104 protein-coding genes and 1 riboswitch (2 of these 105 only partly in view) are annotated in these 113,659 nt (G+C 62.2%); of the genes, 38 read left to right on the top strand and 66 right to left on the bottom strand.

Annotated elements, in window-relative coordinates:
- The 8 genes from ACQ4WY_RS23935 to ACQ4WY_RS23900 all read right to left on the bottom strand — a co-directional run.
- Window positions 1-461: the 5' portion of a hypothetical protein gene (locus ACQ4WY_RS23935; RefSeq protein ID WP_436506218.1), read on the bottom strand. 286 nt of this gene lie to the left of the window's left edge; only the first 461 of its 747 coding nucleotides appear in the window; its start codon is at window positions 459-461; its stop codon lies beyond the left edge, outside the window.
- Between the two features lie 17 nt (window positions 462-478).
- Window positions 479-1,726, bottom strand: a complete 1,248-nt coding sequence (locus ACQ4WY_RS23930; RefSeq protein WP_436506217.1) for a hypothetical protein — start codon at window positions 1,724-1,726, stop codon at window positions 479-481.
- A 33-nt stretch (window positions 1,727-1,759) separates the two neighbouring features.
- On the bottom strand, window positions 1,760-5,458 hold the full coding sequence (locus tag ACQ4WY_RS23925; RefSeq protein WP_436506215.1) for a tubulin-like doman-containing protein: 3,699 nt from the start codon (window positions 5,456-5,458) through the stop codon (window positions 1,760-1,762).
- A gap of 37 nt (window positions 5,459-5,495) precedes the next feature.
- Window positions 5,496-5,942 (bottom strand): hypothetical protein, encoded by a 447-nt coding sequence (locus ACQ4WY_RS23920; protein WP_436506214.1) that lies wholly within the window; start codon window positions 5,940-5,942, stop codon window positions 5,496-5,498.
- Window positions 5,943-5,986: 44 nt separating this feature from the next.
- Window positions 5,987-7,456 carry a hypothetical protein gene (locus ACQ4WY_RS23915; protein ID WP_436506213.1) on the bottom strand — a complete coding sequence of 490 codons (1,470 nt, stop codon included), beginning with the start codon at window positions 7,454-7,456 and terminating at the stop codon, window positions 5,987-5,989.
- Window positions 7,453-8,937 (bottom strand): hypothetical protein, encoded by a 1,485-nt coding sequence (locus ACQ4WY_RS23910; protein ID WP_436506212.1) that lies wholly within the window; start codon window positions 8,935-8,937, stop codon window positions 7,453-7,455. Before ACQ4WY_RS23910 ends, ACQ4WY_RS23915 begins: the two co-directional genes overlap by 4 nt.
- 127 nt (window positions 8,938-9,064) lie before the next feature.
- The gene (gene rfaE2, locus ACQ4WY_RS23905; protein WP_035824719.1) at window positions 9,065-9,547 is read right to left on the bottom strand and encodes a D-glycero-beta-D-manno-heptose 1-phosphate adenylyltransferase; all 483 of its coding nucleotides are present in this window, start codon (window positions 9,545-9,547) and stop codon (window positions 9,065-9,067) included.
- A 31-nt stretch (window positions 9,548-9,578) separates the two neighbouring features.
- Window positions 9,579-9,818 carry a DUF3717 domain-containing protein gene (locus ACQ4WY_RS23900; protein ID WP_436506211.1) on the bottom strand — a complete coding sequence of 80 codons (240 nt, stop codon included), beginning with the start codon at window positions 9,816-9,818 and terminating at the stop codon, window positions 9,579-9,581.
- Between the two features lie 134 nt (window positions 9,819-9,952).
- On the opposite strand from ACQ4WY_RS23900, the gene ACQ4WY_RS23895 reads away from it, so the two are divergent.
- From ACQ4WY_RS23895 to ACQ4WY_RS23860, 8 genes are all read left to right on the top strand, one after another.
- The gene (locus ACQ4WY_RS23895; RefSeq protein ID WP_436506210.1) at window positions 9,953-10,909 is read left to right on the top strand and encodes a hydrogen peroxide-inducible genes activator; all 957 of its coding nucleotides are present in this window, start codon (window positions 9,953-9,955) and stop codon (window positions 10,907-10,909) included.
- Between the two features lie 58 nt (window positions 10,910-10,967).
- Window positions 10,968-11,822 carry a 4-hydroxybenzoate octaprenyltransferase gene (gene ubiA, locus ACQ4WY_RS23890; RefSeq protein ID WP_436506209.1) on the top strand — a complete coding sequence of 285 codons (855 nt, stop codon included), beginning with the start codon at window positions 10,968-10,970 and terminating at the stop codon, window positions 11,820-11,822.
- Between the two features lie 108 nt (window positions 11,823-11,930).
- On the top strand, window positions 11,931-12,287 hold the full coding sequence (locus ACQ4WY_RS23885) for an ElaB/YgaM/YqjD family protein (protein ID WP_436506208.1): 357 nt from the start codon (window positions 11,931-11,933) through the stop codon (window positions 12,285-12,287).
- 67 nt (window positions 12,288-12,354) lie between these two features.
- The gene (locus ACQ4WY_RS23880) at window positions 12,355-12,741 is read left to right on the top strand and encodes a phage holin family protein (protein WP_436506207.1); all 387 of its coding nucleotides are present in this window, start codon (window positions 12,355-12,357) and stop codon (window positions 12,739-12,741) included.
- Window positions 12,738-13,085 carry a hypothetical protein gene (locus tag ACQ4WY_RS23875; protein ID WP_436506206.1) on the top strand — a complete coding sequence of 116 codons (348 nt, stop codon included), beginning with the start codon at window positions 12,738-12,740 and terminating at the stop codon, window positions 13,083-13,085. The genes ACQ4WY_RS23880 and ACQ4WY_RS23875 overlap by 4 nt, the downstream gene beginning before the upstream one ends.
- Window positions 13,086-13,174: 89 nt before the next feature.
- Window positions 13,175-13,732 (top strand): DUF3455 domain-containing protein, encoded by a 558-nt coding sequence (locus ACQ4WY_RS23870; RefSeq protein WP_436506205.1) that lies wholly within the window; start codon window positions 13,175-13,177, stop codon window positions 13,730-13,732.
- A 198-nt stretch (window positions 13,733-13,930) separates the two neighbouring features.
- Window positions 13,931-14,506, top strand: coding sequence for a sigma-70 family RNA polymerase sigma factor (locus tag ACQ4WY_RS23865; protein ID WP_436506204.1), 576 nt, complete (start codon window positions 13,931-13,933; stop codon window positions 14,504-14,506).
- A complete protein-coding gene (locus ACQ4WY_RS23860) occupies window positions 14,503-15,219 on the top strand; it encodes an anti-sigma factor (protein ID WP_436506203.1) in 717 nt (238 codons plus the stop codon). Before ACQ4WY_RS23865 ends, ACQ4WY_RS23860 begins: the two co-directional genes overlap by 4 nt.
- Before the next feature lie 7 nt (window positions 15,220-15,226).
- Here the strand turns inward: ACQ4WY_RS23860 and proC are convergent, their stop codons facing one another.
- Together proC and ACQ4WY_RS23850 are read right to left on the bottom strand one after the other, a co-directional pair.
- Window positions 15,227-16,057 (bottom strand): pyrroline-5-carboxylate reductase, encoded by an 831-nt coding sequence (gene proC, locus ACQ4WY_RS23855; protein WP_436506202.1) that lies wholly within the window; start codon window positions 16,055-16,057, stop codon window positions 15,227-15,229.
- Window positions 16,058-16,075: 18 nt separating this feature from the next.
- Complete coding sequence (locus ACQ4WY_RS23850) at window positions 16,076-16,777, bottom strand: YggS family pyridoxal phosphate-dependent enzyme (protein ID WP_436506200.1); 702 nt, start codon at window positions 16,775-16,777, stop codon at window positions 16,076-16,078.
- A 69-nt stretch (window positions 16,778-16,846) separates the two neighbouring features.
- Here ACQ4WY_RS23850 and ACQ4WY_RS23845 point away from each other — a divergent pair, with 69 nt between their 5' ends.
- From ACQ4WY_RS23845 to ACQ4WY_RS23830, 4 genes are all read left to right on the top strand, one after another.
- Window positions 16,847-17,890, top strand: a complete 1,044-nt coding sequence (locus ACQ4WY_RS23845; RefSeq protein ID WP_436506199.1) for a type IV pilus twitching motility protein PilT — start codon at window positions 16,847-16,849, stop codon at window positions 17,888-17,890.
- Window positions 17,891-17,893: 3 nt separating this feature from the next.
- Entirely contained in the window at window positions 17,894-19,033 is a 1,140-nt protein-coding gene (locus ACQ4WY_RS23840; RefSeq protein WP_436506198.1) for a PilT/PilU family type 4a pilus ATPase, read from the top strand.
- Window position 19,034: 1 nt separating this feature from the next.
- On the top strand, window positions 19,035-19,520 hold the full coding sequence (locus ACQ4WY_RS23835; protein WP_436506197.1) for a glutathione peroxidase: 486 nt from the start codon (window positions 19,035-19,037) through the stop codon (window positions 19,518-19,520).
- Between the two features lie 184 nt (window positions 19,521-19,704).
- The gene (locus ACQ4WY_RS23830; protein ID WP_436506196.1) at window positions 19,705-21,816 is read left to right on the top strand and encodes a putative bifunctional diguanylate cyclase/phosphodiesterase; all 2,112 of its coding nucleotides are present in this window, start codon (window positions 19,705-19,707) and stop codon (window positions 21,814-21,816) included.
- Window positions 21,817-21,873: 57 nt separating this feature from the next.
- Here ACQ4WY_RS23830 and glcF read toward each other — a convergent pair whose 3' ends face one another.
- The 3 genes from glcF to ACQ4WY_RS23815 are packed head-to-tail and all read right to left on the bottom strand — an operon-like array spanning window position 21,874 to window position 25,680.
- Complete coding sequence (gene glcF, locus ACQ4WY_RS23825; RefSeq protein WP_436506195.1) at window positions 21,874-23,097, bottom strand: glycolate oxidase subunit GlcF; 1,224 nt, start codon at window positions 23,095-23,097, stop codon at window positions 21,874-21,876.
- Window positions 23,098-23,103: 6 nt separating this feature from the next.
- The gene (gene glcE / locus ACQ4WY_RS23820) at window positions 23,104-24,174 is read right to left on the bottom strand and encodes a glycolate oxidase subunit GlcE (protein WP_436506194.1); all 1,071 of its coding nucleotides are present in this window, start codon (window positions 24,172-24,174) and stop codon (window positions 23,104-23,106) included.
- A gap of 15 nt (window positions 24,175-24,189) precedes the next feature.
- Window positions 24,190-25,680 (bottom strand): FAD-linked oxidase C-terminal domain-containing protein, encoded by a 1,491-nt coding sequence (locus ACQ4WY_RS23815; RefSeq protein WP_436506294.1) that lies wholly within the window; start codon window positions 25,678-25,680, stop codon window positions 24,190-24,192.
- A gap of 150 nt (window positions 25,681-25,830) precedes the next feature.
- On the opposite strand from ACQ4WY_RS23815, the gene ACQ4WY_RS23810 reads away from it, so the two are divergent.
- Entirely contained in the window at window positions 25,831-26,385 is a 555-nt protein-coding gene (locus ACQ4WY_RS23810; protein WP_353658876.1) for a cob(I)yrinic acid a,c-diamide adenosyltransferase, read from the top strand.
- A 64-nt stretch (window positions 26,386-26,449) separates the two neighbouring features.
- Here the strand turns inward: ACQ4WY_RS23810 and ACQ4WY_RS23805 are convergent, their stop codons facing one another.
- The 8 genes from ACQ4WY_RS23805 to ACQ4WY_RS23770 all read right to left on the bottom strand — a co-directional run bounded on the left by ACQ4WY_RS23805 (window position 26,450) and on the right by ACQ4WY_RS23770 (window position 33,460).
- The gene (locus ACQ4WY_RS23805; RefSeq protein WP_436506193.1) at window positions 26,450-26,638 is read right to left on the bottom strand and encodes a hypothetical protein; all 189 of its coding nucleotides are present in this window, start codon (window positions 26,636-26,638) and stop codon (window positions 26,450-26,452) included.
- 85 nt (window positions 26,639-26,723) lie between these two features.
- Window positions 26,724-26,918 (bottom strand): hypothetical protein, encoded by a 195-nt coding sequence (locus tag ACQ4WY_RS23800; RefSeq protein WP_436506192.1) that lies wholly within the window; start codon window positions 26,916-26,918, stop codon window positions 26,724-26,726.
- 91 nt (window positions 26,919-27,009) lie between these two features.
- Complete coding sequence (locus ACQ4WY_RS23795; RefSeq protein ID WP_436506191.1) at window positions 27,010-27,201, bottom strand: hypothetical protein; 192 nt, start codon at window positions 27,199-27,201, stop codon at window positions 27,010-27,012.
- A 31-nt stretch (window positions 27,202-27,232) separates the two neighbouring features.
- Complete coding sequence (locus ACQ4WY_RS23790; protein WP_436506190.1) at window positions 27,233-27,613, bottom strand: glutaredoxin family protein; 381 nt, start codon at window positions 27,611-27,613, stop codon at window positions 27,233-27,235.
- 569 nt (window positions 27,614-28,182) lie between these two features.
- A complete protein-coding gene (locus tag ACQ4WY_RS23785; RefSeq protein ID WP_436506189.1) occupies window positions 28,183-30,240 on the bottom strand; it encodes an FUSC family protein in 2,058 nt (685 codons plus the stop codon).
- Window positions 30,241-30,431: 191 nt separating this feature from the next.
- Window positions 30,432-32,300 carry a 1-deoxy-D-xylulose-5-phosphate synthase gene (dxs, locus tag ACQ4WY_RS23780; RefSeq protein ID WP_436506188.1) on the bottom strand — a complete coding sequence of 623 codons (1,869 nt, stop codon included), beginning with the start codon at window positions 32,298-32,300 and terminating at the stop codon, window positions 30,432-30,434.
- Window positions 32,301-33,212 (bottom strand): polyprenyl synthetase family protein, encoded by a 912-nt coding sequence (locus tag ACQ4WY_RS23775; RefSeq protein WP_436506187.1) that lies wholly within the window; start codon window positions 33,210-33,212, stop codon window positions 32,301-32,303. It abuts the gene before it with no gap.
- The gene (locus tag ACQ4WY_RS23770) at window positions 33,209-33,460 is read right to left on the bottom strand and encodes an exodeoxyribonuclease VII small subunit (RefSeq protein ID WP_436478357.1); all 252 of its coding nucleotides are present in this window, start codon (window positions 33,458-33,460) and stop codon (window positions 33,209-33,211) included. The genes ACQ4WY_RS23775 and ACQ4WY_RS23770 overlap by 4 nt, the downstream gene beginning before the upstream one ends.
- A 406-nt stretch (window positions 33,461-33,866) precedes the next feature.
- On the opposite strand from ACQ4WY_RS23770, the gene ACQ4WY_RS23765 reads away from it, so the two are divergent.
- Genes ACQ4WY_RS23765 through ACQ4WY_RS23755 form a run of 3 tightly spaced genes read left to right on the top strand, consistent with a single transcriptional unit; the run spans window position 33,867 to window position 36,815 of the window.
- Entirely contained in the window at window positions 33,867-34,967 is a 1,101-nt protein-coding gene (locus tag ACQ4WY_RS23765) for an aromatic ring-hydroxylating oxygenase subunit alpha (protein ID WP_436506186.1), read from the top strand.
- A 60-nt stretch (window positions 34,968-35,027) separates the two neighbouring features.
- A complete protein-coding gene (locus tag ACQ4WY_RS23760; protein ID WP_353658885.1) occupies window positions 35,028-35,951 on the top strand; it encodes a DMT family transporter in 924 nt (307 codons plus the stop codon).
- Between the two features lie 12 nt (window positions 35,952-35,963).
- Window positions 35,964-36,815 (top strand): sulfurtransferase, encoded by an 852-nt coding sequence (locus tag ACQ4WY_RS23755; protein WP_436506184.1) that lies wholly within the window; start codon window positions 35,964-35,966, stop codon window positions 36,813-36,815.
- A 44-nt stretch (window positions 36,816-36,859) separates the two neighbouring features.
- On the opposite strand, the gene ACQ4WY_RS23750 is transcribed toward ACQ4WY_RS23755, so the two are convergent.
- From ACQ4WY_RS23750 to polA, 4 genes are all read right to left on the bottom strand, one after another.
- Window positions 36,860-38,602: an ABC-F family ATP-binding cassette domain-containing protein gene (locus ACQ4WY_RS23750; protein ID WP_436506183.1), complete on the bottom strand. Its 1,743-nt coding sequence runs from the start codon at window positions 38,600-38,602 to the stop codon at window positions 36,860-36,862.
- A gap of 271 nt (window positions 38,603-38,873) precedes the next feature.
- Window positions 38,874-39,632 carry a ZIP family metal transporter gene (locus ACQ4WY_RS23745; RefSeq protein WP_436506182.1) on the bottom strand — a complete coding sequence of 253 codons (759 nt, stop codon included), beginning with the start codon at window positions 39,630-39,632 and terminating at the stop codon, window positions 38,874-38,876.
- Between the two features lie 266 nt (window positions 39,633-39,898).
- On the bottom strand, window positions 39,899-40,783 hold the full coding sequence (locus tag ACQ4WY_RS23740; RefSeq protein WP_436506181.1) for a dienelactone hydrolase family protein: 885 nt from the start codon (window positions 40,781-40,783) through the stop codon (window positions 39,899-39,901).
- Window positions 40,784-40,811: 28 nt separating this feature from the next.
- Window positions 40,812-43,571, bottom strand: a complete 2,760-nt coding sequence (polA, locus tag ACQ4WY_RS23735; RefSeq protein WP_436506180.1) for a DNA polymerase I — start codon at window positions 43,569-43,571, stop codon at window positions 40,812-40,814.
- A 301-nt stretch (window positions 43,572-43,872) separates the two neighbouring features.
- Between polA and ACQ4WY_RS23730 the strand changes: the two genes are divergently transcribed.
- The 3 genes from ACQ4WY_RS23730 to ACQ4WY_RS23720 all read left to right on the top strand — a co-directional run bounded on the left by ACQ4WY_RS23730 (window position 43,873) and on the right by ACQ4WY_RS23720 (window position 46,096).
- Window positions 43,873-44,268 carry a hypothetical protein gene (locus ACQ4WY_RS23730; protein WP_436506179.1) on the top strand — a complete coding sequence of 132 codons (396 nt, stop codon included), beginning with the start codon at window positions 43,873-43,875 and terminating at the stop codon, window positions 44,266-44,268.
- Window positions 44,269-44,351: 83 nt separating this feature from the next.
- Window positions 44,352-45,308: a homoserine kinase gene (locus tag ACQ4WY_RS23725; protein ID WP_436506178.1), complete on the top strand. Its 957-nt coding sequence runs from the start codon at window positions 44,352-44,354 to the stop codon at window positions 45,306-45,308.
- Between the two features lie 2 nt (window positions 45,309-45,310).
- On the top strand, window positions 45,311-46,096 hold the full coding sequence (locus tag ACQ4WY_RS23720; RefSeq protein WP_436506177.1) for a BPSS1780 family membrane protein: 786 nt from the start codon (window positions 45,311-45,313) through the stop codon (window positions 46,094-46,096).
- A gap of 73 nt (window positions 46,097-46,169) precedes the next feature.
- On the opposite strand, the gene ACQ4WY_RS23715 is transcribed toward ACQ4WY_RS23720, so the two are convergent.
- Window positions 46,170-48,479, bottom strand: coding sequence for a UvrD-helicase domain-containing protein (locus ACQ4WY_RS23715; RefSeq protein ID WP_436506176.1), 2,310 nt, complete (start codon window positions 48,477-48,479; stop codon window positions 46,170-46,172).
- A 115-nt stretch (window positions 48,480-48,594) separates the two neighbouring features.
- On the opposite strand from ACQ4WY_RS23715, the gene ACQ4WY_RS23710 reads away from it, so the two are divergent.
- Both ACQ4WY_RS23710 and ACQ4WY_RS23705 read left to right on the top strand, forming a co-directional pair.
- The gene (locus tag ACQ4WY_RS23710; protein ID WP_436506175.1) at window positions 48,595-48,873 is read left to right on the top strand and encodes a hypothetical protein; all 279 of its coding nucleotides are present in this window, start codon (window positions 48,595-48,597) and stop codon (window positions 48,871-48,873) included.
- A complete protein-coding gene (locus tag ACQ4WY_RS23705) occupies window positions 48,870-49,391 on the top strand; it encodes a GNAT family N-acetyltransferase (protein ID WP_436506174.1) in 522 nt (173 codons plus the stop codon). The genes ACQ4WY_RS23710 and ACQ4WY_RS23705 overlap by 4 nt, the downstream gene beginning before the upstream one ends.
- Window positions 49,392-49,395: 4 nt before the next feature.
- On the opposite strand, the gene ACQ4WY_RS23700 is transcribed toward ACQ4WY_RS23705, so the two are convergent.
- The 12 genes from ACQ4WY_RS23700 to ACQ4WY_RS23645 all read right to left on the bottom strand — a co-directional run bounded on the left by ACQ4WY_RS23700 (window position 49,396) and on the right by ACQ4WY_RS23645 (window position 61,449).
- A complete protein-coding gene (locus tag ACQ4WY_RS23700; RefSeq protein WP_436506173.1) occupies window positions 49,396-50,250 on the bottom strand; it encodes a hypothetical protein in 855 nt (284 codons plus the stop codon).
- Window positions 50,251-50,595: 345 nt separating this feature from the next.
- A complete protein-coding gene (locus tag ACQ4WY_RS23695) occupies window positions 50,596-51,702 on the bottom strand; it encodes an S-(hydroxymethyl)glutathione dehydrogenase/class III alcohol dehydrogenase (RefSeq protein WP_034749160.1) in 1,107 nt (368 codons plus the stop codon).
- A gap of 100 nt (window positions 51,703-51,802) precedes the next feature.
- Window positions 51,803-52,435, bottom strand: coding sequence for an ANTAR domain-containing response regulator (locus ACQ4WY_RS23690; protein ID WP_034749164.1), 633 nt, complete (start codon window positions 52,433-52,435; stop codon window positions 51,803-51,805).
- A 79-nt stretch (window positions 52,436-52,514) separates the two neighbouring features.
- Window positions 52,515-53,150, bottom strand: a complete 636-nt coding sequence (gene thiE, locus ACQ4WY_RS23685; RefSeq protein WP_436506172.1) for a thiamine phosphate synthase — start codon at window positions 53,148-53,150, stop codon at window positions 52,515-52,517.
- A gap of 10 nt (window positions 53,151-53,160) precedes the next feature.
- Window positions 53,161-53,925 (bottom strand): hydroxymethylpyrimidine/phosphomethylpyrimidine kinase, encoded by a 765-nt coding sequence (locus ACQ4WY_RS23680; RefSeq protein ID WP_436506171.1) that lies wholly within the window; start codon window positions 53,923-53,925, stop codon window positions 53,161-53,163.
- On the bottom strand, window positions 53,925-54,719 hold the full coding sequence (locus tag ACQ4WY_RS23675; RefSeq protein WP_353658899.1) for a thiazole synthase: 795 nt from the start codon (window positions 54,717-54,719) through the stop codon (window positions 53,925-53,927). Before ACQ4WY_RS23675 ends, ACQ4WY_RS23680 begins: the two co-directional genes overlap by 1 nt.
- Before the next feature lie 143 nt (window positions 54,720-54,862).
- Window positions 54,863-55,066 carry a sulfur carrier protein ThiS gene (gene thiS, locus ACQ4WY_RS23670; RefSeq protein WP_070222852.1) on the bottom strand — a complete coding sequence of 68 codons (204 nt, stop codon included), beginning with the start codon at window positions 55,064-55,066 and terminating at the stop codon, window positions 54,863-54,865.
- A 20-nt stretch (window positions 55,067-55,086) separates the two neighbouring features.
- Window positions 55,087-57,000 carry a phosphomethylpyrimidine synthase ThiC gene (thiC, locus tag ACQ4WY_RS23665; RefSeq protein WP_436506170.1) on the bottom strand — a complete coding sequence of 638 codons (1,914 nt, stop codon included), beginning with the start codon at window positions 56,998-57,000 and terminating at the stop codon, window positions 55,087-55,089.
- Between the two features lie 79 nt (window positions 57,001-57,079).
- Window positions 57,080-57,195, bottom strand: a riboswitch (TPP riboswitch).
- 84 nt (window positions 57,196-57,279) lie between these two features.
- Window positions 57,280-57,534 carry a hypothetical protein gene (locus tag ACQ4WY_RS23660; RefSeq protein ID WP_436506168.1) on the bottom strand — a complete coding sequence of 85 codons (255 nt, stop codon included), beginning with the start codon at window positions 57,532-57,534 and terminating at the stop codon, window positions 57,280-57,282.
- A 39-nt stretch (window positions 57,535-57,573) separates the two neighbouring features.
- On the bottom strand, window positions 57,574-58,380 hold the full coding sequence (locus tag ACQ4WY_RS23655) for a response regulator (protein ID WP_353658901.1): 807 nt from the start codon (window positions 58,378-58,380) through the stop codon (window positions 57,574-57,576).
- 28 nt (window positions 58,381-58,408) lie between these two features.
- Window positions 58,409-60,652 (bottom strand): PAS domain S-box protein, encoded by a 2,244-nt coding sequence (locus ACQ4WY_RS23650; RefSeq protein ID WP_436506167.1) that lies wholly within the window; start codon window positions 60,650-60,652, stop codon window positions 58,409-58,411.
- A gap of 56 nt (window positions 60,653-60,708) precedes the next feature.
- Window positions 60,709-61,449, bottom strand: coding sequence for a Crp/Fnr family transcriptional regulator (locus tag ACQ4WY_RS23645; protein ID WP_353658903.1), 741 nt, complete (start codon window positions 61,447-61,449; stop codon window positions 60,709-60,711).
- A gap of 237 nt (window positions 61,450-61,686) precedes the next feature.
- Between ACQ4WY_RS23645 and ACQ4WY_RS23640 the strand changes: the two genes are divergently transcribed.
- Window positions 61,687-63,771 (top strand): putative bifunctional diguanylate cyclase/phosphodiesterase, encoded by a 2,085-nt coding sequence (locus ACQ4WY_RS23640; RefSeq protein ID WP_436506166.1) that lies wholly within the window; start codon window positions 61,687-61,689, stop codon window positions 63,769-63,771.
- Here the strand turns inward: ACQ4WY_RS23640 and ACQ4WY_RS23635 are convergent.
- Both ACQ4WY_RS23635 and ACQ4WY_RS23630 read right to left on the bottom strand, forming a co-directional pair.
- Window positions 63,768-64,835 (bottom strand): porin, encoded by a 1,068-nt coding sequence (locus ACQ4WY_RS23635; RefSeq protein WP_436506165.1) that lies wholly within the window; start codon window positions 64,833-64,835, stop codon window positions 63,768-63,770. The genes ACQ4WY_RS23640 and ACQ4WY_RS23635 overlap by 4 nt on opposite strands.
- A 524-nt stretch (window positions 64,836-65,359) precedes the next feature.
- Window positions 65,360-67,600, bottom strand: a complete 2,241-nt coding sequence (locus tag ACQ4WY_RS23630) for an ankyrin repeat domain-containing protein (protein WP_436506164.1) — start codon at window positions 67,598-67,600, stop codon at window positions 65,360-65,362.
- A 284-nt stretch (window positions 67,601-67,884) separates the two neighbouring features.
- Between ACQ4WY_RS23630 and ACQ4WY_RS23625 the strand changes: the two genes are divergently transcribed.
- The 4 genes from ACQ4WY_RS23625 to ACQ4WY_RS23610 all read left to right on the top strand — a co-directional run bounded on the left by ACQ4WY_RS23625 (window position 67,885) and on the right by ACQ4WY_RS23610 (window position 74,207).
- Window positions 67,885-70,692, top strand: a complete 2,808-nt coding sequence (locus ACQ4WY_RS23625; RefSeq protein WP_436506163.1) for a valine--tRNA ligase — start codon at window positions 67,885-67,887, stop codon at window positions 70,690-70,692.
- 114 nt (window positions 70,693-70,806) lie between these two features.
- Entirely contained in the window at window positions 70,807-71,262 is a 456-nt protein-coding gene (locus tag ACQ4WY_RS23620; protein ID WP_436506161.1) for a DUF2147 domain-containing protein, read from the top strand.
- A 274-nt stretch (window positions 71,263-71,536) separates the two neighbouring features.
- Window positions 71,537-73,054, top strand: coding sequence for an ice-binding family protein (locus ACQ4WY_RS23615; protein WP_436506160.1), 1,518 nt, complete (start codon window positions 71,537-71,539; stop codon window positions 73,052-73,054).
- Window positions 73,055-73,067: 13 nt separating this feature from the next.
- A complete protein-coding gene (locus ACQ4WY_RS23610) occupies window positions 73,068-74,207 on the top strand; it encodes an OmpA family protein (protein ID WP_436506159.1) in 1,140 nt (379 codons plus the stop codon).
- A 41-nt stretch (window positions 74,208-74,248) separates the two neighbouring features.
- On the opposite strand, the gene ACQ4WY_RS23605 is transcribed toward ACQ4WY_RS23610, so the two are convergent.
- The 11 genes from ACQ4WY_RS23605 to tyrS all read right to left on the bottom strand — a co-directional run bounded on the left by ACQ4WY_RS23605 (window position 74,249) and on the right by tyrS (window position 83,424).
- The gene (locus ACQ4WY_RS23605) at window positions 74,249-74,725 is read right to left on the bottom strand and encodes a YaiI/YqxD family protein (protein WP_353660896.1); all 477 of its coding nucleotides are present in this window, start codon (window positions 74,723-74,725) and stop codon (window positions 74,249-74,251) included.
- A 35-nt stretch (window positions 74,726-74,760) separates the two neighbouring features.
- Window positions 74,761-75,816 carry a Holliday junction branch migration DNA helicase RuvB gene (gene ruvB / locus ACQ4WY_RS23600; protein ID WP_436506158.1) on the bottom strand — a complete coding sequence of 352 codons (1,056 nt, stop codon included), beginning with the start codon at window positions 75,814-75,816 and terminating at the stop codon, window positions 74,761-74,763.
- Window positions 75,817-75,822: 6 nt separating this feature from the next.
- Window positions 75,823-76,401: a Holliday junction branch migration protein RuvA gene (gene ruvA / locus ACQ4WY_RS23595; protein ID WP_353658911.1), complete on the bottom strand. Its 579-nt coding sequence runs from the start codon at window positions 76,399-76,401 to the stop codon at window positions 75,823-75,825.
- 45 nt (window positions 76,402-76,446) lie between these two features.
- Window positions 76,447-76,986, bottom strand: a complete 540-nt coding sequence (ruvC, locus tag ACQ4WY_RS23590) for a crossover junction endodeoxyribonuclease RuvC (RefSeq protein ID WP_353658912.1) — start codon at window positions 76,984-76,986, stop codon at window positions 76,447-76,449.
- 99 nt (window positions 76,987-77,085) lie between these two features.
- Complete coding sequence (purH, locus tag ACQ4WY_RS23585; RefSeq protein ID WP_436506156.1) at window positions 77,086-78,672, bottom strand: bifunctional phosphoribosylaminoimidazolecarboxamide formyltransferase/IMP cyclohydrolase; 1,587 nt, start codon at window positions 78,670-78,672, stop codon at window positions 77,086-77,088.
- Window positions 78,673-78,777: 105 nt separating this feature from the next.
- On the bottom strand, window positions 78,778-79,011 hold the full coding sequence (locus tag ACQ4WY_RS23580) for a helix-turn-helix domain-containing protein (RefSeq protein ID WP_008445162.1): 234 nt from the start codon (window positions 79,009-79,011) through the stop codon (window positions 78,778-78,780).
- 168 nt (window positions 79,012-79,179) lie between these two features.
- Window positions 79,180-80,232, bottom strand: coding sequence for a tRNA dihydrouridine synthase DusB (dusB, locus tag ACQ4WY_RS23575; protein ID WP_436506155.1), 1,053 nt, complete (start codon window positions 80,230-80,232; stop codon window positions 79,180-79,182).
- A 173-nt stretch (window positions 80,233-80,405) separates the two neighbouring features.
- The gene (locus tag ACQ4WY_RS23570) at window positions 80,406-81,050 is read right to left on the bottom strand and encodes a histidine phosphatase family protein (protein WP_436506154.1); all 645 of its coding nucleotides are present in this window, start codon (window positions 81,048-81,050) and stop codon (window positions 80,406-80,408) included.
- Window positions 81,051-81,053: 3 nt separating this feature from the next.
- Window positions 81,054-81,686: a YbhB/YbcL family Raf kinase inhibitor-like protein gene (locus tag ACQ4WY_RS23565; protein ID WP_436506153.1), complete on the bottom strand. Its 633-nt coding sequence runs from the start codon at window positions 81,684-81,686 to the stop codon at window positions 81,054-81,056.
- Window positions 81,687-81,712: 26 nt separating this feature from the next.
- Window positions 81,713-82,162 carry a D-aminoacyl-tRNA deacylase gene (gene dtd, locus ACQ4WY_RS23560; protein ID WP_436506152.1) on the bottom strand — a complete coding sequence of 150 codons (450 nt, stop codon included), beginning with the start codon at window positions 82,160-82,162 and terminating at the stop codon, window positions 81,713-81,715.
- The gene (gene tyrS, locus ACQ4WY_RS23555; RefSeq protein ID WP_436506151.1) at window positions 82,159-83,424 is read right to left on the bottom strand and encodes a tyrosine--tRNA ligase; all 1,266 of its coding nucleotides are present in this window, start codon (window positions 83,422-83,424) and stop codon (window positions 82,159-82,161) included. The genes dtd and tyrS overlap by 4 nt, the downstream gene beginning before the upstream one ends.
- 154 nt (window positions 83,425-83,578) lie before the next feature.
- Between tyrS and ACQ4WY_RS23550 the strand changes: the two genes are divergently transcribed.
- Entirely contained in the window at window positions 83,579-84,946 is a 1,368-nt protein-coding gene (locus ACQ4WY_RS23550) for a M23 family metallopeptidase (protein WP_353658917.1), read from the top strand.
- Window positions 84,947-85,083: 137 nt separating this feature from the next.
- Complete coding sequence (locus ACQ4WY_RS23545; RefSeq protein ID WP_436506150.1) at window positions 85,084-86,175, top strand: anhydro-N-acetylmuramic acid kinase; 1,092 nt, start codon at window positions 85,084-85,086, stop codon at window positions 86,173-86,175.
- 74 nt (window positions 86,176-86,249) lie between these two features.
- On the opposite strand, the gene erpA is transcribed toward ACQ4WY_RS23545, so the two are convergent.
- The 5 genes from erpA to rplM all read right to left on the bottom strand — a co-directional run bounded on the left by erpA (window position 86,250) and on the right by rplM (window position 89,228).
- The gene (erpA, locus tag ACQ4WY_RS23540; RefSeq protein WP_029496047.1) at window positions 86,250-86,612 is read right to left on the bottom strand and encodes an iron-sulfur cluster insertion protein ErpA; all 363 of its coding nucleotides are present in this window, start codon (window positions 86,610-86,612) and stop codon (window positions 86,250-86,252) included.
- Window positions 86,613-86,710: 98 nt separating this feature from the next.
- Complete coding sequence (locus tag ACQ4WY_RS23535) at window positions 86,711-87,100, bottom strand: bactofilin family protein (RefSeq protein ID WP_353658919.1); 390 nt, start codon at window positions 87,098-87,100, stop codon at window positions 86,711-86,713.
- 90 nt (window positions 87,101-87,190) lie between these two features.
- Window positions 87,191-88,228: an N-acetyl-gamma-glutamyl-phosphate reductase gene (argC, locus tag ACQ4WY_RS23530; protein ID WP_353658920.1), complete on the bottom strand. Its 1,038-nt coding sequence runs from the start codon at window positions 88,226-88,228 to the stop codon at window positions 87,191-87,193.
- 169 nt (window positions 88,229-88,397) lie between these two features.
- Window positions 88,398-88,790: a 30S ribosomal protein S9 gene (gene rpsI / locus ACQ4WY_RS23525; protein ID WP_010393285.1), complete on the bottom strand. Its 393-nt coding sequence runs from the start codon at window positions 88,788-88,790 to the stop codon at window positions 88,398-88,400.
- Window positions 88,791-88,799: 9 nt separating this feature from the next.
- Entirely contained in the window at window positions 88,800-89,228 is a 429-nt protein-coding gene (gene rplM, locus ACQ4WY_RS23520) for a 50S ribosomal protein L13 (protein ID WP_010393282.1), read from the bottom strand.
- A 225-nt stretch (window positions 89,229-89,453) separates the two neighbouring features.
- On the opposite strand from rplM, the gene ACQ4WY_RS23515 reads away from it, so the two are divergent.
- The gene (locus ACQ4WY_RS23515; protein ID WP_436506149.1) at window positions 89,454-89,876 is read left to right on the top strand and encodes an OsmC family protein; all 423 of its coding nucleotides are present in this window, start codon (window positions 89,454-89,456) and stop codon (window positions 89,874-89,876) included.
- A gap of 75 nt (window positions 89,877-89,951) precedes the next feature.
- On the opposite strand, the gene coq7 is transcribed toward ACQ4WY_RS23515, so the two are convergent.
- Complete coding sequence (gene coq7 / locus ACQ4WY_RS23510; protein WP_077399524.1) at window positions 89,952-90,596, bottom strand: 2-polyprenyl-3-methyl-6-methoxy-1,4-benzoquinone monooxygenase; 645 nt, start codon at window positions 90,594-90,596, stop codon at window positions 89,952-89,954.
- A gap of 85 nt (window positions 90,597-90,681) precedes the next feature.
- Window positions 90,682-91,113 (bottom strand): hypothetical protein, encoded by a 432-nt coding sequence (locus tag ACQ4WY_RS23505; RefSeq protein WP_436506148.1) that lies wholly within the window; start codon window positions 91,111-91,113, stop codon window positions 90,682-90,684.
- A 148-nt stretch (window positions 91,114-91,261) separates the two neighbouring features.
- Here ACQ4WY_RS23505 and ACQ4WY_RS23500 point away from each other — a divergent pair, with 148 nt between their 5' ends.
- The 4 genes from ACQ4WY_RS23500 (at window position 91,262) to ACQ4WY_RS23485 (ending at window position 97,914) form a co-directional block, all read left to right on the top strand.
- Window positions 91,262-92,041: an ATP-binding cassette domain-containing protein gene (locus ACQ4WY_RS23500; protein WP_436506147.1), complete on the top strand. Its 780-nt coding sequence runs from the start codon at window positions 91,262-91,264 to the stop codon at window positions 92,039-92,041.
- 3 nt (window positions 92,042-92,044) lie between these two features.
- Window positions 92,045-93,241: an ABC transporter permease gene (locus ACQ4WY_RS23495; RefSeq protein ID WP_436506146.1), complete on the top strand. Its 1,197-nt coding sequence runs from the start codon at window positions 92,045-92,047 to the stop codon at window positions 93,239-93,241.
- 191 nt (window positions 93,242-93,432) lie between these two features.
- A complete protein-coding gene (locus tag ACQ4WY_RS23490; RefSeq protein ID WP_436506145.1) occupies window positions 93,433-94,326 on the top strand; it encodes an ABC transporter ATP-binding protein in 894 nt (297 codons plus the stop codon).
- Between the two features lie 9 nt (window positions 94,327-94,335).
- Window positions 94,336-97,914: an ABC transporter permease/M1 family aminopeptidase gene (locus ACQ4WY_RS23485; protein ID WP_436506144.1), complete on the top strand. Its 3,579-nt coding sequence runs from the start codon at window positions 94,336-94,338 to the stop codon at window positions 97,912-97,914.
- Window positions 97,915-97,962: 48 nt separating this feature from the next.
- On the opposite strand, the gene ACQ4WY_RS23480 is transcribed toward ACQ4WY_RS23485, so the two are convergent.
- The 4 genes from ACQ4WY_RS23480 to ACQ4WY_RS23465 form a co-directional block, all read right to left on the bottom strand.
- Window positions 97,963-98,346 carry a hypothetical protein gene (locus ACQ4WY_RS23480; protein WP_436506143.1) on the bottom strand — a complete coding sequence of 128 codons (384 nt, stop codon included), beginning with the start codon at window positions 98,344-98,346 and terminating at the stop codon, window positions 97,963-97,965.
- Window positions 98,347-98,523: 177 nt separating this feature from the next.
- On the bottom strand, window positions 98,524-99,987 hold the full coding sequence (locus ACQ4WY_RS23475; protein ID WP_436506142.1) for a catalase: 1,464 nt from the start codon (window positions 99,985-99,987) through the stop codon (window positions 98,524-98,526).
- A gap of 93 nt (window positions 99,988-100,080) precedes the next feature.
- On the bottom strand, window positions 100,081-100,764 hold the full coding sequence (locus tag ACQ4WY_RS23470) for a DsbA family protein (RefSeq protein WP_436506141.1): 684 nt from the start codon (window positions 100,762-100,764) through the stop codon (window positions 100,081-100,083).
- A complete protein-coding gene (locus tag ACQ4WY_RS23465; RefSeq protein ID WP_436506140.1) occupies window positions 100,758-101,627 on the bottom strand; it encodes an MBL fold metallo-hydrolase in 870 nt (289 codons plus the stop codon). The genes ACQ4WY_RS23470 and ACQ4WY_RS23465 overlap by 7 nt, the downstream gene beginning before the upstream one ends.
- Before the next feature lie 281 nt (window positions 101,628-101,908).
- Between ACQ4WY_RS23465 and ACQ4WY_RS23460 the strand changes: the two genes are divergently transcribed.
- The 3 genes from ACQ4WY_RS23460 to ACQ4WY_RS23450 all read left to right on the top strand — a co-directional run bounded on the left by ACQ4WY_RS23460 (window position 101,909) and on the right by ACQ4WY_RS23450 (window position 105,606).
- Entirely contained in the window at window positions 101,909-103,360 is a 1,452-nt protein-coding gene (locus tag ACQ4WY_RS23460; RefSeq protein ID WP_436506139.1) for an alkaline phosphatase, read from the top strand.
- A gap of 29 nt (window positions 103,361-103,389) precedes the next feature.
- The gene (locus tag ACQ4WY_RS23455) at window positions 103,390-104,814 is read left to right on the top strand and encodes an alkaline phosphatase (RefSeq protein ID WP_436506138.1); all 1,425 of its coding nucleotides are present in this window, start codon (window positions 103,390-103,392) and stop codon (window positions 104,812-104,814) included.
- 75 nt (window positions 104,815-104,889) lie between these two features.
- Entirely contained in the window at window positions 104,890-105,606 is a 717-nt protein-coding gene (locus tag ACQ4WY_RS23450) for a hypothetical protein (RefSeq protein ID WP_436506137.1), read from the top strand.
- 80 nt (window positions 105,607-105,686) lie between these two features.
- Here ACQ4WY_RS23450 and ACQ4WY_RS23445 read toward each other — a convergent pair whose 3' ends face one another.
- From ACQ4WY_RS23445 to dprA, 3 genes are all read right to left on the bottom strand, one after another.
- Window positions 105,687-108,353, bottom strand: a complete 2,667-nt coding sequence (locus ACQ4WY_RS23445; protein ID WP_436506135.1) for a DNA topoisomerase III — start codon at window positions 108,351-108,353, stop codon at window positions 105,687-105,689.
- A gap of 273 nt (window positions 108,354-108,626) precedes the next feature.
- Entirely contained in the window at window positions 108,627-109,091 is a 465-nt protein-coding gene (locus tag ACQ4WY_RS23440) for a Smg family protein (protein WP_353658933.1), read from the bottom strand.
- 94 nt (window positions 109,092-109,185) lie between these two features.
- Window positions 109,186-110,289, bottom strand: a complete 1,104-nt coding sequence (dprA, locus tag ACQ4WY_RS23435) for a DNA-processing protein DprA (protein ID WP_436506134.1) — start codon at window positions 110,287-110,289, stop codon at window positions 109,186-109,188.
- 304 nt (window positions 110,290-110,593) lie between these two features.
- Between dprA and def the strand changes: the two genes are divergently transcribed.
- Both def and fmt read left to right on the top strand, forming a co-directional pair.
- Window positions 110,594-111,136: a peptide deformylase gene (def, locus tag ACQ4WY_RS23430; protein WP_034784735.1), complete on the top strand. Its 543-nt coding sequence runs from the start codon at window positions 110,594-110,596 to the stop codon at window positions 111,134-111,136.
- A 107-nt stretch (window positions 111,137-111,243) separates the two neighbouring features.
- Window positions 111,244-112,200, top strand: coding sequence for a methionyl-tRNA formyltransferase (gene fmt, locus ACQ4WY_RS23425; protein ID WP_353658936.1), 957 nt, complete (start codon window positions 111,244-111,246; stop codon window positions 112,198-112,200).
- An 88-nt stretch (window positions 112,201-112,288) separates the two neighbouring features.
- On the opposite strand, the gene ACQ4WY_RS23420 is transcribed toward fmt, so the two are convergent.
- Window positions 112,289-113,659: the 3' portion of an IPT/TIG domain-containing protein gene (locus ACQ4WY_RS23420; protein WP_436506133.1), read on the bottom strand. 1,104 nt of this gene lie beyond the right edge of the window; only the last 1,371 of its 2,475 coding nucleotides appear in the window; its start codon lies off the right edge, out of view — the gene reads right to left on this strand; the stop codon is at window positions 112,289-112,291.

Below are 113,659 nucleotides of genomic sequence, written 5' to 3'. Positions count from 1 at the left end.
TTGACCAGTTCGACCACCGAATTAACCTTGAACGGCTGGCCGCGCTTGACGGTCGATGCGCTCAGCTGCGGCGTGTACGACACCACTTGCGGCTCGCGCGGCAGCGCGCCGCGTGCGCGGATGTAGTCGCGGTCCGCCTGTGCCGCCGTCTTGGTCTGGCGCGAATTGACATTGATGGCCAGGCAACCGGCCGCCGCCAGGCCGCCGCCGATGGCAGCGCCCTTCAGCGCGCCATTCTTGCCGCCCGCCAGCGCGCCCAGCAGCGCCCCCACGGCAGCGCCGGCAGCCGCCGACGTGCCCACGCTGCACGGGTCCTCATCCGTGGCCGCCTGGGTTCCGCCTTGCGGATAGGAACTGTCCTGGCGCACGCCGTTCGGGTTCATCGTCGCAGTGGTGCAGCCGGCCAGCATGGCCGCGATGGTCAATGCAGCGGCCGCGCGCAAGGTGGTGTGATTCAGCATGGTGACTCCCCAGATGACTAATTGATCGTTGTTTCCGTCTGCAACACTTGCCGTTCGCGTTCGCGGATGCGGCGCGACAGATTGTCGATGCGCGCATTGCCGGGATCGACGCGGCGTGCGCTTTCCAGATACGTCTTGGCCGCATCGAACTTGCCTTCCAGCAAAGAACGCTCGGCATCGCGCAGGAACGATTGCGCCATCTCGTTGCGCATGGCCGCGCCGCTATCGACGGGCGGCGTTTCCAGCGGACGGCGTTCGGCCACCGCTGAACGTTCGACCGCGCGCGCGGGCGCAGGTTCCGTTGGCACGACGCGGACCGGTGCCGTTTCCACCGGCGCGGGGACCGGTGAAAACGGCGCGGGCGCAGGCGCCTCAGCCGCCGACAGCGCCTGCACGTCGGCCTTCAACTGCGGCAATTCCGCCGCTTCGCGGTCGATCGCTTCCAGTCTGGCGATGCCATTTCTTGCCGCCGTGGCATCCTTGCCATCGAGTGCCTGGCGCACCCCGACCAACACGGACGCGGCTGCCGCCTGCTGGCGCGCCAGCTGCTTGCGCAAGGAATCCACGCTGGATGCGCCCGCGCAATCGGCGTCGAGCGCGGCAATGCCCTTGGCCGCGCTTTGCAATTGATGGCCATCGATATTGTGTTCGATGGCGCGCACGCCGCGCTGGCAAGCGCCTGACGCTGCGCCAGCCCTGCCGATCGCCGCCTGCAAATCATCCGCCTTGGCGCTGGACTTGCCGGTACACATATTTTTCGCCGTCGCCAGCTTCTGCCGGGCGCCGTCCAGGCTGCCATTCGCTACCAACTTGAGGCCGCTATCGATGGCGTCATTGCAGGCCGACTCATTCTTGCCGCCCGGCTTGCCATTCATATAGACGATGACGGCCGCCAGCACGGCGATGCCGCCCAGCCAGCGCAGCCACTTGCGCGGCGGTGACGGCGGTATTGCCGGTGCAGGCGCCGGAGGAGGCGTAGGCGCAGGCTTCGGCACGGCTTGCGGCTGCGCCGGTGCCGGTGCCAGCGGGGCAACCTGCACCGGAGCTGGTTTCGGCGGCGCTTTCGGCGCAGGCGCAGGCGCCAACGGCACGGGCGGCGGCTTGAGCGCTACAAGCGGCGGCACTGACACCGGCGCGGGCACGGGCGGCAGCGGCGGCGGCACAGCCACCACTGGCTGGGCAGTGCCAGCCACCGCGTGACCGCAGTATGGGCAATGGCTGACAGCGAGCCACAGGCCGCCCTGACATTTGATGCAGATATCCAAAACTAATCCTTCATTCCAACGTCATTCCAGCGGTCACAGGGGCGGCGGCATCAGCGGTGGCGGCGCGCTGAGGAACAAAGGCGCCAGTTCGGGGAACTGGGCCAGATCGGCCCAGGCCGGCAAGCCGGCGCGCCACACCTTGGTGGTGGCTGGCACGACCTGCCCCGCCTGCACGTACTGCACGATCTGCTGGGCCGTGAACGGTCCCTGCTGCTGGCCGTTTATGCCCAGGAAATACTGGTATTCCACCAGCGGCGGCGGCATGCCGCCCAGCGGTGGCGGCGCCATGCCGAACGCGGCCGCCGCCGGGGCAGCAACCGTTCCAGCCGGGCGCAGCAATTGCTCCAGGCGCCCCGCTTCCAGCATTTCCGCCTTGATCGCGTACTTCAAACGGGGCTGGCCATCCGCTTCCGGCTCGCGCACTTCCCAGTCGTAGGCATCGCTGTCGGAGTCGCCGATGACATTCGCCCATTCCTTCAAGCGTCCCAGCAAGGCTTGCACTGTGCGGTCGAGCTCATCGCTGGCCATGCCCTTGCGGCGCGCCGACTCGCGCAAGCGCGCGCCCACTTCGGCGGAAATGGCGCTGCCAAAGCCGATATACGGCAGCTGCGAGCCATCGGCCTGCGCCACCAGCTTGGGCGCATATACGCCCCGCTCGTAGTATTTTGCCAGCGCCGCCATGGCGGCCGTCTGCACGGCGTCAAGCGCCGTCAATTTTTCTTCGATGCGCAAGGCGATATTTTTCTCGTACGAGGCGGGCATGCCGTTCTGACGGATGGCCCGTTCGTTGCCGATGCGGCGCAAGTCGCCCGGCTCGACGGCAAACTGGTACTGGCCCGGCGGCACGACGCGCCCCGTGTGGCGTGTCAGCACGCCCAGCATGATCGCTTGCAGGAATTCGCCGAAATCTTCCGCCAGGCGCTTCATTTCATCGGTATTGGGCGCGATCGGGTGCGTAAATTGCGTCGGATCGATATGCGTATGGGTCGGCGCCTTGTCGTTGTCGCCTTCCTTGCGGTAACTGGTACGCCAGCCTTCGAGGCCGCGCAGCACCGTCATCGGCACGCCAGCCAGTTCGCAGTAGCAGACAGCGCGCCCGCGGATGCCCGTTTCGACGATTTCCAGCTGGCTCACCGTGATGCCCACCTGGGTCGGCACGCACGATTCGAGCTCGGCGCCGAACTTCGCCTTGAAGGCGGCCGCGTTGGCCACGCCGATCACGCACTTGAACTGGTCCGACACGACCGTGAAATCGCCCGCCATGTTGGCGTCGATCCACGGCATGGAACAGGCCAGCAGCTTGCGGAAACGGTCCAGGCGTTCGGCCACATCCATCTGTTCCAGTGCCTCGAACAAGGGGTCGGGCGTGCTCGTCGCCCCTTCGGCCAGGCCCGCCGTGGCGATCATGTTCTCGGCCATGCGCGTGACCTTGGTCAGGATCAAGCCCCGCTGCGCCGGTTCGCCCAGCATGGGGAACAGCGCTTTCGAGCCGCCCATGTCCTTGAACGCTTCATCGGCCCACTGGCGCAAGGTGGCCGCCGACGGCAGCGCAATGTCTTTTTCCGTGACGGGAATGACGATCAGCGTCGCGTGCTCCTTGTCCAGGTCCTTTTGCAGGATGGTATTGGCCGTTTTCAATTCCGACAGCATGGCCAGCACGCCTTCGCGGCCCGTTTGCAGCTCGCCTACCAGGCCATTCCACTGGGCGCGGCCTTGCGCATCAACGCCGATCCGGTTGCCCAGCCAGCGCGACAGTTCGCCCAGCAGGAGAACGGACTCGTCCGCCGCCTTGGCGCGCAAATGGAATTTCAGCGCATTCGCCATTTCCGTGCGCAAATGGTCCATCACCACGCCCGCCTGCTTTTCGCCATTGCTGAGGAAGCCGAAGGTGCTGCGCGTCTGTTCCAGGTTGTTCAACAGGCGCTCGTATTCGCGCGAGCGCACGGCTTCCTTGATTTCGCGGTAGCGCTCGGCATTGTTGCCGATCTGCGCCGTCAAGCCGCTGCCCGGCGCTTCGATGCGGTCCTTGATCTGCTCCACCAGCGACAGCACGTATTCCAAGCCGCCGAATTCCTTGTTGTCCAGGTAGCCATACAGCTGGTCGCGCACGACTTTCTTGACGTCCTCGAGCACTTCGCGGCGCCGCTTGCTGATGCGGTCTTCCGTCGTGTCGGCCGTGGAATCCTGGTCGCGCACGGCGTCGCGCTCCAGGTGCTTCATGGCGTCGCGCACTTGCGCCGGCCATTCGCTGCGGTCAAAGCCCGTGCGGATATCATTGATGCGCGTGTTGACCCGGTTTTCCACGCCGGCCAGCAAGTGGCCGTGGCGGTCTTCCAGCAATTCATCGACGACGCGGAAATCGATGAAGTCGCCGCTGGAACGCTTCAGCTCGATACTCTTGTCGGAAAACTCGGGGAAATCGCTGAAGGGCGTGCCCTTCAGGAACATATTGGCAGCGAGGAAATTATCGCGCTGCGTATCCGTGGCGCGGTTGGCGCCCGCATCCGTGCCGCCCACGCCAAAGAACGCTTGCAGCATGGCACCGGCCCAGCGATGGGCCCGCTCGTCGCGCGCTGCTTCCTGGCGCGTATCGAGCACAGCCATGCCGAACGAGGAAAAGCGCTTCGAGAAATACAGGCGCATGTCGCCGAAGCGGTCTTGAGGCACGGGCGCGTTGTACAGGGAATTCTTGTGCTGCGCCTGGTTGACGGCGATCGAGCGCTTGGCGCGCGCGAAGTCGGCCGAGGCAAAATCCTCGAACAGCGAATCGGCCACCATGTGGTAGACGTCGCTGACATCCTTGGTGTGCTGCTGGGCCAGGTTGCCCGAATCGATCAGGTAAACCTCGCTGTACGGCTCGCGCGTCAGTTCCGGACGGTCATACGCATCCCAGCGGCCCACATAGCCCTTGTTGCCCATCATCGCCGATTCCAGCTCCATCAGCGCCGCATAGCCGTTGGCCTCGACCCGGTCCTTGTTGGCCTTGGTGTAGCCGGTCGGCAAGAACAGCATCAGCTCGACGTCGGCCGCGCCCACTTCGCTGCGCGCCAGCCAGCGCGCCAGCAAGCCCATGTCCAGGAAGGAGCCGGAACCTGTGCCGCCCGCCACGGAACCGACGATGACGATGCGGAAACGGTTCGTTTCCATGCGCAAGCCCAGTTCGGCCAGCTGGCGCTCGTGCGACAGGCCCGCTTTCAAGGCTTTCAACTTCAAACGGATCTTGTCGCGGATCTTCGCGTACTTGTCGAAGAAATACAAGCGCGACACGGCGCGGATCTGGCCGGCGCCGCTACTCATGTCGAAACGCAGTTCGCGGATGCGCTGCGGCGTCAGCGGCAGCCATTCCTTGATGTGCGGATATTTCTCCAGAGAATCTTCATCACGGCTGTACTTGTCCATGTCGAACGATTCGACCACCTTGTCGTCATCCGTGAACTTCACCTGGTCGAATTGCAAGTCTTTCGCTTGCGATTCGCCGCTTTCGATCACGGCGCCATTGTCCAGGTCGAAATGGATGAATTGCGCGATGGGAAAGTCTGCCAGCCCCTCGATGCGCGTGCGGTTGCCCGCGCCACCCCACTGGGTGTTGAGGACGCGCCGGCGCACGCGCATCAGCACCTGCATGCCCGTGCCGCCGATGCCGATGAACAGGGTCGGGCGCAGTTCGATGATCTTGTCCTGCTTGCGCTCGCTGGCGCCGCCGGTGATGGTTTGGTTCAGGTTCTCTGCCATGGTGATTCCTTCGATGATGCGTACGACGGCGTGCGGCTTAGCGACGGCTCGATGTAAAGGTCAACAGTAACGCGACCAGGCCCACCAGTACCAGCGGCCCCATGAACAATGGCGCAAGGAATTTATGCGCGTTCACGGCGGCCAGCACGACGCCGGTCGCCAGGCTGGCCAGGAAGATGAACAGCCACCAGCCCGAGGCATTGGCCTTGTTCGGCGGCACGCGCTTGGCCACCAGGCCATTCGCATAGGCATTCTTGGCAAAGAAGAAGGCGATGAACAGCAGCAACAGCACTACGCCGCCGACCAGGGTGTCGCGCGACGAGGTATCGGTCGTGCCGGCTGCATCAAACGCGGGCGCAGGCTCGGTGGTAGCCGTGGTGGCTGCGCTGGCCGCACCGGCGGCAGGTGCGTCGGCGGCCGGCGGCGCGGACGCCGGGGCCGGCAAGGTAAAACCTGCGTTGTCTTTGGGAGTATCTTGCGCCATGGTATGCCTCTGTTGAATGGAAGGAATTTTTAAGGAATGGTGGTTCAGGCCAGGGTCAAGGTATGGCCTTCGGCCACGCGCACGACGGCCGGCTTGCCCAGGCCGCGCTTGAGTTCGCCGATGTCGCGGCCGTCGTCATCGCGGATCTGCACGCTCTTGTATGGTTTTAATAACACTTGCCGCTGCACGCCGTCCGCCAGCACCTTGTAGCGCGTGGCGCGCGTGCCGACCAGGCCCAGCGCCAGCAAGCCCAGCACCAGCGCCAGCACGCCGCCCAGTATCACCAGCACGGGCAGCAGCGGATACTGTATGCGCACCAGCAACGGTATCGTCGCCTGCGACGCGCGCACGCTGTCGGGCGGCGTAAACATGCCAGATATCGGGTCGCCAGGGAACAATTCCTGCAAATCCTTGCCAAAACTGGACGCCAGCGCCAGCCGCTGTTCCGACAGGCCCACCTGCGCCTGCATGGGCAACATCACTTGCTTGCCCATGGCGGCAATCGCCTGCGCCGACCAGGGCGACGGTATCTGCGCCATCGGCAGCGCGAACTGTACTTGCACGGACTGGCTGGCGCCTGGCTGCAACTGGTGGATTTGATCCGGCGCGACGCGCAGGGGCGCGTTCTGGCCGGCCAGGCTGGCGTGCACCTTGGCGCTATCGATCACGTATGGGAAAAACATGTTTTGCAGCGACGCCTGCAGCACCACTTGCGGCACCAGGTTCGCCGCATCGACGTCGAGCACGATGGTGCGCCCGTCGCGGCCCAGGCTGGCGTGCACATTGGCGCTGTTCTTGACGGACTGGGGCACGATGCGCACGGCATCCTGGTCCACCGGTTTCAGGCGCGCGGGCGGGCGCGTCAGCACTTGCGACAGCCGCCCTTCGGCCAGGATGCGGGTCAAAGCCTCGGACGCGGGCTGGCCATACGCGAGCGCGTACACCATCAATCCCTTGGCGCTGTACAGCTTGCCCTGCACGGGCATGCGCAGCGGAAACACCACCGTCTTGGTGATCGACGGCTCCAGGTGCAGCAGACGGTAAAAGTCGCGGTTGCGCTCGGCCGTCTGGCTGTCGTTGTTGGGGCTATTCTTGTTATTGGTAAATATCCACACGATGCCGGAAGCGGACTGGAACGGACCCGTGATGGTCTTGGTCACGGCTTCCTGGAAATCCGTGTCGGCCAGCGCGCCGCCGGCGCTCTTGTGCGCCAGGCCAAGATTGGCCAGCTGGCCCGCCACGCCGGCGCTGCCCTGTCCCTGCCCCAGCAGCGACGGCGACACGTGCGCGCCGCTGCTCTGGCTGAAGGCCAGCGTATAGACTTTATCGGACGGGTTCGTGGCGGCCTGCGCCACGGCGCCCACCAGGGCCTTCAGCTGCGAATGCTCATCCGTGTAAAACGGCTCCATCCAGCCCGAATTCTGCACGAGAAAGGCTTGCTGGATGCCGGCTGCCTGCACGCCGGCTGCACTGAGCAAAGCGGCGCAGGCCGCGATCAGGACGCGCGCTTTCATGCCTGCAAGGCCCAGCCATCGATGCGCGACAGCAGCGGGTGATACGCCCACAGTGTGCCTTCATGGACAAACAGGCGCACGCGCCACGGCTCGCTGACGGCAAAGGTATGAAACACGGTTTCGCGCAACTCGTCGTCCTGCACCAGCTGGGCCGCCAGGCGCTCGTTCGAACGCAGCACGCTGGACAGGCCGGCGCTGGTGGCAAACTTCACGCCAAAGACGCTGTTGCCAGCGTTCGATTCCAGCAGCGGCATGACGGCCTGGTTCTTGCCGCCATCGTCGCCGTGTTCCGGCTCTTCCCACGGCGCCGTTTTCAGCTTGGTGGCGAAGCGGTAATTGAAGCTGCCCGAACACAGGCGCGGCGCCAGCGCGTCGGCCCGTTCGGACTGTGCGCCCAGTTTCACGTAGACATAGGTGCCGCGGCTACGCTCGAAGCACAGCTGCCACAGGCCGCCATCGCGCGACACATACGGGCTGCCGAATTCGAAGTGCGGCACCAGTCCTTCGGGCCACGGCGTGAACGAGGCGGCCACGTAGCCGTCCGGCTGCAGCTGCAAGCGCAGCTGTCCGTTGGCGCAAGGCCATACGGCCATGCGGTTGTAGGCCACGGGCGCGCTGACGGCGCCCAGGTCAAACACGCCGTCGAGCAGCACGTCGCTGCCCGGCTTTTGCGCGGCATCCAGGTTGACGAAGCGGATGCGGCCATCGTCGTCGCGCAGGGGCGCCCACAGGCGGTTCTGGAACCAGACGGGCGCGGCCGCGCACGGCGCGCCGCCCACGTGCTCGACCACGTAAGTGAGCGAAGGCACGTCGGGACGGATGCAGGCCAGGCCATGGCTGGTCGGCAAGACCAGCACGCTATTGAACTCCGGCACCAGCTCGGCGCGCCAGGCGCCGTGGGTCAGGTCCGATTCGGCCAGCAAGCTGCCATAGTCGGGGTCCAGCGCCAGCCAGCGTTTCGAGGCGGGCAGCCATGCGTGCAAAACGGCCTTGCGCGTATCGAGCGCCAGCAGCGCGGGCGCGCTGGTGCCGAACTGGGCGGAAAAGAATTCGTATTCGCCCGGCGGCGGCATGGGCAGCGAGGCATCGGCCTGCGCATGCTCTTCGCGCGCGCGCTTGTCGGCCAGTTTCAGGGGCACGCTGGCCTGGCGCAAGCCGGCCGGGCCAGCCGGCGGCACGTCGCTGACGGGATATGCGCCGTAGGGCGGCACCCATGGCGGCGTGACGGAAGTGTCGGGCGGCATTTGCAAGGCCGCCCCCGAGGCGGGGTCGAACGAGAATTCGGGTGGGAACTCCCGCGCGGGCGCGCCTGCGGCGGCGGGCAGGCGCCGCGCGAGCATCAGCTTGCCGATATCGGCATGGCTCACCAAGGGCGAGACGTTCTGGCCGTCCGCGCTGCGTTGCATGGTCCACGCGCCCTCGTCATCCACGTGCCAGGCGCCGGAGGGCAGTGGCCAATCCCCAGAAGTTTTATGATCCATTTATTTTCTATGACAAGCAATGCATATCAGACGGTGTAACGTACTGGGGCTGACGAAACGAAGTCGCAGCCCTAGCAGTTCTCATAGTAACTTCTTTTTATCTGTATGGAAACATTGACGGTGTTCCTCAGCCCTGCTGCGTCCGCACTTTCGTCAACAGCTTGGTGGTCGAGCGGTCATGCTCGAAATCGATGGCCACGGCCTGGCCGCCATACGCCAGCACGGCCTTGCCTTCCGGAATGGCCGCCATGTCGTAGTCGCCGCCCTTGGCATAGATTTCCGGTTCGATGTCTTGCACCACTTCCAGCGCGCTGTCTTCCGAGAACGGCACGACCAGGCTCACCGCTTCCAGCGCGGCCAGCACGGCCATGCGGTCTTCGCAGTTGTTCAGGGGCCGGTCGTCGCCCTTGCCCAGGCGTTTCACTGAAGCATCAGTATTCACGGCAACGATCAAGGAAGCGCCCAGCGCGCGCGCCTGCGCCAGATAGGTCACGTGGCCGCGGTGCAAAATGTCGAACACGCCGTTCGTCACCACCACCGGTTTCGGCAGGGCTGCGGCGCGGGCGCGCAGTTCGTCACGGCCGCACAGTTTGTTTTCAAAGTCAGGCATGGATATCTCTTGTTGGGTTAGTAGGTCACGCTCAGGCGTGGCTATCGCCTTGGATGCCGCTGGCATCCCGGCGCCAGGCATCGATCAGGGCCAGAATGGCCGGTTCCAGGCCCTCTTCGGCGATGCGATCTTGCCGGTAGTAAATCATCAGCGCATACACGCCGGCCAGGCGGCTGACGGGCGGCGACAGCGCATATTCATTGCCGCGCGCCGGTTGCCTGGCACGCCAGTAATTGATCGCCGCTTCCAGCGCCTGCATCTGCAGTTCCATCGCCATCTCCCTTTACTGCCCGATCCCGCATTATAGGGGGCGATCCGCTACAATACGCCATCGGCGCCACAGTTTCACGTTTGCGCCACCTTTCATTCATTGCAAGTAAGTACTTCCTGTGTTTCAATCAAGCTATGACACTGACTGAACTGAAATATATCGTTGCAGTCGCGCGAGCGAAGCACTTTGGCCATGCCGCCGAGGCTTGCTTCGTTGCCCAGCCCACCCTGTCAGTGGCCATCAAGAAACTCGAAGACGAATTGGGCGTGGTCCTGTTCGAACGGGGCGGCGCGGAAATCTCCGTCACGCCTCTGGGTGCGCAAATCATCGCGCAAGCCGAGCGCGTGCTGGAACAGACGGCCGCCATCAAGGAACTCGCCAAGCAAAACAAGGACCCGCTGGCCGGCCCCCTGCGCCTGGGCGTGATCTACACGATCGGCCCCTATCTGCTGCCGCCCCTGGTCAAGGCCATGATAGACCAGGTACCGCAGATGCCTTTGATCTTGCAGGAAAACTTCACGGTTCGCCTGCTCGAGTTGCTGCGCCAGGGCGAACTGGACGTGGCCATCATGGCCCTGCCCCTGCCCGAACACGGCATGGCCATGCAGGAACTGTATGACGAACCGTTCGTCGTCGCCATGCCGCGCCAGCATCCATGGACGGCGCGTGACAAGATCGCCGCGCAAGATTTGAAATCGGAAACCATGCTGCTGCTGGGCAATGGCCACTGTTTCCGCGACCAGGTACTGGAAGTGTGCCCCGAAATGGCGCGCTTTTCCTCGCCCGGCAACGGCATGCAGCGCACGTTCGAAGGTTCTTCACTGGAAACCATCCGCCACATGGTGGCCAGCGGCATCGGCCTGACGGTCTTGCCGCGCGCCTCCGTCGCCAATATGCACCCCACCGACGGCATGCTCGAATACCGGCCCTTCGCCGCACCCGTGCCATCGCGCAGAGTGGTGATGCTGTGGCGCAAGAGTTTTACGCGCAAGGCGGCCATCGACGCCCTGTGCGCGGCCATCGCCAGCTGCAACTTGCCGGGCATCACCCCTTTATGTGACGACGAAGACCAGCGTCCAGGCGCAAAATAGTACATTTACATACTATTTGCGATAATCGACCTTTCTCTTCAACAAGATCGAGTCTTCCATGAACAAGCTGGCACTGTATTTCCGCCTGATACGGCTGGACAAGCCTATCGGTACCGTATTGCTGCTGTGGCCTACCCTGTGTGCGCTATGGCTGGCGCAGCAGGGCGTGCCGGACTGGCGGCTGCTGCTCATCTTTACTCTCGGCACTTTCCTGATGCGCTCGGCAGGCTGCGCCATCAACGACTACGCCGACCAGGATATCGACAAATTCGTCAAGCGTACGGCGGAGCGCCCCATCACCAGCGGACGCATCAGCGGCAAGGAAGCGCTGGCCGTGGCTGGCGTGCTCACCGTGCTGGCCTTTTGCCTGATCCTGCCCTTGAATGCGCTGACCAAGCAGCTGTCGGTGGCCGCCGTCATCATCGCCGGCACCTATCCCTATTTCAAGCGCTTCTTTGCCATTCCGCAAGCGTACCTGGGCATCGCCTTCGGCTTCGGCATTCCCATGGGCTTTGCGGCCATCACGGATTCCGTGCCTGTCGTCGCCTGGCTGCTGCTGCTGGGCAATGTCTTCTGGGCCGTGGCCTACGACACGGAATACGCGATGGTCGACCGCGACGACGATTTAAAGATCGGCATCAAGACCTCGGCCATCACCTTTGGCCGCTACGACGTGGCCATCGTCATGTTCTGCTATGCCGTTTTCCTGCTGGTGTGGTTAGGCTGCGGCTGGTACCTGGGCTTGCGTTACTGGTTCGTGGCGGGCTTGCTGGTGGCGGCCGGCTGCGCCGTTTACCACTACACCCTGATCCGCGCACGCGAGCGTATGCCGTGTTTTGCGGCATTCCGGCATAATAACTGGCTAGGAGCAGCGGTGTTTGCGGGCGTGGTACTGGACTTTGCTTTCCGTTAAGCAATGACTCTTGTGCCGCGGCAGCCCTTGAGGCGGCGCAAGACTAGTTTGGCCGCTGCTGCCTACACTGGTATTTCACTGTGCAGTTTCACTTCCATGAGGTAATACATGAGCTCGACATATACCGGAAAATCCAGCAGCGACAACATCCTCGCCGACGCCGACAAGGCCCGCGACAAACTGGTCGGCGACTTGAAAACCGTCATCAATGAAGCGGAAGGCTGGCTCGATGGCGCCAAGGATCAGACGGGCGAGAATGTCAAAGCCGTCAAGGACAAGTTCATCGCCACCCTGGAAACGGCCAAGAAAGACTTGATCAAGCTGGAAGAAGACTTGCTCGAACGGACCAAGAAGGCGGCCAAGGCCACAGACGAATACGTGCAGGACAATCCATGGAAAGCCGTGGGCGCGGGCGCCGTCGTTGGCGTGCTGTTCGGCCTGCTGCTTTCCTCGTCACGCCGCTAGATAGTACCGAAGCAGTACAGACGCAGTACCGACGGCGCAGGCCGTCTCCTGACGCGAAAGGCAACATATGGCTATCGTGCACCATGTCGCCCAAGTCGCAGCGACCCTCGCCGCCATCGTCCAGACCCGTCTGGCCTTGGCGGCCGTGGAAATGGAAGAAGAGTCGCTGCGCTTCCTGTCCTATCTGGCGCTGGCCATGCTGGCACTGCTGTGCCTATTCGTCGGCCTGGTATTGATCGTGTTCCTCGTCATCGTGCTGTTCTGGGATACGCACCGCATTGCCGCCATCGCCATCACTGCCGCCGTCTTCATCGGCGCCGCCATCGCCACCCTGCTGGGCGTGCGCGCCAGTTTCCGCAGCAAGCCGAAACTGCTGTCCTTCACACTTTCCGAACTGAACAAAGACCTGGACGAGTTGCAATTGCTGGCCCGCCGGGAAGCGGAGCGGCCATGACCACGCATCCTACCAAACTGTCGCATGTCCACACGGCCGCCAGCCTGGCGCAGCGGCGCGACGCGCTGCTGGCCGAATGCGCGCTGCAGCGCCTGGCCCTGGGCGTGCAGACGCGCCAGTTGCTGGAACCTTTGACGGGCGGCAATCTGCGCCACACCCTGGCCACGCGCTTCAAAATCCCCTTGATGGTGGGCGGCGCCGTGCTGGGCCTGCTGCTGGTGCGCCCGCGCCGCTTCCTGCCGCTGTTGCGGGCCAGCGGCGCACTGCTCAAGCACGCGACGGCCATCATGCCCGTCGTACTGGCGCTGACGCAGCGTTTCGGCAAGAAAGACGCGCCGCCTTAAAATATTTTTTCCTGGCTGCATCCAAATGGCGAGCCCATGCGTAGTAATGGTATCAACCAACCGGTTGAGCCAACTAAGAGGAGTTCGCCATGCTTGCCGTCACAGCCCCACGCCACGCCATTCCTGCCCTCACTGTGCTGGGCGCCGCCCTGCTGCTGAGTGCCTGCGCCCCCATGAGCGCCCGCTATTCGCAGGAACAATTGCCGAATGCCGTCAAGGTGCCCGATGGCCATCGAGTCGCCATGCAGACGGTGGGCGTGGGCAAGATCGCCTACGAATGCAAGGCAAAGAAAGACATGACGGGCCATGAATGGGTCTTCGTGGGCCCGGACGCGGCCCTGAACGACCGCAGCGGCATGCAAGTGGGCACGTATGTCGGCCCACCCGCCACCTGGGCCAACCTGGACGGCTCGAAAGTGACGGCGACGCAAGTGGCCGTGGCGCCCGCCGGCGCGGGCAATATCCCGTATCAGCTGGTGAAAGCCAACCCGGCCATGGGCAGCGGCGCCATGCAGGGCGTCAGCTACATCCAGCGCGTGGCCACCAGCGGCGGCGTGGCGCCAAGCAGCCCCTGCGGCATGGAGTCCATCGGCGCCAGGCAATGGGTGCCCTACCAGGCCGACTACATCTTCTGGAAAGCTGCATGAATACACCTATCAAAACCTGCTACGCGTCGTGATAGGCGGCCTGCGATGCTCACCGTACTAGAGTACGGTTGCGCTTCTTAGCCACCTCTCCCTTCCGCTCGCTACGGTTTTGTTAGGCGTTGTGAAACAGGAAAACAACGGTAGAAATGCGGGTTTCTGGCCTATACTCCGTATTAAAAACTTGCTAACCGTTCACTCTTGACGATTGCGCCAACCTTGCCAACGCTAGCCACTCCGTTCGATTACGATGCCGCCCTGCGCGCCTGCGCCAGGGGCGAGCAGCAGGCATTGCACGGCCTGTACCAGCAGGAAAGCCGCTACCTGCTGGGCGTGGCCCTGCGCATCGTGCGCCAGCGGGCCCTGGCCGAAGACGTGCTGCACGACGCCTTCCTGAATATCTGGCGCCGCGCCGGCAGCTTCGACGCCACGCGCGGCAGCGGCAAGGGCTGGATCTATGTGGTGGTGCGGCACCAGGCGCTGGACGTGGCGCGCGCCCGCGCCCATGAAGTATCGGCCGACGAGGATAGCGTGGAAACCCTGCTGCACCAACGCCACGGCGACGACGCCGGCGACGCCTACGCCCTTCAGGCAAACATGGGCAAGCTGCGCGATTGCCTCGCTCACCTGGACGAACCCAAGCGCAATAGCATCCTGTACGCCTACGTCGATGGCTGTTCCCACAGCGAAATCGCGCAACGCCTGCAAGCGCCGCTGGGTACCGTCAAAGCCTGGGTCAAGCGAGGTCTGGCCGCCTTGCGGGAGTGCATGGGATGATCAACAGCGACGGGGAATTGCAAAGGCTGGCCAGCGAATACGTGCTGGGGACACTGGAACTGGCCGAACGCACGGAAGTGGAACAGCGCTTGCCGCGCGATGCCGCCTTGCGCGACGCCGTCGATGCCTGGGAACAGCGTCTGTTGCCATTGACGACCGTGGCGCCGCCCGAAACGCCCTCCGCGCAACTGTGGCCGCGCATCAGCGCCAGCCTGTTCACGCCGAAAACCGTGCAACAGGCGGGCGGCTGGCAGGCGTGGTGGAACAGCCTGGCCTTCTGGAGAGTGTTGGCCGGCGGCGGCCTGGTGGCCACGGCCGCGCTGGCCGTGCTGGTCAGCGTGCAGCTGCAAGCACCAGCCGGACCCGGCTACCTGGTGGTGCTGGTTGCGCCGCAGGATAAATCGCCGGGCTGGATCGTGCAGGCGGGCGGACGCGGCGGCACGAACCGCGACCTGAGCCTGATCCCGCTGGGACCGACTAGCGTGCCGCAGCAAAAAGCCTTGCAATTCTGGACCAAGGGCAAGGATTGGGGCGCGCCTGTCTCGCTGGGCCTGGTCAAGCCGGGGCAAAGCCTCAAGTTGACGTTGGATAAGCTGCCGCCGCTGCAGCCGGAGCAACTGTTTGAAATCACGCTGGAGCCGGCAACGGGTTCGCCCACGGGCCGGCCGACGGGACCGGTTTTATACATCGGCCGCGCCGTGAAGGTGATGTAAGCCGGTTTTATTTACCCAGCTCGTCCCCCATCTCGCGTCCGCGCTGCGCGGCCGCCTTGATGCCCTTGACGATGGCCGCCTTGACGCCACTCTCTTCCATGCTGGTGAGCGCCGCATACGTGGTGCCGCCTTTCGACGTGACCCGCTCGCGCAGCAGCGACACGGGTTCGCTGGAGTTCGCCGCCAGCTGTGCCGCGCCCGTAAACGTGGCAATCGCCAGCTGCGTGCCCTGCTCGGGCGTCAAGCCCAGCTCGGCGGCCGCTTGCTGCATGGCTTCGATAAAGTAAAACACGTAGGCGGGACCGCTGCCGGACACGGCCGTCACAGGGTCAATCTTGGCTTCGTCATCGAGCCAGACGGTCTGGCCGACGGCGCGCAGGATGGCGTCCGCCGTCTTCTTTTGCTCGTCGCTGACGCCGCTGCTGGCCACCATGCCCGTGATGCCCATGCCGATCAGGGCCGGCGTGTTCGGCATGCAACGCACGATGGCGGGATAATCGCCGAGCCAGCGCGACAGGTCTTGCGCGCGTATGCCGGCCGCGATCGACAGAATCAATGGCGCCCGCTCCCCATCGAGGAAGGGCAGCAGCTGGGCCGCCACTTCACGCATGCTTTGCGGTTTCACGGCCAGCACGATCACGTCCACGCCGCGCAGTGCTTCGCCAGCACAAGTCGCTGTCGTGACGCCGAACTGCGCCTGCAATTTTTCCAGCGCGGGCGCGTGCGGGTCGATCACGTGGATATTGCCGCCCAAAGTCAGCTTGCCCGCCAGGCCGGCGATCAGGGCCGCCGCCATGTTGCCGCCGCCCACAAAGGCGATATTCAATTCTGTCGTCATGCTTGTTCTCTCTCTTCATCAGGAATAGTTGCGGGAACCGAAAATGGCACTGCCCACACGGACGATGCTGGCGCCTTCCAGCACGGCGGCGCGCAAGTCGGCCGACATGCCCATCGACAGGGTATCGAGCGCCAGTCCTTCGGACTTCAATTGTTCGTACAGCGCGCGCAATTGCGCAAAGGCCGCGCGCTGGCGACTGAGTTCCGTTTCAGGCTCGGGAATGGCCATCAAGCCGCGCAGGCGCAAGCGGGGCAACTGCGCCACGGCGCGCGCCAGCGCCGGCAATTCAGCTGGCGCCACGCCGCTCTTGCTGGCCTCGCCGCTGATATTGACTTGCAGACAGATATTCAGATCCGCCAAGCCGGCCGGACGCTGCTCGGACAGGCGCGCGGCGATCTTTTCCCGTTCAACCGTGTGCACCCAATCAAAATGTTCGGCGATGGGGCGCGTCTTGTTGCTCTGGATGGGGCCGATGAAGTGCCAGACGGGGCCACCTTGCGGCAGCGCAAGCTGAACTGCGGCGATCTTGTCGAGCGCTTCCTGCAAATAATTTTCGCCAAATGCCGCCTGGCCCGCCCGCATGGCCTCCAGCACGGCGTCCGCGCCGAAGGTCTTCGAGACGGCCAGCAGGGTCACGTCGCCAGGGGCGCGCTGCGCCTCCAGCGCCGCTTGCGCAATACTCTCGCGCACGGCTTGCAAGTTCTGTTCGATTGTGGACATAATCATTTTCTAGTGTAAGGGGCGGCGGCACAGTGCGCCAGCCCATCAATGCAGGCACAGGGATTATAAATGGACATCTCCGAACTACTCGCTTTCTCCGTCAGCAACAAGGCTTCCGACCTGCACCTGTCTTCCGGCCTGCCGCCGATGATACGGGTCAACGGCGACGTGCGCCGCCTGAACGTGGCGCCGCTCGAGCACAAGGAAGTGCACAGCATGATCTACGACATCATGAACGACAGCCAGCGCAAGGTGTATGAAGAAGCGCTGGAATGCGATTTCTCGTTCGAAATTCCCGGCCTGGCCCGCTTCCGCGTGAATGCCTACAACCAGGAACGGGGCGCCTCGGCCGTGCTGCGCACGATCCCGTCGAAGGTGCTGAGCCTGGACGAACTCAACGCCCCGCGCATCTTCGGCGAGCTGGCCATGCGTCCGCGGGGACTCGTGCTGGTGACGGGCCCGACGGGTTCGGGCAAGTCGACCACCCTGGCGGCGATGGTGAACCACGTCAACGAGCGCCTGAACCATCACATTCTGACCATCGAAGACCCGATCGAATTCGTGCACGAACCGAAAAAATGCCTGATCAACCAGCGCGAGGTGGGTTCGCACACGCATTCGTTCAGCAACGCGCTGCGCTCGGCCCTGCGCGAAGACCCGGACGTGATTTTAGTGGGCGAATTGCGCGATCTGGAAACCATCCGCCTGGCGCTGACGGCGGCCGAGACGGGCCACCTCGTATTCGGCACCCTGCACACCTCGTCGGCGGCGAAATCGATCGATCGCATCATCGACGTGTTCCCCGCCGAGGAAAAGGAAATGGTGCGCGCCATGCTGTCCGAATCACTACAAGCCGTCATTTCGCAAAATTTGCTCAAAACCAAGGATGGCGCGGGCCGCGTGGCCGCGCATGAAATCATGCTCGCCACGCCAGCCGTGCGCAACCTGATCCGCGAGGCGAAAGTGGCGCAAATGTATTCGGCCATCCAGACGGGCAGCAATGTGGGCATGCAGACCCTCGACCAGTGCCTGTCCGATCTGGTGCGGCGCGGCACGATCACGGCGGAAACGGCCCGCTCGGCCGCCAAGTCGCCCGAAAACTTCCCCGGATAAACCATGCAGACGACGCACGAATACTATGGCGCCATGCACGCGCTGCTGGCGCAGATGCGCGCACGGGGCGGCTCCGACCTGTTCATCACGGCCGGCTTTCCCGCCGCCATCAAGCTCGACGGCAAGCTGACGCCGCTGGCGGGCGGCGCGCTAGCCGCGGCACAGGCAGCCGGCTACGTGCGCGCCGTCATGAACGCGCGCCAGGCGGCCGAGTTCGAGTCCAGCCGCGAAGCCAATTTCGCCATCAGCCCGGAGGGACTCGGGCGTTTCCGCGTGTCCGCCTTCGTGCAGATGGGCCAGGCAGGCATGGTCTTGCGATTGATCAATACCGCCATCCCCACGCTGGAGGGACTGGGCTTGCCCGCCATCCTGCAAGACATCGTGCTGAGCAAGCGCGGCCTCGTCATCATGGTGGGCGCCACGGGCTGCGGCAAGTCGACCACCCTGGCAGCCATGGTGGGCCATCGCAACGCGCACAGCCATGGCCACATCATCACCATCGAAGACCCCGTGGAATTCATCCATCCGCACGGCAACTGCATCGTCACCCAGCGCGAAGTGGGCGTCGATACGGACGACTGGGCCACGGCCCTGAAAAACACCCTGCGCCAGGCGCCCGACGTGATCCAGATCGGAGAAATACGCGACCGCGACACCATGGACCACGCCATCGCGTTTGCCGAGACGGGCCATCTGTGCCTGGCGACCTTGCATGCAAACAACGCCAACCAGGCGCTGGACCGCATCATCAATTTCTTCCCCGAAGAGCGGCGCCAGCAGCTGCTGATGGACCTGTCGCTCAATTTGAAGGGCATGATTTCGCAGCGTTTGATCCCCAAAAAGGAAGGCGGCGGGCGCAAGGCGGCGCTGGAAATCCTGCTCAACTCGCCGCTGATGAGCGACCTGATCTTCAAGGGCCAGGTGCACGAGATCAAGGAATTGATGAAAAAATCGCGCGAACATGGCATGCAAACCTTCGATCAGGCCCTGTTCGACCTGCACGAAGCGGGCGCCATCAGCTATGAAGACGCGCTGCGCAATGCGGACTCCGTCAACGACCTGCGCCTGACGATCAAACTCAAGGGCGCAACGGCGCCGGAACCGGCCCCGCAAACGGGCGCCACCAAACTGGGACTCCTCTGACATGACCACCATCCACGATTTCCAGGCCGAGGCGCTGGACGGCACGCCGATCGACCTGGCGCAATACAAGGGCAAGGTACTGCTGATCGTCAACACGGCCAGCGCCTGCGGTTTCACGCCGCAATACCAGGGACTCGAAGCGCTGTACCGCGAGTTCCACGACCAGGGCCTGGTCGTGCTGGGTTTTCCCTGCAATCAATTCCGCCAGCAGGAACCTGGTTCGAATGCGGAGATCGGCGCCTTTTGCGAAAAAAACTTCGGCGTCACCTTTCCCCTGTTTGCCAAGGTCGATGTGAATGGCCCGCATACCCATCCCGTATTTGCGCAATTAAAACAGGCGGCGCCCGGCATACTGGGCACCCAGTCGATCAAATGGAATTTCACGAAATTCCTGGTGCGCAAGGATGGCAGCGTATTTCGCCGCTACGCGACGGCCAGCAAACCGGCCAGCCTGGCGGCAGACATTCGGCAATTGCTGCAGGAATAGCGATTCGACGATTTGATTTAAGACAACAATTGCTGAGATCAATCAATCCGCATTTATTTCATGCCTGATATCAATATTGTGTTTCCAATAGCAAATATCGGTGATAATGTTTGCATAATTATTCGCAGATATCGATCAAAAAACGATGCCAGTCTTTGGGAAAATAATATCTTCATGGATGCGGATGGGCATTTATTCCCGCCTCTTTATCCCTATTACCTTCCTGATACTCGCCGTTTCCGCCGTTCGCTATCACGCCCTGCTCGGTACGGAAACGGCGCTGGCCAATGCACGCTACCAGAGCGATGCGCGGCAACTCGACCTGTTCCTGGCCAATAGCGTGCTGCCGCTGGCCGTGCACGCGGACCGGCATGCGATGCACGACAGCGTGCGGCAAGTGCTGCGCAGCGCCCTGCCACTGAACCGCAGCCTCGCGTCCGTGCGCTGGGATACAGCCGGCGGGCATGTCGAGGTGCTGGCCGACAACAAGCTGACCGACACACTGGCCGACAGCGTGCCAACGTGGTTTGCGCGCCTGGCCGGCATGGCGGCCATCCGCAGCCGCCTGACGGTGGCGCTGCCGGACGGTGGAGACGGCATACTCGACTTGCATTACACGCCCGGCCGGCCCCTGGCGCAAGTGTGGCACAGGGTGCGCGAGCAGGCCGTCCTCAGCGCCATCAATATCGTCCTCGTCTTCCTCCTGCTGGGCTTGATCCTGGCGTCGCACCGCAAGCTGCTGGCGCGACTCGTGCAAGCGACCGACCGCTTCCGCGAAGGCAACTTTGCCGTGCGCCTGGCGGCCGGCGCCACGCCCGAGGCGCAAGCCGTGTCGCAATCGTTCAACGGCATGGCCGGCGATATCGAGGGACTGCTGACCTCGCTGAAAACCAGCCAGCGGCAACTGGGCGAACAGCTCAACGAAACCGTGTACATGCAGCAGGCGCTGCAAAAGCTGTCGTGGCAAAACTACAATGACGTGCTGACGGGTTTACCCAACCGTGCCGCGCTGGCCGCGCGCTTCGAACAGGAACTGTTCCTCGCGCGCGAACGCCAGCGCCTGCTGGCCGTCTGCCTGTTCGACCTCGACCACTTCCAGGCCATCAACGACCGCTACGGCGCCGAAGCGGGCGATGAAATCCTCAAGCAGGTGGCTGGCCGTCTGCACAGCTTTACGGGCCAGGTCCATTACGCGGCGCGCCTGGGCGGCGATGAATTTGTCATGCTGCTGTGCGGCCAGGCCAGCATCGCCAGCATCGAACAGAACATCACCCAACTGATGCAGGAACTGAGCCGCCCCTACCAGTGCGACCAGCAGGCGCTACACGTGACGGCCAGTGTCGGCATCGCCGTCTACGCGGGCAAGGACTTGAATACGGAAAGCCTGCTGCGTCATGCCGACCACGCCGTCTATCAGGCGAAGCTGACGGGGCGCAACCAGTATCACTTCTTCGACACCAACCTCGATGAAGAAGTGCGCACCCACCACAACCAGCGCACGGAAGTACGCCAGGCCCTGATCAATGGCGAACTCCGGCTGTATTACCAACCCAAAGTGAACATGCGCGCCGGCACGGTGGTGGGCATGGAAGCGCTGCTGCGCTGGCAGCATCCGCGCCGCGGCGTGCTGGCCCCCGCGCAATTCCTGCCGCTGGTGGAACAGACGGATCTGATCATCGATATCGGCGAATGGGTGCTGCGCCAGGCCCTGTGGCAGATGCAGCGCTGGGTGGCTTGCGGCAAGCAGTGGGTGGTCAGCGTGAATATCGCGGCGCGCCACTTCCAGCAACCCGACTTCGTTTCGCGCCTGGAAACCATCCTCGGCGAATTTCCCGGCGTGCGCGCCAGCATGCTGGAACTGGAAATCCTCGAATCGTCGGCCCTGCACGACATCGAAGACCTGCGCCGCATCATCCGCGCCTGCCAGGCGCTGGGCATCACCTTTGCCCTCGACGATTTCGGCACCGGCTATTCATCGATGTCGTATCTGAAACGCCTGCCGGCGAACATCGTCAAGATCGACCAGAGCTTCGTGCGCAATATGCTTAACGACCGCGACGACCTGCACCTGGTGCGCGCCGTCATCGGTCTGGCCCGTTCCTTCAGCTTGACGGTAATCGCCGAAGGCGTGGAAAGCGTCGAGCATGGCGCGCGTTTGATCCAGCTGGGCTGCGACCTGGCGCAAGGCTACGGCATCGCCCGCCCCATGCCGGCCGACGCCGTGCTGGAGTGGGCAGCCAACTTCGTGCCGGCTCCCCAATGGCGCATAGCTCAGTACAGCGAAGCGCCTATTTAGAGCCTATTCCAGCAGATGAATACATCTCCTGCTGGCGCTCCCTACTGGAATAGGCTCTTAGGGGATCAAAGCTGAATCAATCAGCTCGATCCAGTGCCGCACGGGCGTCTCCGTGCCCGACTGCAGGTGGCTCAGGCAGCCGATATTGGCCGACACGATCATCTCCGGCTCGCACGCTTCCAGGTTCGCCACCTTGTTGTCGCGCAGCTGCTGCGACAGCGCCGGCTGCAAGATCGAATACGTGCCCGCCGAACCGCAGCACAAATGGCTGTCGGCGCACAGGCGTACGTCGACACCGACGGCGCGCAGCACCTGCTCCACCTTGCCACGGATCTGCTGGCCGTGCTGCAGGGTGCACGGCGGGTGATACGCCACTCGTTTGCCGATGCGCCCTTTCAGCTGCGCCACCAGTTCCGCTTCAAACGCCGGCATGATCTCGGACAAATCGCGCGTCAGTGCGGCGATGCGCCGCGCCTTGTCCGCATATTGGGCGTCGTGCGCCAGCAGGTGGCCATATTCCTTCACCGTGGCGCCGCAGCCGGACGCCGTCATGACGATGGCTTCCGCGCTGTCCACATACGGCCACCAGGCGTCGATATTGCGGCGCATGTCGTCCAGCGCCGCTTCCTGGTCGTTCAGGTGATGGCGCAGCGCGCCGCAGCAACCGGCCTTCGGCGCGATGATCAGCTGCACGCCCAGGGCGTCGAGCACGCGCGCCGTGGCCGCGTTGATGTTCGGCGACATGGCCGGCTGCACGCAGCCGTCGAGCAGCAGCATGGTGCGCGCGTGCTGGCGCGCGGGCCATGCGCCGGCGGCGGCGCCGGGACGCAATTTGTCCTGCAAACTTTTTGAGAACAGGGGCCGCAGCGCCTGTCCCGCCTTGTACACGGGCGTAAACAGCCAGCGGCGCGGCAACGCTTCCTTCAGGGCGAAGCGCAGTGTGCGTTCGCGCAAGGGGCGCTGCACGCGCTGCTCGACGACGTTGCGGCCGATGTCGACCAGGCGCCCGTACTGCACGCCCGAGGGACAGGTCGACTCGCAATTGCGACAGGTCAGACAACGGTCCAGGTGCGTCTGCGTCTTGGCGGTGACGGGCGCGCCTTCGAGCACTTGCTTGATCAGGTAAATGCGTCCGCGCGGGCCATCGAGTTCATCGCCCAGCAGCTGGTAGGTGGGACAGGTGGCCGTGCAAAAGCCGCAATGCACGCAGGCGCGCAGGATGGCTTCGGCTTCGTCGCCTGCCGGCGTATTCTTGATGAAATCAGCGAGATTGGTTTGCATGCGCGCTCAATACATTCTGTGCGGGTTGAAGATGCCGGCCGGGTCGAAAGCCTGCCGCAGGCGCTGGTGAATGGTGGCCACGGCCGGCGCCAGCGGGTGGAATACGCCCACGGCCTTGTCGCCGCCGCGGAACAGGGTGGCGTGGCCCCCAAGCGCAGCCACCGCCTGGCGGATGTGCCGGGCGCTACCGGCGTCGGCGTCGCCATCGAGCTTCAGCCAGCGCTGCGCCCCGCCCCACTCGATCAGCTGACGCCCCTTTAAAATCACGGCGCTGGCGTGCGGCGGAAGAGATAACCGCCACAGGCTGCCCGCGCCCGCAAAGAAAGCGTGCGTCTGCTCGCGCACGGCCAGCCAGAAGGCGGCTGCGTCATCGGCTGCCAGCAGCTCGCCGCCCAGCGTGCGCAGCGCCGCCGACACGGCTGCGTCGGCGCCGGACAGGCGCACCGTCAACACGCCGTCATGCCAGCAGCTGGCCGATATCGGCAGCGGCTTGCCCGCCCATTCGTTGAGCATGCGCAAGGCGGCGATTTCCGCGCACGCCACGCGTAACGTCGCTTCGCGCAGCGGCAAGGGCAGCACCTTCAGCGACACTTCCAGGATCAGGCCCAAAGTGCCCAGCGAGCCGGCCAGCAGGCGCGAGACATCGTAGCCGGCCACGTTTTTCATCACCTGCCCGCCAAAGGCCAGGCGCTCGCCATGCCCATCCATTAGCACGGCGCCCAGCACGAAATCACGCAGCGCGCCCGCGCTGGCGCGGCGCGGGCCGGACAGGGCACTGGCAACGACGCCGCCCACCGTGGCGTCCGGGCCGAAGTGCGGCGGCTCGAACGCCAGCATCTGGTTGCGCGCGGCCAGCGCCGCCTCGATCTCCGCCAGCGGCGTGCCGCAGCGGGCCGTGATCACCAGTTCCGTCGGTTCATAGTCGATGATGCCGGCATACGCGCGCGTATCGAGCACGTCGCCTTCGAGCTGCTGGCCATACCAGTCTTTCGTGCCGCCGCCGCGCAGGCGTAACGGCTTGCCCGCTGCGCTGGCGGCCAGGATCTGCTGCCTGAATTGTTCCACTATCGCTTGCAAAGGAGTCTCCGGCGGTTAAAAACGGGGCAGGTTGGCGAATGGCAGGCGCCCCGCCGTCACATGCATCTTGCCGAATTCGGCGCAGCGGTTCAAGGTGGGAATCGCCTTGTCCGGGTTGAGCAAAGTGTGGGGATCGAAGGCGCGCTTGACGGCAAAGAAGGCATCGAGTTCGGTGCGCGTAAATTGCACGCACATGGAATTGATCTTTTCCATGCCCACGCCATGTTCGCCCGTGATGGTGCCGCCCACGGCCACGCACAGGGCCAATATGTCCGCGCCAAACGCTTCGGCGCGCTCGAATTCGCCGGGTATGTTGGCGTCGAACAGGATCAAGGGATGCAGATTGCCATCGCCCGCATGGAACACATTCGCGCAGCGCAAGCCATGCGTCGTTTCCATGCCGGCGATGCCCGTCAGGACTTCGGCCAGGCGCTTGCGCGGAATGGTGCCGTCCATGCAGTAGTAGTCGGGCGAGATGCGCCCGGCGGCGGGAAAGGCATTCTTGCGGCCGGACCAGAATTTCATGCGCTCCGCTTCCGACTGCGAAACGGCGATGGCGCTGGCGCCCGCCCCTTCCAGCACGGCCGTCATGCGGGCGATTTCCTCTTCCACTTCCTCGTGGGTGCCATCTGCTTCGCACAGCAAAATGGCGGCCGCGTCGATGTCATAACCGGCCTTGACGAACGGTTCGACCATGCGCGACGATGTCTGGTCCATCATTTCCAGCCCGGCCGGGATGATGCCGGCGGCGATCACGTTGGCCACCGCATTGCCGCCCGTGACGACGTCGTCAAAGGACGCCATGATGACCCTGGCCGTGGCCGGTTTCGGTATCAGTTTCACGGTCACTTCCGTGACGATGCCCAGCATGCCTTCAGAGCCGATGAAAATGGCCAGCAGATCGAGGCCGGGCGAGTCCAGACATTCGCCGCCCAGTTCCAGCACGTCGCCATCGATGGTGACGATCCGCACGCGCAGCACATTGTGCACGGTCAGTCCGTATTTCAGGCAATGCACGCCGCCCGAGTTTTCCGCCACGTTGCCGCCGATGCTGCAGGCGATCTGCGAGGACGGATCGGGCGCGTAATACAGCGCGTAGGGCGCGGCCGCTTCGGAAATGGCCAAGTTGCGCACGCCCGGCTGCACCACGGCCGTGCGCGCATACGCATCGAGGCGTACGATGCGGTTCAAACGCGCCGTCGACAGCACCACGCCATCGGCGATGGGCAAGGCGCCGCCCGACAGGCCCGTGCCGGCACCGCGCGGTACGATCGGCACGTTCAATTCGCGGCAGACGCCAAGGATGGCGATGACCTGTTCTTCCGTGTCCGGCAAAGTCACCACCATCGGCAACTGGCGGTAGGCGGCCAGGCCATCGCATTCATACGGGCGCGTATCTTCGGCATCGGACAGCACGCAGCGTGCCGGCAGCACGGCCAGCAGGGCCGCGACGACGGCTTGCTGGCGCGCGGCGGTCAATCCGGATTCAGGGGCAGCATTGAGCATATGATTGGGAGGAAAAGGCATGGGCGTGCAACGATTGTAAGCACAAAAGTGGCGCGCACCGCATTTTTTGTCCGATTTGCAGGCAAATCCGCGGCCAGGGGGCGCACGGTGTCGTATGCTGCCCCCATTCTTCTTTACAGGATCGACATCATGGGCAACCGACTTTCGAAAATCGCCACGCGCACGGGCGACAATGGCAGCACCGGCCTGGGCGACGGCAGCCGCACCAGCAAGGACAGCGCCCGCATCCACGCCATGGGCGACGTCGACGAACTCAATTCAAATATCGGCTTGCTGCTGTGCGAAGCCATGCCCGAGGCCTTGCGCGAGGAACTGGTGGCCATCCAGCACGACCTGTTCGACCTGGGCGGAGAGATTTGCATCCCAGGCTATCAGCTGATCAAGGAAGAACACGTGCTGCGCCTCGATGCGCTGCTGGCGAAATACAATGCGGACTTGCCCGCCCTCTCTGAATTCATCCTGCCGGCCGGTTCGCGCGCCGCCTCGCTGGCGCACGTGTGCCGCACCGTGTGCCGCCGCGCGGAGCGCAGCATCGTCACGCTGGCGAATGCGGAAACCCTCCACGAGCATCCGCGCCAGTACGTAAACCGCCTGTCGGACCTGCTGTTCGTGCTGTCACGCGTGCTGAACCGCTTTGCCGGCGGCAGCGACGTGCTGTGGCGGCATGACCGCACGCGGGGATGAAATAAAGAACGGCGATGCCTGTCAAACAGCGTCGCCGTGCCTTATCGGGCTGGCAGTGTGTTACTTAGCCGCAGGCCTGAAGACACGCTTTATTGACACGCACGCATTCAGGAACCTTGAACTCCATGACACAGGCATCGAGCGCCATATAGCACTCGGCCTGGCATTCCGATATGTCGGCGCTACTACTGGCCATGGCATACGAGGCGCTGACGCCCATAGCAAACAAAAAGAAACCCAGTTTTTTGAACATAAGTACTCCTTTGTGGAGGGAATGCAAGACGGATGAGGTGATTCAGCCGGCCTGGCCAGCATACTGGCCAGCCGGTAAACTTCATTTAATCTGACGCACAGCTGGCGTAGCAAATCCGATGAATCTTGGAGCAAGCGCCTGGCGCGCCAGGATGGTCGGTCATACACTGTTCCAGATCGGCGTTACACTGCGAGTAGCATTCCGGCTCCCCGCCGCCGGCGATCGCATACGAGGCGCTGACGCCCATGGCAAACAAAAAGAAACCCAGTTTTTTGAACATAAGCACTCCTGTTGAATTGTCAGACGATGGGCAACATCCATGGCGCGCCGTCCCTTACGCGCCATCCATAAGCTGGTATTGCATCCGCGCGTCAATGACGCGGCGGACGAAGGCATTCCTTCTGGCAAGCCTGATAATTTTCCATGCAGGCTGGCTGGCCGAATTCCACGCAATCGAGCAGGTTGCGTTCGCAGACAAAGGTGCAGTCTGGCCCACCTGCATGGACACTGAAGGACAGCGCCGCGCCGGCGGCAAACAGGAATGCGGCTATCTTTTTGAACATGGTCAGCCTTTCAGTTTAAAAAGTTGCAACGTCAGATTTTCTTCAGCGCCGCTTCCATCGCGCCCGTATTGAAACCCTGGATCTTGCGGTTGCCGATCAACACCACCGGCACGCCGCCGCCGCCGAGTTCCGCATGGGCTTTTTTCGCTTCCGGCGATTTCTCGATATCGAGATCGACGAATTCGATCTTGTTTTCCTTGAGGTACGCGCGCGTCTTGGCGCAATAGCCGCACCAGTCCGTGCCATACAACACCACCTTCGCCTGGGCATTGGGGAAATACGCGGCGTAATTGCCCTCGGTGTAATTCGACTTGAGCAAGCCGGGCAACAAGGACAGGCCATAACCGCTGCCCAGGCCTGCGGCCAGGATCAAGCCATACATGGCGATGGTTTTAATTTTCTTTTGCATCATGAAGCCACCTTGACGTCGTTACTTCCAAGTCAAGGCGATTGTCTCGCCCCGACACACCCGGTTTTCTTAATTCACGGCGCATTCGGCCTTGCATCCATTCAACAATGCCTTGCATGTGTTGCTGGAATGGCCAGAATCCAGGCAATCCGTAAAGGCGCCATAGCACTCGCGCTGGCAGTCGCTCAAACCGCTGCCGGCCGCTCCCACCGAATAGGATGCACTGACGCCGACGGCGAACAGGAAAAGTGCGATCTTTTTAAACATTTTCTACCTTTCGATTGACGTGGAAAAAGGAATCCCAGCTGTAGTTCCATGCTTTATTACAGTATGGAATTTACATCCTAGGAAATCGAATATAGACCGCACTTATTTTAGAGTCAACGTTTCCTTTCGATAAATTTTCAGTTTAGAAAATATATCGGGAAAGCCCACGAAATGTGGAATTTGGAGAGATTGGGCGGCGCCAAACGTCTATACAATATCGGCGCCGCAAGCAAAAAACGGCCGGTTGCGGGCGCAGCCGGCCGAGCGGCTATAACCCGCCGGAAAAACGCTGCAGGACGAGGATGTCACCGCGCGCCGTTCTCCATCGCCAGCACATGCTCGCGCAGCAAGCCGCGCAGCAGTTGCACCTGGGCCACGGCATCGGCTTGCAGGGCAGTCAAGCCCTCGGCAACGCACGGACCTGGCGCGCTGGCATCGGCTGCGCCGCGCAGCAAGGCATCGATTTCCCCGCTGACGGCGGCAATCCACCGTTGCAATTCGGGCGGCGCCGGCTCGGCCTGGGGACTCAGACTGATGCGCGCCGTGCTGCCCGCCACGCGGCGCAGCAGCGGCAAGGTGCGCAGCGCCGCCAGGCCCACGCCGCTGCTGCGGTCCAGGCGGCGCTCGATGCGCAAGCGCTGCAGCACTTGTTCCGCGTTATTGCTGGCCAAGCCCGCCTCGCGGCGCAGGCGCGCGATGGCGCTATCCCACTTTCCGCCTGCCGCCAGCACGGCCAGCAGGTATTTCAGGTTCGCCGACACGGCCTTTGCAAGGCGCTGGTCCAGGTCGTCCGCCTCGCGGTCTGGCCACAGGAAAAACGTGGCCAACAAGGCCAGCACGCAGCCGAGCACATTGTTGCCCAGGCGGCTCATCGCATACACCATCTCGCTGGCCGGCGCCGCATAGTCGGCCACCAGCACGAAGGCGGGCGTCATGAACAGCACATGAAGGCTGTAGCTGACCCTGCGCAAGGCCATGGTGGCGACGATCAGGGGAAACACCACCAGCGAGATCGCCAGCGGGGTGTGCACCGCCAGGCCGATCAGCACGGCCAGCATCGCGCCCAGCACGCTGCCCGCGACCCGCTCGATGCCGCGCGGCCAGGTGGTCGACACGGACGGCTGCAGTATCAGCAAGGTCGCCATGGTGGCCCAGTAGCCGAACGGAATGTGCAGCGCCTCGACCAGCAGGAAGCCGGCCGTCGTCGCCAGCGATACGCGCGCCGCATGGCGCCAGCTCAGCGACTGCGGCGTGGCGTTGACTTTTGCCGTTTGCCACGCCTGCCCCAGCGCCAGGAAAGCCGCCTCGCGCCACGGCAGCTGCGTCGCGCGCGGCAAGCCCAGCTCGATGAAGTCCACGTTCAGGCGCAAGGGCAGCAAGGCGCCCAGCGCCGCTTCCAGGCGCCGGCCGCAGCCAGCCAGTCGGCGCTGCAATTCCAGGGGCGGCGTTTCCGGCTGGCGTTGCACGGCTTGCCCCAGGCGGCGCAGCAGCACGGCCATCACTTCCAGGCTGCGCCGCGCGCGCGGGTCCTGGCGCAGGCGCTGCTGCTCGCGCTCGCATGTATGCGTGACGGCGATCAAATAGGCGAAGATGCGCTCGGCGTCGCTGAGCGCCAGCAGCAGGTTGTCGTACAGAGCGCTGCGGCCAGCGCGCGCGGGCGGCACGGCGGCCAGCGCCACCCGCGCCGCTTCCAGCGCCGCGCGCGCCTGCGAACGGTAGCTGGCGCCATGCGCGGCGGCATCCGGCTGCGCCGGCCCCTGTTCGAGGAAGCGCGCATTGTCGCGCGCGATGCCGGCCAGACGCGAATACGCGGCGCGGATGGCGCGCCGGCTTGGACCGAACGGGTGAATGCGCCAGACAGTAAAACTGAGCACGGTGGCGAACAGGCAGCCAAACATGTACAGGCCCAGGAAAGGCGCCGTCTGCGTCATCGATGCGAGCGGATGCGTGACCATCACCACGCAGGCCGTGGCCGCCAAGATGGCCACTTGCGCCGTGGCCGCCCCCCAGATGCGCGCCAGCGCGCCGGCCCAGGAAAACAGCAGCACGGCGATGGCCGCCGTCGCCACACCATGGCCGGCCGCCAGCGCCGTCAGGCCGCCAGCCACGGTGGACAGCAAGCCGAAGCCCACCATCGAGATAAAACGCATGCGCCGCGTGCCGGCCGCGTCCGCCAGGCACGTCCAGAAGGCGCCGATGGCGGCCCAGGAAAAATCGGGGTGGTCGAACAGCAGGCCCAAGAGCAACATGGCGCTCGAGGCGCAGGCGGCCCGCAAGCCTTCGGACAAATTCGTTTCGTCGATGGCCAGGCTGACCATCCACAGGGGACGGCGCTGCGCCAGTTTGTCGGTATAGGCGTGCATGCCCGTCAGCCAGCGGCCGGCCAGTGCGCGCGAACGGCGGTGAAGTTTCCTGAAATGCAAGTTGGACTTTGAGAAGGTATCAAAGCGTCATCGTAGCATTCCCGGGCAAAAAATGTTGCAGTGCAACGTAAAATCCCGCCAGACGAAAAAAAAGCAGCACCGCAGTGCCGCTTTTCTGTATGTAAGCCGACTTAGCTGACGGCGGCCAGGCGCGGCTGGGCGCCGCCAAAGCGCTGCTCGATCGACGCGGCGATGCCGGTGGCATCGAGGCCCACGCTTTTCAGCAGTTGCACGGGGTCGCCATGATCGATGAAGACGTCTGGCAAGCCCAGCATCAAAATCGGCTTGACGATCCCTTCGGCCGCCAGGGCTTCGGCCACGGCCGAGCCGGCGCCACCCATGATGCAGCCCTCTTCCACCGTCACCAGGTAATCGTGTTCTGCGGCAAGCTGTTTCACCAGTACCACGTCGAGCGGCTTGACGAAGCGCATGTTGGCGACCGTCGCGTCGAGCTTCTCGCCCGCCGCCACGCTAGGCGCCACCATGGAACCGAAGGCCAGGATGGCGATACGCTTGCCGTGGCGCTTGACTTCGCCCTTGCCAATTTCAAGGCTCGTGAGTTCCGGCACGATGGCCACGCCGGCGCCGGCGCCGCGCGGATAGCGGATGGCTGCCGGGCCCGGATAATGGTAACCCGTCGTCAGCATTTGACGGCATTCGTTTTCGTCGGATGCGGCCATGACGACCATGTTCGGAATGCAGCGCAAAAATGCCATGTCGTAGTTGCCCGCGTGCGTGGCGCCGTCGGCGCCCACCAGGCCGGCGCGGTCCAGCGCGAACGTCACGTCCAGGTTTTGCAGGGCCACGTCGTGGATCAGCTGGTCGTAGGCACGCTGCAGGAAAGTGGAATAGATGGCCACGACGGGTTTGAGGCCTTCGCAGGCCAGGCCCGCGCCGAAGGTCACGGAATGCTGCTCGGCAATTCCGACGTCAAAGTAGCGGTTCGGAAATTGCTGTTCGAACTTGACCATGCCCGAGCCTTCGCGCATGGCGGGCGTGATGCCCACCAGGCGCTTGTCGTGCGCGGCCATGTCGCACAGCCAGTTGCCGAACACTTCCGTGTACGTCATCTTGGCCGGCGCCGTGGCCGGTTTGATGCCCTCGGCCGGATTGAACTTGCCCGTGCCGTGGTACAGGATCGGTTCCGCCTCGGCCAGCTTGTAGCCCTGCCCCTTCTTGGTGACCACGTGCAGGAATTGCGGCCCCTTCAATTGCTTGATATTTTGCAAGGTTGGGATCAGCGAATCGAGGTCGTGGCCGTCGATGGGGCCGATATAGTTGAAACCGAATTCCTCGAACATGGTGGCGGGCACGACCATGCCTTTGGCGTGCTCTTCAAAGCGCTTCGCCAGTTCCAGTACGGGGCCGGGCAAGACGGATTTGCCGACATTTTTGGCCGCCGCGTAGAACTGGCCCGACATCAAACGCGCCAGGTGGCGGTTCAGTGCGCCAACAGGCGGCGAGATCGACATGTCGTTGTCGTTCAAAATCACCAGCAGGTTGACGTCTTCCTGCACGCCCGCATTGTTCATCGCCTCGAAAGCCATGCCTGCAGTCATCGAACCGTCGCCGATCACGGCGATCGCGTGCAGCGGGTCGCCCTTGATCTTGGCGGCTTGCGCCATGCCCAGCGCGGCCGAGATCGACGTCGACGAGTGCGCCGTGCCGAAGGTGTCGTATTCGCTCTCGTCGCGCTTCGGGAAGCCGGAAATGCCATCCTTCTGGCGCAGGGTATGCATGCGCTCGCGCCGGCCCGTCAGTATCTTGTGTGTATAGGTCTGGTGACCCACGTCCCAGACGATGCGGTCGTGCGGCGTGTTGAACACGTAATGCAGCGCGACGGTCAGCTCGACCGTGCCCAGGTTGGACGACAAGTGGCCGCCCGTCTTGGAAACGGAATCGAGCAGGAAGCTGCGCAATTCCTGGGCCAGCGGCACCAGTTGCGAGCGGGCCAGCTTGCGCACTTGCGCTGGTTCATTGATGGTTTCTAACAGTTTCATTTATGCCTTCCGCTGCACGACCAGGTCTGCCAGCTCGCGCAAACGGCGTGCCTTGTCCCCGAATGGCGCCAGCGCCGCATGGGCGTCGCACCGCAATTGTTCTGCCAGGGCTCTCGATGGTTCCAGCCCCAGTATCGATACGTAGGTGGGCTTGTTGGCGGCCGCATCCTTGCCTGCCGTCTTGCCGAGGGTAGCCGAGTCGGCTGTCGCGTCGAGCACATCGTCGACCACCTGGAATGCCAGCCCGACGGCGCGCGCATAGGCGTTCAGCGCCGTCATCTCGTCTGGCGTCAAGTCCTTGCCGGCCAGCGCGCCGAGAATCACGGCCGCGCGCAGCAAGGCGCCCGTTTTGAGTTGATGCATCTGTTCCAGCTGCGGCAAGGTCAAGGCCAGGCCGACACTGTCGAGGTCGATCGCCTGGCCGCCGCACATACCAGAAGAACCGGAGGCGTGCGCCAGCAGCTTGACCATGGCCATTTGCCGCGCCGGTGGAATGGCTGCACCGTCGGCCAGCAGCATGAACGCTTGCGATTGCAGCGCGTCGCCCACCAGCAGGGCCGTCGCTTCATCGTAGGCGATGTGCACGGTGGGCTTACCACGGCGCAAGGCATCGTCATCCATGCACGGCATGTCGTCATGCACGAGCGAATACACGTGAATCATTTCCAGCGCGCAAGCTGCGCGCGCGAGGGTATCTTGATCGGCATCAAACAATTCACCGGCCGCCATCACCAGCAGCGGGCGCACGCGCTTGCCGCCGCCCAAGAGCGCGTAGCGCATGGCAGCGTGCAGCTTGTGCGGCACTGCGTCCTCCGCAGGCAAAAACTGGTCGAGCCGGCCTTCCACGCCGGACTGGGTCGCTTGCATCCAGTCGCCGAAGGTCACGCCGTCTTGTTGCACGCTGGCCATCATAGCGCGGCCTCGCCAGCATCCACGAAGGGTTTCAACATGTCGCCTTCCAGTACCTTTACCTGCGCTTCGACGCTGTCGAGCTGGCTTGCGCAATATTTGACCAGTTCCGAGCCGCGCTGATACGCCGCGACCGATGCTTCCAGCGGCAACTGGCCCGCTTCCATTTGCGTTACCAGCTGCGCCAGTTCCGCCATTGCCTCTTCAAACGAGGCCGGCGCTGCGGCAGCGGCAGTTAATTTCTTCGACATAGACTCAGATCTCTTCGTGGCACGAGGGGTATATAGGGAGACGCCGGGGACTCCCGGCCAGCATAGAAGCGTTATTTTAGAACAAACCACACTATTAAGTGAAAACTAAAGCGTAATCGGCGTGTTCAATGGGGAAGACGTTGCCAGCTTGGCAGTGAATTCTAGCGCAATCGCCCCCATCGGCCGGAAATTGCACGGCAAATGACAATGTTTCTCATTAAAGTAGCGTATTGCCAGGGGGTTTTGGCAATGCCGAGGCCGATACGCGCTATAATCTCCGGTTCTGTCCGAAATACCGTTTCAACAAATTTGAATTCAGGTCTTTGCGGATTCTTTCTCTCTGTAGCGGTTGCCCAGGGAATGGCCTGGGGCACTGCTGACCGTTGTACATTTATGGGGGGTTGGGATGTCCGATCTGGCAACTCACGCCAAGCTGGCGCGTTCAAACGCGCAACTTCCGGTCCACGTCTATTTTGACAAAACGCTGTTGCAGCGTGAAATGCAGCAATTGTTCCAAGCCGGCCCGCGCTATGTCGGGCATGCGCTGATGGTGCCGGAAACCGGCGATTTTGCGACCCTGGCGTCTGAGAACGAAGGGCGCATGCTCGTGCGCAACGCCAATGGCATTGAAGTGCTGTCCAACGTGTGCCGCCACCGGCAGGCGCTGATGTTCAATGGCCGCGGCAATGCCAACCATATCGTCTGCCCGCTGCACCGCTGGACCTACGACCTCAAGGGTGAATTGATCGGTGCGCCGCACTTCCCCGAGACGCCGTGCCTGAACCTGTCGAAAACGCCGTTGCAAAGCTGGAATGGCTTGCTGTTCGAGCAAAATGGCTACAACGTGATGGAAAAATTGAAAGATTTGTCCGTCTCGAAAGACCTCGATTTTTCCGGCTACATGTTTGACCACGTGGAAATCCACGAGTGCGACTATAACTGGAAGACCTTCATCGAAGTCTACCTCGAGGATTATCACGTGGAACCGTTCCACCCGGGCCTGGGCAGCTTCGTCAGCTGCGACGACCTGCGCTGGGAATTCGGCAAGGATTACAGCGTGCAGACGGTGGGTGTGCACCGCGGCCTGCAGCAGGCCGGTTCGCCTGCCTACAAGAAATGGCAGGAGCAGGTGCTGCAATTCCGTGGCGGCGAAGCGCCACCGTATGGCGCCATCTGGCTGACCCTGTATCCGAACATCATGGTCGAATGGTATCCGCACGTGCTGGTCGTCTCGACCCTGTGGCCCGATGGTCCGCAAAAGACGCGCAACGTGGTAGAGTTTTATTACCCAGAGGAAATCGTGCTGTTCGAGCGCGACTTCGTCGAAGCGGAACGGGCTGCCTACATGGAAACCTGCGTCGAGGACGATGAAATCGCCCAGCGCATGGATGCCGGCCGCAAGGCCCTGATGGCGCGCGGCGTGAGCGAAGTGGGCCCTTACCAGTCGCCCATGGAAGACGGCATGCAGCATTTCCACGAGTGGTACCGCAACAATATCGAACTGTAATTTAGTGGAAGGGCCGCATTGCGCGGCCCTTTTTTTATCCCCGCGTTTTTCAGGAATCAGATGCAATCTTTGTGGATGCTGTTTGCCAGCTTTATGTTCGCCATCATGGGCGTGTGCGTCAAGCTGGCGTCGGAGTTGTATTCGACGTCCGAAATCGTCATGTACCGCGGCATCATCGGCATGACCGTTATGAGCTGCACCATCCTGTACCAGGGCGGCAGTTTTAAAACCACGATGCCGGGCCAGCATCTGTGGCGCGGCGTCGTGGGCGTGATCGCCTTGTGGCTGTGGTTTTATGCGATCGCCATCCTGCCGCTGGCTACGGCCATGACGCTCAATTACATGGCGCCCATCTGGATCGCCGTCATCCTGCTGGCCGGTGGCTGGTGGAAAGGCATGCAGCAGGTCGAGTGGCCGCTGGTGGCGGCCATTGCCATGAGCTTTGTCGGCGTGACCCTGCTGCTGCAACCCGTGTTCGAGACGGACCAGCTGGGCGGCGCCATCACGGCCCTGATTTCCGGCATGCTGTCGGCCCTCGCCTATTTGCAGGTGCGCAAGCTGGGCTTGCTGGGCGAACCCGAATACCGCGTCGTGTTTTATTTCTCGGTCGTCAACTTCCTTGCGGGCGTGATCGGCCACGTGGCCAGCGCTGGCGGCGGTCCCGTCGTCTGGCACGCACACACGAGCGGCTACGGCATCGGCTTGTTGGCCGCCATCGGACTGTGCGCCACCATGGCGCAGATGGCCATGACGCGCGCCTATCGTCTGGGCAAGACCCTTGTGGTTGCCAATTTGCAGTACACGGGCATCGTCTTTTCCAGCTTCTGGGGCGTGGTGATCTTTGGCGACCTGTTCGACTGGCACGGCTGGGCCGGCATCGGCATCATTCTCGCCTCGGGCATTGCCGCCACCTATTACAATACCCGCAACACGGCCCGTGGCGCGGCGATAGCGCGCACGGATCCCATCGCCAGCGAAGTGTAAGGAGTCATTACCTTGTATACGACCTTGATCCAGGCCAACAAACTGGCCAGCCACCTGAATGACAGCAACTGGGTCATCCTCGATTGCCGCCACGATTTGCTCAACCCGACAGCTGGCAGCGATGCGTTTGCCGCCGGCCATATCCAGAACGCGCAGTTCGCCGATATCGACACGGCCCTGTCCGGTCCCAAAACGGCGCGCGGCGTGGACTTTACCGGCCGGCATCCCTTGCCCGACCGCAACGTCCTGCTGGCCAAGCTGCGTGGCTGGGGCATCAATGACGACACGCAAGTGGTCGCCTATGACGGCCAGGGCGGCATGTTCGCCGCGCGTTTGTGGTGGCTGCTGCGCTGGGTCGGACATCCAGCCGTCGCCGTGCTCGACGGCGGCCTCGCTGCCTGGCAGGCGCAAGGCTTGCCCCTGGTCACGCCGGTGGCGCCCCGCCCTATTGGCAAGCTCACGGAAAAAGCCAGCCTGACGCGCACGGTCAGCGTGCAGGACGTTGTCGCCAACCTGGAAACCCAGGCCTTGGGCGTCATTGACGCGCGCGCGCCCGACCGTTATCGCGGCGAAAACGAAACCATCGACCCCGTGGGCGGCCATATCCCCGGCGCGAAAAACCGTTTCTTCAAGGATAATTTACAAGCCGACGGCCGTTTCAAGAATGCGGACGAACTGCGACGCGACTTCAGCGCATTGCTTGACGCACCGCAAGCGGCCGTCATGCAGTGCGGCTCCGGCGTAACGGCTTGCCACAACTTGCTGGCACTGGAAGTGGCTGGCTTGCCTGGCGCGGCCCTGTACCCGGGCTCGTGGAGCGAATGGTGCGCCGATCCGGCGCGACCCGTGGCGACGGGCAACTAAAAAAAAAGCGGACCTCGGTCCGCTTTTTCATGCCCAGTGGATAACTACGACGTTATCCCCAGCGATTGATTCAAGCGTTCCAGTTCCGCTTGCCACGCCAGCTGGCTGGACGGCTTCTGGTGGCGCGGCTTGCGGGCCAGGTCCTCGGCCAGCAATTGCTCCAGTTCGCACAAGCGTTCCAATTGCAGATCGACATCGGTTTGCGCTGGAGCAAGCGGTGACGTTTCCAGCCGCGCCACCGGCAACGACGCCTGCCCATCCTCAAGACTCAGCCGTGCATACGCGCTGGCCGCATCCGGCCACTCCTCCAGTTGGCCATCGGCCACTACCCAAAAACGGTTGCACGCCGTCTCGATCAGGTCGCGGTCATGCGACACCAGCAAGCAGCCGCCAGCAAAACCGCGCAACGCTTGCCCCAGTTCCGCCTTGCCCTGCATGTCCAGGTGGTTGCTCGGCTCATCGAGCAGCAGCAAATGGTAGCTGGCCAGCGACAGTCCCAGGAACAGCAGCCGCGCCCGCTCGCCGCCGCTCAGGGTGGCGACAGTCTGGCCATGGCGCGCATACGGAAAACCAGCCGAGATCAAGGCTTGCTTGCGCGCCACCTGGCTGCGCGCGGCCTCGTTTTGCACGGCAAACGGGTACAAGGCGTCGGACAGGTCGGCCGTATCCGCCAGTTGCTTGAGCGACTGGTCGTAATAGCCGATGTTGGCGGCGTGGTGATAGCGCAAGTCGCCGCGCTCCTGCTGCGCCTGTATCGCGTGCCAGCACAGGCGCAGCAGGGACGATTTGCCGCTGCCGTTGGCGCCCAGCAAGGCGACCCTGTCGCCGGGCTTGAGCCACAGCTGTCCCACGCGAAACAGCACGGGAGACGTCGGCACGGCGCGCACATCGAGTTCGTCCAGCGCCAGCAACTGGTCGGCCGCCAGCGCCTTGCCGCGCAGACTCAGGCGCCACGGCGCGCCATCGCTGACGAACGATTGCTCATCCTGCAACCTGGCTATGCGCCGCTGCATGGTCTTCGCCTTGCGCGCCAAGTCTTCATTGTCATAGGTGCGGCCCCACAGGGCCAGGCGGGCACTGCTGGCCGACAAGCGGTCGATTTCCTTCTGCTCGGCCGCGTGCCGGGCGGCAGCGGCAAGATCGGCTTCGGCCAGCGCCGCCAGCGCGGGCCCGCACGGCAAGTCGAAGTCATACAGGCGGCTATCGCGCAAGATCCAGCTGCGCGTGGCCACGTTGTCGAGCAGGCGCTGGTCATGCGAGACGAGGATGAAGGCGCCGCGCCAACCCAGCAGGAATTGCTCCAGCCACAGCAGCGACGGCAAGTCCAGGTGATTGCTCGGTTCGTCGAGCAGCAGCACGTTCGGTTCCTGCAGCAGGGCACGCCCCAGCAGCAGCCGCGTGTGCTGGCCGCCGGACAGCGAGTGCACGGGCACGTGCGCCGTCTCGACGTCAAAACCCAGTTCCGCAAGCAGGCTGTCGACGCGCCAATGCAGTTCCGGCTGGTCCAGCACGGGCGCCAGCAAGGCGTCATACAGGCTCAGGCTGGCAAGTTCTGGCGGCAAATGCTGCTCCACGTGCTGCAGGCGGCAGGCACGGGCGACATGGATCGTGCCGGAGGTGGCTTCCCGCGTGCCGCTGAGCAATCCCAGCAAGGTGGATTTGCCGCAGCCATTGTGGCCGATCAGGCCGATGCGGTCGCCCTGGCGCAAGGTAAAGGCGAGTTCGTTGAAGAGGAAACCGTCGTGGGTATCCAGCTGTAAAGCTTGGGTAGAGATAAGGGTAGTCATGGCTCTTGTCTTTGTTCGGGATGCAAGCATCCGCGTTAACAGGAGCGCTAACGAAAACCGTGAGCCGAGAAAGGACTCTAGAGAAAAACTCTATTCAGGAGGGTGGCTTTGCTCTGGCCAGGTTATCGCAGCGCGATAGAACGTGGGCAAGAGCTTGCAAATGTGCTTAAAGAACGCGCATCCCATAGGGCGAGCATAAAAATTTCCATATTTTCCTCCTTTCTGTGCAAGTTAGTCAGAAAGGCAATACTACACGCACCGAGTCAGTGCATCAACCGCCGTGGCGCTTATGCGTGAGGAACAGCACGATGCACACGCCCAGCGCGATCAAAAGCACTTGCGGAATGGTCTCGCGCAGGGTGGCGCGGCGCTGCATTTGCGGCATCAGGTCGGACAGGGCAATATAGATGAAGCCGGACGAGGCAAACACGAGCACGTAAGGAATCAGATTGCTGGCGCGGTCCAGGGTGAAATAGCCGAGCAGGCCGCCCGCCACCGCCATCAGGCTGCACAGCAGATTGAAGATATAGGCGCGCAAGCGCGAGAAACCGGCATTGAGCAGCACGATGAAGTCGCCGATTTCCTGCGGGATTTCATGCGCGATGATGGCCAGGCCCGTCACCAGGCCCAGCTTCGGGTCGGCCAGGAAGGCAGCGGCGATCAGGATGCCGTCCGTAAAGTTGTGCATGCCGTCGCCAACGAGTATCATCCAGCCAGCCTTGCCCGCCTCGTGCTTGTCGTGGCCGTGCGCATGGTGGTGGTCATCGCCTTCGTGGTGGTGCGAATGGCGCAGGATGGCGAATTTTTCCAGCATGAAGAAGGCCAGCAAGCCCGCCAGCAGGGTGGCGAACAGGCTGCGCGGATCCGCCTGCGATTCAAACGCTTCCGGCAAGGCGTGCAGCAGGGACGTCGACAACATGATGCCGACGGACAAGCTGACCATGCGCTCGACCACTTTGGACAGGAATGCAAACGAAAAGATCGCCGCCGCGGTAATGCTGAAGACGCCCGCGATCGTGGTCGCGAGCAAAATGGATAGAAGGACGGGATCGATGATTTTCTTACCTCAAAATGGCGCCGGGTCACTGGCGCCGCGATGCTGGCGTCTGGCCTGATGAATGCGTTGTTATCTATTATTTAATTTTTTGCGCGTTTGGCGGCAGCGTAGCGCGATGAAGATGCAATTGTACTGCATTGGCGCGCAGCGGGCATTTTACAGCCCGGTGCGCCTTTCGCGTTAACTGATGGTGAAAATTGTGATGATCAGGCACTTTTAGCGCCGTTCAGGTCGCAATCTCAGGCAACACCTTGCTTTTTGAACCAGGCCAGGCAGCGCGCATAGCCGTCTTTCGCATCGGCCGCCACATAGCTGGGGCGGTAATCGGCGTTGAAGGCATGGCCCGCGTCCGGGTACACGACGAATTCCGACTTGTTGCCGCCCTTGGCCAGCGCATCCTTCATCTTGCCGATCGATTCCTGGCTGATGCCCGTATCCTTGCCGCCATACAAGCCCAGCACGGGAGCCTTCAAGCTGGCGGCGATATCGATGGGATTGCTCGGCTGCAAGGGGGTGGGCTCGCCCACCAGGCGGCCATACCAGGCCACGCCCGCCTTGACGGCCGGATTGTGCGCCGCGTACAGCCACGTGATGCGCCCGCCCCAGCAAAAGCCCGTGATGCCCAAACGGCTCGTGTCGCCGCCATTCTGTTTTGCCCACGCAACAACAGCATCGAGATCCGCCATCACTTGCGCGTCCGGTGTCTTGGCGATGATGCCTTTCATCAATTCCGGGATGCTGGCCACCTTGGTGGGATCGCCCTGGCGCACGAACAGGTCGGGCGCCAGCGCCAGATAGCCCTGCTTGGCGAAGCGGCGCGCCATGTCGGCGATATGTTCATGCACGCCAAAGATTTCCGAAATGACCAAGACCACGGGCAAGCCCGTCTTGCCCTCCGGCTGCGCCGCATACACGGACACGGCCTGGCCATCGACCATCACCGACATGGTGCCCGTGACGAGTCCGGCGGAATCCGTCTTGATGACGTTTTGCGCCGCCACGGGCAATACGGCCACGGCAAAGCCCGTTCCCAACGCCATCTTCAGGAAACCACGCCGGCCATCCGGCCCGGACATGCTGCTCTGGCCCAGCAAACTTTCACAATCGGTGATCATGTCGCTCATGCGTTTCTCCTGAAGGTTGTGTTTAAATTTAGTGCGCTTCGTCCCAGTTCTTGCCTACGCCCACCTCGGCCGTCAGTGGCACTTTCAGCTCGGCCACGCCGGCCATCAGCTCCGGCAGCTTGCGCTTGACCAGTTCGAGCTCGGCGTCCGGCACTTCCAGCACCAGTTCATCGTGCACCTGCATGATCATCTTCGTTTGCAAGCCGTCCGTTTCCAGCCAGCCTTGCACGGCGATCATGGCCAGCTTGATCAGGTCGGCAGCCGTGCCCTGCATCGGTGCGTTAATCGCCGCCCGTTCCGCGCCCTGGCGGCGCGGGCCGTTCGGCGAATTAATTTCCGGCAACCACAAACGGCGGCCGAACACGGTTTCCACGTAGCCGCGCGCCTTGGCTTGCTGACGCGTGTCTTCCATATACTGTTTCACGCCGGAGAAGCGGGCAAAGTAACGGTCGATATAGCTTTGCGCGGCCGTGCGGTCCACGCCCAGGTTACCGGCCAGGCCAAACGCGCTCATGCCGTAGATCAAGCCGAAGTTGATGACCTTGGCATAGCGGCGCTGTTCGCTCTGCACTTCCGCGGCCGGCACGCCGAAGATTTCAGCGGCCGTGGCGCGGTGAATATCGATGCCGTCGGCAAACGCGCGCAGCATGGCTTCGTCGCCCGAGATGTGCGCCATGATGCGCAATTCGATCTGCGAATAGTCGGCCGAAACGATGTGGCTGCCGGGCGGCGCAATAAAGGCTTCGCGAATGCGCCGGCCTTCCGCGCTGCGGATGGGGATATTCTGCAAGTTCGGGTCGTTCGACGCCAATCGCCCCGTCACGGCCACGGCTTGCGCATAGTTCGTGTGCACTCTGCCCGTCGTGACGTTGATCATTTTCGGTAATTTATCCGTGTAGGTCGACTTCAGCTTGGCCATGCCGCGGTATTCCAGCAGCACTTTGGGCAAGGGATAATCCTCGGCCAGCTTTTGCAGCACTTCCTCATCCGTCGAGGGCGCGCCCGTCGGGGTTTTCTTGACCACCGGCAGTTTCAGCTTTTCAAAGAAAATCTCGCCGATCTGCTTGGGCGAGCCCAGGTTGAACGGCTGTTCGGCCAGTTCATACGCCTTCTTTTCCAGTTCGAGGATTTTCACGGCCAGCTCGGCCGACTGGATGTTGAGCAACTCGTCATCGATCAGCACGCCATTGCGCTCGATTTTTTGCAAGACCACGGCCGTCGGCATCTCGATCTTTTCATAGATGAAGGTCAGTTTTTCATCATTGGCCACGTTGCCCCACATATTATTGTGCAGGCGCAAGGTGACGTCGGCATCCTCGGCCGCGTATTTCGCCGCCTGCTCCACTTCCACCTGATTAAACGTGATCTGCTTGGCGCCCTTGCCGCACACGTCCTCGAAGGGGATCGTCGTGTAGTTCAGGTGGCGCAGGGCCAGGCTGTCCATGTCGTGCTTCTTGTGCGATTCGAACACATACGATACCAGCAGGGTATCGTGGGCGATGCCGCGCAACGTCACGCCATGGTTGGCGAAGATATGGCTGTCGTACTTCAGGTTCTGCCCCAGCTTGGGCTTGTTTGCATCTTCCAGCCACGGGCGCAGTTTCGCCAGCACGTGTTCGCGCGTCAACTGTTCCGGCGCGCCCGCGTAGTCGTGGGCCAGCGGGATGTAGCAGGCGGCGTGCTCGGCAACCGAGAGGGAGATGCCGACCATTTGCGCCGTCATCGGTTCCAGCGAGGTGGTTTCCGTGTCGACAGCCGTCAGGGGCGCCGCATCGATCAGGGCGATCCATTTGTCCAGCTGCGCATCCGTCAGCACGGTTTCATACACGGCTTCCACCGCTGGCGTGGCGTCGGCGAACATGTCGCCCGTCGTGTTGGCAGCAGCGCCACCGGCGACAGGTGCGCCGACTGGCGACATCGGCGGCGGCGTAGCGCTCAGTTCGCGCAGCAGGGCCTTGAAGCCGTAGCGGTTGAAGAAGGCCAGCAGCGCTTCCTTGTCTTCGTGTTTCGCCCCCAGCGAGTCGGCGATCGTCGTCATGTGGCCCGATAAATCGCAATCGGTCTTGACGGTGATCAAGGCGCGCGCCTGCGGCAGCCATGGCAGGGCCGTGCGCAGGTTTTCACCCACGGCGCCGCCCACACTGGCCGCGTTTTGCATGACGCCTTCCAGGCTGTCGTACAAGGTCAGCCATTTGACGGCCGTCTTCGGGCCGCATTTCGATACGCCTGGCACGTTGTCGACCGTATCGCCGATCAGCGACAAATAATCGATGATGCGGTTGGGCGGTACGCCGAACTTGGCCAGCACGGCCGCTTCGTCGAGCTTTTCATTGCTCATGGTATTGATAAGGGTCACCTGGCTGTTGACCAGTTGCGCCAGGTCCTTGTCGCCCGTGGAGACCACCACGTTCATACCGGCGGCAGCCGCCTGCACGGCTAGCGTCCCGATCACGTCGTCCGCTTCCACGCCGTCGACCATCAGGATCGGCCAGCCCATGGCGCGCACGGCTTCGTGGATGGGTTCGATCTGCAGGCGCAGGTCATCCGGCATCGAGGCGCGCGTGGCCTTGTACTCGGGATACATGTCATCGCGGAAAGTTTTACCCTTGGCATCGAACACGCAGGCGATGTAGGCGGCCGGGTAATCGGCGCGCAGGCGGCGCAGCATGTTGACCATGCCGTGCATGGCGCCCGTGGGATAGCCGTCCGGGCTGCGCAGGTCAGGCAGCGCATGGAAAGCACGATAAAGGTAACTGGAACCGTCGACTAACAGCAGGGTGTTTTGCATAATGCCAATAAAATAAGGTGAGCCGCGCCAGCCGGGAAGAAACAGCGGCGGGCGGAATATCGCACAATTATCGCAGAGTTTAGGACCGGGCCACCGGAGACGCGGCCCCCGTTTTTTGCGCAGTTTGACACGGCGGGTACCCCGCCTGGCCGCCCAGCCGGCAGCCAGGGCCTATTTCCGCGCAATTAATCAGCCGTATTAAGCAGCACTGCCTACCAGTTTGTTACAATGCCTTATAGATAAATTGACGGCATTACACCACTGCACGCGCTGCAGTCCCACACATGGAAGCGAACCCATCATGATGCGTACATCGACACTCTGGACATTCCTCGCCCTGCCCCTGCTGGCATGTTCGGCCATTGCCAGCGCCCAGACGCCGGCCAAACCGAGCGAAGCGCCGCCACAACTGGAACGCATCGAGGAAATGGGCGAAGCGCCCATCACTGTGGCGCCGGCCGCAGCCAAGCAGCAGATTACCGAAAAACGCGAAGCGGGCGTGACGTCCGAAGTGAAAGTCACGAGCGGCGGCAGCACCTATTACATGAAACCGGCCGCTGGCGCCGACCAGGCCCACGGCGGCACCCTGCGCGGCCCGCAATGGAAAGTGCTGGAATTCGACCTGGGCAAGAAAAAACAGAAACAACGCGATGAAGAGGCAGCGGACGCGCCAGCACCGCCCGTACCAGCGAAGTAAGCAGCCACTCTCTTCTGCCCCGCCCCGGCCACCTGCGGGGCAGCCGGCTTTTTTTGACCTTTTAGACCATTCCTCTCTTTCCCATGGCAGTTTTTACCGCGCTACACCTGGACGATATCGGCCAGTGGATCACGCAGTTTCCACTCGGCAAACCTCTGGCGCTCAAGGGCATCGCGTCCGGCATCGAAAACAGCAATTTCTTCCTGAGCACGGAGCGCGGCGAGTATGTGCTGACGATCTTTGAAAACCTCAGCTTCGAGCAATTGCCGTTTTATCTGCAACTGATGCGCCATTTGGCGGACCGGGGCGTACTGGTGCCGGCGCCGATCGCCAATGCCGATGGCGAACTGGTAACGGCCTTGCAAGGCAAGCCGGCCGCCATCGTCAGCAAACTCGACGGCAGCTCGCAGATGGCGCCGCAAGCCGTGCATTGCGCGGCTGTCGGCACCATGCTGGCGAAGATGCACCTGGCGGGGCGCGATTTCCCCCTGCAGCAGCCGAATTTGCGGGGACTGGACTGGTGGAACACCACCACGCCGCTGGTCTTGCACCACCTCGACGATGCCAAAGCGCACCTGCTGCGCGCGGAAATCCATTTCCAGGACGCGTTTGCTGCCTGCGATACCTATAAAGCCATCCCGCGCGGTCCCGTGCATGCCGACTTGTTCCGCAACAACGTCATGTTTGACGGCGAGCGCCTGACGGGCTTTTTCGACTTTTACTTTGCCGGCTGCGACACCTGGCTGTTCGACGTGGCCGTCACCGTCAACGACTGGTGCGTGGACCTGGACACGGGCGTGCTTGACACGGTGCGCGTGCGCGCCCTGCTCGACGCCTACCGGGCCGTGCGCCCGTTTACGCACGAAGAACAAACGGCATGGCAAGCGATGCTGCGCGCTGCCGCGCTGCGTTTCTGGCTGTCGCGCCTGTACGATTATTACCAGCCGCGCGAAGCGGAAATGCTGACCCCGCACGATCCGGCGCATTTCGAACGCATTCTGCGCGAACGTATCGCCACACCTGCTCCGGAACTGTTTTAAACATGGAAAAATTACCTGCAAGTACAGGTTGGCAATGGGTGAAACAAGGCTTCGCCCTGTTTCGCAAGCAACCTGGCGGCATGTCGATGCTGTTTCTCGGCTATATGTTCTGCATGCTGGCCGTCAGCATCGTGCCCGTGCTCGGTCAAATGCTGCCCGTCATCCTCGTCCCCGTGTTTTCCGTCGCCTTTGTGCAAGGCTGCCTGAATATCGACCAGGGCAAGCGCGTCTTGCCCAGCCTGCTGATCTCGGGCTTCCGCAAGCCGGCCTTTCCTTCCCTGTTCGGCCTGGGCGTGCTGTACATCCTCATGGCCATCGTCGCCATCGGCGCCTCGACGCTGGTGGACGACGGCTTGCTGTGGCAACTGGTCACCGGACAACTGACGGAAGAAGCGGCGCGCACCGCCATCCCCGAATCGCGCCTGGGCCTGGGCATCCTGCTGGCCATAGTGCTGTACGTGCCGGCCGCCATGGCCTTCTGCTTTGCCGCACCGTTGATTTACTGGAAACAAACCGGACTGGGCAAGTCGCTGTTCTTCAGCTTTTTCGCCGTCTGGCGCTCGCTGTCGGCCTTCATCGTCTTCGCCGCCACCTGGTTCGCCATCAGCGTCGTCACCAGCCAGTTGCTGGCCGTCATCTTTGGCCGCACGCCGCTGATGATGCAGCTGATGATGCCGTTGTCGATGATACTCACCATCATCATGCATTGCTCGTTCTACGCCGCCTACCGCCAGATCTTCGGCGTGCCCGTCGACGAGAGCAAGACGGTGTCGCTGGACAAAAATTAAAGCTGGGGTCAGACCCTCAACACCGCTAACGCAAAGCTTGGCGTTAACATGGCCGGGGGTCTGACCCCGGCATTTAGCGGCCCAATCGTTCCAGTTTCGCGATGCCCAGATCCAGCACCTTCATGCCGTGCTGGCCGAAGTTGATCTGCGCGCGCGCATTGCCGCCGCCGCCTTCGATATTGACGATCACGCCTTCGCCGAACTTGGCGTGCGCGACCGATTCACCGATGCGCCAGCCGCCGCCCGTGGCTTTTTGCGCGATCTTTTGCGCAATCGCATTGTCCGAACCCAGGCTGGCCACGCGGGGCGCCTCGTCCCAGGCCGACTTGCGGTTGCCGAACCAGTTCGCCTGCACCTTCGGCGACAGCCATTTCAGCGACTCTTCCGGCAATTCGTCGAAGAAGCGCGACTTCATGTTGTAGCGCGTCTGGCCATGCAGCATGCGCGTCTGCGAAAAGCTCATATACAGACGCTTGCGCGCGCGCGTGATGGCCACGTACATCAGCCGGCGCTCCTCTTCCACGCCGTTGTCTTCCTTCGAGCTGCTTTCGTGCGGGAACAGGCCCTCTTCCAGCCCGGTAATGAAGACGTTGTCGAATTCCAGGCCCTTGGCCGAATGCACCGTCATCATCTGCAGCGCATCCTGGCCCGCCTGCGCCTGGTTATCGCCCGCTTCCAGCGACGCGTGCGACAGGAAGGCGGAGAGCGGCGACATCACGGCCGGCAGCGGCGCGTCGGCATCCAGAATCTCGATGCCATCCTGGTTGACGACGGGCGCGCCCGACTGCGCCTGGGAGGCAGGCCCCAGATGCGCAGGTGCCGCCTGGCCGAAACCTTCCTCGGAAACGAACTGGCTGGCCGCGCTGACCATCTGCTCCAGATTCTCGATGCGGTCAGCGCCTTCCTTTTCATTCTGATAATGCTGCAGCAAGGTACTCGCTTCCAGCACCACCCGCACCATTTCCGGCAGGGACAATTGCTGCGTTTCGAAACGCACGCCCTCGATCAATTTCACGAAACCGGCCAACACGCTGCCCGCCTTGCCTGCCACATACGGCACGGATGCGTACAGCGAAATGCCGTATTGCTCGGAAGCGGCCTGCAATTGCTCGATCGAACGCATGCCGATGCCGCGCGTAGGGAAATTGACCACGCGCAGGAAGGCCGAATCGTTGTGCGGATTATCCATCAATTGCAAATAGGCAATCGCGTGCTTGACCTCGGCGCGCTGGAAGTAGCGCTGGCCGCCATACACATGGTACGGAATCGCGGCCGAGAACAGCGCGTGTTCGATCACGCGCGACTGCGCATTCGAGCGGTACAAAATCGCGATCTCACTGCGCGAAGCGCCATCGGCGATCAGGCTTTTCGCCTCTTCGATGATCCACTGTGCTTCCTGCAAGTCGGAACTGGCTTCATACACGCGCACCTGCTCGCCATGGCCCGCATCCGTGCGCAGATTCTTGCCCAGGCGCTTGCTATTGTTCGCGATCAACACGTTGGCGCTGTCGAGGATATGACCGTGCGAGCGGTAGTTCTGCTCCAGCTTGATCAAGTTCTTCACCTGGAACTCGTGCTCGAAGGCACTCATGTTGCCCACGTTGGCGCCGCGGAAGGCGTAGATGCTCTGGTCATCATCGCCGACGGCAAACAGGGCGCCACCATCGCGGCTGCCATGGCCGGCCAGCAATTTGAGCCAGTTGTATTGCAGGTTATTCGTATCCTGGAACTCGTCGACGAGGATGTGGCGGAAACGCGCCTGGTAGTGTTCACGCAGCGGCTGGTTGCGGCTCAGCAATTCATACGTGCGCAACAGCAATTCCGCAAAATCGACGACGCCTTCGCGCTGGCACTGATCGTCGTACAGCTGGTACAGCTCGACCATCTTGCGCTCGTGCGCGTCGTACGCTTCCACGTCCGTGGCGCGCAAGCCCTGGTCCTTGGCGTTGTTGATGAAATACATCACCGTCTTCGGTGGGAATTTTTCATCATCAATGTTATTTGCCTTCAACAAGCGCTTGATCACGGACAACTGATCCTGCGAATCGAGGATCTGGAAAGTCTGGGGCAAGGCCGCATCGCGGTAGTGCGTGCGCAGCAAACGGTTGCACAGACCGTGGAAGGTACCGATCCACATGCCGCGCGTGTTGATCGGCAGCATGGCCGACAGGCGCGTGAGCATTTCCTTGGCGGCTTTATTCGTGAAGGTCACGGCCAGGATGCCGGGCGGCGATACCTGCTGGGTCTGGATCAGCCACGCGATGCGGGTGGTCAGCACGCGGGTCTTGCCCGAACCGGCGCCAGCCAGGATCAGCGCATGTTGCGCCGGCAAGGTGACGGCAGCCAATTGTTCGGGATTGAGGTTGTGAAGAAGATTTTGCATGCCGTGATTATACCGGCATGGCTAAAAATACTGTGCATTTGTCCAGCGGTCGCGCCGTATTCGCCGCGTGCGCGCTACAATCGGCATCACTGCACAGCTGACAGAAACGATGCCCATGACACCTCCCAGCCACCTCGACGGCGCCCGCGTACTGGCCTGGGCCTGGTCCGACCTGCCCTTCGGCCACGTCAACGATGAGCATGGTGGCGCCGCCCCCATCGCCATCCACGGTCTGGCCGTGTGCCGCTACGGGGACGAGGGGCGTGTCTACCGTTTCAGCTGCGATGCGCGCTGGGACACGTTGCAGGATGACGTATATGCCAGCGCGGACGAGGCCCGGCAGCAATTGCCGGCGCAATACCGGGCCGTGGCCCCTGTGTGGAACACGCCGTGAGTTACGCCATCCGCGCAGCCACCCGCGCCGACCTGCCCCTGCTGGCCCAGGTCGAGCGCAGCGCCGCAGCCCTGCTTGCGCAGGCCGGCCCCGGACCGGCGTGGCTGGCGCACGGTGAACCCTTGCCACTGAGCACCTTGCAGGCGCTGCAGCAGCATGGCGGCGTCTGGGTGGCTGCCGATGGGCAGGACAGGCCATCGGGTTTCCTGGCAGCCCAGCCGCTCGACGGCAAGTTGTTCATCGTGGAATTGTCCGTTGCACTGCCGCAGCAACGCCAGGGACTGGGCGCGCGCCTGCTCGACGCGGCGGCGGCCCACGCCCGGGCGCTGGGCTGCCCCTGCCTGACACTGAGCACCTACCGCCATCTGCCCTGGAACGCGCCCTACTATGCGCGCCACGGTTTCAGCGACATCGATGCCGTAGCGCTGGGCGCGGGTCACGCGCTCAAGCTGGCGCGCGAAGCGCAGGACGGGCACGACCCGGCGCTGCGCTGCCTGATGCGCAAGCAGGTGGCTTGACCGCTCAGCGCACCAGCCGGGCCTTGCCTTCGCTCAGCGATTGCGCGATCACCTGCCGCGTTGCCTTGTCCGCCGCCCTGGCCGCTTTCTCTTGCTGGCGGCCAAGGTCGCTCATTTGCTTGCCCAGCGTTTCCATCGGCTTGCTGCGCTGATCCATCTGGCGCGAAATCGCTTCGGCCTGCCGGGCCTCGCTCTCATGGATGGCGGCGATGCGTTCGTTGGCCTCTTCCATTTCATCCTGGGCATCTTCCATCTGCTGCTGCAAACGTTCTACATCGCGCTCGGCCGTACGGCGTGCCGCATCGCTCGTTGCCAGTGCCTGGCGGCGCGACGCGTCGCCCAGCTTGCGGCCCAGCTCCTGCTGCTGGCGGGCCAGGACGCGCAGCTGTTCCGATTCGCGCGTACCGGCCTTGGCCTGCGCCTGGCCACGGGCGCCCATCTTGCCGCCCAATTCGCCCATCGCCTTGCCATGCGCACTCATCTGCGTACCGAGGCCACTCATCTGCTCACCCAGTTGCTGGGATGGTTTCCAGGCCTCGTTGATCCGCGCCAGCAGCGCGGGATCCTGCATCACATAACTCTTGCCCTGGTCTCGAAACCACAGGAACTGCCCATTGATGGACTGTTTCAACTGCTTGATCTGCTGGTTATCGACATCGCTGCCACTCATGGTGACCCTGTCCTTGCGGCTATCGACGAGGGCATAGCCATCGTTACTCTCCACGGAAATACTGATCTGCTTGCTGGGTGCGGCAGGCGGGGCCGGCGGCGCAGGCGGCTCGGGCGGCTGCACGGCCAGCGCGCTGCCGCCAAGCAGGATACCGGCAAGGCTGAGGATCAAACGGTGGGAAGTGGACATGGCTGCCTCGTGTGTATGGTTGGAGCGTCTACTCTAGCCAGGCGCGATGGGCTGCTCCAGCGCCGTGCGACAGGCTGCACAAATGCTGGCCTGGACGGCAGGCTTGCGCGATGAGTGGCAAACCACGGGCAAAAAAAAGGAGGCCAGGGGCCTCCGCAAAGCCGCTGTGGTACAGCGACGAGGATCAAGATAGCCGCTGGCGGCCGCCACCGCCAGCGCCGTGCGATGAATTGCCGGGATCAGGGAGTGGACGACAGCCAGGCCCGATGGATGGCAAAACGGCGGCAAAAAAAACGGAGGCCGCAGCCTCCGCAAAAACGCCGTGGTACGGCGTATAGCAATTAATTAATACAGCACGACGGAGCGGATCGATTCGCCGCTTTTCATCAAGTCGAAACCTTGATTAATATCATCGAGCTTCAAACGGTGCGTGATCAAATCATCGATATTGAGCTTGCCTTCCATATACCAGTCGACGATCTTCGGCACGTCCGTGCGGCCGCGCGCGCCGCCGAAAGCGGAACCTTTCCACACGCGTCCCGTCACCAGCTGGAAGGGGCGGGTGGAAATTTCCTGGCCCGCCGCCGCCACGCCGATGATGATGGACTGGCCCCAGCCTTTGTGGCAGCACTCAAGCGATTGGCGCATGGTGGTGGTGTTGCCGATGCACTCAAAACTGTAATCGGCGCCGCCATCCGTCAGCTGCACGATGGTGTCAACAACGTTTTCCACCTCGTTGGCATTGACGAAATGCGTCATGCCGAACTTGCGCGCAATGGCCTGGCGCGCCGGATTGATGTCCACGCCGATGATTTTATCGGCGCCCACCATCTTGGCCGCCTGGATCACGTTCAAGCCGATGCCGCCCAGGCCGAACACGACCACGTTGGCGCCCGCTTCCACCTTGGCCGTAAACAACACGGCGCCCACGCCCGTCGTCACGCCGCAACCGATGTAGCAAACTTTATCGAAGGGCGCATCTTCGCGGATCTTTGCCAGGGCGATTTCCGGCACGACGATGTAATTGGAAAAGGTGGAGGTGCCCATGTAGTGGAAGATGGGCTTGCCGTCGATGGAAAAGCGCGAAGTCGCGTCCGGCATCAGGCCGCGGCCCTGCGTGGAGCGGATCGACTGGCACAAGTTCGTCTTTTGCGACAGGCAGAATTTGCACTGGCGGCATTCCGGCGTGTACAGGGGAATGACGTGGTCATCCTTTTTCAGGCTTTTCACGCCCGGGCCCACATCGACGACGATGCCGGCGCCTTCATGGCCGAGGATCGAAGGGAAGATACCTTCCGGATCGGCGCCCGACAGGGTGTAGTAATCGGTGTGGCAAATGCCGGTGGCCTTGATCTCGACCAGTACTTCGCCCTCGCGCGGGCCGGCCAGGTCGACTTCTTCAATCGTCAGCGGGGCGCCCGCCTTCCATGCAATCGCTGCTTTGGTTTTCATGTGTGTCCTGTCTATGGTTGAACCAGGCGCGCCAGCGCGCCGTATCGTCACATCATAACAAGGCAGGCGCCGACATGCCACGCCGGCGCCGGTGCAACGCTTACTTGGTTTTCGCCCGGTTCAAAAAGGCGCCGTGCAAGCCGTTCAGGGTTTCCTCGGCCAGCAACAGCTGGCTGGCGATTTCATTGATCTTGCGCCGGCTCGAGCGTGCATGGTCGCGCAGCACTTCGAACGCCGTGTTGCGGTCCGTCTGGAACTTCCCCATCAAGAGGCCCACGGCCAGGCTCGTTTCGCGGCCGGCGGCCAGGGCCGCATTCAGGTTCAGCTCGGTGCGGCGCAGCTGGCGGATTTCATCGGCGCGCGCCAGGCCTGCTTCGAAAGCGGGCATCAAGCGGCCTTCGTCGACGGGTTTCACCACGTAGCCGACGGCGCCGTAGGCGGCTGCCTGCTTGCCCGATTCGCTGTCGCCGCTGCCGGACAGGAACATGAACGGCACGGCCGTTTCGCCGTGCAGGCGCTTGGCCAGCTCCAGGCCGGACATGCCCGGCATGTGGATGTCGAGCAAGGCCAGGTCGGGCTCGCGCTGGGCAATCAGCTGCAACGCCACTTCGGCCGAATGGGCCAGGGCCGTTTCGTAGCCCGCATGGCGCAGGACTTCGCCGAGAAATTCCAACAGGAGCTGGTCATCGTCAACGATCAGGATAAGGCGTTTGGCGGCGGCTGGCTGACTCATGGGTAAAGGGACCTTGGTAATGAATGATGCTCATATTATATGCCGATTATTCCCCCAAACCAGCGTTGCACGCCCATGCTCATGCCGCAAACAAGTGATTGAATTGCTGCACCGCAATATCCACCTCGTCCGTCTGGTAGACATTGCTCAATACGTTGCCAAATACGCTGCTGATGGCCGCCACCATGTCGGCGCCACGCGCGACCAGCGGCGCCGCGTTCTCCGGCGTCATGCCGCCGATCACCACGCAGGGCAAGGCGATCTCGCGCTTGGCCTGCAGCACAATATCCAGGGGCGTCGTCACCGGATACTTTTTCACCAGCGACGGATAAAAGCCGCCGAAGGCCACATAGCTGGCGCCGCCGGCCTGCGCCATCCTTGCCAAGGCCATGTCGCCATAGCAGGAGGCGCCGACAAGCTTGTCCTTGCCCAGGCGCGCGCGCACCTGCGCCACGGACGCGTCGGTGCCGCCCACGTGCACGCCGTCCGCGTCAAGCTCTTCGCACAGCTCGATAAAATCGTTGATGATGAAAGGCACGCCATACTTGCGGGCCAGTGCCAGCAAGGCACCCGCCTGTTCGCGCCGTTGCTCCGCCTCGGCGCTCTTGTGGCGGTATTGCAGCAGGGCCACGCCGCCGTGCAAAGCCTGTTCCGTGCTGTCGAGCAGGCGGTCGGTGTCATCCCAGTTCGGGGTAACCAGATACAGTCCACGCATGATGTTTTCCTTATTGAATGAGTCGTTGCGGCATCAGCTGACCTGGCGCAATCGCGTACGCGCCGGCCAGGGCAGCATGGCAATAGCTTTGCGCCAGATCCAGCGCTTCGGGCAACGCCTGGCCCAATGCCAGGCGCGCCGCGATGGCAGACGCCAAAGTGCAGCCGCTGCCGTGGAATTCGCCAGGCAGGCGCGGCCACCGCCACGCGCGCTCGCCGCCCCCGGCGTCAAACCAGCGGTTGACGATCATCTCGCCCTCGCCATGCCCGCCCGTCACCAGCACGTGCTTGCAGCCTTGCGCGCGCAAGGCTGCCTCGCCGCCCAGGGCCAGCGCTTCCGGCCCGTTCGGTACGATGACGGTAGTCACCGGCAGCAAGGGCGCCAGCGCCAGCACGGCATCGTCCCGGCTGAGCACGTCGCCATGGCCGCTGGCCAGCACGGGGTCAAGCACCACCGGAAAATCCGGCCGGGCCAGCCGCAATTGCGCGATCAGTTGCGCGATGACGGCCGCATTCGCGGCACTGCCGGGAATGCCGATTTTGACGGCGTGAATCGCCATCTTGTCGATCAGCGCCTGCGCCTGCCGGCGCAGCAATTCCGGCGCCACCGGTTCGACAGCAAACACGCGGTCGTTGTCCTGCACCGTCAGCGCCGTGATGACGGGCAAGGCATGTGCGCCCTGCGCCGCAATCGCCACAATATCGGCGGCGATACCGGCGCCGCCAGAAGGATCAACGCCGGCAAACACCAGCACAGTCGGACGCTGTGGCATCATCACGCCAGCCGGCCCGCCATCGGCGACGAGGGCGAAGCGGCGAATTTACGCGGCATGCGGCCCGCCAAAAACGCTTCGCGCCCGGCCCGCACGGCCAGCTTCATCGCATGCGCCATGCGCACGGGATCGCGCGCGCCGGCAATCGCCGTATTCATCAGCACGCCATCGCAACCGAGCTCCATGGCGATAGCCGCGTCCGAAGCCGTTCCCACGCCAGCATCGACGAGCACCGGCACTTTCGCCTGGTCGATGATCAGCGACAAGTTCCATGGGTTCAAGATGCCCATGCCCGAGCCGATCAGCGACGCCAGCGGCATGACGGCCACGCAGCCGATGTCTTCCAAAATCTTCGCCTGGATCGGGTCATCGCTGCAATAGACCATCACGTCAAAGCCATCCTTGACCAGCGCTTCGGCCGCGATCAGCGTTTCCGGCATGTGCGGAAATAATGTCTTTTCATCGCCCAGCACTTCCAGCTTGACCAGATTGCGTCCGCCCAGCAGTTCGCGCGCCAGTTGCAGGGTGTACACGGCATCTTTCGCGTTGTAGCAGCCGGCCGTGTTCGGCAATATCGTGTACTGGTCCGGCGGCACAACATCGAGCAGGCTGGGGGCGTTCGGATCTTGCCCGATATTCACGCGGCGGATGGCCACCGTGATGATCTGCGCCTCGGCCGCGTCCGTCGCCTCGCGCGTCTGTGGCAAGTCCTTGTACTTGCCGCTACCCACCAGCAAGCGAGATTGGTACTGCTTTCCCGCGATGGTCAGCAAGTCATTATTTGTTGCGGTATTCATGTGCTTTTCCTTAAGTTTTTAAACGTCCGAAGAAAACCGTAGCGAGCGGCGATGATTTGTGGCCGAGACGCGCAACCGTGCTTGAGCACGGTGAGCATCGCAGGCCGCAAAGCGCGACGCGCAGTAGGTTTGCCTGGACGTTTTCAGCCGCCGCCGATGGCGCGGACTATTTCAACCTGGTCTTGGGTTTGCAAGACCTGTCCCGGCCACGCCTTGCGCGGCACGACGTTGCGGTTGACGGCCAGCGCCAGCGCCTGGTTTTCCAGCGACAGCGCGGCGATCAATTGGTCCAGGGTTTGCCCGGGCGGCACCTGGTGCGGTGCGCCGTTGAGCGTGATGGATATCAATGCAGGCATCACGCTCTCCTTCAGACCTTGCGGTACAGTTCGGCGCCGTTCTTGATGAATTCGATGGCCTTGATTTCCATGCCCTGCTTGAGCGCCTTGTCTTCCGCGATGCCCATGCCGGCCGCGTATTCGCGCACTTCCTGCGTGATCTTCATCGAGCAGAAATGCGGGCCGCACATGGAGCAGAAATGCGCCACCTTGGCCGAATCCTTGGGCAAAGTTTCATCGTGGAATTCGCGCGCCTTGTCCGGGTCCAGGCCGATATTGAACTGGTCATCCCAGCGGAATTCAAAGCGGGCTTTCGACAGCGCGTTGTCGCGGATTTGCGCGCCCGGATGGCCTTTCGCCAGGTCGGCCGCATGCGCCGCGATCTTGTAGGTGATGATGCCGTCCTTCACATCGGCCTTGTTGGGCAGACCCAGGTGCTCCTTCGGCGTCACGTAGCACAACATGGCCGTGCCGTACCAGCCGATCATGGCCGCGCCGATGCCCGAGGTGATGTGGTCGTAGCCGGGTGCGATATCGGTGGTCAGCGGCCCCAGCGTGTAGAACGGCGCTTCGCCGCACTGCTCCAGCTGCAAGTCCATGTTTTCCTTGATCAATTGCATGGGCACGTGGCCCGGGCCTTCGATCATCACTTGCACGTCGTGCTTCCAGGCAACTTGCGTCAGCTCGCCCAGGGTTTTCAGTTCGCCCAGCTGCGCTTCGTCGTTGGCATCGTAGATGGAACCGGGACGCAAGCCGTCACCCAGCGAGAACGATACGTCGTACGCCTTCATGATTTCGCAGATCTCTTCGAAATGCGTGTACAGGAACGATTCCTGGTGGTGCGCCAGACACCATTTCGCCATGATGGAGCCGCCGCGCGAGACGATGCCCGTCAGGCGCTTGGCCGTCATCGGCACATAGCGCAGCAGCACGCCCGCGTGGATGGTGAAATAGTCGACGCCCTGCTCGGCCTGCTCGATCAGGGTGTCGCGGAAGATTTCCCACGTCAGATCTTCGGCCTTGCCATTGACCTTTTCCAGCGCCTGGTAGATAGGCACGGTACCGATGGGCACGGGGCTGTTGCGCACGATCCATTCGCGCGTTTCGTGGATATGTTTGCCGGTGGACAAGTCCATCACATTGTCGCCGCCCCAGCGGATGGCCCAGGTCATCTTTTCCACTTCCTCGCCTATCGACGAGGTGACGGCGGAATTGCCGATATTCGCATTGATTTTCACCAGGAAATTGCGGCCGATAATCATCGGCTCGACTTCAGGGTGGTTGATGTTGGCGGGAATAATGGCGCGGCCCCGGGCAATTTCCTCGCGCACGAATTCCGGCGTGATTTCCGCAGGAATGCTGGCGCCGAACGACTGGCCAGGGTGCTGGCGGCCCATCAGCTCTGCCAGGCGCTCGCCCATGGGACCGGAGGCTTTCAGTTCGCGCAAATACTCCTGGCGGCGCATGTTTTCGCGGATGGCTACGAATTCCATTTCCGGCGTGATGATGCCCTGGCGCGCGTAATGCATTTGCGTCACGTTCTTGCCGGCGATGGCGCGGCGCGGCTTGCGATGCAGATTAAAACGCAACTCGGCCAGCTTCGGGTCCGCCAGGCGGGCGATGCCGTAGTCGGAGGTCGGACCGGGCAATTCTTCCGTGTCGGCACGTTCCATGATCCACGGCAGGCGCGGCGTATCGAGGCCCGAGCGGATGTCGATCTGCACGTCCGGATCCGTGTAGGGGCCGGACGTATCGTAGACGTAGATCGGTGGATTCTTTTCGCCGCCGAACGACGCTTCCGTGTCGGACTGGCTGATCTCGCGCATGGGCACGCGGATATCGGGGCGGCTGCCCTGCACATAAATCTTGCGCGAATTGGGCAGCGGCGCGATAGCGGCTTCGTCGACCGTGGCGGTGGCGGAGAGGAATTTCGGGTTGGCGTTCATTTTGGCTCCTTGGCTAGACTTGTTTTAAGCCTGGAGCCAGCTAAGGAGGTTCGGCTGCGCGCACGCGGAAAAGCGGGGTGCGTTCATCCTAAAGCTTCCCTTCGCTGGCATTATCCAGATCAGGTTCGGAGGGTATTTCTCACCCGCGCTTGCACTGTGTTTCCACAGCGAAAGGCAGGACCCCTAGCGTTTGCCGCCTTGCGGCAGCGAGCCAATTATACGCGGTTCACGCCGCGTGGCCAGATGATTTCTTGCAGCTGTCGTCTTTGTGCTTCGGCGTTACTTCTTCTTGCCCCAGCGCCAGCTGGTCGGTTCGCCCTTCAGTTGGCAGATGAAAATGAGCACGGCAACGATGGCCACTTCATACACGATGTAGCCAACCAGCATGGTTTGCGGCGGGAACAGGAACGCGCCGCATGCGAACAGCGCCAGCGCGGCCAGGAACACCAGCCAGCCCTGCCAGGTAATGGGCAAGCCCCAGCCCCAGCCATAGGTCTTGGCGGGAAACCAGTAGGAGGAAGATTTGTCAGCCATGATGCTTTCCTTGTGGATATGGATAGCAGCAAGTATAAATCAGGCGCTCCGATGGCGCTCCGTGACATCGAGGCCGATGCCGCGGTAGCCGATGAAGCGGCTGCCATTGTCGAACATCGGTTCGCCGCTCACCTGCAGGTACTGCGTGCTGCCGTCGGGATTGGCGCGGCTATAGATGAAGTCGAGAAACGGTTCGCGCGCGGCGATCTTTGCGTCGAGCAAGGCGCGCTCGGCCGCGTTCCAGCGCTGCGGCTCTTCTTCGCTGCCGATGCCCAGCATTTCGGCCACGGGGCCGGAAAAGCGCGTCAGATTGCCTTGCGCATCCTGCTCCCAGTACCAGTCGGACGACAGTTCCGTGAAGCGCTGGAAGCGCGCTTCGCTTTCGCGCAGCTCCGCCGTGCGCTCTTCCACCATCTGTTCCAGCGACTTGTTGTATTCGGCCAGCTTCTGGTACAGCAAGCGCACTTCCAGCATATTGTGGATGCGCGTTTTCACTTCCACCAGGTCGAAGGGCTTGCTGACAAAGTCCTTGGCGCCGGCTTGCAGCGCGCGCAGCTTGTGGCCCGGCTGGGCCGTGATCACCAGCACGGGCAGATAGCTGCCCGCCTCGAGGTCGCGCAAGCCTTCCATCACTTCGAAGCCATCCATTTCCGGCATCTGCAAGTCGAGCAGGATCAAGTCGTAGCGGTGCTGCTGGTGCAGCGCGTGCACGGCTTGCGGGTCCATGGTGGAAGTGATGCGCGTATAGCCGGCATTGCGCAGCACCTGTTCCAGCAGCATGACGTTGGCCTCCTGGTCGTCAACGATGAGGATGCTGGCGTTCAGGATCTCGGTGGCTTGAAGCATGGCGGTATTCCTAAAATGAAGTGCTGAATTAGCGTACTGTGTGCATGTCGTCGGCCAGGCCGTGCGCGGCTGCATGGTGCAGGGCCACATCGAGCGCATCCATGAATTCGACGACCTTGATCGGCTTGGTCAGGTAGCGGAAGAAGCCCGCTTCCAGGCCCTTCTCGATATCGCGCGGCACGGCGTTGGCCGACAAGGCCATCACGGGAATATGGCTGGTGAGCGGGTCGTCGTGCAAAATATGCAGGGCGCCATAACCGCTGATGCCGGGCAGGTTGATATCCATCAAAATCACGTCCGGCTGATAGGTGCGCGCCAGGTCGATACCCAGGTGCGCATCGATGGCCGTGAGCAGTTTCAAATCGCTGCGGCGGGCGATCAATTGCTCCACCAGCGCCAGGTTGGCAGGATTGTCTTCCACGTACAGCAAGGTGCGCTGGCTTTCCTGTTTTTCCTGTACCACGGGCAAGGCTTCACCCTCTTCCAGGTGCAGTTCGGGTGCGCGCGAGGCCTTGAATTCGACCCAGAAAGTGGTGCCCAGGCCTACCGTGCTATCCACGCCAATCTGGCCACCCATCAGTTCGACCAGCTGCTTGGTGACGACCAGGCCGATGCCCGTGCCCTCTTCCGTGCTGCTTTCCTGTCCCAGGCGGTTGAATGGCTGGAACAGCTGCGCCATCTGTTCGGCATTCAGGCCGGCGCCGCTGTCGGTGACGCTGGTGCGCACCTTGTCGCCGCGCTGGCGGCAATCGACTTTCACGCTGCCACCGCTCTGGTTGTACTTGATGGCATTCGACAGCAGGTTGATCATCACCTGTTTCACGCGCGTGCGGTCGGCATGCACATAAAAAGCCTGGCCGCAGCGGGGAAAATGCATGCTGATGCCGCGCTTTTCCGCCTGCGGCGCGATCATCGCCTGGCAATCCTGCAACACATCGAGCAAGGACATCGCCTCTTCCGACATGGTGACCTTGCCCGACTCGATCATGGCCAGGTCGAGGATTTCATTGATCAAGCGCAAAAGATACCAGCCGCCCTTGAGTATCTGGTCGATCGAGCGCTGCTGCGGCAAGCTCGGCGCCGGCGTCTCGGACGCCATCAGCTGGGCAAAACCCAGCACGGCGTTCAAGGGCGTGCGCAATTCATGGCTCATGCTCGACAGAAACTCGGACTTCGCCAGATTCGCCTTTTCCGCTGCCTCGCGGGCCTTTTCCATTTCAATATTCGTGTCTTGCAACGCTTGCTCAAACTGCTTACGTTCCGTCACGTCGCGGGCGGCGGCAAACACGCCCTGCAGCTTGCGGTTGCGGTCGTGGAAGGTCGAGGCGTTGTACGACACCACCGTCTGCTTGCCGTCGCGCGCCAAGGCCGTCAGCTCGTAATTGGTTACTTTGCCTTCGCGCAACACGCGCGCGATCGCTTCCTCGGCCCGTTCCGGTTCCGTAAAATAATTCTTGCACGGCGCACCGATCAATTCGTCGCGCGTGCAGCCCGTCAGCGCTTCCATCTGCTGGTTGACGTCGCTGATGATGCCGCGCGGGTCCGTCGTCATCAGGGCGTCGATATTCGATTCGATCAGCGAGCGCGTGTAGAACTGCTGCTCGCGCAGGCGCTGGTCCAGCAACGCCTGCTCCGCCTCGACCTGCTTGCGCGCCGTGTTGTCGGTGCCGATCAGCAAATAACCGATGACCTTGCTCTGCGCGTCGCGCAGGGCCGTCACGGAGACGATGGCGGGGAAGCGGCTGCCATCCTTGCGGATGTAGGTCAGCTCATAAATGTCTTCGATGCCGCGCGTGGCCTTGAACACCAGCGCTTCCACGCCCGGTGTGATGACAGTGTCGAGTTCCGCACTGAGGGCGGCGGCGCGCGCGATGATTTCTTGCGCGTCGGAAATGCCGGCCGGCGTCAGCTTGTCGACGACATCGCTGGCTTCATAGCCGAGCATGCGTTCGGCGCCCACATTGAAAATCTGGATCACGCCTTGCGCATCGGTGGCGATGCAGGAGAAATTGGCGCTATTGAAAATCGCATCCTGCAAGGCGCCCGCCTTGAGCAGCTGGCGCGGCAGGCTGGCCGCCACCGTGCGCCGGTACAGCGCCACCAGCAGCAGCATCAGCAGGAAGACCAGCGCGTCAATGACGCATGCCGTTTCGAACGGCGCGCGCCAAGCCAGCACGCCGACGGCCAGCAGCACGACGGCGCTGAACGAAAATGCCAGCGCCATGGGCCAGCGCGATGGCGCGCGCGGGGGAGTGTTTTCGACAGATTGCATGTTAAGCCTGGGCAATGACAACGATAAGAGGGGAAATGCGGTACTCGGTACGGTGTTCAGTGCGCCTGGCGCTGGCGCACGTCCGATAGCAGGCGTGCGAATTCCTTTTTGACCACACCATAGCATTCGCATACATGGCCTTCGAGGCCGGCGCGGTCGAGCACGGAGATATGTCCGCGCCGGTAACTGATGAAGCCACGCGCCTGCAGGCGCCCGGCCGCTTCCGTCACGCCCTCGCGGCGTACGCCCAGCATGTTGGCGATGAGTTCCTGCGTCATGGTCAGCTCGCGGTTCGGCAGGCGGTCCATGGTCAGCAGCAGCCAGCGGCACAGTTGCTGCTCCACCGTATGGTGGCGGTTGCACACGGCTGTCTGCGACATTTGCGTGATCAAGGCTTGCGTATAGCGCAGCAGCAAACGCATGACGGGACCGGCGCGGTCGAACTCTTCCATCAGCAGGTGCGCCTTCAGGCGATAGCCGACGCCGCCCGTCTGCACCACGGCGCGGCTCGGTGTCGAGTTGCCGCCCATAAACAGCGACACGCCCACCACGCCTTCATTGCCGACGCCGGCGATTTCCGACGAGCCGCCGTTTTCCAGCAGGTAGTGAATAGAAACGATGGCCGTGGTGGGGAAGTACACATGCTGCAGCTTGTCGCCAGAATCGTAGATCACGTCACCGAGCAGCATGGACACTTGCTCCAGGTGGGGGGCCAGGCGCGCGAAATCGGCGTCGAGCATGGCGGAGAGCAAATGGTTTTGATTCGGGTTGTGCAGCTGGGCATGCGGACTCGACATGGGCAGGTTTCCTGGTTTCCAGTCGTCAGCTAGGGGGTAGAAGTGAGACGTCCGAACGAGGGCCGCCATATGCAGCAGCCTAACACGGCGCTTGCACAATGACGCGACTATATTTCTTGCGGGCATGGTCGTCTGTACGCCAGCGAACGGACGGCCATGTGCAGCGCATCCTACAGTCAATCACTGCCAGGGCTGCCTGATCATGGATCGGCACCGGCGCTGCTACCGGACGCCATCATGCAATCATTCATCAAACGCATTTCCATTTCCGTTTCCACCTCGGCCCTGATCACCCTGGCGGTCGGGCTGTGCCTGACGGCGCTATGCTATGTCTCGGCGCGCCAGATCGAGTCGGAAAGCACCAGGCTGCTGCTGCAGTACCACACCAGCGGACACACGCTGCGCGCCGCCCTGCTGCCCGCCAACGGCATGAGCCTCGATGCAAACCATCGCGGCTCCCTGTATGTGCTGCTGGGCGGACTACTGTCGAGCCTGCTGGCCACCGCGTATGTCTTTCAGCTCGTGTCGCGCAATTCCGTGATTGCCCGCATCACGGGCGAGCGCACGGCGGCGCTGCAGTTCGCCAACCTGCGCCTGTCCGAAGACATCGCCGCGCGCATGCACAATGAAAAGTCGCTGCGTCTGCGCGAACGCATCATCGAAGTGTCGGCCAATGCCATCATCCTGTGCAGCGCCGACGCACCGGGCTATCTGATCGAATACGTCAATCCCGCCTTCGAGCGCATCACCGGCTATGCGGCCGAGGAAGTCATCGGCCAGCGCCTGGAAGACTTGCAGGGTCCCGAGCAAGGACGGCAAGACATGCACGCCATTACGGCGGCCCTGCGCGAACAGCGCGAAGGCAAGGCCATCGTGCGCAATTTCCGCAAGGATGGCAGCTGCTATTGGAGCGAGCTGTTCGTCGCGCCCGTACGCGACGATGGTGATGGCCCCGTCAGCCACTTTGTCGTGGCGCAATACGACATCAGCACCGTCATGCGCTTCGAACAAGAGATGGAATTCCAGGCCAGGCACGACATCCTCACGGGCCTGGCCAACCGGGCCCTGCTGCGCGAACGGCTGGAGCAGGCGATGGCCGTAACGCGGCGCAACGGCCTTCCCCTGTGGGTGGTGTTCATCGACCTTGACCGCTTTAAATTTGTCAACGATACCCTGGGCCACGATGCGGGCGACCAGGTGCTGAAAAACGTTGCCGAGCGCCTGCGCGACGCCACACGCGAAGTCGACACGGTGGCGCGCGTGGGCGGCGACGAATTCGTGCTGCTGCTGCCCCAGCATGGCAATGGCGAACCGGGCGCCGCCATCCTGCAGCGCATCCAGGACGCCGTGGCGCAGCCGCTGCAACTGGGTGAATATGAATTTTTTCTCAGCTGCTGCATGGGCGTGGCCGTGTATCCCGACGATGGCCAGAATGCCGACACCTTGATCAAGCACGCCGACATCGCCATGTACCGCGCCAAGGAACAGGGACGGGGCCATTGGCAATTCTATGCATCGGGCATGAATGCGGGCACCCTGGAGCAGCTGGGGCTGGAAAGCGAATTGCGCCACGCCCTGGAGCGGGGGCAATTCCACCTCGAATACCAGCCCCAGCTGGATCTGGCCAGCGGCGCGGTGGTGGGCATGGAAGCGTTGCTGCGCTGGCAACATCCGCAACTGGGACGCATTCCACCTGCCAGCTTCATCGGCCTGGCCGAGGAAATGGGCTTAATCACGCCCATCGGCGACTGGGTCCTGCGCACGGCATGCGCCCAGACGCGCGCATGGCAACTGGCCGGCCATGGTCCGCTGCGCCTGGCCGTCAACTTATCGGCGCGGCAATTCAAGCAAAGAAATCTGCTGCAGGCGGTAGCCCAGGCGCTGGCCGAGACTGGCCTCGATGCCGCCCACCTGGAACTGGAATTGACGGAAAGCATGGTCATGCATAACGTGGAGCAAGCCACGGCCATCATGGCCAAACTGAAGACGCTGGGCGTGCAACTGTCCATCGACGACTTCGGCACCGGCTATTCCAGCCTGGCCTACCTGCGCCACTTCCCCATCGACGTATTAAAAATCGACAAAACCTTCGTCAGCGACATCACGCACAGCGACGATGATGCGGCCATCGTGCGCGCCATCATTTCGCTGGCGCACAGCTTGCGCCTGAAAGTGATCGCGGAAGGCGTGGAAACGGTGCAGCAGCTGGCCTTCCTGCGCCAGCACGGCTGCGACCAGATGCAGGGCTATCTGTTCAGCCGCCCACTGGCCGCGCCCGCCTTCGAAGCGCTGCTGCACGAAGGCAGCATGCTGTCCGCTTAAAACGCGTGGCGCAGGCCGACGTTGAAGGCGCGGTTGCCGCTGCCCACTTCCGTGGCATTGCCCACCATGTAGGCGGCGTCGTTGCGGTTGCGGATGTGCGCGTAGGCAAGATACACCTTGCTGCGCTTGGACAAGGCATACGTGGCGCCGATGGCCAGCTGCTGCGCATCGCGGTTGGCAGAGTCGCGGTCATCCTTGTGGACAAACGAGGCCAGCAAGGTCGTCGCGCCCAGCGGCACGGAGACGCCGACGATGGCGTCGCGGCTGTCGCTCGACTGGGCCGGCGCCTGCGCCGCGCCATACGGGTTTTCCGCAAAGAACATGCTGCTGCCGTCGCCCGTGTTGCGGCCATAGCCGGCAAACGCCGTGGCCACGCCGAAGTTGTAATTGCCGGCCAGAATCGTGTTGTTGACGTCGGCCTTGCCCGGCTCGCCGGCACGGCTCTGGCGCGCAAGGCGCAGGGTCAGGGGACCGTTGACATAACCGAGGGCCAGGCCCAGCGAACGTTGATCTGCCGCAATTCCCGTGTGCTCGCCAGCACCGTACATCACCGTCGCCGTCACGCCGCGCAGCTCGGGCGAGGTGTAGCGCACGGTATTGTCAATGCGCGTGGCCGAATAGCCGGCCAGGTTGGTCGCCGCGCCGGCCAGGCCGCCCTCGAACGGATCGGCCACATCGGTCAGCGCCTGGCTTTGCAGGTTGTACTGGCGCCCCACGGTCAGCATGCCCAGCGGGCTGTCGATGCCGACAAAAGCCTGGCGGCCGAACAATTGCCCCGCCTGGTCGGAGCGGCCAGTGTCGCTCAGGACACCCGCTTCCAGGGTGAACAGGGCATGCAAGCCATTGCCCAGCGATTCCGTGCCGCGCAAGCCCAGACGCGAGCCGGCCGACACGCCGCTGGTGAGCTTGCTGACGCCGCCTTCCTGCACCAGGCCCGCATCCATCAAGCCATATATCGTGATTGACGACGGGGTGACTGAAGACGGGTCGATGGACGACTGGGCGTGGGCGGCAGGCAAGGCGCCCAGGGTAGCGAGTGCCATGGTAATCGAGATTTTTTTCATGCTGGTTTCCTTGTAAAAGCAAAACCGGGAAAGCGCGCGGCCATGGCGCGGCCACAGGCGTCAAGGCGCGCTGTAGTTACATGCCGTATCGAAAGACGACGGGCCAGATAACAACATTCCTGGCTAAGCTGTGGCGGCGCGGCCGGCAACGACAATGGCACGCGGTATTCCGCCGTGAATGGTGCACCGCTGGCGGTGCGCGTGGCTCAGGCGCCCGGCCCGAAGGGGACGCGCTGAAGGTGGCCGGCATCGCAGATGCGCTGGCCTTGAGACGCGGACGGGAGTTGGATAAAACTGCGTCTGCTGGCGCCGTCCGCAAAGATGGGGGAGGAGGCGCCGAGGCCCGCATTATAGCATCGGCAGCGCCTTTATCCCCATTCTGTTGCAGGAAAACGACTCGCCAGGCCGCCAAAACACGGCGATGTCGCCGCGCAAGATGGCGCATGCCTACCAGGCAAACGCTATTGCAGCGGCAGGCCGGCGGCCTTGTCCTTGCCCTTGTGCAGCGGTGCGGCTGCCGGAGGCTAGCGCGCTGCGGCGGCCCCCTTCAGCAAGGTCAGCACGGCTTTACTTTCCGGCGTCGACGCCCGTTGCTGCGCCATCTTCAACACGGAGAATTCCCCGCCCTGCGGATTGGCTCCCAGGCCCAGCAACAGCTTGACCATCGCCGCGTCGCTATTTTCGACGGCCGCCAGCAAGGGCGGCAGATAACCGTCGTTGACGATGGGCGCGCCCATCGCGGCCAGGCGGGCGACCCAGTCGTGCCGCTGGCTGCGCACCGCATGCCACAGCAGCGTCTCCTTTTCCAGACGCCGCGAATCGAGCGCCGCCTGCTGTCCCTTGTAAGACTCTTCGGCGGCGGGTCCGACTTGCTGCCATGGCATGCCGGGCATCACCAGTTGGCGCAGCACGTCCTCGGACGCCGGCTGGTAGTTGTACATGGCGCGCATCGCGGCATCGAGCCAGCGGTCCCTTCCCTTCGCGTCATGCCGGGGCACGCGCTGCTTGAGCCAGTCCAGCGCGCCGGCGTTGCCCGCTTCGGCGGCATAGGCGTACAGCGACTTGTCCTGCTCATCAGTATTCGGCGTGGTGCCGGTGGCCAGCATTTTATCGAGCACTTCGGTGCCTCGCGTCAGGCGCAGCAAGCGCCCCCATACCAACGAATCGGCCAGCGGCCGTTCGGCTGGCTGCGCAGCCCCGCCTTTTTCGGCTTTTTTCTCTGCCAGGTACTGATCTACCAGCAAATACGGCCGGCCCGCGCCTGCGTCGAGCAAGGCGATCATGCTGGCCGTCCGTTCATTCGCGTCGATCAATTCCGGCAAGATGTCCGCATCCTCCTGCTGCAAGGCGTATTCCAGCGGCGCCATCGTGTGGTTTTCGCCGCCGTATTGCCGGACATCGGCGCCATGGGCCAGCAACAGGCGCACCATCGCGGCATTGCCGTACAGGGCAGCCAGATGCAGGGGCGCGGCGTGGTACAGCGTATCGCCTTCGCCAAGCGGCACGCCGCGTTGCAACAGCAGCGTCATCATGCGCAGCTTGGCGGGCAACAGCGCGGCGTGCCGCTCACGCAGCGCCTGGCGGCGCGCCTGCAGCGACGCCTGCGCCAGTCGCTCCTGATCGTCGTCCTGCCACGTTTGCGCCTTCAGCCATGCCGCTTCGGCTTTGAACATGCTGGATGCGGGCAAGATCAAATAGTTCAGCAAGGGAAGCCTGTCGATCGCATAGTTGCCCGGCTCGGCGACGCCGGCAAGCAGCTTGCCGAAGGCCGCTTCATCGCCCTCTCTGGCAGCCTTGAACAGCGCCGTCACCTCGGGCGTCGGCGGCAGCTTGTTGCGTGCCTCGCGCACATAATTGATCAAGCGTTCCATGCCGTGCACCGAGACCTGCGGCAATGGCATGCCCACCTTCCATGCCCGCGCCAGCTGATCCGCCTCGGCGTGTTGCGCCGCATTCAGTTTCTTTGTCCAGCGGGCCACGGCGTCGCCGGCCTCCGCCGCGCCGCCCGCCGCCGCCAGCTGGCTCAGCATGGAAGCGAGCACATAGTCCTGCGGCACACCCGCCTCCTCGCCATACAGCACGGCCAGCTGTAACTGGGCCTTGGCACTGCCGCTTTCGGCGGCCTTGCGCAGCCAGCGGGCAGCCTGCTTTTCATCCAGGCCGCCCGTGCCTTTCCAGCACAGCAAGCCCAGCTGGTAGGCGGCTTCCATGTCGCCACCCTCGGCGGCGCGACGGTACCAGTCCTGCGGCGAACGCTGTCCCGTCAGCGACGTCGCCGGCAGGGGCGCGCCGCGCTTCCAGCGGCCGGCCAGGCGCACGGCCTCATCGACCTGGTCCGGCGACATCCTGCCACGGCGTGCCGGCAGGGACTTCTCCATCGCGGCCGCACCGCTCCACTGCTTGTCTTGCAGCGCCAGCAGGTTGAGCGCATACGACAACACCCGGTCGACCGGCCCGCCTTCGCCCCGTTCATACATTTGTGCCAGCTCCTGCAGCGGCTTGCCGTCACCCTGCGCCGCCATGACGCCCAACCAGGGCCGTGCGCGCGATGGATTGCGCATGCGGCCCGGCGCGTATGCATACATGAAAACCAGCGCCTCCTGCGCGGCGCGATCGCCGCCCTTGGCCGCCAGCAGATACCAACGCTCCGCTTCGGCCTCACTGCGCTCCACGTCCCGGCATCCTTTCTCGCCCTGGTAGATTTCGGCGAGGACTTTTTGCGCCTCGACATCGCCACCTTGCGCCGGTCCGCGCAATTGCCTCACGGCCTCGCTGCAGCGCCCATCCTGGAAAGCCGCCATCCCCTCCGGAACGCCGGCGCATGCGCCACCGGCAAGCAATCCAGCGCCGAGCACAGCCAACTGCCACATTTTTTTCATGATTACCTGAATATTAAAATAATGTTGCAAAGATGATAGCTTGAAAAAAATACAATGAGGCAATATTGCTCAATCGTGCGCGGCTTTTCGGGCCTGACATCCCCGCTATTTGCTGCGCATGCTTTATGCACCCCTTATAATGGTTCCTTTTGCCAATCACACGCCAAATCATGGAATTAGCCAAGTCTTTCGAGCCCGCCGACATTGAACAATTCTGGCGCACCGAGTGGGAACAGCGCGGTTACTTCACCGCCACCCTCGATGCGGGAAAACCTTCCTTCAGCATCCAGTTGCCGCCGCCGAACGTCACCGGCACCCTGCACATGGGCCATGCGTTCAACCAGACCATCATGGATGGCCTGACCCGCTACCACCGCATGCTGGGCCACAACACTGCCTGGATTCCCGGCACCGACCACGCGGGTATCGCCACGCAAATCGTCGTGCAACGCCAGCTGGACGCGCAAAAGATTTCGCGCCATGACCTGGGCCGCGAGAAATTCGTGGAAAAAGTGTGGGAATGGAAAGAAAAATCCGGTTCCATCATCACCGGCCAGATGCGCCGCCTGGGTGCTTCGGCCGACTGGCAGCGCGAATATTTCACGATGGATGAGCCGCGCTCGAAAGTCGTCACCGACGTCTTCGTGCGCCTGTTCGAGCAAGGCCTGATCTACCGCGGCAAGCGCCTCGTCAACTGGGACCCCGTGCTGGGCACGGCTGTCTCGGACCTGGAAGTGGTGTCCGAAGAAGAAGACGGCTCCATGTGGTACATCAAGTACCCGCTGGCCGATGGCAGCGGTTTCCTGACGGTGGCAACGACCCGTCCTGAAACCATGCTGGGCGACGTGGCCGTGGCCGTCGATCCGACGGACGAGCGCTACACAGCGCTGGTGGGCAAGATGCTGAAACTGCCGCTGACCGACCGTGAAATCCCCATCATTGCCGACGAATACGTCGACAAGGAATTCGGCACGGGCTGCGTGAAGATTACCCCAGCGCACGACATGAACGATTACGCCGTGGGCCAGCGCCACAAACTGGCGCAGATCGTCATTTTGACCTTGGATGCAAAGATCACCGACGACGCGCCAGAAGCCTACCGCGGCATGGACCGCTTCGCCGCGCGCAAGCAGATCGTCGCCGACCTCGATGCGCAAGGCTTGCTGGAACAGGTCAAACCGCACAAGCTGATGGTGCCGCGCGGCGACCGCACGGGCGTCGTCATCGAGCCGATGCTGACGGACCAGTGGTTTGTCGCCATGAGCAAACCGGCACCGGAAGGCACGTTCTTCCCAGGTAAATCGATCGCGGAAACGGCGCTGGACAAGGTCGCCAACGGCGAAATCAAGTTCGTGCCGGAAAACTGGAGCACCACCTACAACCAGTGGCTCAACAACATCCAGGACTGGTGCATTTCGCGCCAACTGTGGTGGGGCCATCAAATCCCGGCGTGGTACGACGACAAGGGCAATATCTTTGTCGCCAAGACCGAAGCGGAAGCCATCGCCAAGGCGCAGGCCGCAGGCAGCACGGGCCCCTTGAAACGCGACGACGACGTGCTCGACACGTGGTTCTCGTCGGCCCTGGTGCCGTTCTCGACCATGGGTTGGCCGGAAGAAACGCCGGACATGAAGGCTTTCCTGCCGTCGTCCGTGCTGGTGACGGGTTTCGACATCATCTTCTTCTGGGTCGCGCGCATGGTCATGATGACAGCGCACTTCACGGGCAAGGTGCCGTTTGAAACCGTCTACGTGCACGGCCTGGTGCGCGATTCGACGGGACAGAAAATGTCCAAGTCGAAGGGCAACACGCTGGACCCGATCGACCTGATCGACGGCATCGACCTGGAAGGCTTGATCGTCAAGCGCACCACTGGCCTGATGAACCCGCGCGACGCGGAAAAGATTACCAAGGCGACGCGCAAGGAATTCCCGGAAGGCATTTCCGCCTACGGCACGGATGCTGTGCGCTTCACCATGGCCAGCTATGCCTCGCTGGGCCGCAACATCAATTTCGACCTGGGCCGCTGCGAAGGCTACCGCAACTTCTGCAACAAGATGTGGAACGCCACCCGTTTCGTCATGATGAATACGGAAGGCAAGGATTGCACACCGAACGACGCCGACCTGTCGCAAGCGGACAAATGGATCATCTCGCTGCTGCAAAAGGCGGAACTGGACGTCGCCAAAGGCTTTGAAGACTTCCGTTTCGACAACATCGCCGCCACCATCTACAAGTTCGTCTGGGACGAGTATTGCGACTGGTACCTGGAAGTAGCCAAGGTGCAAGTCCAGCAAGGCACGGAAGGCCAGCAGCGCGCCACCCGCCACACCCTGCTGCGCGTGCTGGAAGTGGTGCTGCGCCTGGCCCATCCGATCATTCCGTTTGTCACGGAAGCGCTGTGGCAAACAGTAGCGCCATTGGCCGGCAAGACGCTCAAGGCTGAAGGTGATTCCATCATGATGCAGCCCTACCCGATCGCCAACACCGACAAGATCGACGAATCGGCCGAAGCGTGGATGCAGCAGCTGAAAGCCTTGACGGATGCGACGCGCAACCTGCGCGGCGAAATGCAAATTTCCCCATCGGTGCGCGTGCCGCTGATCGTCGAAGCAGGCAATGCGACGGAAAAGGCCGCGCTGGCGTCGTACGCACCCTACATCCAGTCGCTGGGCAAGCTGGCCGAAGTGCAGATCGTCGATGCCTTGCCAGACTCGCCTGCGGCCGTCGCCATCGTCGGCACCACCAAGCTGATGCTGAAAGTGGAAATCGACGTGGCTGCCGAACGCGAACGCCTGGGCAAGGAAATCGCCCGCATCGAAGCAGAAATTGCCAAAGTAAATAGCAAATTAGGCAATGAAAGCTTTGTCGCGCGCGCCCCGGCCGCCATCGTTGCGCAAGAAAACGAGCGTTTGCTCAGTTTTTCGGCCACAATTGAAAAATTGCGCGAACAGTTTGCTAAACTAGCCAGCGCATAAGGCAAGTTTGGAAGGATTGCGCGGCGTCATCCGTGACGCCGCGCAGCACTGCTGGTCTTGCCTTGGTATATAAACTGTTCGTGACCCGATCAAAAAAACCATAGGAGACTAGCGATGCATAAACTATTCAAAGCAAGCGTACTGGTGGCCGCCCTGGCCATCGCCGGCGGCGCCACCGCGCGCGACGGCAACTACACCCCCGTCGGCACGTGGAAAACCATCGACGACGCCAGCGGCAAGCCGAAATCCCTCGTCGTCATCACGGAAAGCAACGGTGTCTTGCAAGGCAAGATCGACAAGCTGTTCCGCGGCCCGGAGGAAGACCAGAACCCCAAGTGCGACAAGTGCACGGGCGCCAAGAAAGACCAGCCCATCATCGGCCTGGTGATCCTGTCCGGCCTGAAATATGACGGCAAGGAATGGACGGGCGGCGAAATCACGGACCCTGCCAATGGCAAGACTTACAAAAGCAAGGCCGAACTGACGGAAGGCGGCACCAAGCTGCAAGTGCGCGGCTATATCGGCGTGCCGATGTTTGGCCGCTCGCAGACATGGGTGCGTGAAGAATAATCGCAGCCGCCCCCTAACCGAAGCCGGCCCAGCGCCGGCTTTTTTACGCCCTGCTCCCGTACTCCTGTTGTTTTCCCAGCTCGAATTCGCTTGTATTTTAGCCTGTATCAAGGTGGCTGAACGCTATGCGCGCCAACGCACATACCGGCAGTTCCCTCCGTGAAATAGTGCATGCCTGTGACGCCATCGCCCTGTAGCGAAGGGCGGCATGGCTCTGCCGGATGACCTCATCCGCAGATGCCCGGCAGTGACTGCCATGCACAAAGGAACACAAATGAACCTCTTCAAACGATATCTGAACCCGCTGCTCGTCGCGGCAGGTTTGCTGGCCTTGGCCGCCCTGGCTGGTTGCGGCGGCGGTGACCAGGGACGCGATCCCATCCTCGGCTTGCCGGCTGCCACCTTGTCCAGCCTGGCCGTCACGCCAGCCTCGGCCACGGTCGCCATCGGCGCCGCCCAGCAATTCACGGCCATCGCCACGTATAGCGATGGCTCCGCGCAAGACGTCAGCGCCAAGGCGGCCTGGACATCGGCCACGCCGGCCAGCGCGACAGTCAATGCCGCCACAGGCCTGAGTACCGGCGTCGCTGTCGGCAGCAGCAGCATCAGCGCCGCGTTTGGCGGCAAGAGCGCCAGCGCAGTGCTGACCGTCTCGCCAGCGACCTTGCTGTCCATCGCCGTCACACCGCAAAACCCCGTCGTGCCCCTCGCCGCAACGCGTCAGCTGGCCGTCCTTGCCACGTATTCGGATGGCAGCATTGTCGACGTGACGAGCGGCAGCAGCTTCGTTTCAGTCACGCCCGCCACGGCCACCGTCGCCAGCGGCGGCCTGGTCACCGGTGTTGCCTTCGGTACCAGCGTCATGAATGCCAGCTTCAACGGCAAGACGGCCAGCACCACCGTCACCGTGCCTGCCCTCACCCTGGTCAGCATCGCCGTCACGCCCGCTACAGCCAGCATCGCTGTCGGTGCCCAGCAGCAATTCATTGCCACGGCAACGTATTCGGACAGCTCGAACGCCATCATCACCGGCGGCGCCGCCTGGACCTCGGGCACCGTCGCCACCGCTAGCGTGCTGAACACAGGCGTCGCCACCGGCATCGCCACCGGCACCAGCAGCATCACCGCCACGGCCGGCGGCCAGTCGGGCAGCGCGCTGCTGACTGTCACGGCCGTCGCCATCCCGCCCGCGGTCAACCCGATCATCCTGGGCCGCGCAGCACCGTTCGGCGTGCTGGCCGGCACCTCGATCACGAACAATTCGGGCGGCACCACCCTGATCACGGGCGACGTCGGTGCACCGTCGCAAACGGTCGATCCGACCCAGGCGGCCGGCTTTACCAATTACAAGTCGGGCGCCATCCTGGCCGGCGCCATGACAGATTTACAAGCGGCGATCACGGACGGCAATAGCCGGACCTGCGATGTCAGCTTTGCCGGCGGCATCGACCTGGGCGGCCAGACCTTCGGCCCCGGCGTGTATTGCTATGCGGGCGCCATCAGCATCACGGGCACCCTGACACTGAACGGTCCCGGCGTATACATCTTCCGCACGGCGCTGACCTTGGATTCGACCGTCAATTCCATCGTTGCCCTGAACAATGGCGCCACGGCCGACAACGTCAGCTGGCTACCCGTCGGCCCCACCACCCTGGCCGCGAACAGCGTCTTCAAGGGCAATATCCTGGGCCAGTCTGCCGCCATCACGGTAGGCGACAACACGACCCTGCTCAATGGCCGGGTGCTGACGGCTGCCGCCGTCACCCTGCGCAACAACCAGATCACCAAATAATCAGGACATGACCATGACTATTGCACACACACTGGGCGCCCTGAGCGTGATGACGGCCGCCCTGCTGGCAGCGCAAGGGGCGCAGGCGCAGGACAACACCTTCATCAACCCGGACTGGGCCAACAGCGCCTGGTACCTCGGTGCCGGCGTGGGCCAGTCGCGCGCCACCATCGACGAGCCGCGCCTGCGCGCCAGCCTGGCCGCCAACGGTGAAACCGTCACCGGTTTTACCAAGGACCAGCGCGACACGGGCTATAAACTGTTTGTCGGACGGCAACTGAACCAGTATTTCGCCGTGGAAGGCGGTTACTTTGACCTGGGCAAGTTCGATTTCCGGTCCACCACCAGCGGCAACGGCGTGCTGAACGGACAAGCAGCGTTTCGCGGCGTGAACCTGGACTTGCTGGGCCAGCTGCCACTGTCGCAGCGACTGTCCCTGCTGGGCCGTGTCGGCATGCATTACACCAAGACCAACACGGAATTCAGCGGCAACCGCCTGCTGGGCTCGATAAACACGCATGCCAGCGAGCGCAAGCTCAACGCCAAGCTGGGTCTGGGCCTGGAATACAAGTTCAGCGAAGCGCTGGCCCTGCGCGGCGAAGTCGAGCGTTATCGCTTGAACGACGCCGTGGGCAACCGTGGCGATGCAGACCTGTATTCCGTCAGCCTCGTGTACAAGCTGGGCCGCCCGGCCAGCGCCACGCCCGCCTACCAGCCGGCGCCCGAAGTCGCTCCTGTCGTCGCGATGCCGGCGCCGCTGATCGAAGCCAAGCCCGCACCGGTGCCAGTGGCGGAAAAAGTGTCGTTTGCTTCGGAAGCATTGTTTGATTTCGATCAATCGACGCTCAAGCCACAAGGCAAGGCGGCGCTGGACCAGCTACTAGGTCGATTGACCGGCATGGACCTGGAAGTGATCGTCACGGTCGGTCATACGGATGCCGTCGGTTCCGATGCCTACAACCAGAAACTGTCGCAGCGCCGCGCCGAAGCCGTCAAGGCTTACCTGGTGGCGCAAGGCGTGGAAACGAGCCGCGTCTACACGGAAGGCAAGGGAGAAACGCAGCCCGTGGCCGACAACACGAGTGCCGCCGGTCGCGCCAAGAACCGCCGCGTGACGGTGGAAGTGGTGGGCACGCGCAAAGTTGCACGCTAAGTTATCCACGCACGTAAAAAAACCGGCTTGCGCCGGTTTTTTTACGTCTGGCGCAAGGCCGCCACGGGCTTGCGGTGATGCTTGCTCAGGTGCCTGTCGAGGCTGTTGGCAAACTGCTGCCGGTCGGACTGGCTGAAGGCGGCCGGGCCGCCCGTATCCACGCCGCCGCTGCGCAATTCTTCCATGAAGGCGCGCATCGTCAGTTGCTGGGCGATATTGTCCTTCGTGTAAAACTCGCCGCGCGGATTGAGCGCAAAACCGCCTTTGGCCAGCACGTCGGCGGCCAGCGGGATATCGCCCGTGATGACCAGGTCGCCGGGATTGAGCAGGCGCACGATTTCCTGGTCGGCCACGTCGGCGCCGGACGGCACTTGCACGGTGCGGATAAAACGCGAGGGCGGCACGCGCAAGCCCTGGTTGGCTACCAGGGTGAGCGGCAACTCCAGGCGGTCGGCCACGCGGTACAGGATTTCCTTGATGACAACGGGACAGGCATCGGCGTCGATCCAGATTTGCATGCCGGGCGGCTGGCCGCCCTGGCTACCGTCCGCCATCACAGTTCCCACGCTTCGCCGCTGGGGCCCATGCGCGGCGCGCTGACGCCAAAGTGCAAATAGGCGGCCGGGGTGGCGACGCGGCCACGGGGCGTGCGCTGCAAAAAGCCTTGCTGTATCAGATACGGTTCCAGCACGTCTTCGATGGTATCGGCCGCTTCGCCGATGGCCGCCGCCAGGTTGCCGATACCGACGGGGCCGCCGCCGAACTTGAACAGCACGGCTTCAAGCAGCTTGCGGTCCATCACGTCAAAGCCGGCGGAATCGACATCGAGCATGGCCAGCGCACGGTCCGCCACCACCTTCGTGATCTCGCCATTGCTTTTGACTTCCGCGAAATCGCGCACGCGGCGCAGCAAGCGGTTGGCGATACGGGGCGTGCCGCGGGCACGCTGGGCGATCTCGTGCGCGCCTTCCGGGTCGATCGGCGCCTTCAGCAAGGCGGCGCTGCGCGTGACGATCTTTGTCAATTCGCCCGTGTTATAAAACTCCAGGCGCGCGACGATGCCGAAGCGGTCACGCAGTGGATTGGTCAGCATGCCGGCGCGCGTGGTGGCGCCGACCAGGGTGAACGGTTGCAAATCGAGCTTCACGGAACGGGCGGCCGGGCCTTCACCGATCATGATATCGATTTGATAATCCTCAAGCGCCGGATATAAAATTTCTTCGACAACAGGCGACAACCGGTGGATTTCATCGATGAACAGGACGTCGTTCGCTTCCAGATTCGTCAGGATCGCCGCCAGGTCGCCCGGACGCTCGAGCACGGGGCCGGACGTCTGGCGCAAATTCACGCCCATTTCGCGCGCAATGATGTGCGCCAAGGTCGTCTTGCCCAGACCTGGCGGGCCGAACAGCAAAGTATGGTCGAGCGCTTCCTTGCGCTGGCGCGCGGCCGTGATAAAGATCTCGAGCTGGTCGCGGATCTTTTCCTGTCCCACATACTCGTCGAGTTGCTTCGGGCGCAAGGCCCGCTCGATGGCCTCTTCGTTATGCGAGATGGGGGCCGCGTCGATGATGCGCTGTTCCGTGAAGCTGTCGGTCTGGATGCTCATGCGTTATCAGCCTTTCGACAGCGCTTTCAGCGCCAGTTTGATGCCGTCCGAGACACTGCTGCCGGCCGGCACGTTTTTCACGGCGGCCAGCGCTTCCTTGTCCGAATAACCGAGCGCCACCAGCGCATTCAAAATGTCCGATTTCGCGTCCGGTGCCGCATGCGCGCCGCCGGCGCCGATATCGGCCCCCAGCTTGCCCTTCAATTCCAGCAGTAAGCGTTCCGCCGTCTTCTTGCCGATACCGGGCACTTTGACCAGGCGGCCCGAATCTTGCAAGGTGATCGCCTGCGCCAGGTCGGCAATCGTCATGCCGGAGAGAATCGACAAGGCCATGCGCGCGCCCACGCCCGTGATCTTGATCAACTGGCGGAACACGGCCCGCTCGGCAGCATTGCCGAAGCCAAACAGCAAATGCGCATCTTCGCGGATGGCCTGGTGCGTGAACAACACGACTTTTTCGCCCACGTGGGGCAAGTTGTAAAACGTGCTCATCGGCACGTCGACTTCATAGCCGACGCCCTGGCAATCGACCAGCAATTGTGGCGGATTCTTTTCAAGCAAAATACCGGAGAGACGGCCTATCATCGCGTGTTCCTAATGTTGTGTATATATATGAGGGCTATCCTAAGCCTAACCGACCAGGCGGCCGCGCTTCATGCGCAAGCCCTGCAGCTGGGGCGCCAGCGCGCCGATCATGGCCAGCGCATCGATGCTGTTGGCGTGGCAAATGGCCACGCCCAGCGCATCGGCCGCATCCGTGCCGGGCAAGCCGGGCAAGGACAGCAGCCGCGACACCATTTCCTGCACCTGCTCCTTGGCCGCCTTGCCATGTCCCGTGACAGCCTGTTTCACTTGCAGCGCCGTGTATTCGGCCACCGACAAGTCGGCATGGACGAGCGCGCAAATGGCCGCGCCACGCGCCTGGCCCAACAGCAAGGTCGATTGGGGGTTGACGTTGACAAACACTTTTTCGATGGCCGCACAGTCGGGCTGGTAAGTGCCGACAATTTCGCTCACGCCCTGCAGGATGATCTTCAGGCGCGGCGGCAATTCCCCTTCGGAACCCGTCTTGACGGTTCCCGACGCGATATAGCGCAGCTTGTTGCCGTGTTTTTCAATGACCCCAAAGCCGGTGGTGCGCAGGCCAGGATCGATGCCAAGAATAATCATCGCCAGATTCTATAATGAATACGGCAGGCACCGGTGAATAACCGATGCCTGCCGCTGAGTTACTGCCGACTGAGATGTTGAATCTCAGCCTGTTCCATATCAATGACGGAAGTGACGCGTTCCTGTGTACAACATCACGACGCCGCGCTCGTCCGCCGCATCGATCACTTCCTGGTCGCGCATGGAGCCGCCCGGGTGGATGACGCAAGTCGCGCCTGCGTCGACGACCACGTCGAGGCCATCGCGGAACGGGAAGAAGGCGTCCGACGCCACCACGGATCCGGTCAAGCTCAGGCCCGCGTTTTGCGCCTTGATGGAAGCGATGCGGGCCGAGTCGATACGGCTCATCTGGCCTGCGCCCACGCCCAGGGTCATGTTATTGCCGCAGAAGACGATGGCGTTCGACTTGACGAATTTCGCCACTTTCCAGGCGAACATCAAGTCGGCCAGTTGCTGCGGCGTTGGCTGCAGCTTGCTGACCACGCGCAAGTCGCCGATACCGACGTTTTTCGCGTCCGGCGATTGCACCAGCAAGCCGCCACCGACGCGCTTGAAGTCCATCGCGTGCACGCCGGTACCCAGCGGGATTTCCAGCATGCGCACGTTTTGCTTGCTCGACAGAATCTGTTTCGCTTCCGCGGAGAACGACGGGGCGATCAGCACTTCCACGAACAGCTTAGCGATTTCGCCGGCGGTGGCGCCGTCGAGTTCCGTGTTGAAGGCGATGATGCCGCCGAATGCCGAGGTCGGGTCCGTCTGCAGGGCGCGCGCATACGCTTCAGCTGCATTCTTGCCCAGGGCGACACCGCATGGGTTCGCATGCTTGACGATCACGCAGGCAGCGCTTTGCTCGAAGCCGCCCATGCTCTTCACGCATTCCCAGGCCGCATCGGCATCGGCGATGTTGTTGTACGACAATTCCTTGCCTTGCAACTGGCGGTAGTTGGCCAGCGCGCCATCGGTGGTGACGAGGTCGCGGTAAAACGCGGCGCTCTGGTGCGGGTTTTCACCATAGCGCATGTCTTGCACTTTCTCAAAGGCAACGTTGAGGATTTGCGGATAAGCGCCGCGCTCGGCGTGCACTTTCGTCGGGCCCAAGCTGGTCAGGTAGTTGGTGATGGCGCCATCGTATTGCGCCGTGTGCGCAAAGACTTTTTTCGCCAGCATGAATTTGGTGTCGTAGCTCACGTCGCCAGCCTTGCCGTCGGCCGAACGCATTTCCGCCAGCACCGCGTCGTAGTCGGTCGGGTCGCAGATGACGACCACGTCCTTGTGGTTCTTGGCCGCCGAACGCAGCATGGTCGGGCCACCGATATCGATGTTTTCGATCGCATCTTCCAGCGTGCAATCGGCCTTGGCAACCGTGCCCTGGAACGGGTACAGGTTGACCACCACCATGTCGATGGTCGGCATGTCGTGCTCGACCAGTTTCGACATGTGCTCAGGGAAATCGCGGCGCGCCAGGATACCGCCGTGCACTTTCGGGTGCAGGGTTTTCACACGGCCATCGAGCATCTCCGGGAAACCCGTGTAGTCGGCAACTTCCGTGACGGGAACACCGTTGTCTGCCAGCAATTTGGCGGTGCCGCCGGTGGACAGGAGGTTGACGCCGAGGGCAGACAGGGCACGGGCGAATTCGAGAACGCCGGTCTTGTCGGAAACGGAGAGGAGAGCTTGTTTGATCATGGCTGTGGCTAGGTGGTTAAGTGTTCTTGGCGAATGGCGCAGTTCAGCCTTCAGGCGAAGACTGCTGCGGCGGATTCAAATCTTGGCGTCACTTGCATGCCGGCATTACAGCAAACCGTGCTCCTGCAATTTCTTGCGCAGGGTATTGCGGTTGATGCCCAGCATCTGCGCGGCGTGCGACTGGTTGCCATCGGCGCGTGTCATCACGACTTCTAGGATGGGCTTTTCCACGGTCAGCACGACCATGTCATAGATATTCGATGCTTGCTGTTCGCCCAGGTCATTGAAGTAATCTTCTAGACTTTTCTGTACGACTTCCTGAATGCTTTCTTTGCTCATTTGTATGCTTCAACCGGCTGAACACCTGGCAATCCGGCGCCGCGCCGCTCATGCGGTCCGCGTGCTGTCCTCTTGCCTCAGTGTTGTAATTAATATTGCATGACGCTCTGTATAGGCGCTCGCCCTTGTACTGCTGGTAACTGATTTGCACTGCTTGTTGCTATCTGCTCATGCTGCCGTGGCCGTAGGTTTGATCACATCGATCAGGCCACTTTCACTGGATTCGGAGAGGCGGTATTGTAACCGTTCGCCAAATTTCCATTGCGACTCAAAAAATTGATCCACGGCCAGCAATTGCGCTTCCGTCGACTCCAGCAAGTTCATTTGCTGTCGGAACGCTTCGCCGCCTTCCAGATCCTTGACATACCAGCCGATGTGCTTGCGCGCCGTGCGCACGCCGAGGAATTCACCATAAAACGCGTAATGGGCGCGCAAATGCTCATCCATCAGGGTGCGCACTTCATCCACGTAGGGCGCCGGCAGCAAGGTGCCGGTGCGCAAAAAATGGTCGATTTCACGGCAAATCCACGGCCGACCCTGCGCCGCGCGGCCGATCATGACGGCATCGGCGCCCGTTTGATCCAGCACAAAGCGGGCCTTTTCCGGGCTGCTAATGTCGCCATTGGCCACCACGGGAATGCCCACCGATGCTTTCACAGCGGCAATGGTTTCATATTCGGCATCGCCCTTGTAGCCATCGGCCCGCGTGCGGCCGTGCAAGGTCAGCATCTGGATGCCGGCCTGCTCGGCGATGCGGGCGATAGTCAGGGCGTTCTTGTTTTCGCGGTTCCAGCCCGTGCGAAATTTCAGGGTGACGGGCACGTCAACGGCATTGACGACGGCGTGCAAGATCTTTTCGACCAGGCTTTCGTTTTGCAACAGGGCCGAACCACACCAGCTGTTGCACACCTTCTTCACGGGGCAACCCATGTTGATGTCGATGATCTGCGCGCCCCGGTCCACGTTGAACTTGGCGCAGTCGGCCAGGTCTTGCGGGTCGGCACCGGCGATCTGCACGGCCTTCGGCTCCATTTCGCCTTCGTGGTCCGTGCGGCGCGCGCTTTTTTCCGTCGCCCACAGGCGCGGATTCGACGCCGCCATCTCCGACACGGCATAGCCGGCACCCAATTGCTTGCACAACTGGCGGAAAGGCCGATCCGTCACGCCCGCCATGGGAGCGACGAAAACGTTGTTGCGCAGAATGTGAGGGCCGATTTGCACTGAAGAACCTGAAATGGACGGGGGAACCTGCTATTTTAACCGATTCCCTGCCTATTTAATAAGCACTATTTTTTTGTTTCAATGCGCCAGAGTGGGCGCCACGCTTGTGCAGCACAGCAAAATGGGAGACCGGCGAGCCGCTCCGGCGGGCCGCTCCGCTGTTCACCCAACTTTTAACCCAGCTCGTCCATTGCAGGCGCGCTCAGGTGTTCGATATTTCCCCAGTGCACTAAATGCAGCTTGCCGTCGGCATACGAAAAACGGTTGACGCTGGCATTTTTCACCTGGAAGTCGCGCGGGCTGTCGAGCGTCATGCCGACCGCCTCGCGGTAGGCGCACTCGAGCACGCCGCCGTGGGCCACGATGGCGATCGTCTGGCCGTCATACTGCTGGGCCCAGCGGGCGATGGCGCCGTTCGCGCGCACATAGAACTGGCGAAAGCTCTCCGCCTGGCGCTCGCCCGACGGCATCACGGCATCGATCTGCCGCGATTGCCATTGCGCATACTCGTGCGGATAGCGCGAAGCGATGTCGGCATACAGCAAGCCTTCGAAGGCGCCATAGCAGCGTTCGCGCAGCAAGAGGTCCGTCTGCACGGGCAGCTTGTTCACGTCAGCCACGGCTTGCGCCGTCTGCTGGGCGCGCTGCAGATCGCTGGCGATGATGGCGGCCAGCGGTTCGTCCGCCAGCGCCTGCCCCAGCGCGGCCGCTTGCGCCAGGCCCGCCTCGTTCAGGGCGATGTCGATATGGCCCTGCAGGCGGCGGCCCGCATTCCAGGCCGTTTCGCCATGGCGTATCAGTAAAATCGTGGTGCTCATGCGTTATTTCTTCAGGGTAAGTGCCAGCTCGGGGTTGAGCGAGTAGGCAACGACGAGCTGGGCTTCGTCGAGGATGTGGCCGTACAGGGCGGCATGCGCTTGCTTCCCTGTAAATCGCTCGGGCAGCGCCAGGCGCGACACGTCGAGCGCATACAGGCGGAAGATGTAGTGGTGGAGGCGCTCGTCATTCCACGGCGGGCACGGGCCATCATAGCCATAATAATCACCGGCCATGGCGGCATCGCCGGCAAACCAGCCCGTGTAGTCGTTGATGCCCTGGCGCAACACAGTACTAGCAGGCTTACCGCGCGGCGTGATGCCGCTGGAGAACTCTCCGGCGGCAATAACCCGCTTGGCTGGCGGCAAGTCGAGCAAGCTCCAGTGATAAAAGTCGCCGCGCAGCGCCGTCAGCGGCAGGGATTGATCGTCGCGGTTGGCCAGGCTGGCGTCTTGCGGCGCATCGGGGTCGATGCAGAACAGGGCCAGCGATTCGGTGCCATTCGGCACTTCATCCCAGGCCAGATGGGGATTGCGGTTGCCGGCGAGGCGCACGCGGCTGGCCGGATCGATCTCGGCAAAGGCATACTCGGCCGGCATCAGGCCGCCATCACGAAACGTCTCGCTCCACAATTTCATCGCTTGCTCCTCTTTATATTTTTTAGTTATTGCTTTGCGTTCACTTGCAGCCAGAACGTGACGGGGCCGTCATTCGTCAGCGACACTTGCATATCGGCACCGAACTGCCCCGTTTGCACGGTCGCGTGGCGGCTGCGCGCCTGGTCCACGAAATGCGTGAACAGACGCAAGCCGTCCTGCGGCGCGGCCGCCGGCGTGAACGACGGACGCGTGCCGGACTTGGTGTCGGCCGCCAGCGTGAACTGCGGCACCAGCAGCAAGCCGCCAGCCACGTCCGTCACGCTGCGGTTCATCTTGCCCGCTTCGTCGGCAAACACGCGGTAGCCAAGCAGCTTGGTCAGCAAGGCGTCCGCTTCCTTCTCCGTATCGCCCCGCTCGGCGCACACGAGCACCATCAAGCCCCCGTCGATAGCGCCGACGGTGGCGCCGGCGACATCCACCTTTGCCTGCGTGACTCTCTGCAGCAGCGCGATCATGCCGTCAAGGTGACGCGCGCGAAACTGCGCTTGCCAACTTGCAACACAAACTGGCCCGCCGCCACTTGCAGGCCCTTGTCGCTGATCACGGTGCCGTCGATGCGCACGCCACCCTGGTCGATCTTGCGCATGGCTTCCGACGTGGAAGGGCACAGACCAGCCTGTTTCAACAACTGCGGGATGCCCAGCGGGGCGCCAGCCAGCGTGACTTCCGGGATATCGTCGGGAATGCCGCCCTTCGAGCGGTTGACGAAGTCGGCCAGCGCGTCTTCCGCTGCCTGCTGCGAGTGGAAGCGGGCGACGATCTCTTGCGCCAGCGCAACCTTGGCATCGCGCGGATTGCGGCCGCCTTCCACTTCGCTCTTCAGTTGCGCCAGTTCGGCGATCGAGCGCCACGACAGCAGCTCGTAGTAGCGCCACATCATGACGTCTGAAATGCTCATCAGCTTGGCGAACATGGTGTTGCCCGGTTCCGTGATGCCGATGTAATTATTCTTCGACTTGGACATTTTTTCCACGCCGTCCAAACCTTCCAGCAGCGGCATGGTCAAAATACACTGCTGCTCCTGTCCGTACTGCTTTTGCAGTTCGCGGCCCACCAGCAGGTTGAACTTCTGGTCCGTGCCGCCCAGTTCCAGGTCCGACTTCAGGGCCACCGAGTCGTAGCCCTGCATCAGCGGGTACAGGAATTCATGCACGGAAATAGGAATGCCGCCCTGGAAGCGTTTGGTGAAGTCGTCGCGCTCGATCATGCGCGCCACCGTGTAGTGGGAAGCGAGCTGGATGATGCCGCGCGCCCCCAGCGGATCGCACCACTCGGAGTTATAGCGGATCTCGGTCTTGCTGGCGTCCAATACTAAAGACGCTTGCGCGAAATACGTCATCGCGTTAATCTCGATCTGTTCCTTGGTCAAAGGCGGGCGCGTGACGTTGCGGCCCGAAGGGTCGCCGATCATGGACGTGAAGTCGCCAATGAGGAAAATGACTTGATGGCCCAGGTTTTGCAACTGGCGCATCTTGTTCAGCACGACCGTGTGGCCCAGATGCAAGTCGGGTGCAGTCGGGTCCAGGCCCAGTTTGATGCGCAGGGGAACACCGGTTTTCTCGGAGCGTGCTAATTTTTGCGCAAATTCGCTTTCGATCAAGAGTTCGTCGACGCCACGCTTGGTAATCGCGAGGGCTTCTTGTACTCTGTCCGACAGCACAAGCGCGGTCTGAGCGGCGTTAGCCTTTGTAGGCGATGCGGTGGTGTTGATTTCCATAAAATTTGACTGTAGATCTCAAAATGGTAGTAGGTTTGCGGAGTTTGCTATAATGCTCGATCCCATCAATCTTGCCGTATGAAAACGAACCAAAATAACAATAACAAAGAGCACTAGTTCACGAATCGTTCAAGGGCAAATTTTAACTGATTGCATGAACCCTATACATAAAATCACAGGCTCACGCTTGTACACACAGCTGACGACGACACGCAAGGCACGCATTATCGGCGTGTCCGCAGTGCTGCTCGCTGCGGCCGCCTTCGGCGCGGTCGCTGTGTCGCCCATGGCGCCCGACGCATCCGACTTGCCGGTCACGTCCATCGCCCAGAACCTGGAAATGCCTGATCTCGCCTCGCAAATTTCCGCGATGGAACAGGTAGACCAGAATTTCACCCACGAAGAAAAAGTCCGCGCTGGCGATACCCTCGCCACCCTGCTGACCCGTCTCGGCGTGGATGATCCGGCGGCCGCCAATTTCATTAAATCCGACAAGATCGCGCGCGGCGTGATGTTGCTGAAATCGGGCAAGCGCGTGCAAGCGCAAACGACCGAAAACGGCGACCTCAACTGGATGCGCGCCACCCTCGTCGACGGCACGGACAAATCGGTCAAGAACATCCTGATCACCCGCAAGGGCGACAAGTTCGTGGCTACGGAAGTGGCAGCCCAGCTGGAACGCCGCGTTGAAATGCACGCGCGCAAGATTACTTCCACCCTGTTCGCCGCCACCGACTCCAGCCTGGACGGCACACGCCTGCCAGACTCGATTTCCGCGCAAATCGTGGAAATGTTCTCCACCAATATCGACTTCCGCTCCGACCTGAAACGCGGCGACTCGTTCAATGTTGTCTACGAAACATTCTGGCAAGATGGCGAATTCGTCCGAGCGGGCCGCATCCTGGCCGGTGAATTCACCAACCGCGGCACGACTTACCAGTCCGTTTGGTTCGAAGACCCAGCCAGCAAGCAAGGCGGCGGTTACTACAGTTTCGACGGCAAGTCCCTCAAAAAAGCCTTCCTGAAATCCCCCCTCGAATTCTCCCGCATCTCGTCCGGCTTCTCCATGCGCGTGCACCCGATTTCCGGCAACTGGAAAGCCCACAAGGGCATCGATTTCGCTGCAGCAACGGGCACCCCTATCCGCGCTTCGGGCGACGGCGTGGTCGATTCCGTCGGCATGCAAAACGGCTACGGCAATGTTGTTGTTCTGAAACACTGGGCCAACTACACTACTGCCTACGCCCACATGAGCCGCTTCGCTTCGGGCCTGAAAAAAGGTCAAAAAGTGAGCCAGGGCGATGTGATCGGTTACGTCGGCACCACCGGCTGGTCAACGGGCGCCCATTTGCACTATGAATTCCGCGTCGGCGGCGTGGCACAAGATCCAAGCAAGCTGAACGTACAAGCCCAGGCGCCATTGACGGCCGCCGAGCTGAGCCGCTTCCGCATGGTGTCGAATGACATGATGCACCGCTTCACCTTGCTGCGTCCGAACGACACGGCACTGGCTTCGCGCTAAGCAACACTGCCTTCGGGCAACAACCAAGGCACCGCCCATGCAGATGGCCGGTGCCTTTGTTTTTTTCCGCGCGCTTTTGCGTACGGCACAAATGCGGCACAATGTACCCCATCACTTACGCACGCGAGGAAACACCCATGCTGTATATCGGTTTAATGTCGGGCACCAGCCTCGACGGCGTCGACGGTGCGCTGGTCGATTTTTCCGACGAGGGCACGCGCAGCCTGGGCGACGCGTACATACCCTTTCCCGCCAGCCTGCGCGCCGAGCTGATGGCCCTGCAAAGCGCCGGACAGAATGAAATCGAACGCGAAGCACTGGCGGCAAATCAACTCGTGCACCATTACGCCGACTGCGTCGCCATGCTCTTGAGCAACGCAGGCATTGGCCGGGACGCCATCACCGCCATCGGCGCGCATGGCCAGACCATCCGCCACCGCCCCGAGCTGGGCTTTACGCGGCAGTTGAACAACCCGGCCCTGCTGGCGGAACTGACGGGCATCGACGTCATCGCCGACTTGCGCAGCCGCGACGTGGCGGCCGGCGGCCAGGGCGCGCCGCTGGTGCCCGCCTTCCATCAAGCCATTTTCAACCTGCCCGGCCACACGCGCGTGCTGGCCAATATCGGCGGCATCAGCAATATCAGCGTGCTGCACGCGGACGGCACGGTGACGGGCTACGACACGGGCCCTGGCAATGCGTTGATGGATGGCTGGGTCTTGCAGCATCTGGGCCAGCCGTACGACGCCAACGGCGCCTGGGCCGCCACGGGCAAAGTCTTGCCTGCCCTGCTGGCAGAGTTGCTCAATGAACCTTATTTTGACTTGCCGGCGCCGAAAAGCACGGGCCGTGACCTGTTCCATGCCGACTGGTTACAGGACAAACTGAGCAACTATCCGCATGCCAAACCTGCCGACGTGCAGGCGACCCTGACGCAGCTGACGGCCGCCAGCCTGGCGGGCGCCATCGCGCGCGACGGGGCGCCGGCGGAAACGGTGTATGTATGTGGCGGCGGCGCGCAGAACGCCAGCCTGATGGCGGCGCTGGCCCGGGAATTGCCGGGTATGGCGGTGGAGTCTACCGAAGCGCTGGGTGTGGCGCCCAGCCAGGTCGAGGCGCTGGCGTTTGCCTGGCTGGCCTGGCGTTTTACGCAGCGCAAGCCGGGCAACTTGCCGGCCGTGACGGGCGCAGCGGGGCTACGAGTACTGGGCGCGCTGTATCCACGTTAACGAGAAACAACTGCTCCAGAAACACAAATAGCGGATCATCGATCCGCTATTTTTTACATTCCGGCGAAACTACTTTATACCGAGAACGAAGAACCGCAACCGCAGGTAGAAGTAGCCGTTGGGTTTTTAATCACGAACTGCGCGCCTTCCAGGTCATCCTTGTAGTCGATTTCCGCGCCGACCAGGTACTGGTAGCTCATGGAATCGATCAACAGCTGGACGCCGTTCTTGACCATGGTGGTGTCATCTTCATTGACGATTTCGTCGAAGGTGAAACCGTACTGGAAGCCGGAACAGCCGCCACCCTGCACGAACACGCGCAATTTCAGGTCGGGATTGCCTTCTTCTTCGATCAGCTGCGCGACTTTTTCGGCGGCGCTATCGGTAAAGATAATGGGTGAAGGGATCACATCTTGCATTTCAGCGACGGCATTCATATCGGACACTCCTACTAGAAAACATTAACTCATTATAGACTGTTGCCGCAACTCGCGCTGCGACGGCCACTGACGCGGCTGGATGGTGTTGTTCTTGCTCACATTTCCGATACGGCCAGGTGCAGCACGGGGTCGGCGTTGTCGTGGCGACTCAGCCTGCCTTGCACCAAGGCGCCGCTGTGCATTTCCAGCACCTTGTAATAGACCTCTCCTACAATGCGGGCTTTGGGCTGGATTTCAAGCATTTCAGACACATACACGGGGCCGTTGATCTCGCCGCTGACGACCAGGCTGGAGCAGCGCACTTCGCCATCGATGCGGCCCGCCTCGCCCAGCACCACATACGTGGGCTCGCCCGGCTCGCCCGTGACGTTGCCGCGCACATGACCATCAATGCGCAGGCCGCCGCAAAACAGCAAGTCGCCCTCGATCCGCGTGGAAGCGCCGATCAGGGTGTCGATGGGGTTTTTCGCGTTGCGCTCGAACATGAACGTCATCCTGTCGGGGTACGTGGCAGTCCAATTTATCACAGGTCCGGCAAAAAGGCGCCGGACCTGCGCAAGCACCGGCGCCGATCGTTACGGCAGCAGGGCGATGTGTTGCAAACCGGCCGTTTCTTTCAAGCCAAACATCAAGTTCATGCATTGCACGGCCTGGCCTGATGCGCCCTTGACCAGATTGTCCTGTACCACCAGCACGATGACGGTATTGCCGCCTTCGGGACGGTGCAAGGCCAGGCGCAGCATGTTCGAGCCGCGCGTGGAGCGCGTTTCCGGATGCGAGCCGAATGGCATCACGTCGACGAAAGGTTCATCCTTGTATTGCTCTTCGAACAAGGCTTGCAGCTCATCATTGCTGACATCCTTGTTCAGCTGCGCGTACAGGGTCGAATGCATGCCGCGTATCATCGGCACCAGGTGCGGCGTAAAGGTCAGCGCCACTTTGTCATCCGTGAAACGCTGCAATTGCGCCGTCGTTTCCGGCAGGTGGCGGTGGCCGGCCACGCCATAGGCTTTAAAGCTGTCGCTGCTTTCCGAGAACAGGATGCCGATTTCCGCCTTGCGGCCGGCGCCGGACACGCCCGACTTGCAGTCGGCGATCAAGCCGCCCGCGTTGACCAGACCAGCCTTGAGCAACGGGTAAAAGCCCAGTTGCATGGTGGTCGGATAGCAGCCTGGATTGGCGATCAGACTGGCTTTTTTAATATCTTCACGGTTCAGTTCCGGCAAGCCGTAAACTGCTTGCTCAATCAGCTCGGGCGCCGTGTGGGGAATCTTGTACCACTGCTCGAACTTGGCCTGGTCTTTCAGGCGGAAGTCGGCGGCCAGGTCGATGACTTTTACGCCGGCGGCCAGCAGGGCTGGTGCTTGCGCCATGGCAACACCATGCGGCGTGGCAAAGAAGACCACATCGCACTGCTCCAGCTTGGCCTTGTCCGGCGAGGAAAACGCCAGGCTCACATGGCCACGCAGGGAAGGATACATGTCAGCAACGGGCAAGCCATCTTCCTTGCGCGAGGTAATCGCCGTCAACTCGACATCTGGATGGGTAGCGAGCAAGCGCAGCAATTCCACGCCCGTGTATCCAGTGCCGCCGACGATGCCAACTTTGATCATGTTCTTTCCTTGTGTATAGATTGCATAAAGATGAGGGAAACGCTAACCCAGCGGGTTTTCCGCGTATTTTACAGCGCAACGGCGCATCCCGCTGAAATGCAAAAAAGCCGCGGGACCGAAGTCCAGCGGCTTTTCGACCAGCACCTCGTAAGGTGCTGTAGCGTAGAAATTAACGCTTCGAGAATTGCTTTGCGCGACGTGCTTTGCGCAGACCAACTTTTTTACGCTCGACTTCACGTGCATCGCGGGTCACGAAGCCGGCTTTCGCCAGTTCCGGTTTCAACGCTGCATCGTAGTCGATCAGAGCGCGGGTGATGCCGTGACGAACTGCACCAGCCTGGCCCGACTCACCGCCGCCATGGACGTTGACTTTGATGTCGAAACGCTCGACATTGCCGGTCAGTTCCAGTGGTTGACGGATGACCATCAGACCCGTTTCGCGCGAAAAGTATTCGTTTGCTGGTTTGCCGTTAACAACGATCAAGCCTGTGCCAACTTTGATAAAAACCCGAGCCACTGCACTTTTGCGACGGCCGGTTCCATAATTGTAATTACCGATCATGTCAGTTCCTTAGAGAACAAGTGCTTTAGGTTGCTGAGCAGCGTGCGGATGGGAACCTTCCGCGTACACTTTCAGCTTCTTGATCATTGCGTAGCCGAGTGGGCCTTTAGGCAGCATGCCTTTGACCGCTTTCTCAAGCGCGCGACCTGGAAAACGCTGTTGCATTTTCTGGAAGTTGGTTTCGTAGATGCCGCCTGGATAGCCAGAGTGACGGTAGTAAATTTTCTCAGTAGCTTTGGTACCGGTCACACGCAGTTTGCCCGCGTTGATGACGACGATAAAGTCGCCGGTATCGACGTGAGGAGTAAATTCTGGTTTGTGTTTGCCGCGCAGTCGGAGTGCCACTTCGCTGGCAACACGTCCGAGGACTTTGTCCGTCGCGTCAACCACGAACCAATCGCGCTGGACTTCATGTCCTTTAGCGGAAAATGTTTTCATGTTGACTTCCTAATAGATTACACGCTCAAATGGTGGTTCCGCCGATGCTGCTATGCGGACTCTGCCTTATTTACTTTTCCTGAGCGAACGGAAAGCCGACAAGTATAAGCGGCTTTGCCTTGCTGCGTCAAGCCACAATGCAGGCAGGCTGCGGCCCGGCGGCCGGCACATGGATGGGCATTCCTCTATTACAATACAAAACGCTTACAATTTTCGGAGAGTACGATGGAATGCAAAGTCAGCTGGAATGGCCCGTCGGGCATGAGTTTTCGGGCAGAAACCGGTTCCGGCCACCTGGTCACCATGGATGGCGCGCCCGATGGCGGCGGCCACAACCTGGCGCCACGCCCCATGGAAATGGTCTTGCTGGGCACGGGCGGCTGCACCGCCTATGACGTGGTGCTGATCCTGAAACGCGGGCGCGAAGCCGTCAGCGGCTGCGAAGTGACGCTCAAGGCCGACCGCGCCGAGACCGACCCGAAAGTGTTTACCAAGATCCATTTCCACTTCACGGTGCGCGGCAAGGCCCTGAAACCGACGGCCGTGGAACGGGCCGTAGCCTTGTCGCATGACAAATATTGCTCGGCATCGATCATGCTGGCCAAGACGGCAGAAATTACGCATTCATTCGAAATCATCGAGGAATAATCGGCACAATTTGCTTGGATGCAGCAGAAAACTGGGGTCAGACCCGACGGGTCTGACCCCGGCTCTTTTCTGCGTCTAAATATAGTAAGCCGTTTTTGTCATCACTTTACCCATCAGCCCCATCAGCGCCTTCACGGGCGCCGGGGTGTCGATGGCGCCCAGGCGCTGGGCGGCGGCGCCATGTTCCACTTCATCGATGGCCATCTGCTTGACGATGGCGCGCGATTTGGCGTCCTGCGGCGGCAATTCCTGCAAGTGGCTGGCCAGGTGCGCTTCCACCTGGCGTTCCGTTTCCACCACAAAACCCAGGCTGCGGCCGTCGCCCATGCGCGCGGCGATGGTGCCCAGCGCAAACGAACCCGCATACCACAGGGGATTGAGCAGGCTCAGACGCGAGCCCAGCTCCGTCAGGCGCTGCGCCGTCCAGGCCAGGTGGTCTTCCTCTTCGCGTCCCGCTTCGTCGAACTGGGCGCGGATGGCCGGGCTGTGCGCATAGCGCGCCTGCGAGTTGTACAGGGCTTGCGCGCACACTTCGCCCACATGGTTGACGCGCATCAAGCCGGCGCTATGGCGCTGTTCGGCCGGGCTCAGTTCCGCATCGGGCGCATGTGCGGCCGGCGTGGGGCGCGAGGCCGAGGCCACGCCTGCCATGACGCGCAGGGCCTTGTCGGCGCCAACAATCAAACGATCCAGGGGGTCAAAATGGCGGTTCGCGGTCATCGTGGCTATTCATGTAAGGGAAAACATGAATTATAGGACGATCAGGCCCAGCCGTACCCACGCTGCGCGCAGGGTGAACGGGGCTTTATTGACTTGTGCGCGCTTTTTCCTGCTCGATCCAGTCCACCACGGGGCCAACGGCGTCCAGGCCGGACAGGCTTTTCGCCACGCCCAGGTTCAGTGAAATCAGGAAAGAAATGCTGTCGACGGGAATGTCCGGGCAATGCTCGGCAAACGCGGCGCGAAAACGCTCCGATTGCAGCACGCGCAAGACTTTCTCGCCGCTCATGAATTGCAGCACGCTGGCGATGCTGTGCCCGCCGTCTATCGAGTGGTAAATAAAACGGTTGTACTTCGCATCGATCTGCTTGAAATCGAGGGTTTCTTCCGTCATCAGGCCGGCCAGGTAGTACAAGCCCAGGCTGACGCGGAAGAAACCGATGGCTTCGGCACTGGTCATGCCGGCGCGCGCCACTGCCAGTACCTTGTCCTGCATCGCCTGATCGATCGTTTGCATTGCGCTCTCCCGCGCCGTCCGCCGGCGCCCACCGGGCCAGCTTGCATGAAGATGCTGTTTTTTTCAATAGACCAAACGATATTTCCATCTTGCAAGTTACATTTTTTGCATGCTACTCTCGTTCTTCACCGTTGATTGGATGATGCACATGATTGAGGTCAAGCACCTGGCAAAACGTTTCCGCATGCCGCCCCACAGGGGCAAGGGCGTGCACATCAGCGATCCGCGCGAACATGAGGGCTGGTTTCACGCCGTGCGCGACGTCAGTTTCAGCTGCGCCCCCGGCGAAGTGCTGGGCCTGCTGGGGCCGAATGGCGCCGGCAAGACGACCACCCTGCGCCTGTTGTCGACGGCCTTGCAAGCGGACGCGGGCAGCGCCCTCGTGAACGGTGTCGACGTGCTGCAGCAACCGCTGGTGGCGCGCCAGAGCATTGGTTTCCTGTCCGGTTCGACGGGGCTGTATGGCCGCCTGACGGCGCGCGAAAACGTGGAATACTTTGGCCGCCTGCACGGCATGCCGGCCGACAAGCTGAAACGCCGCTGCGATGAACTGTTTTCCCTGCTGCAAATGGAAGAGTACGGCGGCAAGCGGGCCGATCAGTTGTCGACGGGCATGAAACAGAAGTGCGCAATCGCCCGCACCGTCGTGCACGAACCGCAAGTGGTGATCCTCGACGAGCCGACGACGGGCCTGGACGTGATGTCGGCCAAGATCCTGCTCGACTTCATCGCCAGCTACAAGGCGCTGCGCGTGCCGCTGATCTTTTCCACGCACCACCTGCACGAGGTGGAAAAGCTGTGCGACCGCGTCTGCATCATCAACCGCGGCACCACCGCCTTCAATGGCACGGTCAACGAACTGCGCCACCTGGGCGGCAGCGCGGACTTGTACGACGCCTTTGTCAGCGTCATCAACCAGGGAGCCTGAGCCATGTGGACCATTTATCTGAAAGAGTTGCTGGAACTCACGCGCGACCGCAAGACGCTGATCTTCACCATCCTCATCCCCATCTTTGCCATGCCGCTGATCTTTGGCGGCTTCGCCTATGTCTCGAACAATATGTTCAAGAACGCGAAGACGGCGGAAATGCGCTACGCCCTGTTCGGCAAGGACCATTCGCCGGGCTTGAGCACGCGTTTTGCCCAGCAGCACAATCTGCGCGAAGTGCCGCTGGCCAGCGAGGGCGACATCCGCCGCGCCATCGGCGACGACACCATCAAGTTTGCCGTCGTCATTCCGCCCCAGTTTGAAGAGGCACTGAAGCAACAGCAGCAAGCCAAGGTGGTGCTGCACTACAACAGCGCCAGCACGGTCGACGTGACCCAGCAGCGCGTGCGCGAGATCGTCGAAGCCTACAACGCCAGCCTGCGCGAAAGCGCGCTGTCGGCTTTGAACCTGAGTCCGGCCCAGCTGGCCTTTGCGCTGCACCCCATTGTGCTCGACAAGCAGTCGACGGCCAACGAGCGCGAGCAGATGGGCGCCATCGTCGGCGGCATGCTGCCTTATTTGCTGCTGATGGTGTGCCTGACGGCGGCCATGTACCCGGCCATCGACCTGGGCGCGGGTGAAAAGGAGCGGGGCACCCTGGAAACCCTGCTGCTGGCGCCCGTGCCGCGCAGCGCCATCGTGCTGGCCAAGTTCCTCGTGCTGTTTACCGTCGGCATGACCTCGGCCGTGCTGATGGTGGGCAGCATGGGGGCCTTGCTGGTCATCTTCGGCAGTTCGCTCGAGGGCAACATGGCCGTCATGGTGCGCAGCATCGGCTTGCCCGACCTGGCCATGGTGACCCTGATGCTGGTGCCGACGGCCGCCATCTTTGCCTCGCTGCTGCTGTCGATCTCGATCTACGCGAAAAGCTACAAGGAAGCGGCCGGCATGATCACGCCATTGATGCTGTTCGTCATCCTGCCCACGGTGGCGGCCATGCTGCCCGGTGTCGAACTGAACTGGATGTGGGCCATGGTGCCGTTGACGAATGTATCGCTGGCCATGAAGGAGCTGGTCAAGGGCACCATGGATTACCGCATGTTCGGCGTGATCCTGGCCTCGACCACGGTGATCGCGGGCGCGCTGCTGATGCTGTGCCGCTGGTGGTTTAACCGGGAATCGGTTCTATTCCGTAATTGATAGTCATGCGGCGCGCCAGCGGGGCAAAACAGCCCCCGATATGGCGCGCCGCCCACCCCGCCCATCTGCACTCTGGGCACGCGAAAATGCCGTGTATCGCATGCAACTGCCCAGTACGTCTTAAATTCAATACAATGCCAGCATAGAGTAGCCCTGTAGCATCGGGCAACAACGCATGAATTAGGAGTTGTATGGAATTGCAGATTCGCAAATTGTCGAAGACCTACGCGAATGGCGTGGTGGCGCTGGATAACGTGTCGCTGACGATACCGCCAGGGATGTTTGGCTTGCTGGGCCCGAATGGCGCCGGCAAGTCGACCCTGATGCGCACCCTGGCCACCTTGCAGGAATGCGATTCCGGCTCCATCTTCTTCGGCGACTACGACGTGCTCGACGACAAGGACGAGATCCGCCGCATGCTGGGCTACCTGCCGCAAGACTTCGGCCTGTACCCGAAAGTGACGGCCTACGAGCTGCTCGACCACTTCGCCACCTTGAAAGGCTTGTCGCAACGGGCGCGCCGGCGCGAGGTCGTCGATGGTCTGTTGCAGCAAACCAACCTGTTCGACGTGCGCCACCAGCGCCTGGGCGGTTTTTCCGGCGGCATGCGCCAGCGCTTCGGCATCGCGCAAGCCCTGCTGGGCGACCCGAAACTGATCATCGTCGACGAGCCGACGGCCGGCCTCGACCCGCAGGAGCGCGTGCGCTTTCATAATCTGCTGTCCGACATCGGCGAAGACAAGACGGTGATCCTGTCGACCCACATCGTGTCCGACGTGGCCGACCTGTGCGCCAACATGGCCATCATCAACAAGGGCCATTTGCTACTGTGCGGCAAGACCCAGGAATTGATTGACGAAGTCAGCTGCAAGATCTGGGCGCGTTTTGTCGACAAGAAGGAGCTGGCCAGCTTCCAGCAGCGCCACGCCGTCATTTCCACGCGCTTGCTGTCGGGCCGCACCTTGATCCACGTCTACAGCGACGACGACCCGGGCGATGGCTTCGAGGAAGCCATCGGCGACCTGGAAGACCTGTATTTCGCCACCATTGCCGGGCGCCACCGCGTCGCCCCGCAGTGCGACTAAGGGGCGCCCATGTTTGCCATCGCCCGCTTTGAAGCGCGACAGCGGCTCAAGCTGCTGTCCACCTGGGTGTATTTCCTCATGTTTTTGGCGCTGGCCATGCTGTGGATGGCTGCCGCCGGCGGCGTCTTCAAGGAAGCGAGCATCAGTTTCGGCGGCAAGTTCCTGATCAACGCACCACGCTCGCTGGCGTTTACCTGCAGCCTGCTGGGCTGCTTCGGCGCCGTCGTAGTGGCGGCCATGATGGGCCGCTCGGTGCAGCAGGATTTCGAATACGGCATGCAGCATTTCTTCTTCAGCGCGCCGATCAAAAAATACCAGTACGTGTTCGGCCGCTTCCTGGGCGCCTACCTGGTACTGGCGGTGGTGTTTTCCAGCATCGTCATCGGTGCCTGGCTGGGCGCCTGGCTGCCCGGCATCGATCCGGAACGGCTGGGGCCGCAACGGGCGCTGGCCTATCTGATGCCGTATGTGTTTACCCTGCTGCCCAACCTGTTCATCTTTGGCGCCATCTTCTTCGTCATCGCGGCCCTGACGCGGCGCATGCTGCCCGTGTACATCAGCTCGGTGGTCATGCTGATCGGCTACCTGGTGGCCCCGTCGCTGGCGCGCGACCTCGATTACAAGACCCTGGCTGCCCTGATCGACCCCTTCGGCACCACGGCGCTGATACGCCTGACGGAATACTGGCCGAATGCGGAGCGCAATACGCGTCTGGTGACGCTGGAGGGCGTGTACCTGCTGAACCGCGCCATCTGGTCCGGCTTCGCCCTGGTGGCCTTGCTGCTCGGCTACTGGCGCTTCCAGTTCCACGCCACGACGGACGCGGGCGCCGGCAAGCGCCGCAGCGAAGGCGACGTGCCACTGCGCCTGTCGAACGCTTCGCTGTCCACGCAGGAAACACCGGACTTCGCGCAACGCAACCTGGCCGCCCTGCTCGTCAAGATGAGCTGGCTGAACCTGCGCGAAACCATCAAGAACATCTATTTTGTCGTCATCGTGCTGGCCGGCGTGCTGACCATGTATGCGGGCGCGCTGGACATGGGCTCCATCTATGGCACGAATACCTATCCGGTGACGGAAAAAGTGCTGGAAATGGTCAACGCTTCGTTCGCCCTGTTCATGCTGATCATCACCACCTTCTACGCGGGGGAGCTGGTATGGCGCGAACGGGAAGCGGGCACCAATCTGATGCTCGACGCCCTGCCCGTGCCGAACTGGCTGCCCCTGCTGTCGAAACTGTTTGCGCTGGTCGGCCTGCAAGCCTTGCTAAGCCTGGTCATCATGCTGTGCGGCATGTCGATCCAGGTCTTCAAGGGCTATTACCGCCTCGACCCCGGCCTGTACGTGGAATCGCTGTTCCTGTCGCACCTGCCCTACTATGCGCTGGTCGCCGTGCTGGCCATCTTTTTGCAGGTACTGATCAATCACAAGTACCTGGCGTATTTCGCCATGATTCTGTACCACATCGCCAGCATCAGCTTTTCCTCGCTGGGCCTGGGCGACCCGCTGCTGCTGTACGGCAACACGCCGGACTTCGTGTATTCGGCCATGAACGGCGCCGGCCACTATGTGTTGCGCGAGCGCTGGTACTTGCTGTACTGGAGCGGCGCGGCCGTCATGCTGACGGTGCTGTCGCTGCTGTTCTGGCCCCGCGGCGCGCAGGACAGCTGGCGCATCCGCCTGCGTCTGGCGCGCCACGGCCTGACGCAAGGCGTGCTGGCCAGCTTTGCCGGCGGCGCCCTGCTCTTCCTCGGCGCTGGCGCCGTGCTGTTCTACGTCTTCCACGTGGCCAACGATTACAAGTCCGAATTTGCCCGCGATGCGGACCGCGCCAGTGTCGAACGCCAGTACCGCAAGTTTGCCGCCACGCCGCAGCCGAAAATCACCGACGTGAAACTCGACGTGGCCATCTACCCGGCGCAGCGCACCCTCGCCGTCACGGGCCGCTATGTGCTGCAAAACAAGACCAGCCTGCCGATCAGCCACATTTTTGTGCAGCAAGATCCGACCTCCACCATGCGCCTGCGTTTCGATACGCGCGTGCATCCCGGCCTCGATGACGGCAAGCTGGGCTTTTACAGCTACCGCCTGGCCGCGCCGCTGGCGCCGGGCGCCACTCTGGGCCTCGATTTCGACGTCCGCTACGCGCCGCGCGGCGTCTTCGGCCTGGGCCAGGACACGCCCGTGGTGGCCAACGGCACCTTCTTCACGAATGCCGTGCTGCCGCACATCGGCTACCAGCCGCAACAGGAATTGACGGACCCGCGTGACCGCAAGAAACACGGCTTGCCTGCGCGCGAACGGGCCTTGCCGCGCGACGATGCGCGGGGGCTGGCCGACAATTACGTCAGCAACGACGCCGACCGCATCAACTTTGACGCCACCGTCAGCACCGTCGACGGCCAGACGGCCATCGCGCCGGGCATGCTGGACAACGACTGGATCGCCAAGGGCCGCCATTACTTCCATTACACGATGGAACAGCCGATCCTGAATTTTTACGCGTTCCAGTCGGCCCGCTACGCCGTCAAGCACGAGCGCTGGCAAGACGTGGCCATCGACGTGTATTACCACCCGGGCCACGAATACAACCTCGATCGTTTCGTGCGCGGCAGCAAGGAAGCGCTCGAGTACTACACGAAGAACTTCGGCCCCTACCAGCACAAGATCCTGCGCATCGTCGAGTTCCCACGCTATGCCACGTTTGCGCAATCGTTCCCGAACACGATACCGTACTCGGAAGGCCTGGGCTTCATCGCCAAGGTGGACGACAAGAATCCGAAAGACATCGATTATCCGTTCTACGTGACGGCGCATGAAGTGGCGCACCAGTGGTGGGCGCATCAATTGGTAGGTGGCAATACGCGCGGCGCTACCGTGCTCAGCGAAACCCTGGCCGAATATTCGGCCCTGATGGTGATGAAGAAAACCGTGGGGCCGGCCAAGATGCGCCGCTTCCTGCGCTATGACTTGAATCAATACCTGATGGGGCGCAGCGAAGAACGCAAGAAGGAACTGCCGCTGGCCGAGAATGAAAACCAGGCCTACATCCACTACAACAAGGGCAGCCTGGCCATGTATTTGCTGCAAGACATCATCGGCGAAGACAAGGTCAACGGTGTGCTGCGCGAGCTGCTCAAGACCCATGGCAAGAAAGGCCCGCCGTATGCCAGCGTGACGGCCCTGATTGCCGGCTTGCGCCAGGTCACACCGCCCGAGCAGGCTTACCTGATCGACGACCTGTTCGAGAAAATCGTGCTGTTCGACAACCGCGCCCTGTCGGCCACGGCCACGAAACGCAGCGATGGCAAGTACGCCGTCACCCTCAAAGTGCAGGCGAGCAAATTGACGGCCGGCGAACAGGGAGAGGAACACGACGCGCCCCTGCACGACTGGATCGAGATCGGCGTCGATGATGCGAACGGCCATCCGCTGCTTCGCGAACGCCTGCGCATGACGGCGCGCGAAGCGAGCTATACCGTCATCGTCGGCAGCCGGCCCGGCAAGGCAGGCATCGATCCCGACAACAAGCTGATCGACCGCAAGCCGGACGACAATATGGTCACCGTCGAGCTCGAAGAACCGTGACGAAAGTGGCCGCCTGTTCAGGGCGGCCACTTTCGGTATCATTGAGCGTCAGGCTGCGGCGGAGCGCGTCACCAGGCTCAGGCTGATGCCCATTTCCGTCAGGTGCTGCATGTCGCCCAACGAGAGGTCGAGTGGCGCGCCCACCGTATCGTCGCCATTCAACTCCAGTTGCAGCTCAGCCACGATACGCGGCATGGTGAAACTGACGCCGCGCGAGCGGCATTCGGCCAGGTAGCTGCGTATGCGCGAAGGCAATACTTGCGATTTGGGCGCCTGCGCGATCAGCACTTCGAAGCCGGAATCGAGATGCACGCGATTCGCGCCCTTCGCCTCGCCCTTGCGCCATTGCCGCTCGGGATCCGTGGGCAAGACTTCGAGGATGGATTTGAGCGTGGGGTCGTCCCCATGCACCGACAGCTTCGCCATATTCATATTGCAAGACTTTCTAGTCAGGACGCCGCCAGGAAGACGGTGCGATCATCAGACCGACAAGTCTACGCATGGAAGGCAAATATGTCCACACGGCAATATTTACAATAGTTGATATCCAGCTCTAATTTGTGTTGCATCAAACAGGCGGAACAAGCTTGTTCCGCCTGCAACAGCGTATTACACGGTCGCGCCGCGTGCCTGCAGGGCGGCGCGCACGCCGGCGCCGTAGGCGGCATCGGCCCGGTCGAAGTGGCCCAGCTGACGCTGCAGGGTTTCAGGCCGCACCTGGCTCAAAGGACCGGCCAGGTTGTCGAACAGGTTCTGCTTCGCCTGTGCCGACATCAAACGGAACAGATTGCCGGCCTGCGTGTAATCGTCTTCCGCGCCGCGCCCATCGTAGCGCGCCGCGCCGCCATCAAGCGCCAGCGCCGGCTCGCCATGGCCCAGGCCTTGCGGCTGCGTGCCTGCCGCCGCCACGTTCGCGTAATTCTGTGCCGCGCCGCCATTGTTGATGGCCATGCCGCCGTCGCGCTGCTGGTTGTGGAAGGGGCAGCGGGCCGCATTCACGGGCAGATGCTGGTGGTTCGTGCCGACCCGGTACAGCTGAGCGTCGTGGTAGGCGAACAGGCGGCCTTGCAGCATCTTGTCCGGCGAATAGCCCATGCCCGGCACGGCGTTGGACGGCGAAAAAGCCGCCTGCTCGACTTCCGCGTGGTAATTGTCCGGATTGCGGTTCAGCTCGAAAATACCCACCGGCAGCAACGGGAAGTCCGCATGTGGCCACACTTTCGTCAGGTCGAACGGGTTCCAGCCCGTACGCTGCTCCCATGCATCGAGTTGCTCCTGCGTCGCCACCTGCAGCTTGACTTCCCACTGGGGGAAATCACCGCGTTCGATGGCGCCGAACAGGTCGCGCTGGGCGTAATCGGGATCGGCACCGGCCAGGCGGCCCGCTTCTGCGGCAGGCAGATTCTTGATCCCCTGGCGTGTCTTGAAATGCCATTTCACGTACACGCGCTGGCCGTCGGCGTTGATCAGGCTATACGTGTGGCTGCCGAAACCATCCATGTGGCGGTAGCCGTCCGGCGTGCCGCGGTCCGAGAACAGCATGGTGACCTGGTGCAAGCTTTCCGGGGCATGGCTCCAGAAGTCGAACATCATCTCGGCCGATTTCAGATTGCTTTGCGGATCGCGCTTTTGCGTGTGGACGAAATCGGGGAACTTGATCGGGTCCTTGATGAAGAACATCGGCGTGTTGTTGCCGACCAAATCCCAATTGCCCTCTTCCGTATAGAAACGCACGGCGAAGCCGCGTGGGTCGCGTTCCGTATCGGCACTGCCGCGTTCGCCACCGACGGTGGAAAAGCGCGCGAAGGTCGCCGTCTGCTTGCCCACTTCACTGAACAGCTTGGCCTTGGTGTAGCGCGAAATGTCGTGCGTGACGGTAAAAGTACCGTAGGCGCCCGAGCCTTTTGCATGCACGACGCGCTCAGGGATGCGCTCGCGGTTGAAATGCTGGAGTTTTTCGATCAGGTGGAAGTCTTGCAGCAGCAACGGGCCGCGGGGACCTGCGCTGATGGAATTCTGGTTGTCGGCGACGGGGATGCCCGAAGCGGTACTGAATGGCGGCTGTTGGCTCATGGCTGCTTTTCCTTCGTTGTTGACTAATGGAACTAGTGTAACGAGGTCAACAACAAAGGAAAAGATAATTGATTTTATCGAATCAATAGTTATTTACAATGAACACCCTTGTGCGTCGCATATGCCGCCCAGTTGCGCCTGTAACTTCGCCGGCTGGCCCAAAAAGCCCCCGATATCGATCACGGACAACTTGCCGCTGCCATCGTCGAGCACGAACGTGGGAAAGCCCTGTCCGCCCACCTGCGCCAGCAAGGCGCGGCTGGCGTCGATATGCTGCTGCGTGGCGGCGCGCGCCTGCTGCGCATATTCGGCCTGGAATGCCGTCCCATCCATACCCAGCTCTTGCGCCAAGGTCACCAGCACGGGCAGGTCGGCGATGCGCAAGCCGTCCACGTAATGGGCGCGCTGCACGCGCTGCAGCATGTCCAGGCCCTTGCCGGCCAATGCTTCAGCCGCCAGGATGGCCGTGATCGGCGGTTCTGAATCCATCATGGCTGTGGTGTCGTTGAGCAAGCCATTCACATAGGCGTCGCCGAAGGGCTGGCCAGACAATTGCTCGATGCGCCGGTCATGTGGCAGCACATAGCCACGCCATTCGGGCGTGATCTGGCGGCGATTGCTGCCCGTCATCATGCCGCCGCCGTGAAACGCCACCGTCAGGCCGGGCACGGCGCGCGCCGCCTCGACCAGCGGCGCGGCGCCGTAGCACCAGCCGCACAGGGGATCGAAAATGTAGTGCAGTGTAGGCTTAACAGGCTCCTGGTTGCCGCTTACCATTTCATTTCACCTTTGGCCACTTTCGCGCTCGTTTCTAAAGCGCCATCGAGGCCCAGGCTTGGGTAGTGCTGTTTCATGGCCTCGATCAGGGCGGCCGAATTGGCGGCCTTGGCCGTTTCCGCTTCGAACGTCACCAGGTAATCGCGCGTAAAACCGATGCTGTCCGGCGTCAGGCTGGAACCGACCTTGAAGTGGCCGGGCACGACGGTGACAGGTTTCAGGGCGGCGATACCGTCCAGGGTCTTGAGCCAGTCCTGGCGCGATTGCAGGCTTTGCGTATCGGCCGTCCACACGTGCAAATTGCCAAACAGCACCACGCCGCCGACGACGGCCTTGATCGAGGGAATCCACACATAGGTGCGCGCTGGCGTCGGGCCGGCGATGTCCAGCGACTGGCCTTCCAGGGCGATGCGTTTGCCCTTCAACGCTTCCGGAATGACGATGCTTTTCGGCGCATTGTCTTTCAAGATAGGGCCCCAGTAGGCGACCTTGGCATCGGCCTTGCGGCGAATTTCCGCGACCGTTTCCGGTGTGGCGACGATTTTTGCCTGCGGGAAAGCTGCCTTGATCACATCGAGGCCAAAGTAAAAATCGGGATCGCTGTGGCTGATGTAGACGGTCGTCAGCTTCTTGCCGCTGGCGCGGATCTTCTCCACCAGCTTTTGCGCTTCGGCGCGCGAAAACTGGGCATCGATCAGCACGGCGTCATGCTTGCCCGCGACCAGTACGGAAGCGACGGGGAAGATGGCCGCTTCGCCCGGGTTGAATACTTCCAGGGTCAAGGGAGCGCTGGCGGCGGCCGAGGCGGCACCGGCGGCAAACAGGGTGGAAACAAGAACGCTGCTGATAGATTTGGAGAACATGATGTGCCTTCACAAGATGATTGGGATGCATGCATCTTACGTTGCTCAATCCGGTAGAAAAACCCGTTAAAGCGCAATAGTTTGTTGCTTATTTCGATTCAATCATTGATACCATTGCACGCTGGCAATCCCGGCACAGTGTACTCTTTCAGCAAGGACGTACGCTAAAACAACATGCCAGGCGGACGCGCATCGGCGTATCCAATGTGTCACAGCGTCATGAGGGTGTCACATTGGATTGTTATCTTGCTAGCTCTTTCAAACCTAGCCGGATGAACCACATGACACGCAGAAAAATTTCCGTCGCTGGCTGCAGCGTCGCCATCACCCTGATGCTGGCCGCCTGCGGCAGCGACGCCAAAAAAGAAGAGGTAGTGGCTGAAGCGCCACCGAAAAACGTCATCTTCTTCCTCGGCGATGGCATGGGCCTGACCACCATGACGGCCGCGCGCATCTATTCGGTGGGCGAAGACGGTGCGCTGACCATGGACACCTTGCCGGAAACGGCCTTCGTCAAGACGTTCTCGAACGACGCGCAAGTGACGGACAGCGCGCCATCGATGGCCGCCTACATGACCGGCGTCAAAATGAACAATGAAGTCATCTCGATGTCTGCCAATACGGTCGCCATCGATCCGGGCGTGGATGCGAACGGCAACAAGCTGGTCAACAAATGCGGCACCGGCAACGGCTCGCCCGCCACTACCTTGCTGGAACTGGCCAAGGCCAAGGGCTTTGCCGCCGGCGTCGTCAGCACGGCGCGCGTGACGCACGCCACGCCGGCCGCAACCTACTCGCACATCTGCCACCGCGACCTGGAAAACGATATCGCCGCAGCCCTGGTGCCAGGCGGCACGGGCTACAACAGCGCGCTGGGCACCACCGGCCTGGAAGTAGTCCTGGGTGGCGGCGCACAATTCTTTACGCCATTCAAAAGCGGCGGCAAGCGTTCCGACGACCGCGACCTGGTGGCCGAATTGAAAGCGAAGAGCTACACGGTCGCCAACAACGCCACCGACTTCAAGGCCGTCGATGCGGCCAAGACGGACCGTTTGTTCGGCGTGTTCACTTCCAGCCACATGAGCTACGACCTGGACCGCGATGCAGCCAAGGAGCCGAGCCTGGCGGAAATGACCACCAAGGCCATGGACGTCCTGGCCAAGAACAAGAAGGGTTATTTCCTGATGGTCGAAGGCGGCCGCATCGACCATGCGCTGCACGAGACCACGGCCAAGAAAGCGCTGCAAGACACCGTCGCGTTCGACAACGCCATCAAGGCCGCCATCGAGAAAGCCAAGCTCACCGATCCGACCCTGGCCAATACCCTGATCGTCGTCACGGCCGACCATGACCACACGCTAGTGCTGAACGGCTACGCCAAGCGCACAGGCAAGACGGCTGCCGGCAATCCTGGCGTGCTGGGCGTGGTGAAGAACTACGTGACCGGCGCGGTCGAGAAAGACCTGGACGGCGCACCGTATTCGATCATCGGCTTCGGCAATGGCGAAAACCGCACGCAATCGAGCCGCGCCGCCATGGCCAGCCTCGATGAAACCGTCACCAGCGCCAATACTTACCACCAGGAAGCCGTGATACGCACCGCGGCAGGCAATGAAACCCACGGCGGCACCGACGTCTTCCTGGGCGCCATCGGCAAGGGTTCGGAAACCTTCCTCGGCACCATCGACAACACCAAAGTATTCGGCCTGGTCAAGACCGCCGGCGGTCTGTAATCCCCAAGAGACAAGAATTGGACAAGCACATGAAACTTGCATCGAAACCCGCCGCACTGAAATCGGCCCTGAAACTCTCCTTGCTGACCACGCTCGTGGCCGCCAGCGTTGCCAGCGCCTATGCCGCCGACGCCAAGAACGTCATCTTCTTCCTCGGCGACGGCATGGGCCCGTCCGTCGTGACGGCGTCGCGCATCTACAAATACGGCGAAGACGGCAGCCTGACGATGGACACGCTGGAGCGCACGGCGCGCATCAAGACCTTCTCGAACGATGCGCAAACGACGGACAGCGCGCCATCGATGGCTGCCTACATGACCGGCGTCAAGATGAACAATGAAGTCATCTCGATGGCGCAGGACACGATCGCCAAGGAACCCGGCCGCGACGCCAACGGCAATCTGGGCGTGGACAACTGCCCGGCCGGTGGCAAGAGCGCGCCGACCATCCTGGAACTGGCAAAAGCCAAGGGCAAGGCCGTGGGCGCCATCACCACCACGGAATTGACGCACGCCACGCCAGCGACGACCTTCTCGCACATCTGCAACCGCAATGCACAATACGCGATCGCCGCGCAAACGGCGCCAGGCGGCGCGGGCTACAACACAGCCCTCGGCGACGGCGTCGACGTACTGATGGGTGGCGGCCGCAACCACTTCACCCCATGGTCGGCAAGCAACAAGTATGGCCGCGCCGATGGCCGCAACCTGCTGACGGAATTTGCCGCCAAGGGTTACACCGTGGCCGCGACGAAAGCGGAAATGGCGGCAGCGCCGAGTGGCAAGAAATTCATCGGCCTGTACAGCACCCGCAGCCACCTGGAATATGAACTGGACCGTACAGCCACGCCGCCACTGGGCGAGGGCGCGACCCAGCCAAGCCTGTCGGAAATGACGCTGAAAGCCATCGACTTGCTGTCGAAAAACGCCAACGGCTACTTCCTGATGGTCGAAGGCGGCCGCATCGACCACGCCCTGCACGGCATCAACGCCAAGCGCGCGCTGAGCGATACCATCGCCTTCGACGACGCCATCAAGGCGGCTATCGCCAAGATCAAGGAAACAGATCCTAAGCTGGAAAATACCCTGATCGTCGTCACGGCCGACCATGACCACACCCTGGCCTTCAACGGATATGGCAAGCGCGGCAACAATATCCTCGACATCAACCGCGGCTACAAGGATAACCAACCGAGCAAGGATGCCGATGGCAATACCTACACCACCCTGGTGTTCGGCAACGGTCCGAACCGCCCTGCCCTGCGCAGCAACGTCGACAGCGCCACGGCCCTGAAAGACAACTACCTGCAAGAAACAGGCGTACGTCTGGCCAGCGAAACCCACGGCGGCGGCGACGTCAAGCTGCTGGCCACGGGCGCCGGTGCCAAGACCTTCAAGGGCACCCTGGACAACACCAAGGTGTTTGACTTGCTGAAGGCGGCTTTCGGCTTCTGATCCACATCAACACGGTAACCCACCGGGGCGGATGGCAGCGTTGCCTTCCGCCCCTCTGCACGTAAAGGCAACACCATGAAATCGTCCCTGATCGCCGTCCTCCTCGCCGCCGGCTTTGCCGCCAGCGCCCAGGCCGCTCCTTCCGCCCCTGTCGACCTGGACCTGGGCATTACCTATTACAGCCGCGTGCTGACGCCGGAAGGCGTGACGCGCGAGAGCCGCTACGAAGAAAAGATGCTGCGCCGCCCCGGCCACGTGTGGGTCGAGCGCGTGCTGGCGCCATCGACGGACGCGCATGCGGGTCACAAGCATGGCGAAAACACCAAGGTGGCGCTGAAGGCCACGCAGCATGAACACAAGCACTTCAATCCCGTGCTGATTCCCCGCCACGTGATGCTGGAAAAGAACACCGTGCGCGTGGAATACATCGATGCGCATGACAAGGTGGTGGTGGCGATACCGAAAGCGGAATACGAAAACGTCAATTTCGACGGCTCTTGGGAAAACAGTTTTTATCTGCTGGACCCGAAACTGGTGGCCGCCATGCCGCTGTCGAAACAGGCATCGAACGTGACGGGCGCGCGCTGGCGCGAAGTGGAAAAGAATGGCGTGTTCCAGCGCATCCTGTGGGATGAGCAAAAGCAGATTCCCCTGATCATCGAGAGCGGCGACCGCGCGAATACCTTCTATCGCCGGGTCGACGTCAAGCTGCAGCCCACCGTCAGCAAGGCGCAGCCGTGGGCCAACTTGCAGAACTACGCGCAGCGCGAGTATTCCGACTACCTGGATTAAGCGTCAAGCTAGCACCAGGCAACATCGGGACGTAAAAAAAGCCAGGGAAAATCCCTGGCTTTTTTTTGACTGGCGCCGGATTACTCCGCCGCTGCCGCTTTCTTTGCCGGCGCCTTCTTGGCGGCCGGCTTTTTCACGGCCGCCGCTTTCTTGGCCGGCGCCTTTTTGACGGCTGCCGCTTTCTTGACGGCCGTTTTCTTCGCTGGCGCCACGCCTTCTTCGCCTTCGACCTCGGTCGCTGCCGCTTTGGTCTTGGCGCCCGGCTTGGCCTTGCGTTCTTCAAACTCGAAGCTCACCTTGCCATCCTTGCCGCGCACGAGGAAGGCCTTGAACGGACGGCGGGTACGCTGGGAAACAAAGCCCGGCAGCAGATCCGTCTTGCCATCGTTGAGCAGTTTCGCCATTTGTTCCGGCAGGATTTCCTGCTGCAAGATGATGCGGCCGCTGCGGAAGTCGCATGTCTTCGGCTTGGCCATGCTGTGTTCGCACACATAGGCCAGGCCCATTTCATACACGCCGGCGTTGCACTTGGGGCAAGGTCCCACAGGCGTCTGGCCCGTGAAATCGACGCCTTCGCCATCTTCGCTCTCGTCGTTCTGGCCGAAATCGAATTCCAGCTTGAAGTTCTTGATCTCTTCATCGCGCACGATGCGCAGGATGGCGGCGAACGGACGACCCATCTTCGAACGGAAGCCTTGCAGCGGGCCGATGGTGCGGTCCTTCAGCAATTGCTCCACTTCGGCGATTTCGAACTGGCGCGAACCCGGTGTCTTGCTCATCGAGAATTCGCACTTGGTGCAGGCGAAACGACGGTAGTTTTCCTTCACCACGCCGCTGCAATTCGGGCACGGCGTTTCCAAGGTGGCGTAATCGCCGGGGATCGTGTCGTTGTCGTATTCCTTGGCGCGCTTGACGATGATTTGCGTCATCTGGGCGATTTCACGCATGAATTCTTCGCGCGAAATCTTGCCTTTTTCCATCTGCGACAGCTTGTATTCCCACTCGCCCGTCAGCTCCGGCGCCGTCAATTCATTGACGCCCAGGCCTTTGAGCAAAGTCATCAGCTGCGACGCCTTGGCCGTTGGAATCAGTTCGCGGCCTTCGCGGATCAGGTAGCGTTCCGTCAGCAAGCCCTCGATGGTGGCGGCGCGCGTCGCTGGCGTGCCCAGACCCTTGCCGGCCATCGCATCGCGCAGTTCGTCGTCGTCGATCAGCTTGCCAGCGCCTTCCATGGCCGACAGCAAGGTTGCCTCCGTGAAGCGCGCAGGCGGCTTGGTGACCAGGCCGTTGGCGTTGACGCTTTCCGTCTGTACTTTCTCTCCCTTGGCGACTGGCACCAGGTTGCCGTTGCCATTGCTTTCCTTGTCGGCGTCCGTCGACGCTTCCTTGCCGTAGATGGCCAGCCAGCCCGGATTGGTCATGACCTTGCCTTCAGTCTTGAACTGATGGCCGGACACTTCCGTGTAGCGCGTGGTGACCTGGAATTCCGCAGGCGGGAAGAACACAGCCATGAAACGGCGCGTGACCAGGTCATACAATTTTTGTTCCGGCTCGGACAAATTCTTTGGCGCGATCGTCGTCGGGATGATCGCGAAGTGATCCGAGATCTTGGTGTTGTCGAAGATGCGCTTGTTCGGCTTGACCCAGCCCTTGTCGATGATTTGCTTGGCGAACTGGTGGTAGTTGCTGTTTTCCTTGACCGTTTCCAGCGCCTGCAGCACGGTCGGCATGTAGTCTTCCGGCAGGTGGCGCGAATCGGTACGCGGATACGTCAGCACCTTGTGCTTTTCATACAGCGCCTGGGCCAAGCCCAGGGTGTTCTTGGCCGAGAAACCGAAACGCGAGTTTGCTTCGCGCTGCAAGCTGGTCAGGTCGAACAGGCCCGGCGCCATCGAGGTGGTCGGTTTCGATTCTTCCGTGACGATGCCTTGGCGGCCGCGGCAGGCGGTGGCGATCGAGTCGGCAGCCGTCTTGCTCCACAGGCGCTCGGCGCGCTTCTCAGGGTCGTTCTCGTCCTTCTTGAACTTCGTGTCGAGCCAGCGGCCTTCATAGATGCCGGCCGCACAGACGAATTCGGCGCGCACTTCCCAGAAGTCGCGCGGCACGAATTTCTTGATCTTGTCTTCGCGTTCGACCACGATGGACAGGGTTGGCGTCTGCACGCGGCCCACGGTGGTCAGGTAGAAGCCGCCTTCTTTCGAATTAAACGCCGTCATGGCGCGCGTGCCATTGATACCGATCAACCAATCGGCTTCCGAACGGCAGCGGGCCGCGTCCGCCAGCGGCAGCATTTCTTCGTCGCTGCGCAGGTGCGAGAAACCGTCGCGGATGGCGCCCGGCGTCATCGACTGCAGCCACAGGCGCTTGACCGGTTGCTTGGCTTTCGCATTTTGCGCGATCAGGCGGAAAATCAGCTCGCCTTCGCGCCCCGCATCGCATGCGTTGATGAGGGTGGTCACGTCTTTACGCTTGATCAGCTTGTTTAATACTTTGAGGCGCGCTTCCGTCTTGGCGATCGGGTTCAGCGCGAAATACGGTGGAATCATCGGCAAGTGCGCGAAACTCCATTTGCCGCGCTTCACGTCGAATTCTTCCGGTACGGCGATCTCCAGCAAGTGGCCGACCGCCGACGACAGGACGTATTCATCCGATTCAAAGTACTCATCGTGCTTGGTGAAGCCGCCAAGCGTCTTCGCGATATCGTTCGCGACAGAAGGCTTCTCGGCGATGATGAGGGTTTTTGTCATATTTTTTAGTCTCGAAAAATGCTCTAGGATAGTTTCAGCATGCGCATCATACAGTGCATTGCCAGGCGTCGACGCTTTTGTCTGCGCAAGGCCTTGTGACTTGTGGTCTTGTCAAGCGGCCAATGATAAGCGCCTATTGAAGAATTCGGCAAGTTATCTGCAAGCAAGAATGCGCAGGCGCAAACACAATGGGCTGGCGGGCGTGGTGCCGCAGCATATAGTAAGGGAGATGGCGCGGCAGCGGCGCCAGGTGCGGCCAGGGGCGTTTATAGACTAGTGCAACAGGCGCGGCGGGAGATCTTCGTCGTCAACGAACAGGTCGTCAAACATCAGGGCGTCCGGTTCCTTGCCCTGGCTCCACAGCAGCATCAGCACGATGACTTTCAGCTTGCCCAGCGAGACAGGCGCCTCGTCGAGCGCCAGCGCCCGTTCGATGACGATTTCGCGCTGCAGCGGCGAGAGCACCTTGGCGCTTTCCAGGAACTGGATGAAGCCAATGGCGGCCGTGCCCAGCACGTCGCCTTCCTGCTGCACATAGAAACGCGTACCCGTGGAACTGGCCGTCAGGGTTTGCTCGACACCGGCCATGGCGTTCAAGTCCGTCAGCCAGACGAGCGCCTCGGAAATCTCCACGTCGTCGAAACCGACGGCCGACAGTTTGCGCGCCAGGACCGCCGGCTCGGGGCAGGCGTCGGGGCGATAGTAAGTCTCGTAGAGGTACACCAGGATATCGAACATGGCTCTACTCTATCAGCTAAGTTCGCTGCGACACAAGGGTGCGCACGGACAAAGCGCCCCCGTGCGGCAAGGCCGCCACACAAGTGACAAGCTGTCATTTACAGCGTTGAAACAGTCCTCCCGGCAAGCGTTCGACCCTGCCTGCCAGCTCCAGCGCCAGCAATTCCCCCATCAGCGCGCCCATGGCCATACCGCTGCGCGCGGCCAGGGTATCAGCATCGAGGGGATCGTGGCCCAGCGCGGCCAGCAGCGGCATCTCGTCTTCCACCGCTGGCGGCGCCGTGGGGACGCCGCCCAGCCACTGCAGCTCTTGCAGCACGTCATCGGCCGACTCGACCAGCTTGGCGCCCTGCTTGATGAGCGCATGGCAGCCCTTGGCCAGGGTGGCATGGATGGAGCCAGGCAAGGCATACACATCGCGCCCCTGCTCGCCGGCCAGGCGCGCCGTGATCAGGGAGCCCGATTGCGCGGCCGCCTCGATCACCAGCACGCCGCGCGCCAAGCCGCTGATCAGGCGATTGCGGCGCGGAAAGTTAGCTGGCATGGCCGGCAAGCCCAGCGCATACTCGCTGACGATGCAGCCCTGTTCAGCGATTCTTTGCGCCAGATCAAGGTTACGTCGTGGATACACCAAATCGGCGCCCGTGCCGATCACGGCCACGGTGGCGCCCGCGCCGCGCAAGCCGCCCTCGTGCGCGTGCGTATCGATGCCCAGCGCCAGCCCGGAAATGATGCTCAAGCCTGCCGCGCTGAGGGCCTGTGCAAAGGCGGCCGCATTCTGCATGCCTTGCGTGCTGGCATTGCGGCTGCCGATGATGGCCACGCCGGGACGCGACAGCAGTTCCGCCCGCCCCCGTATATATAACAACAGCGGCGGATCGGCGATTTCCAGCAGCAGGGGCGGATATCCGGCATCGGCCAGGGTCAGCACGGCATTGCCGGGCCGCTGCAGCCACTGCAAGGTGAGTTCCAGCTGGCTGTTGGCCACTGGCTTGGGCGGCTGCACGATGGCGCGCGCCACGCTGGCCGGCACCACTTCGCGCAAGGCCTCGAATGGAGCGGCGAAGACCTGGGGCGGCAAGCCGAAGCGGGCCAGCAAGGCGCGCGCCGCTACCGGCCCCACGCCGGGCAGATGCTGCAGGCGCAGCCAGCCCGCCAATTCCATGGCCGCGTCTGCCGTCGTTGCATGTGCATGCATGACAACCTCACTGTGTACTGTGCCATCCCATGCTAGCGCCATGGCGCGCACGCGATACCGACGCGCGCAAGGATGCGTGCGATGGCGCTGCAAAACGGCCCGCCGCCCACAGGGCCATGGGCGTCTGTGATAAAATTTCCCTTTGCAGCAAACGAATAGCGCACTGGCAAACGCATCTGCCGCGCCGTTGTGCCATACGCGCCCAACCGTAGCGTACTCAAATAAAATAGCCCTGCCATCGTTCGCATGGCCCAGGCATGAATAATCCGGCGCACCGGCGCCCACCTTAACCAGTCGAATCCGTATGTCCATATTAAATATCCTGCGTTACCCCGATCCTCGCCTGCACACGATCGCCAAGCCCGTCACCGAATTTGACGCGCGCCTGCAAACCCTGATCGACGACATGGCCGAAACCATGTACGACGCCCCGGGCGTCGGCCTGGCCGCGTCGCAAGTGGACGAGCATATCCAGATGATGGTGATCGACATCACCGAAGAAAAAAACCAGCTGCAAGTGTTCATCAACCCGGAAATCACCTGGGCCAGCGAAGAAAAGCAGGTCTACGACGAAGGCTGTTTGTCCGTGCCTGGCGTCTACGATGGCGTCGAGCGTCCGGCCCGCATCAAGGTGCGCGCCCTGGACCGTCATGGCAAGCAGTTCGAACTGGAAGCCGATGGCTTGCTGGCCGTCTGCATCCAGCATGAGATGGATCATCTGCTGGGCAAGGTATTCGTCGAATACCTGTCGCCGCTCAAGCGCAACCGCATCAAGACCAAGATGATCAAGGAAATCCGTGGTCTCGAGCGCGAAGCGAGCCTGCGCGCACAGAATCGCCGCTTTTAAGCTGCTTTTGCAGTACTGCTGATAGACTAAGCGCCAACAGTAGTCGTCACACCACGCCAGCCTGGCGCCTCCGGCGCAGGCCTGCGCACCTCACGTCAAGGAACCATATGAAAGTGATCTTCGCAGGCACGCCTGAGTTTGCCGCCACGGCCCTGAAAGACTTGCACGAAGCGGGCTTTGAGATTCCGCTGGTGCTGACCCAGCCCGACCGCCCTGCCGGACGCGGCATGCAATTGCACGCCTCGGCCGTCAAGCAGTATGCGCAGCAGCATGGCATCGACGTGCTGCAACCGCTGTCCTTGCGCATGGACAGCAAGGACCCGCAGCGCGCCGCCGAGGCAAAGGCGGCCCACGAGCGCCTGCTGGCCACGGATTACGACGTGATGGTGGTGGCGGCCTACGGCTTGATCTTGCCGCGCAGCACGCTAGACATCAAACCCTGCATCAATATCCACGGTTCATTGCTGCCGCGCTGGCGCGGTGCGGCACCTATTCACCGCGCCATCGAGGCCGGCGACGATGAAACGGGCGTGACCATCATGCAGATGGAAGAAGGTCTCGATACGGGCCCCATGCTGGCCATCGAGCGCACGCCCATCGAAGCGGGCGACTCCACCGCCACCCTGCACGACAAGCTGGCCACCCTGGGCGGCAAGATGATCGTCGAGACTCTGCGCAAGATGCAGCAGCAAGCGCTCGAAGCCGTGCCGCAGCCGGAAGCGGGCGTGACCTACGCGGCAAAGATCGCCAAGGATGAGGCGGCGCTCGATTTCAGCCAGCCTGCGCTGGAACTGGGCCTGAAAATCCGCGCCTTCAATCCGTTTCCCGGCGCCTGCGGCCAGGTCGATGGCACCACCATCAAGATCTGGGCCGCCGACGTGATCGAAGCGGACAGCAAGGAAGCGCCGGGCCAGGTGCTGGCGGCCGACGCCCAGCACGGCATCGTCGTGGCCTGCGGCAATGGTTCCCTGCGTCTGACGGAACTACAAAAACCGGGCGGCAAGCGCCTGCCTGCGGCCGAGTTCATCAAGGGCTTCCCCCTCGAAGGCAAGCGTTTCGCCTAAGCTCACTGGATCGCAGCGCGCCGTCATCTCGACGGCCATAAAAAAAGGGCTTGCCGCGGCAAGCCCTTTTTGCATCCGGTCCGCTGGCTTAGCGGCGCTGGACGTTCAGCAGGCGCGCGCGGACGGACGACGACAGGCTGACCTCGAAACGGCCGCCGGCCGGCAAGGCGCTCACGTCGACGCTGGCTTTGCCATCCGTTAAGCCGCTGGCGACCACCGTCTTGCGGCCATCGGCGGCCACGTGCAGCACGGCCGCATATGGCTCCGCTTGCGCATCCCAGACCAGCGCCAGCTTGCCGCCGCTTTGCGTTACCTCAAAGCTGCCATCGTTGGCGGCCTTGCTGCGGCGAAGCGGGCGGTCCAAAGTGGCCAATGCCTTACCTTTTGACAAAACTTTCACGTCACTGATATCGCCTGGATTGGCGAAGCTGACGCGGAAGTGGCTCATGGCGCTGTCGCCATGGTCGGCCAAGCTCACGGCATCGAAGGGCAAGTCGATAGTCGCTCCGGACGCGGTCAGTATCCGCAAGGTGTACGCCTGGCCGCCGCCGCTGGCAGCTGCGCCAACGCGCGTGGACGAGGCAACGGCTGGGCGCAAGGCCACGCCGCTAGGCGTGATGCGGCCGGAAATGGTCAGGTAGCCGTTTTCGGCCACGGACATGCTGGCGGCCAGCACATTGCTGCCCGTCACCTGCATGCTGCGTTTTTCCAGGAATTGCTGCACCCGCGCATAGCTGTAGTCGGAGAACCAGGCGCCGCTGCAATAGCTCATCACGTCCTTCATCGGCGTGCTGCCATAGACTGCCTTGCTCAGCTGGCCGATATTGCCTGCATAGTTGCTGTTGTACAGCGGCTGCGGGCCCAGATTACCATCCGCATATGGGTAGTCGACAGCGGCGCCAGCCGGGCCGCCGCAGGCAACGTGCTGCAGCGAGTGGTTGTGGCCCAGCTCATGCACGAGCGTGGTCAGCCATTCAGGCCACTCATTGCCGAAGGGATCGACGGAGGCGATGCTGTTGAACCTGGCATCCAGGCCGATGGCCGACGTGAAGTAGTTGGTACTGCCAGGCGGGTTGATGTAGGCCAGGCCGGCGGCGCGTGTGGCAGACATTTTCGGCACGAAACCATAATAATAGGCGCCGCTGTCTTCCAGCGCGCGCTTGCTGTCCAGCTTGCCCAGGGCATCGCTCCACCAGCTGTCGGCCGTGCTGCTGCCTGGCATGCTCAGCGCCGCGCGCGTGGTGATGCTGATATTTTCCGTCGCATACGGATACACACGCAGCAGCGCAGCACGGATCACCTCGGCGTCAGGCAGTTGCGCCACGCCATCATCGGTGCTCAAGGGTACGAGTACCAGGCGGATTCGGGCCAGGCTGGCCACCACGGGTGCCGCTTCCTGGCTCACTTGCACGCCGTCATTGCCGACGGCCGTCACGCGCACGCGCACGCCGGGCAAGAT

It is taken from the genome of Janthinobacterium salmonicoloratum, assembly GCF_051380845.1.
GTDB classification, from domain to species: domain Bacteria; phylum Pseudomonadota; class Gammaproteobacteria; order Burkholderiales; family Burkholderiaceae_D; genus Janthinobacterium; species Janthinobacterium lividum_F.
Note: the sequence above shows the minus strand (reverse complement) of the source record. Positions and strands in the feature narration are given on the sequence as shown.

Coding starts and splice junctions, on each gene's coding strand:
- ACQ4WY_RS23925 (WP_436506215.1), bottom strand. CDS start 5,458: ATGGCAGAGAACCTGAACCAAACCATCACCGGCGGCGCCAGCGAGCGC.
- ACQ4WY_RS23920 (WP_436506214.1), bottom strand. CDS start 5,942: ATGGCGCAAGATACTCCCAAAGACAACGCAGGTTTTACCTTGCCGGCC.
- ACQ4WY_RS23915 (WP_436506213.1), bottom strand. CDS start 7,456: ATGAAAGCGCGCGTCCTGATCGCGGCCTGCGCCGCTTTGCTCAGTGCA.
- ACQ4WY_RS23910 (WP_436506212.1), bottom strand. CDS start 8,937: ATGGATCATAAAACTTCTGGGGATTGGCCACTGCCCTCCGGCGCCTGG.
- rfaE2 (WP_035824719.1), bottom strand. CDS start 9,547: ATGCCTGACTTTGAAAACAAACTGTGCGGCCGTGACGAACTGCGCGCC.
- ACQ4WY_RS23900 (WP_436506211.1), bottom strand. CDS start 9,818: ATGGAACTGCAGATGCAGGCGCTGGAAGCGGCGATCAATTACTGGCGT.
- ACQ4WY_RS23895 (WP_436506210.1), top strand. CDS start 9,953: ATGACACTGACTGAACTGAAATATATCGTTGCAGTCGCGCGAGCGAAG.
- ubiA (WP_436506209.1), top strand. CDS start 10,968: ATGAACAAGCTGGCACTGTATTTCCGCCTGATACGGCTGGACAAGCCT.
- ACQ4WY_RS23885 (WP_436506208.1), top strand. CDS start 11,931: ATGAGCTCGACATATACCGGAAAATCCAGCAGCGACAACATCCTCGCC.
- ACQ4WY_RS23880 (WP_436506207.1), top strand. CDS start 12,355: ATGGCTATCGTGCACCATGTCGCCCAAGTCGCAGCGACCCTCGCCGCC.
- ACQ4WY_RS23875 (WP_436506206.1), top strand. CDS start 12,738: ATGACCACGCATCCTACCAAACTGTCGCATGTCCACACGGCCGCCAGC.
- ACQ4WY_RS23870 (WP_436506205.1), top strand. CDS start 13,175: ATGCTTGCCGTCACAGCCCCACGCCACGCCATTCCTGCCCTCACTGTG.
- ACQ4WY_RS23860 (WP_436506203.1), top strand. CDS start 14,503: ATGATCAACAGCGACGGGGAATTGCAAAGGCTGGCCAGCGAATACGTG.
- proC (WP_436506202.1), bottom strand. CDS start 16,057: ATGACGACAGAATTGAATATCGCCTTTGTGGGCGGCGGCAACATGGCG.
- ACQ4WY_RS23850 (WP_436506200.1), bottom strand. CDS start 16,777: ATGTCCACAATCGAACAGAACTTGCAAGCCGTGCGCGAGAGTATTGCG.
- ACQ4WY_RS23845 (WP_436506199.1), top strand. CDS start 16,847: ATGGACATCTCCGAACTACTCGCTTTCTCCGTCAGCAACAAGGCTTCC.
- ACQ4WY_RS23840 (WP_436506198.1), top strand. CDS start 17,894: ATGCAGACGACGCACGAATACTATGGCGCCATGCACGCGCTGCTGGCG.
- ACQ4WY_RS23835 (WP_436506197.1), top strand. CDS start 19,035: ATGACCACCATCCACGATTTCCAGGCCGAGGCGCTGGACGGCACGCCG.
- ACQ4WY_RS23830 (WP_436506196.1), top strand. CDS start 19,705: ATGGGCATTTATTCCCGCCTCTTTATCCCTATTACCTTCCTGATACTC.
- glcF (WP_436506195.1), bottom strand. CDS start 23,097: ATGCAAACCAATCTCGCTGATTTCATCAAGAATACGCCGGCAGGCGAC.
- ACQ4WY_RS23815 (WP_436506294.1), bottom strand. CDS start 25,680: ATGCTCAATGCTGCCCCTGAATCCGGATTGACCGCCGCGCGCCAGCAA.
- ACQ4WY_RS23810 (WP_353658876.1), top strand. CDS start 25,831: ATGGGCAACCGACTTTCGAAAATCGCCACGCGCACGGGCGACAATGGC.
- ACQ4WY_RS23805 (WP_436506193.1), bottom strand. CDS start 26,638: ATGTTCAAAAAACTGGGTTTCTTTTTGTTTGCTATGGGCGTCAGCGCC.
- ACQ4WY_RS23800 (WP_436506192.1), bottom strand. CDS start 26,918: ATGTTCAAAAAACTGGGTTTCTTTTTGTTTGCCATGGGCGTCAGCGCC.
- ACQ4WY_RS23795 (WP_436506191.1), bottom strand. CDS start 27,201: ATGTTCAAAAAGATAGCCGCATTCCTGTTTGCCGCCGGCGCGGCGCTG.
- ACQ4WY_RS23790 (WP_436506190.1), bottom strand. CDS start 27,613: ATGATGCAAAAGAAAATTAAAACCATCGCCATGTATGGCTTGATCCTG.
- ACQ4WY_RS23785 (WP_436506189.1), bottom strand. CDS start 30,240: ATGCACGCCTATACCGACAAACTGGCGCAGCGCCGTCCCCTGTGGATG.
- dxs (WP_436506188.1), bottom strand. CDS start 32,300: ATGAAACTGTTAGAAACCATCAATGAACCAGCGCAAGTGCGCAAGCTG.
- ACQ4WY_RS23775 (WP_436506187.1), bottom strand. CDS start 33,212: ATGATGGCCAGCGTGCAACAAGACGGCGTGACCTTCGGCGACTGGATG.
- ACQ4WY_RS23770 (WP_436478357.1), bottom strand. CDS start 33,460: ATGTCGAAGAAATTAACTGCCGCTGCCGCAGCGCCGGCCTCGTTTGAA.
- ACQ4WY_RS23765 (WP_436506186.1), top strand. CDS start 33,867: ATGTCCGATCTGGCAACTCACGCCAAGCTGGCGCGTTCAAACGCGCAA.
- ACQ4WY_RS23760 (WP_353658885.1), top strand. CDS start 35,028: ATGCAATCTTTGTGGATGCTGTTTGCCAGCTTTATGTTCGCCATCATG.
- ACQ4WY_RS23750 (WP_436506183.1), bottom strand. CDS start 38,602: ATGACTACCCTTATCTCTACCCAAGCTTTACAGCTGGATACCCACGAC.
- ACQ4WY_RS23740 (WP_436506181.1), bottom strand. CDS start 40,783: ATGAGCGACATGATCACCGATTGTGAAAGTTTGCTGGGCCAGAGCAGC.
- polA (WP_436506180.1), bottom strand. CDS start 43,571: ATGCAAAACACCCTGCTGTTAGTCGACGGTTCCAGTTACCTTTATCGT.
- ACQ4WY_RS23730 (WP_436506179.1), top strand. CDS start 43,873: ATGATGCGTACATCGACACTCTGGACATTCCTCGCCCTGCCCCTGCTG.
- ACQ4WY_RS23725 (WP_436506178.1), top strand. CDS start 44,352: ATGGCAGTTTTTACCGCGCTACACCTGGACGATATCGGCCAGTGGATC.
- ACQ4WY_RS23720 (WP_436506177.1), top strand. CDS start 45,311: ATGGAAAAATTACCTGCAAGTACAGGTTGGCAATGGGTGAAACAAGGC.
- ACQ4WY_RS23715 (WP_436506176.1), bottom strand. CDS start 48,479: ATGCAAAATCTTCTTCACAACCTCAATCCCGAACAATTGGCTGCCGTC.
- ACQ4WY_RS23710 (WP_436506175.1), top strand. CDS start 48,595: ATGACACCTCCCAGCCACCTCGACGGCGCCCGCGTACTGGCCTGGGCC.
- ACQ4WY_RS23700 (WP_436506173.1), bottom strand. CDS start 50,250: ATGTCCACTTCCCACCGTTTGATCCTCAGCCTTGCCGGTATCCTGCTT.
- ACQ4WY_RS23695 (WP_034749160.1), bottom strand. CDS start 51,702: ATGAAAACCAAAGCAGCGATTGCATGGAAGGCGGGCGCCCCGCTGACG.
- ACQ4WY_RS23690 (WP_034749164.1), bottom strand. CDS start 52,435: ATGAGTCAGCCAGCCGCCGCCAAACGCCTTATCCTGATCGTTGACGAT.
- thiE (WP_436506172.1), bottom strand. CDS start 53,150: ATGCGTGGACTGTATCTGGTTACCCCGAACTGGGATGACACCGACCGC.
- ACQ4WY_RS23680 (WP_436506171.1), bottom strand. CDS start 53,925: ATGATGCCACAGCGTCCGACTGTGCTGGTGTTTGCCGGCGTTGATCCT.
- ACQ4WY_RS23675 (WP_353658899.1), bottom strand. CDS start 54,719: ATGAATACCGCAACAAATAATGACTTGCTGACCATCGCGGGAAAGCAG.
- thiC (WP_436506170.1), bottom strand. CDS start 57,000: ATGAACGCCAACCCGAAATTCCTCTCCGCCACCGCCACGGTCGACGAA.
- ACQ4WY_RS23660 (WP_436506168.1), bottom strand. CDS start 57,534: ATGGCTGACAAATCTTCCTCCTACTGGTTTCCCGCCAAGACCTATGGC.
- ACQ4WY_RS23655 (WP_353658901.1), bottom strand. CDS start 58,380: ATGCTTCAAGCCACCGAGATCCTGAACGCCAGCATCCTCATCGTTGAC.
- ACQ4WY_RS23650 (WP_436506167.1), bottom strand. CDS start 60,652: ATGCAATCTGTCGAAAACACTCCCCCGCGCGCGCCATCGCGCTGGCCC.
- ACQ4WY_RS23645 (WP_353658903.1), bottom strand. CDS start 61,449: ATGTCGAGTCCGCATGCCCAGCTGCACAACCCGAATCAAAACCATTTG.
- ACQ4WY_RS23640 (WP_436506166.1), top strand. CDS start 61,687: ATGCAATCATTCATCAAACGCATTTCCATTTCCGTTTCCACCTCGGCC.
- ACQ4WY_RS23635 (WP_436506165.1), bottom strand. CDS start 64,835: ATGAAAAAAATCTCGATTACCATGGCACTCGCTACCCTGGGCGCCTTG.
- ACQ4WY_RS23625 (WP_436506163.1), top strand. CDS start 67,885: ATGGAATTAGCCAAGTCTTTCGAGCCCGCCGACATTGAACAATTCTGG.
- ACQ4WY_RS23620 (WP_436506161.1), top strand. CDS start 70,807: ATGCATAAACTATTCAAAGCAAGCGTACTGGTGGCCGCCCTGGCCATC.
- ACQ4WY_RS23615 (WP_436506160.1), top strand. CDS start 71,537: ATGAACCTCTTCAAACGATATCTGAACCCGCTGCTCGTCGCGGCAGGT.
- ACQ4WY_RS23610 (WP_436506159.1), top strand. CDS start 73,068: ATGACTATTGCACACACACTGGGCGCCCTGAGCGTGATGACGGCCGCC.
- ACQ4WY_RS23605 (WP_353660896.1), bottom strand. CDS start 74,725: ATGCAAATCTGGATCGACGCCGATGCCTGTCCCGTTGTCATCAAGGAA.
- ruvB (WP_436506158.1), bottom strand. CDS start 75,816: ATGAGCATCCAGACCGACAGCTTCACGGAACAGCGCATCATCGACGCG.
- ruvA (WP_353658911.1), bottom strand. CDS start 76,401: ATGATAGGCCGTCTCTCCGGTATTTTGCTTGAAAAGAATCCGCCACAA.
- ruvC (WP_353658912.1), bottom strand. CDS start 76,986: ATGATTATTCTTGGCATCGATCCTGGCCTGCGCACCACCGGCTTTGGG.
- purH (WP_436506156.1), bottom strand. CDS start 78,672: ATGATCAAACAAGCTCTCCTCTCCGTTTCCGACAAGACCGGCGTTCTC.
- ACQ4WY_RS23580 (WP_008445162.1), bottom strand. CDS start 79,011: ATGAGCAAAGAAAGCATTCAGGAAGTCGTACAGAAAAGTCTAGAAGAT.
- ACQ4WY_RS23570 (WP_436506154.1), bottom strand. CDS start 81,050: ATGAGCACCACGATTTTACTGATACGCCATGGCGAAACGGCCTGGAAT.
- ACQ4WY_RS23565 (WP_436506153.1), bottom strand. CDS start 81,686: ATGAAATTGTGGAGCGAGACGTTTCGTGATGGCGGCCTGATGCCGGCC.
- dtd (WP_436506152.1), bottom strand. CDS start 82,162: ATGATCGCGCTGCTGCAGAGAGTCACGCAGGCAAAGGTGGATGTCGCC.
- tyrS (WP_436506151.1), bottom strand. CDS start 83,424: ATGGAAATCAACACCACCGCATCGCCTACAAAGGCTAACGCCGCTCAG.
- ACQ4WY_RS23550 (WP_353658917.1), top strand. CDS start 83,579: ATGAACCCTATACATAAAATCACAGGCTCACGCTTGTACACACAGCTG.
- ACQ4WY_RS23545 (WP_436506150.1), top strand. CDS start 85,084: ATGCTGTATATCGGTTTAATGTCGGGCACCAGCCTCGACGGCGTCGAC.
- erpA (WP_029496047.1), bottom strand. CDS start 86,612: ATGAATGCCGTCGCTGAAATGCAAGATGTGATCCCTTCACCCATTATC.
- ACQ4WY_RS23535 (WP_353658919.1), bottom strand. CDS start 87,100: ATGTTCGAGCGCAACGCGAAAAACCCCATCGACACCCTGATCGGCGCT.
- argC (WP_353658920.1), bottom strand. CDS start 88,228: ATGATCAAAGTTGGCATCGTCGGCGGCACTGGATACACGGGCGTGGAA.
- rpsI (WP_010393285.1), bottom strand. CDS start 88,790: ATGATCGGTAATTACAATTATGGAACCGGCCGTCGCAAAAGTGCAGTG.
- rplM (WP_010393282.1), bottom strand. CDS start 89,228: ATGAAAACATTTTCCGCTAAAGGACATGAAGTCCAGCGCGATTGGTTC.
- ACQ4WY_RS23515 (WP_436506149.1), top strand. CDS start 89,454: ATGGAATGCAAAGTCAGCTGGAATGGCCCGTCGGGCATGAGTTTTCGG.
- coq7 (WP_077399524.1), bottom strand. CDS start 90,596: ATGACCGCGAACCGCCATTTTGACCCCCTGGATCGTTTGATTGTTGGC.
- ACQ4WY_RS23505 (WP_436506148.1), bottom strand. CDS start 91,113: ATGCAAACGATCGATCAGGCGATGCAGGACAAGGTACTGGCAGTGGCG.
- ACQ4WY_RS23500 (WP_436506147.1), top strand. CDS start 91,262: ATGATTGAGGTCAAGCACCTGGCAAAACGTTTCCGCATGCCGCCCCAC.
- ACQ4WY_RS23495 (WP_436506146.1), top strand. CDS start 92,045: ATGTGGACCATTTATCTGAAAGAGTTGCTGGAACTCACGCGCGACCGC.
- ACQ4WY_RS23490 (WP_436506145.1), top strand. CDS start 93,433: ATGGAATTGCAGATTCGCAAATTGTCGAAGACCTACGCGAATGGCGTG.
- ACQ4WY_RS23485 (WP_436506144.1), top strand. CDS start 94,336: ATGTTTGCCATCGCCCGCTTTGAAGCGCGACAGCGGCTCAAGCTGCTG.
- ACQ4WY_RS23480 (WP_436506143.1), bottom strand. CDS start 98,346: ATGAATATGGCGAAGCTGTCGGTGCATGGGGACGACCCCACGCTCAAA.
- ACQ4WY_RS23475 (WP_436506142.1), bottom strand. CDS start 99,987: ATGAGCCAACAGCCGCCATTCAGTACCGCTTCGGGCATCCCCGTCGCC.
- ACQ4WY_RS23470 (WP_436506141.1), bottom strand. CDS start 100,764: ATGGTAAGCGGCAACCAGGAGCCTGTTAAGCCTACACTGCACTACATT.
- ACQ4WY_RS23465 (WP_436506140.1), bottom strand. CDS start 101,627: ATGTTCTCCAAATCTATCAGCAGCGTTCTTGTTTCCACCCTGTTTGCC.
- ACQ4WY_RS23460 (WP_436506139.1), top strand. CDS start 101,909: ATGACACGCAGAAAAATTTCCGTCGCTGGCTGCAGCGTCGCCATCACC.
- ACQ4WY_RS23455 (WP_436506138.1), top strand. CDS start 103,390: ATGAAACTTGCATCGAAACCCGCCGCACTGAAATCGGCCCTGAAACTC.
- ACQ4WY_RS23450 (WP_436506137.1), top strand. CDS start 104,890: ATGAAATCGTCCCTGATCGCCGTCCTCCTCGCCGCCGGCTTTGCCGCC.
- ACQ4WY_RS23445 (WP_436506135.1), bottom strand. CDS start 108,353: ATGACAAAAACCCTCATCATCGCCGAGAAGCCTTCTGTCGCGAACGAT.
- ACQ4WY_RS23440 (WP_353658933.1), bottom strand. CDS start 109,091: ATGTTCGATATCCTGGTGTACCTCTACGAGACTTACTATCGCCCCGAC.
- dprA (WP_436506134.1), bottom strand. CDS start 110,289: ATGCATGCACATGCAACGACGGCAGACGCGGCCATGGAATTGGCGGGC.
- def (WP_034784735.1), top strand. CDS start 110,594: ATGTCCATATTAAATATCCTGCGTTACCCCGATCCTCGCCTGCACACG.
- fmt (WP_353658936.1), top strand. CDS start 111,244: ATGAAAGTGATCTTCGCAGGCACGCCTGAGTTTGCCGCCACGGCCCTG.